Annotated in this window: 79 protein-coding genes and 1 riboswitch; of the genes, 27 read left to right on the top strand and 52 right to left on the bottom strand. The window is 63.6% G+C overall.

Annotated elements, in window-relative coordinates; all coding sequences use genetic code 11:
* Positions 1-142: 142 nt before the first annotated feature.
* Both smpB and dapA read right to left on the bottom strand, forming a co-directional pair.
* Positions 143-616, bottom strand: a complete 474-nt coding sequence (gene smpB / locus ACTIFE_RS14440; protein WP_106752223.1) for an SsrA-binding protein SmpB — start codon at positions 614-616, stop codon at positions 143-145.
* A 56-nt stretch (positions 617-672) separates the two neighbouring features.
* The gene (dapA, locus tag ACTIFE_RS14445) at positions 673-1,551 is read right to left on the bottom strand and encodes a 4-hydroxy-tetrahydrodipicolinate synthase (RefSeq protein ID WP_439529859.1); all 879 of its coding nucleotides are present in this window, start codon (positions 1,549-1,551) and stop codon (positions 673-675) included.
* 247 nt (positions 1,552-1,798) lie between these two features.
* Here dapA and ACTIFE_RS14450 point away from each other — a divergent pair, with 247 nt between their 5' ends.
* Positions 1,799-2,716 carry an alpha/beta fold hydrolase gene (locus tag ACTIFE_RS14450; RefSeq protein ID WP_439529860.1) on the top strand — a complete coding sequence of 306 codons (918 nt, stop codon included), beginning with the start codon at positions 1,799-1,801 and terminating at the stop codon, positions 2,714-2,716.
* A 216-nt stretch (positions 2,717-2,932) separates the two neighbouring features.
* On the opposite strand, the gene ACTIFE_RS14455 is transcribed toward ACTIFE_RS14450, so the two are convergent.
* The 19 genes from ACTIFE_RS14455 to ACTIFE_RS14545 form a co-directional block, all read right to left on the bottom strand.
* Positions 2,933-4,066, bottom strand: a complete 1,134-nt coding sequence (locus ACTIFE_RS14455; protein WP_439529861.1) for a porin — start codon at positions 4,064-4,066, stop codon at positions 2,933-2,935.
* Positions 4,067-4,528: 462 nt separating this feature from the next.
* Entirely contained in the window at positions 4,529-6,676 is a 2,148-nt protein-coding gene (gene pbpC / locus ACTIFE_RS14460) for a penicillin-binding protein 1C (protein ID WP_439529862.1), read from the bottom strand.
* Positions 6,677-6,936: 260 nt separating this feature from the next.
* Positions 6,937-12,414 (bottom strand): alpha-2-macroglobulin family protein, encoded by a 5,478-nt coding sequence (locus tag ACTIFE_RS14465; RefSeq protein WP_439529863.1) that lies wholly within the window; start codon positions 12,412-12,414, stop codon positions 6,937-6,939.
* Between the two features lie 173 nt (positions 12,415-12,587).
* Positions 12,588-13,241: a ParA family partition ATPase gene (parA, locus tag ACTIFE_RS14470; protein WP_439529864.1), complete on the bottom strand. Its 654-nt coding sequence runs from the start codon at positions 13,239-13,241 to the stop codon at positions 12,588-12,590.
* 70 nt (positions 13,242-13,311) lie between these two features.
* Positions 13,312-14,520 (bottom strand): lytic murein transglycosylase, encoded by a 1,209-nt coding sequence (locus ACTIFE_RS14475; protein ID WP_439529865.1) that lies wholly within the window; start codon positions 14,518-14,520, stop codon positions 13,312-13,314.
* A gap of 159 nt (positions 14,521-14,679) precedes the next feature.
* Positions 14,680-16,014 carry a phosphonate ABC transporter, permease protein PhnE gene (gene phnE, locus ACTIFE_RS14480; protein ID WP_439529866.1) on the bottom strand — a complete coding sequence of 445 codons (1,335 nt, stop codon included), beginning with the start codon at positions 16,012-16,014 and terminating at the stop codon, positions 14,680-14,682.
* 15 nt (positions 16,015-16,029) lie between these two features.
* Positions 16,030-16,878, bottom strand: coding sequence for a phosphonate ABC transporter, permease protein PhnE (gene phnE / locus ACTIFE_RS14485; protein WP_439529867.1), 849 nt, complete (start codon positions 16,876-16,878; stop codon positions 16,030-16,032).
* A 67-nt stretch (positions 16,879-16,945) separates the two neighbouring features.
* Positions 16,946-17,863, bottom strand: a complete 918-nt coding sequence (gene phnD / locus ACTIFE_RS14490; protein WP_439529868.1) for a phosphonate ABC transporter substrate-binding protein — start codon at positions 17,861-17,863, stop codon at positions 16,946-16,948.
* Between the two features lie 52 nt (positions 17,864-17,915).
* Positions 17,916-18,758 (bottom strand): phosphonate ABC transporter ATP-binding protein, encoded by an 843-nt coding sequence (gene phnC, locus ACTIFE_RS14495; protein WP_439529869.1) that lies wholly within the window; start codon positions 18,756-18,758, stop codon positions 17,916-17,918.
* Between the two features lie 566 nt (positions 18,759-19,324).
* Positions 19,325-20,203, bottom strand: coding sequence for an alpha/beta hydrolase (locus ACTIFE_RS14500; RefSeq protein WP_439529870.1), 879 nt, complete (start codon positions 20,201-20,203; stop codon positions 19,325-19,327).
* 48 nt (positions 20,204-20,251) lie between these two features.
* On the bottom strand, positions 20,252-21,070 hold the full coding sequence (locus ACTIFE_RS14505; protein ID WP_439529871.1) for an aspartate dehydrogenase: 819 nt from the start codon (positions 21,068-21,070) through the stop codon (positions 20,252-20,254).
* Complete coding sequence (locus ACTIFE_RS14510; protein WP_439529872.1) at positions 21,057-21,758, bottom strand: ABC transporter ATP-binding protein; 702 nt, start codon at positions 21,756-21,758, stop codon at positions 21,057-21,059. Before ACTIFE_RS14510 ends, ACTIFE_RS14505 begins: the two co-directional genes overlap by 14 nt.
* The gene (locus ACTIFE_RS14515; protein ID WP_439529873.1) at positions 21,752-22,507 is read right to left on the bottom strand and encodes an ABC transporter ATP-binding protein; all 756 of its coding nucleotides are present in this window, start codon (positions 22,505-22,507) and stop codon (positions 21,752-21,754) included. Before ACTIFE_RS14515 ends, ACTIFE_RS14510 begins: the two co-directional genes overlap by 7 nt.
* Positions 22,504-23,487, bottom strand: a complete 984-nt coding sequence (locus tag ACTIFE_RS14520) for a branched-chain amino acid ABC transporter permease (protein WP_439529874.1) — start codon at positions 23,485-23,487, stop codon at positions 22,504-22,506. The genes ACTIFE_RS14515 and ACTIFE_RS14520 overlap by 4 nt, the downstream gene beginning before the upstream one ends.
* A complete protein-coding gene (locus ACTIFE_RS14525) occupies positions 23,487-24,401 on the bottom strand; it encodes a branched-chain amino acid ABC transporter permease (RefSeq protein ID WP_439529875.1) in 915 nt (304 codons plus the stop codon). Before ACTIFE_RS14525 ends, ACTIFE_RS14520 begins: the two co-directional genes overlap by 1 nt.
* Positions 24,402-24,594: 193 nt before the next feature.
* The gene (locus ACTIFE_RS14530; RefSeq protein ID WP_439529876.1) at positions 24,595-25,761 is read right to left on the bottom strand and encodes an ABC transporter substrate-binding protein; all 1,167 of its coding nucleotides are present in this window, start codon (positions 25,759-25,761) and stop codon (positions 24,595-24,597) included.
* A 129-nt stretch (positions 25,762-25,890) separates the two neighbouring features.
* The gene (locus ACTIFE_RS14535) at positions 25,891-26,433 is read right to left on the bottom strand and encodes a 3-hydroxyanthranilate 3,4-dioxygenase (protein WP_439529877.1); all 543 of its coding nucleotides are present in this window, start codon (positions 26,431-26,433) and stop codon (positions 25,891-25,893) included.
* 25 nt (positions 26,434-26,458) lie between these two features.
* Positions 26,459-27,415, bottom strand: coding sequence for a dihydrodipicolinate synthase family protein (locus tag ACTIFE_RS14540; protein ID WP_439529878.1), 957 nt, complete (start codon positions 27,413-27,415; stop codon positions 26,459-26,461).
* Positions 27,416-27,477: 62 nt separating this feature from the next.
* On the bottom strand, positions 27,478-28,911 hold the full coding sequence (locus ACTIFE_RS14545; protein ID WP_439529879.1) for an NAD-dependent succinate-semialdehyde dehydrogenase: 1,434 nt from the start codon (positions 28,909-28,911) through the stop codon (positions 27,478-27,480).
* 168 nt (positions 28,912-29,079) lie between these two features.
* Here ACTIFE_RS14545 and ACTIFE_RS14550 point away from each other — a divergent pair, with 168 nt between their 5' ends.
* Entirely contained in the window at positions 29,080-29,982 is a 903-nt protein-coding gene (locus tag ACTIFE_RS14550; protein WP_439529880.1) for a LysR family transcriptional regulator, read from the top strand.
* 360 nt (positions 29,983-30,342) lie between these two features.
* On the opposite strand, the gene ACTIFE_RS14555 is transcribed toward ACTIFE_RS14550, so the two are convergent.
* The 8 genes from ACTIFE_RS14555 to ACTIFE_RS14590 all read right to left on the bottom strand — a co-directional run bounded on the left by ACTIFE_RS14555 (position 30,343) and on the right by ACTIFE_RS14590 (position 38,433).
* Complete coding sequence (locus ACTIFE_RS14555; RefSeq protein ID WP_439529881.1) at positions 30,343-31,977, bottom strand: AMP-binding protein; 1,635 nt, start codon at positions 31,975-31,977, stop codon at positions 30,343-30,345.
* A 127-nt stretch (positions 31,978-32,104) separates the two neighbouring features.
* Complete coding sequence (locus ACTIFE_RS14560; RefSeq protein ID WP_439529882.1) at positions 32,105-32,557, bottom strand: RidA family protein; 453 nt, start codon at positions 32,555-32,557, stop codon at positions 32,105-32,107.
* Positions 32,554-32,973, bottom strand: coding sequence for an acyl-CoA thioesterase (locus tag ACTIFE_RS14565; RefSeq protein WP_439529883.1), 420 nt, complete (start codon positions 32,971-32,973; stop codon positions 32,554-32,556). The genes ACTIFE_RS14560 and ACTIFE_RS14565 overlap by 4 nt, the downstream gene beginning before the upstream one ends.
* The gene (locus tag ACTIFE_RS14570; RefSeq protein WP_439529884.1) at positions 32,970-34,118 is read right to left on the bottom strand and encodes an acyl-CoA dehydrogenase family protein; all 1,149 of its coding nucleotides are present in this window, start codon (positions 34,116-34,118) and stop codon (positions 32,970-32,972) included. Before ACTIFE_RS14570 ends, ACTIFE_RS14565 begins: the two co-directional genes overlap by 4 nt.
* A gap of 1 nt (position 34,119) precedes the next feature.
* A complete protein-coding gene (locus ACTIFE_RS14575; RefSeq protein WP_439529885.1) occupies positions 34,120-34,932 on the bottom strand; it encodes an enoyl-CoA hydratase family protein in 813 nt (270 codons plus the stop codon).
* Positions 34,929-35,402 carry a MarR family winged helix-turn-helix transcriptional regulator gene (locus ACTIFE_RS14580; protein ID WP_439529886.1) on the bottom strand — a complete coding sequence of 158 codons (474 nt, stop codon included), beginning with the start codon at positions 35,400-35,402 and terminating at the stop codon, positions 34,929-34,931. The genes ACTIFE_RS14575 and ACTIFE_RS14580 overlap by 4 nt, the downstream gene beginning before the upstream one ends.
* Entirely contained in the window at positions 35,399-36,151 is a 753-nt protein-coding gene (locus ACTIFE_RS14585; protein WP_439529887.1) for an SDR family NAD(P)-dependent oxidoreductase, read from the bottom strand. The genes ACTIFE_RS14580 and ACTIFE_RS14585 overlap by 4 nt, the downstream gene beginning before the upstream one ends.
* A complete protein-coding gene (locus tag ACTIFE_RS14590) occupies positions 36,148-38,433 on the bottom strand; it encodes a bifunctional salicylyl-CoA 5-hydroxylase/oxidoreductase (protein WP_439529888.1) in 2,286 nt (761 codons plus the stop codon). Before ACTIFE_RS14590 ends, ACTIFE_RS14585 begins: the two co-directional genes overlap by 4 nt.
* A 573-nt stretch (positions 38,434-39,006) precedes the next feature.
* On the opposite strand from ACTIFE_RS14590, the gene ACTIFE_RS14595 reads away from it, so the two are divergent.
* Entirely contained in the window at positions 39,007-41,175 is a 2,169-nt protein-coding gene (locus tag ACTIFE_RS14595; protein WP_439529889.1) for an anthranilate synthase, read from the top strand.
* 140 nt (positions 41,176-41,315) lie between these two features.
* Here the strand turns inward: ACTIFE_RS14595 and ACTIFE_RS14600 are convergent, their stop codons facing one another.
* The gene (locus ACTIFE_RS14600) at positions 41,316-42,410 is read right to left on the bottom strand and encodes a metal-dependent hydrolase (RefSeq protein ID WP_439529890.1); all 1,095 of its coding nucleotides are present in this window, start codon (positions 42,408-42,410) and stop codon (positions 41,316-41,318) included.
* 141 nt (positions 42,411-42,551) lie between these two features.
* The gene (locus ACTIFE_RS14605) at positions 42,552-43,583 is read right to left on the bottom strand and encodes a hypothetical protein (protein ID WP_439529891.1); all 1,032 of its coding nucleotides are present in this window, start codon (positions 43,581-43,583) and stop codon (positions 42,552-42,554) included.
* Between the two features lie 143 nt (positions 43,584-43,726).
* Between ACTIFE_RS14605 and ACTIFE_RS14610 the strand changes: the two genes are divergently transcribed.
* Positions 43,727-44,788: a trypsin-like serine peptidase gene (locus ACTIFE_RS14610; RefSeq protein WP_439529892.1), complete on the top strand. Its 1,062-nt coding sequence runs from the start codon at positions 43,727-43,729 to the stop codon at positions 44,786-44,788.
* A gap of 14 nt (positions 44,789-44,802) precedes the next feature.
* Here the strand turns inward: ACTIFE_RS14610 and ACTIFE_RS14615 are convergent, their stop codons facing one another.
* Positions 44,803-45,237, bottom strand: a complete 435-nt coding sequence (locus tag ACTIFE_RS14615; protein WP_439529893.1) for an Lrp/AsnC family transcriptional regulator — start codon at positions 45,235-45,237, stop codon at positions 44,803-44,805.
* A gap of 125 nt (positions 45,238-45,362) precedes the next feature.
* On the opposite strand from ACTIFE_RS14615, the gene rocF reads away from it, so the two are divergent.
* A complete protein-coding gene (gene rocF / locus ACTIFE_RS14620; RefSeq protein WP_439529894.1) occupies positions 45,363-46,304 on the top strand; it encodes an arginase in 942 nt (313 codons plus the stop codon).
* Between the two features lie 2 nt (positions 46,305-46,306).
* Entirely contained in the window at positions 46,307-47,377 is a 1,071-nt protein-coding gene (locus ACTIFE_RS14625) for an ornithine cyclodeaminase (protein WP_439529895.1), read from the top strand.
* A 6-nt stretch (positions 47,378-47,383) separates the two neighbouring features.
* On the opposite strand, the gene ACTIFE_RS14630 is transcribed toward ACTIFE_RS14625, so the two are convergent.
* Positions 47,384-48,169 carry an FkbM family methyltransferase gene (locus ACTIFE_RS14630; protein ID WP_439529896.1) on the bottom strand — a complete coding sequence of 262 codons (786 nt, stop codon included), beginning with the start codon at positions 48,167-48,169 and terminating at the stop codon, positions 47,384-47,386.
* 128 nt (positions 48,170-48,297) lie between these two features.
* The gene (locus ACTIFE_RS14635) at positions 48,298-48,672 is read right to left on the bottom strand and encodes a winged helix-turn-helix transcriptional regulator (protein WP_439529897.1); all 375 of its coding nucleotides are present in this window, start codon (positions 48,670-48,672) and stop codon (positions 48,298-48,300) included.
* A 160-nt stretch (positions 48,673-48,832) separates the two neighbouring features.
* Between ACTIFE_RS14635 and gstA the strand changes: the two genes are divergently transcribed.
* The 3 genes from gstA (at position 48,833) to ACTIFE_RS14650 (ending at position 50,123) form a co-directional block, all read left to right on the top strand.
* Positions 48,833-49,444, top strand: coding sequence for a glutathione transferase GstA (gene gstA, locus ACTIFE_RS14640; RefSeq protein WP_439529898.1), 612 nt, complete (start codon positions 48,833-48,835; stop codon positions 49,442-49,444).
* 66 nt (positions 49,445-49,510) lie between these two features.
* Entirely contained in the window at positions 49,511-49,885 is a 375-nt protein-coding gene (locus ACTIFE_RS14645) for a nuclear transport factor 2 family protein (protein ID WP_439529899.1), read from the top strand.
* 28 nt (positions 49,886-49,913) lie between these two features.
* Positions 49,914-50,123, top strand: coding sequence for a tautomerase family protein (locus ACTIFE_RS14650; protein ID WP_439529900.1), 210 nt, complete (start codon positions 49,914-49,916; stop codon positions 50,121-50,123).
* A 115-nt stretch (positions 50,124-50,238) separates the two neighbouring features.
* Here the strand turns inward: ACTIFE_RS14650 and ilvD are convergent, their stop codons facing one another.
* The 3 genes from ilvD to ACTIFE_RS14665 form a co-directional block, all read right to left on the bottom strand.
* Positions 50,239-52,074 carry a dihydroxy-acid dehydratase gene (ilvD, locus tag ACTIFE_RS14655; protein WP_439529901.1) on the bottom strand — a complete coding sequence of 612 codons (1,836 nt, stop codon included), beginning with the start codon at positions 52,072-52,074 and terminating at the stop codon, positions 50,239-50,241.
* A gap of 252 nt (positions 52,075-52,326) precedes the next feature.
* Entirely contained in the window at positions 52,327-53,427 is a 1,101-nt protein-coding gene (locus ACTIFE_RS14660; protein WP_439529902.1) for an alkene reductase, read from the bottom strand.
* A 108-nt stretch (positions 53,428-53,535) separates the two neighbouring features.
* Positions 53,536-54,168, bottom strand: coding sequence for a TetR/AcrR family transcriptional regulator (locus ACTIFE_RS14665; RefSeq protein ID WP_439529903.1), 633 nt, complete (start codon positions 54,166-54,168; stop codon positions 53,536-53,538).
* A gap of 106 nt (positions 54,169-54,274) precedes the next feature.
* On the opposite strand from ACTIFE_RS14665, the gene ACTIFE_RS14670 reads away from it, so the two are divergent.
* Entirely contained in the window at positions 54,275-55,303 is a 1,029-nt protein-coding gene (locus tag ACTIFE_RS14670; protein ID WP_439529904.1) for an LLM class flavin-dependent oxidoreductase, read from the top strand.
* A 56-nt stretch (positions 55,304-55,359) separates the two neighbouring features.
* A complete protein-coding gene (locus ACTIFE_RS14675) occupies positions 55,360-55,869 on the top strand; it encodes a hypothetical protein (protein WP_439529905.1) in 510 nt (169 codons plus the stop codon).
* Between the two features lie 33 nt (positions 55,870-55,902).
* On the opposite strand, the gene ACTIFE_RS14680 is transcribed toward ACTIFE_RS14675, so the two are convergent.
* Complete coding sequence (locus ACTIFE_RS14680; protein ID WP_439529906.1) at positions 55,903-56,439, bottom strand: MarR family winged helix-turn-helix transcriptional regulator; 537 nt, start codon at positions 56,437-56,439, stop codon at positions 55,903-55,905.
* Positions 56,440-56,585: 146 nt separating this feature from the next.
* On the opposite strand from ACTIFE_RS14680, the gene ACTIFE_RS14685 reads away from it, so the two are divergent.
* Together ACTIFE_RS14685 and ACTIFE_RS14690 are read left to right on the top strand one after the other, a co-directional pair.
* Positions 56,586-57,011: an organic hydroperoxide resistance protein gene (locus ACTIFE_RS14685; protein WP_439529907.1), complete on the top strand. Its 426-nt coding sequence runs from the start codon at positions 56,586-56,588 to the stop codon at positions 57,009-57,011.
* Between the two features lie 134 nt (positions 57,012-57,145).
* Complete coding sequence (locus tag ACTIFE_RS14690; protein ID WP_439529908.1) at positions 57,146-58,366, top strand: lytic murein transglycosylase; 1,221 nt, start codon at positions 57,146-57,148, stop codon at positions 58,364-58,366.
* Positions 58,367-58,611: 245 nt separating this feature from the next.
* Here ACTIFE_RS14690 and ACTIFE_RS14695 read toward each other — a convergent pair whose 3' ends face one another.
* Positions 58,612-59,940: a M16 family metallopeptidase gene (locus ACTIFE_RS14695; protein ID WP_439529909.1), complete on the bottom strand. Its 1,329-nt coding sequence runs from the start codon at positions 59,938-59,940 to the stop codon at positions 58,612-58,614.
* A gap of 25 nt (positions 59,941-59,965) precedes the next feature.
* Positions 59,966-61,396, bottom strand: a complete 1,431-nt coding sequence (locus ACTIFE_RS14700) for a M16 family metallopeptidase (protein ID WP_439529910.1) — start codon at positions 61,394-61,396, stop codon at positions 59,966-59,968.
* Between the two features lie 323 nt (positions 61,397-61,719).
* Between ACTIFE_RS14700 and ACTIFE_RS14705 the strand changes: the two genes are divergently transcribed.
* Complete coding sequence (locus ACTIFE_RS14705) at positions 61,720-61,923, top strand: SlyX family protein (RefSeq protein ID WP_439529911.1); 204 nt, start codon at positions 61,720-61,722, stop codon at positions 61,921-61,923.
* 54 nt (positions 61,924-61,977) lie between these two features.
* On the opposite strand, the gene ACTIFE_RS14710 is transcribed toward ACTIFE_RS14705, so the two are convergent.
* Positions 61,978-62,991: a hypothetical protein gene (locus tag ACTIFE_RS14710; RefSeq protein WP_439529912.1), complete on the bottom strand. Its 1,014-nt coding sequence runs from the start codon at positions 62,989-62,991 to the stop codon at positions 61,978-61,980.
* Positions 62,992-63,102: 111 nt separating this feature from the next.
* Positions 63,103-63,831, bottom strand: coding sequence for a YoaK family protein (locus ACTIFE_RS14715; protein WP_439529913.1), 729 nt, complete (start codon positions 63,829-63,831; stop codon positions 63,103-63,105).
* A gap of 146 nt (positions 63,832-63,977) precedes the next feature.
* A riboswitch (SAM-I-IV-variant riboswitch) is annotated at positions 63,978-64,089 on the top strand.
* Positions 64,090-64,136: 47 nt separating this feature from the next.
* Here ACTIFE_RS14715 and ACTIFE_RS14720 point away from each other — a divergent pair.
* On the top strand, positions 64,137-64,445 hold the full coding sequence (locus tag ACTIFE_RS14720) for a hypothetical protein (RefSeq protein WP_439529914.1): 309 nt from the start codon (positions 64,137-64,139) through the stop codon (positions 64,443-64,445).
* Between the two features lie 176 nt (positions 64,446-64,621).
* On the opposite strand, the gene ACTIFE_RS14725 is transcribed toward ACTIFE_RS14720, so the two are convergent.
* From ACTIFE_RS14725 to ACTIFE_RS14745, 5 genes are all read right to left on the bottom strand, one after another.
* Positions 64,622-64,978: an acyl-CoA thioesterase gene (locus ACTIFE_RS14725; RefSeq protein WP_439529935.1), complete on the bottom strand. Its 357-nt coding sequence runs from the start codon at positions 64,976-64,978 to the stop codon at positions 64,622-64,624.
* 96 nt (positions 64,979-65,074) lie between these two features.
* On the bottom strand, positions 65,075-65,764 hold the full coding sequence (locus tag ACTIFE_RS14730; RefSeq protein WP_439529915.1) for a Crp/Fnr family transcriptional regulator: 690 nt from the start codon (positions 65,762-65,764) through the stop codon (positions 65,075-65,077).
* Between the two features lie 208 nt (positions 65,765-65,972).
* Positions 65,973-66,770, bottom strand: coding sequence for a ChbG/HpnK family deacetylase (locus tag ACTIFE_RS14735; RefSeq protein ID WP_439529916.1), 798 nt, complete (start codon positions 66,768-66,770; stop codon positions 65,973-65,975).
* 113 nt (positions 66,771-66,883) lie between these two features.
* A complete protein-coding gene (locus ACTIFE_RS14740) occupies positions 66,884-68,431 on the bottom strand; it encodes a glycosyltransferase family 39 protein (RefSeq protein WP_439529917.1) in 1,548 nt (515 codons plus the stop codon).
* Positions 68,428-69,519, bottom strand: a complete 1,092-nt coding sequence (locus tag ACTIFE_RS14745) for a glycosyltransferase (protein ID WP_439529936.1) — start codon at positions 69,517-69,519, stop codon at positions 68,428-68,430. Before ACTIFE_RS14745 ends, ACTIFE_RS14740 begins: the two co-directional genes overlap by 4 nt.
* A gap of 310 nt (positions 69,520-69,829) precedes the next feature.
* Between ACTIFE_RS14745 and ACTIFE_RS14750 the strand changes: the two genes are divergently transcribed.
* A complete protein-coding gene (locus tag ACTIFE_RS14750) occupies positions 69,830-70,291 on the top strand; it encodes a group III truncated hemoglobin (protein ID WP_439529918.1) in 462 nt (153 codons plus the stop codon).
* A gap of 24 nt (positions 70,292-70,315) precedes the next feature.
* On the opposite strand, the gene ACTIFE_RS14755 is transcribed toward ACTIFE_RS14750, so the two are convergent.
* A complete protein-coding gene (locus ACTIFE_RS14755; protein ID WP_439529919.1) occupies positions 70,316-70,927 on the bottom strand; it encodes a TetR/AcrR family transcriptional regulator in 612 nt (203 codons plus the stop codon).
* 302 nt (positions 70,928-71,229) lie between these two features.
* On the opposite strand from ACTIFE_RS14755, the gene ACTIFE_RS14760 reads away from it, so the two are divergent.
* The 8 genes from ACTIFE_RS14760 (at position 71,230) to hisG (ending at position 82,539) form a co-directional block, all read left to right on the top strand.
* Complete coding sequence (locus ACTIFE_RS14760) at positions 71,230-72,351, top strand: efflux RND transporter periplasmic adaptor subunit (RefSeq protein ID WP_439529920.1); 1,122 nt, start codon at positions 71,230-71,232, stop codon at positions 72,349-72,351.
* A 4-nt stretch (positions 72,352-72,355) separates the two neighbouring features.
* Entirely contained in the window at positions 72,356-75,484 is a 3,129-nt protein-coding gene (locus ACTIFE_RS14765; RefSeq protein WP_439529921.1) for an efflux RND transporter permease subunit, read from the top strand.
* A 91-nt stretch (positions 75,485-75,575) separates the two neighbouring features.
* A complete protein-coding gene (locus ACTIFE_RS14770) occupies positions 75,576-76,334 on the top strand; it encodes a 16S rRNA (uracil(1498)-N(3))-methyltransferase (protein ID WP_439529922.1) in 759 nt (252 codons plus the stop codon).
* Positions 76,335-76,436: 102 nt separating this feature from the next.
* Positions 76,437-77,810, top strand: coding sequence for a glutamate--cysteine ligase (locus tag ACTIFE_RS14775; protein WP_439529923.1), 1,374 nt, complete (start codon positions 76,437-76,439; stop codon positions 77,808-77,810).
* A 73-nt stretch (positions 77,811-77,883) separates the two neighbouring features.
* The gene (locus tag ACTIFE_RS14780) at positions 77,884-78,708 is read left to right on the top strand and encodes a DUF937 domain-containing protein (protein ID WP_439529924.1); all 825 of its coding nucleotides are present in this window, start codon (positions 77,884-77,886) and stop codon (positions 78,706-78,708) included.
* A gap of 153 nt (positions 78,709-78,861) precedes the next feature.
* Positions 78,862-80,406, top strand: a complete 1,545-nt coding sequence (gene hisS, locus ACTIFE_RS14785) for a histidine--tRNA ligase (RefSeq protein WP_439529925.1) — start codon at positions 78,862-78,864, stop codon at positions 80,404-80,406.
* 16 nt (positions 80,407-80,422) lie between these two features.
* Complete coding sequence (locus ACTIFE_RS14790; protein ID WP_439529926.1) at positions 80,423-81,574, top strand: ATP phosphoribosyltransferase regulatory subunit; 1,152 nt, start codon at positions 80,423-80,425, stop codon at positions 81,572-81,574.
* Entirely contained in the window at positions 81,571-82,539 is a 969-nt protein-coding gene (gene hisG, locus ACTIFE_RS14795; protein WP_439529927.1) for an ATP phosphoribosyltransferase, read from the top strand. The genes ACTIFE_RS14790 and hisG overlap by 4 nt, the downstream gene beginning before the upstream one ends.
* A gap of 6 nt (positions 82,540-82,545) precedes the next feature.
* Here the strand turns inward: hisG and ACTIFE_RS14800 are convergent, their stop codons facing one another.
* Both ACTIFE_RS14800 and ACTIFE_RS14805 read right to left on the bottom strand, forming a co-directional pair.
* A complete protein-coding gene (locus ACTIFE_RS14800; protein WP_439529928.1) occupies positions 82,546-83,202 on the bottom strand; it encodes a DNA-3-methyladenine glycosylase I in 657 nt (218 codons plus the stop codon).
* A 538-nt stretch (positions 83,203-83,740) separates the two neighbouring features.
* Complete coding sequence (locus tag ACTIFE_RS14805) at positions 83,741-84,475, bottom strand: protein phosphatase CheZ (protein ID WP_439529929.1); 735 nt, start codon at positions 84,473-84,475, stop codon at positions 83,741-83,743.
* Between the two features lie 196 nt (positions 84,476-84,671).
* Between ACTIFE_RS14805 and ACTIFE_RS14810 the strand changes: the two genes are divergently transcribed.
* Complete coding sequence (locus tag ACTIFE_RS14810) at positions 84,672-85,433, top strand: DUF2927 domain-containing protein (protein ID WP_439529930.1); 762 nt, start codon at positions 84,672-84,674, stop codon at positions 85,431-85,433.
* A gap of 217 nt (positions 85,434-85,650) precedes the next feature.
* A complete protein-coding gene (locus ACTIFE_RS14815; RefSeq protein ID WP_439529931.1) occupies positions 85,651-86,355 on the top strand; it encodes a L,D-transpeptidase in 705 nt (234 codons plus the stop codon).
* A 17-nt stretch (positions 86,356-86,372) separates the two neighbouring features.
* Here the strand turns inward: ACTIFE_RS14815 and ACTIFE_RS14820 are convergent, their stop codons facing one another.
* Entirely contained in the window at positions 86,373-87,044 is a 672-nt protein-coding gene (locus tag ACTIFE_RS14820; protein WP_439529932.1) for a hypothetical protein, read from the bottom strand.
* An 81-nt stretch (positions 87,045-87,125) separates the two neighbouring features.
* Here ACTIFE_RS14820 and clcA point away from each other — a divergent pair, with 81 nt between their 5' ends.
* A complete protein-coding gene (clcA, locus tag ACTIFE_RS14825; protein WP_439529933.1) occupies positions 87,126-88,484 on the top strand; it encodes a H(+)/Cl(-) exchange transporter ClcA in 1,359 nt (452 codons plus the stop codon).
* Between the two features lie 165 nt (positions 88,485-88,649).
* On the opposite strand, the gene ACTIFE_RS14830 is transcribed toward clcA, so the two are convergent.
* On the bottom strand, positions 88,650-89,627 hold the full coding sequence (locus ACTIFE_RS14830; RefSeq protein WP_439529934.1) for a hypothetical protein: 978 nt from the start codon (positions 89,625-89,627) through the stop codon (positions 88,650-88,652).
* Between the last annotated feature and the right edge of the window lie 103 nt (positions 89,628-89,730).

An 89,730-nucleotide genomic window follows, 5' to 3' on the forward strand; every position in this document is an offset into this window, starting at 1 on the left:
ACGGTGCTCCGCCCGCGGACCATTCACGCTCCACCAGATCAATCTGGCAAGAGGCGCTCGGATAGACAGGGATGACGCCGGTGAGTTTGAGGTTTGGTATCAGCCTCAGCCGGCGCATGGCCAGCTTTCACTGCGCAGAGGGTTAGCCGGTCTTGAGCAGACGGCCCTTTTCGCGAGCCCAGTCGCGGGCCTTTTCGGTCTCGCGCTTGTCATGCAGCTTCTTGCCGCGGGCGAGCGCCAGTTCCATCTTGGCCCTGCCCTTTTCGTTGAAGAACACCTTGAGCGGCACAAGGGTCTTGCCGTCCTTGGCAACCGCAGCCGACAGCTTGGCAATCTCGCGCTTGTGCAGGAGCAGTTTGCGCGGCCGGCGCGGCTCATGGTTGAACCGGTTGGCCTGCAGGTATTCCGGCAGATAGCAATTATACAGCCAGATTTCGCCGTTCTTTTCAGCGGCGTAGGATTCCTGGATGTTGCCACGGCCCGTGCGCAGGGACTTCACTTCCGTGCCACGCAGTTCGATCCCGACTTCGTAGACCGTCTCGATCTCGTAGTTGAAGCGGGCCTTGCGATTGTCTGCGACGATGGTGCGGTCGGATGCGCCGGACTTCGGGGCCATGACTGGTCTTCCTGGCTGCGGCAGGACGGGATCCGTCCTGCCGGCATTCCATGCGGTTAATTGATGAGCCCGGCGTGGACCATTGCGGCGCGAACCTGCACCTCGGTCTCAGGGGCAATGCAGACGAGCGGCAGGCGCACATCATTGTCGATCTTGCCGAGCAGCGACAAGGCGTATTTCACGCCCGTCGGGTTCGGCTCGATGAACAGGGCATGATGCAGCAGATCCAGTTTGTCCTGGATCGCCAGGGCCTTGGTATAGTCTCCGGCAAGTGTTGCGGCCTGGAACTCTGCGCAAAGGCGCGGAGCAACGTTGGCCGTCACCGAGATGCAGCCCGTTCCCCCGTGGGCGTTGAAGCCTAGCGCGGTGATGTCCTCACCCGAGAGCTGGACAAAGTCCGGACCGCAGGCGTGACGTTGCAGGGTCGCACGCGCCATATTGGCAGTGGCATCCTTGACGCCCTTGATGTTGCGACAGGTCTTGAACAGCTCTGCCATCGTTTCCGGTGTCATGTCGATCACCGACCGGCCAGGGATATTGTAGATGTAGATCGGAATGCCGACGGCCGCATCAATGGCGCGGTAATGTGCCTTGAGGCCAGCCTGGTTCGGCTTGTTGTAATATGGCGTCACGATCAGCAGCGCGTCCGCACCCGCCTGCTCAGCGTGACGAGCCAGATCGATCGCTTCGGCCGTGTTGTTCGAGCCGGCACCAGCCATGACCGGAACGCGGCCGGCCGCAGCTTCAACGCAAAGCTCGACGACGCGCTTGTGCTCGGCATGGGTCAAGGTCGGGCTTTCGCCCGTCGTTCCCACCGGCACCAGACCCGAGCTGCCCTCTTTGATCTGCCAGTCCACGAAGTCCTGAAAGCGTTTCTCATCCACCGCGCCATTCCGGAACGGAGTGATCAGCGCTGGAATCGATCCCTTGAACATTTCAGGTTTCCTCTTGGACTCTTCATCAGGACAACCATGCCCTGAGACGGCGCACAATACTTGGCCGCCCGTGATCGGGCAACGGTTTAGGCGGGGTTTGCGTCAATTATGCAGCAGGATCGGCAAAACTCGGTTTGATAGAAAGTGACGCCAAAACCGGGACTTGCGCAGTTCCCTGTATGGCGCGCGCGGCACGAACTGATTAGTTTGCACAAGACGATGGCAGACCGGCGCTGGGAGGGCTGGAATGGCTGACACATTGCTGCCGGAGGACAGAAGCCAGGCCGCCTCGAGGCCGGAGCTGGTCTACTTCTCCGCCCCGGACGGACTGACCCTCGCTGCGAGAGTTTGGAATCCGACCTCACATGAAAATGGGGCAGTTCCCCTCGTCTGTCTGGCCGGGCTCAGCCGAAACTGGCGTGACTTTGGCGATATAGCTGCATACCTCGCCAGCCTGGGCCGCAAGGTCGTCGCCTTCGACTATCGCGGTCGCGGCGACAGTGCTCATGATCCGGACTGGCACAATTACGCAATCCCAGTCGAGGGGCACGACATCGATGCCGGCCTTGCCGCCCTGCAGCTTGACCGGTTTGCTGTTCTCGGCACCTCGCGCGGCGGCCTGCATGCCATGGCCATGGCGCATCGCTATGGCCGGCACCGAATGAGCGCCGTGGTCCTCAACGATGTCGGGCCTCGCATCGAACTCAAGTCAATCTTGCGGATCGCCGCCACGCTGGGCAAGGGAATGCGGCACCGGACTTACGAAGACCTTGCCTTGAGGCTTCGCAGCCAGTCTCAGGACCAGTTTCCACTGCTTGACGGCGATGGCTGGAACAAGCTGGCGCATCAATTGGCGAAACCCGATGCTGAGGGCGTTCTGCTAGACTATGATCCAGCGCTGGCCCTCACCCTCTCCGCCCTGGATGACGCTACGCCCTGGCCGGATCAATGGCCGCTGTTCGAGGCACTTGTCGATCGGCCCGTTCTCGCCATTCGCGGCACGCGGTCGGACCTGCTGTCGCAGGAGACTTTCACGCTGATGGCCGCCCGGCATCCGCATCTTCAGACGATGATCATCGACGGCGAAGGCCACGCGCCGCTGCTTTGGGACGCGGGGTCGCAGGACCGGATCGCCCGGTTCCTCACCGAGTTTGCTGACTACTGAAAGGCGTAAGTAAAGTTTCCCCGGAGACGTTGCGGCCAGACCAGCCTTGCGACAGCGGCGGAGCGTAACATGGTTGCCCTTTGGCCTTGCGATCTCTTGCAAACCTGCAACGCGCAAGATTTATACCGCAGCCCAACCGGCATCATCACCCGACAAGAACGACAAAACCCCGCAGCTTTCGCTGCGGGGTTCGTCAGATCCGATCGTGAGATCAGATTAGAACGTGCGCTGGACGCGGAACATGGCTTCCAGAGCATCCTTGTCCTTCACGCCACGCGAGAAGTCGGTCGAGGAGTAGCCGAGTTCTGCACCGAACTCGAGACCGGAGACCGGGGTCCACATCAGGTTACCCGAAACCGACCAACGGTCGAAATCAGTGCCACCGAACGGAGCGTCGACGTCAGCATAGGAAGCGTCCAGACCGCTGGCCAGGGTATCGGTCCAAGCGTGGTACAGACCACCGCTGACAGACCATGCCTTGGAGGTACGGGTAGAACCGCCAGAGAAGACAACGTCCTGAGCGCCAGAGGTAATACCAGCGTAGGACAGGGCGCCGTCAGCGTACTGTGCCTGGAACGAGATGGTGTCCTTGCTGCCGAGCATCGGAAGCTTGATGGTGACGCCAGCGCCGATGCCGAAGCCGAGCTTAGCATCCGAAGAAGCGTTCAGGAGACGAGCTTCGTGAAGGGCAGCCATGACCTTGGCCGAACCCCAACCCTGATCAACCTTCAGAGCGGCGACCAGATCCGGGTAACGGTGACCAGCAAAGCCGGTACCGGTGCGGCGGTAGGTGCCGTCTTCCAGCGAGATGGTGGCCGAAACGCCATTGCCGAAGGCAGCGGTGTAGGCAGCAACCCAGCTGTTGCTATCAGACCAGTTCTTGCCGATCTGGTTGTAAGCGTTACCGGTGTAGAAGTCGTACTGCGAACCAGCGCGACCGAAAGTGAAGTTGCCGAACTGGATGAAAGCCTTGTCCAGGTCGTAGCCGGTGGAACCGCCAGAGTCGCGGGTCATCAGCATGGTGGTGTAGGCGCGAACCAGACCGTATTCGGTGTTGGTGCGGGCGTCGAGGTACAGGTAACCACGAGCGCGGGTCGAGGTGCCGTTACCAGCGCGGTTCCACTTGTTCGGCTCATCACCGAAGTCGTTGAAGTAGAAGTCAACGCGGACACGGCCACCAACGCGCAGGCAGGTTTCGGTGCCCGGGATGTAGAAGAAGCGAGCGCCGAAAGCGTCGCAAACGCGAACGTAGTCGACCGGCTCCGGAGCGACCGGAAGATCGGCAGCCTGGGCGCCGGTGACAGCAGCGGCAGCAGCTGCTGCGCCGAGCATGATGCTCTTAAGGTTCATAGTATGACCTCCAAATCAGTCAATTAATGACGGACGCTTGAACTGGCGCAGGCGCCTCGAACTCACTCCGTCGTTTCCCCGCGAATTGGTCTGATATTGCCACCGGCCGGAGGTTGGATTTCCTTGGACGACAATTCAGTGCGACCCGTGAGCCGCTCGCAAAGTGACCATACCCATCCGGAAACTTCGTTCAACCTTGAACAGCCTGCCAGCCCCCTCGCAAGACTGCTTTCAAAACCCGGTGTTGCAGGAAAGCCACGAGTTGAGAGGCGTTCTTAAGACCCTGGCAAGGAATGGGGCCGGAAAGGGGCGTAAAAGCCCTGATGTCCCGGCGTCAGGACCGCGTGGCGCCGGGGGATCGAGCGGCAACAAGGAATCACCGGACCAAGCGCAAGAGACAAGCCGTTCGGCCCTCATCCGGGCCGCGCCACTTGGCCTTTGCAGGGAAAGCCCCTGAAATCCTTAGCGAAGTGTTACCTCGACCCGGTCGCTGGCCCCCGTGGCGTCAATCACCAGAATCGTCTGCTGGCCCGGACCATCCGGTGTCCAGACAAGCTGCGTCAGATAGAGGCCGCTCTCGACCGGCTGACCATTGGCGAACCAGGTATAGGGTCCGCGGCCGCCCTGCAGCTTGACGACAAGCACCGGCTTTTGTCCGGAGCCGGCTGCGGCGAGCCCGAGATCGACATCAGCCCCGTCCGGGGGATGCGAAATACGCAAGGATGCGGCCAGCGGAGTACCGGCAAGGGTCGGCGACATTGATTCTGCCCGAACACGCGCCCGGCGCAACGGCTGCGGCAAGCTGGCCGTCGCGAGCGGGAGAACACCAGACGGGGCCGAGGCGAGTGGAATTCGCGCCGGTCCGAGACGATCAAAGGCCTCGAACAGGATCGGGGCCGCCGACTTCAGGCCGGTCATGCCGGGAACAGGGGTGCCGTCCGCACGGCCAGTCCACACGCCAATCACATGTTTACCGTCAAATCCGACGGCGACAGCGTCGCGATAGCCGTAAGCGGTGCCGGTCTTGAAGGCGATGCCCGCATCGGCTGCCGTGCTGGGTCGCGGCGCCTTGGCCAGGATATCTCCGACATACCAGGCCGCGACCGGCTCCAGCACCGGCAAAGCCGGCGTCATGCGGCTTGATTCGCCATAGATGTGGACGAGACGCATCGGCCGGCCGGCGCTGGCTATGGCAGCGTAAAGGGTGGTGAGATCGCGCAAGGTGAGCCCAAGCCCGCCCAAACCGATAGCAAGACCTGGGGTCAGGCCTTGCGGCAAGACCGGGGTCACGCCGGTACGGCGGAGACGTGCGGTCAGTTGGGCGGGGCCGACGGCCTCCAGCAGCTTCACCGCCGGGATGTTCAACGACAACTGCAGCGCTTCGCGCACGGTGACCGTGCCCTGGAAGGACAGGTCGAAGTTGGTCGGATCATAGCCGGCGATGCGGATGGGCCGGTCTTCTATATAGCTTTCCGGGTGGGCGATGCCCTGTTCGAAGGCGAGCCCGTAGATCAGGGGCTTCAGCGCCGAACCGGGTGAGCGAACGGCGCCGGTCATGTCGACATAGCCCTGGCGGCCGTCGTCGGTCAGCCCCGGTGAGCCGACGCTGGCAAGGATCTCGCCGCTGGTGTGATCGGCAACGAGCAATGCTGCCGACATCTGCGGCCCCAGTGCCAGTGCCTTGGCGGCGACGAGTTGTTCCATGGCCTGCTGCAGGGCGCGGTCGAGGGTCAGGCGATGTTCGACAAGGGCGGGATTGGCGGCGACGACGGAAGACGTCAGATGCGGCGCGATCATCGGCATCGGCCGTCGCAGCGTGGGGACAGAATCGCGTCGGGCAGCCTCGGCCTCCTCCAGCGTCACGACTCCCTCTACCACCGCCTGGTCGAGCACCCGGTCTCGCGCCTTGCGGGCGTTGTCCGGAAACCGGTCGGGCCGACGCGACTCGGGTGATTGGGGCAAGGCGACCAGCAGCGCCGCCTCCGCAGGTGTCAACCGGCGCGGTTCCTTGCCGAACCACACCAGCGAGGCGGCCCGGACGCCTTCCAGATTGCCGCCGAAGGGCGCACGCATCAGGTAGAGCGAAAGGATCTCGTCCTTGGACAGACGCCGTTCCAGGGCCAGCGCACCGACGAGCTGCTGCCACTTGGCGCCAAGATCGCGTGTCGGGGCTTCGTTGAGCAGGCGGATGACCTGCATGGTCAGGGTCGAGCCTCCCGACACAATCCGACGTTCCGTGATGGTCTCGAAGGCGGCGCGGCCAAGCGCTCGGGGATCGACGCCGGCGTGATCGCGGAAGCGTCGATCTTCGAAGGCCATCAGCATGCGGATATAAAGCGGATCGACATCTGACAATTTCACCGGCAGACGCCAGCGCTCATCCGATGTTGCAAAGGCCCTCAGGAGGTCGCCGTTGCGATCGAGGACCACACGGGACACGGAAATGTCGGCGAGCGCCGGCGGCATGGGCGCAGTCGCAACGGCATAAATGAGGAAGCCCGTCCCGATTGCGGCCATCAGGCACAAGCCGGCTGCTGCAGGGACCATGCGGCGCAGGCGGCGAGGCAGCCGGGAAAAGATGCGCTGCCGCTGAGGCGCTGACTGGTCCATTCGACTTTCCAACCTACGAAGAAGGTAGGGCCGCCTTACGGCTCTCCGGCCGACAACCGCGACCTGCGAGACAACGCCCGACGAGTGTACAGAGGTCATCCCCGCCTTGTGCGGGGAACCCTGCAGCCTCCCTTCCTTGCAGAGGCCGCCGGTATTTGCGGCGCAAAATTGCCCAGCCGGAATGATGTAGCTGGATCCCCGCACAAGGCGGGGATGACCCGTCGTGTACCTGGATCCAGAGAACACCTTTCATGTCGGCCTTACCTGACCGGGCCAAGCACCTCGAACCGGCCAGTGTCGGTGATAGCACCGCGATCTGCCTGATACATGTCCTCGACGCTGGCCGGCGGCAAGGTGTAGGATCCCGGCGTGACCGCCCGAGCCAGATAGGCGAAGGTCAGCACCGGGTCGCCGAAGTTGCGCTGGTCGACCGAGACGACGAACTGGTCAGTGCGGAACTCCACGTGATCAGGCTGATCGATGGTGGTCAGCCAGTCGAGCGCACCGATGTCGCCGGACCGCACAAGACGCGGATTGTCGATCACCACGCCGCCCGGCAGACGGTCGACGACCAGCAGGCGGCCGTTGTTTTCGCTCAAGGGTTCAACCTCGATCACCACGGCCATGCGGGTGTTGTAGGGCACCGCTGCCGGATCGATCTCATTGCCGTCGAGATCATAGAAGGTACGGGTGATGTTGAAGCCCTGGCCACCGCCCGGCAAGGGCGCACTCGGCTGGCCAGTAATGGACAGCACCACATTGGTGCGCTGGTCGCCCTGGTTCGACAGGGATACATCCTTTGCCATCACCTCGCCGCCGGTGAAGCTCCAGCCAAGCTTGCCGGGCTGGAGTTCGCCGTCGAGGGCCAGTCTGGCTGACTTGGCCTGTTCGTTCGCCTCGCGGGCAGCGAGCAACAGCCAGGCCATGTCCTGCGTCGAGGGAACCGGGGTGAAGGACTGCTGACGGGCAACGAAATCCGTCACCGACTGGCTGGAAACCGGTGAGCGGGCCTCGGCCAGATAGCTGAGAACGCCGGCACCATCGCGCAAGGGCGAGCCGAAATCCTCCCGGAACAGGCCGGCCCGCTGCATCGGCAGGTCGTCAATCGCAGCCTTGAAGCCCGTTCCGGACCGGTCCGTCTCGCCATAGAGCGCGAGGCTGGCCGCGATCTGGGCCTTGGCCAGCGGCGTGGCAAAATCGCCAAGCTTCACGTCCATGTAGTAGCGAAGATCACCGATCGACGCGCGACCGGTGCGGGCAAGGACATAAAGCGCGTAGGCAATGCCTTCGCCGCCTTCAGAGAAGTCAGACGCATAAGAAATACGGTTCTGCAGACTGTCGAGCGCGGCACTGTAGGCAACCTCCGGCACGTCGTAGCCCTTTTCACGTGCGCGGACGAGGAAATCGGCGACATAGGCATCAAGCCAGGTGTCGGTGTTGCCATAGCTGTTCCACAAGCCGAAGGAACCGCCGGAATTCTGGTTCGCCAGAACATCCTGGATCGCCTTGGTCACCCGGGCGCGCAGAGCCTCGTCTGTCCCAAGCCCGACGCCCTCCGCCACTTCATTGAGATACAGCAACGGCAATGCGCGGCTGGTGGTCTGTTCGGTGCAGCCATAAGGATAACGGTCAAGGGCAGCCAACAGCCCGGGAACGTCGATTTCCGCGGCCCCGCCGGCGGCAAGGGCAACTGTCACGGTCCCCGTCCGGTAGCCATCGAGCGCGGAGGCTCCGACCGACACGCTGTTGCCAGGCTCAAGCGCATAGACCTCACGGGTGGTGATGAATGGCTGCGTGTCGCGCACGCCAAGCGCCAGCGTCTTTGACGCGCTGGTGCCATCGGGTCCGGTAATCGCCAGTTCGATGACGGCATCCCCTGTCCCTGCCCCGGCGCTGACCGGAAGGCGCAGTTCGGTTTTCTTACCGGGGGCAAGGTCGACGGCCTGTTCCGTCGCCCCCGTGAAGCTGACCGGGCCATCGGCATTGGCAACAAGGCGATAGCTGCCAGCAGGGCCGTCAACGTTGTCGATCTCGACGAGAATGCGGGAGGTATCACCGGGCGCGAGGAAGCGGGGCAGGCTGGCCGACATGACGACAGGGTCGCGCACTTCGACGTCACGTTCCGCGCTGCCGACGCCGGCCTTGGTCCAGGACACTGCCATCAGGCGCAGCTTGCCATTGAAGTCAGGGATCTCGAAGGAAACCGGAACCCGGCCATCGGCACCGACTTCGACAATCCCTGAGAACAGCGCGACCGGCTCTTCATCGGGCGGCGGTGCCTGCATCGAGGAGCCGCCGTCACCGCCCGAACGGACCTGGCCCCTGGTGCCGGCGGTCCGGTCGATCAGCTGACCATAAAGATCGCGCAGCTCAACACCCAGGCGGCGCTGTCCGAAATACCAGGTGGCCGGATCCGGGGTCTTGTAGCCGGTGAGATTGAGAATGCCGACATCCACTGCGGCGAGGGTCAGGTAGGCCTTTTCGCCAGCTTCCAGGTTGGCGATGCGCACGCTGGTCTCCAGCGTCGAGCGCGGAAGCAGTGTCGCCGGCGCGTCGATCTCGACGGCCAGCTTGCGATTGCCTGGTTCGACTTGTGCCCAGGACAAGCCAAGGGCGCGCGCTGGCATGCGTTTGGCTTCCAGATCCATCGGTCGGTACAGGGTCGCGGTGACATAGGCACCCGTTCCCCAGTCCTCTGTAATCCTGACATCAATGCTGGCCTCTCCGGCCGTGACCGGCACGGCTTCACTCGACAGAAGGCCGCCGGAGAAGACATTCACGACGGCAATGCCATCGAACTGCGGCTTCATGCGCAGGACCGCTGTCTCGCCGGGACGATAGGCCGTCTTGTCGAGACCGACCTCAAGAACATCAGGCGTTTCGGATGCTGCGTCGGCAACATACCAGCCGGCGGTGAATATCTCGCTGGTGACCGCCGGCTCCGCGCCGCCAAGAGCGACCTCAAGGCGGTACTCACCCCATTTGACCGGAACTGAGAGCTTTGCCGGGGCTTCAGCCGAGACATCGACCTTGCCGGTGCCGACCCGTTCGGAGGTGGTGACCGGCTCATAGGCCCAGTTGCCATCGCTGCGGTACCATTGGTATCGCGTTTCGATCCGCGACAAGGTCCAGTTAAGGCTGGATGCGGCCTGGCGCACGCCTTCACCGTCAATGACGATAATCTCGAACTCGGCCGGGCCACCCTCGTCGACACCGTCGCTGAACAGCGGCTTGACGCCAACGCGCGGCGAACCAGGCAGGACTGGCAGTTCAATGCGACGTTCGACATAGCGACCGCCGGTTTCAACAAGGCGCGTGATCAGCGAGGCTGTGTAGAGACCGGAACTGGGAGATACCTGCGGAAGGTTGACGGCAAAACGCAGGGCGCCATCGTCATCCGTACGCAGACCTTCTGCAAGGGAATCGCGCGTCGGGTACAGGCCCTCGTCGGCAAGGCCGAACTTGAAGCCCGGATAGGCCGGGGCCGTGCGGGTCGGAGCGACGGTGATGTCGCCCTCCAGAACCTGGCCGGAGGCCGGCGCGCCATAGAGGAAACGCCCCTCAAGCGACACTTGAGCCGGCACACCGAATGCGAACGCCTTGGCATCTGTGAGAAGTTGGTAATCGACGCGTTCGGGCTGGTAATCCTCCAGAAGGAACGTCTTCTGCGCCAGTGGCGCGCCCTTCGGATCCAGGAAGACCTTCATCGACCAGACGCCCTGCTGGATGCCGGGAGCCAGTTCCAGATCATAGGCGTAACCGCCAAGACCGGCATCATTGATCGTTGTCCGCAGATGCTCAACGCCATCGGGACGTTCAAAGACCAGGGTCAGCGGCAGGTCGGTCTGGGCATCCGCGCGGGCATTGCGCAAGAGCGCCTGGGCATGGACCGTTTCACCCGACTTGTAGATGCCTTTCTCGGTCCAGGCGAAGACATCGAGCGGGCCTGGGGCTTCGCGGCCCTCGACGCCCCGGTCGGACAGGTCGAATGCCGGCTTGCGCAGGTCCAGGAAGGAGTAATCGCCGTCCTTTGTCTCGGCAACCACCAGCGCGGGCGCACGGCCCCCGCGCCCACGGGTCAGGCCCGGCGCGAAGGTGGCGAGTCCCTTGGCATCTGCAACGCCCTCGCCAAGGATCTCATTATTGACAGCAACGAGCCGCACCGCAACGCCGTCCAGCGCCTTGGCGGTCGACAGGGAGCGCAGCGAAGCCACCACACCGTCGGGGCCAGAATAGGCAGCAAGGCCAATGTCGGAGACAATGAACCACTGGGTGGCGCGGGCACCCCATTCATTCTGGGTGTCGAGCTTCGAGCGGGCCGTCATGGCGTAGACGCCCGGCTTGAGGTCGAGACCAATATCTTCCAGCGGGATGGCGGTGGTCACGTCGGCGTTGAGCGGGCTGGCGGTGGTCACAACGCCTGACCAGAGCTTTTCGCCCAGTTCATCGGCGAGCTGATCGCCCTGATAGGGGGCAAGCTGGCGCAGGAAGCGCTCGTCGCGGATAACATCGACCAGACCACGGTCGCCGACACGGAAGATTTCTGCCGATACTTCCGTGGTGTTGACGGAAACGATCGGAATGGTGGCATCCTTGCCTTTCGGCAAGACATAGGCACGACCGAGGAAGTTCACCGAGGGAGAACGATCGCGGACATAGAGCGTCAGCTCGGCCGACTTCTCAAGCTTCTCGCCGTCAGCGGACGGAACGCCCGAGCGAACGGTCACGCCGTAACGGGCACCATGACGCACGCCGGTCACGCAGAGCTGCGCGCCATCGGCGGCAACGGCCGTGCCCGGCTCCCCGGTCACGCGCACGAAGGGCGAGAGGTCCTCGCCGCGCGGCAATTCTTCTGAGAAGACAACGCAAATGCGCGGCTCGGCGGAATCGGCATCAACCTGGTGGTTGACCACCCGGAAGCCGTGCTCTGCGATCACCTGGTCATAGCGCTCGCGCAGCGCCGGGCTGTTGTTCAGGGTCAGCGCAAGGCGCAGGGCCTTGATGACCGGTTTCCAGTTTTCATTGGCGGAGAAGGCACTTGCAATGAGTTCAAGGGCCTTCAGCCGCCCACCTTCGCTCTGCGAGGTCAGATAGGCGTTGATGGCCGAGGACGTGCTGTTCTGCCGAAGCTCCGAGCGGCGGTTCCAGTCGTCCGGATTCTGGCCGAGTTGGGCGCTGGCAAGACCGGCCCAGGCGGCGGAATCAGCCGCGTCGAGACTGACGAGGCCGGCATAGTCGGTCTCGGCCTGCTCAAGGCGGCCAGCTGACAGAGCTTCGCCAGCGCGCTTGCGCAGCACGTTTGCACTTTCGGACGGCGTTCCAGTCAGTCGCGGCAACGACAGGGCATAGCGCTGCGCCTCATCGAGCGTGTATTTCGGCACGAAGGCAAGGTCTGCCTTGCGCGTCGCCGTCACATTCACCTGTCTGACCTGGCTGGCCACAATCCGCCCGGCAATGGCGCCTCGGAAACTCTGGACTTCTCCTTGAGTGTTCTTCAGGAAACACCAACGGGCGGAGGTGTTGTAGGTGAAGGCCTGACACTGGGCGTCATCGATACAGGCCGCCTCGCAGGCCGGGAGGTCAATATCCTTCACCGTCCTGTAGTCGCCGCCGAAATAGTCGGCATCTGGGATCGTGACGATCTTGCGGTCGGCAGCCGCAAGCGGGCCAGCCAGCGCCAGCGAGAGAAAAGCCATGGCAAGGGGCGCGCGGGCAGCGCGAGCGAAACTCCACAGCATGATCGTCCTCCGGGGCGGCGATTCAGGGCGTGCCGCCTGTTGTTCAGGCAAAAATTCGAAACGCAAACGATGCCACGGGAAATTGTGGCAAATGCTCATGACAATACGATGGGAGCATCGCGGGCGGCGGGGCATCCGTCAAGCGCGATAGCGGCAACTGGAGCAGGCGAAGGTTAACCGGCCGGGTTCAGGTGCCGGCGCAAGGCTGCAACGAGAGCCAGCACCTCGCTTGCTGCCTTGCCGCGCGGATCGGTTTCAAGTGCCGTCAGCCCCTGCCCCATCGAGGCGGCAAAGGCCGTGCGGTTGCCCAGAACCGGATCCAGCCGGGCGAAGCCGGATGAGGCAATGGCCTCACTGACATCGCCGGTGAGCGCGGCCCGTGGCGGAACCCGGTTGAGCACCAGGACGGCCGCCTTGTCCTCGCGCCGTGCCATTTCGAAAGTCTGGCCGGTCGCCCAAAGATCTACGAGCGTTGGCTGCACCGGAACAATCACCAGATCGGCGGCATCGATCGCGGGACGGGCATCGACATCGGTCTTGGGCGGGGTGTCGATGAGAACGAAATCATGGTCGCGGGCGAGGCCTCGCGCCTCGCGCCGGGCGCCCCAGCCGCTGGCGGTGCGCAAGGTCAGGCCGGTTGCCGCCTCGCCAAGCCGCGCCTCGCGCGCCTCATACCAGGTGCCGAGCGAGCCCTGCGGGTCGACATCGAGAATGGCAATGCGCAGGCGCGGATCGGCATGCGCCAGACCGAGCGCCAGATGGGTCGTGACTGTAGTCTTGCCCGAGCCACCCTTCTGCTGGGCAATCGTGAGGATCGTTCCGGTCATCCGCTACTCCCGACCGGCGCGGCTCTCCTCCAGCCACACCCGTGAACCTGACACGCCCTGCCCGTTTGGATCAGTCGCCCCCCAGCGCCTGATAGATGCGGTAGCCCGGACGACCGGTCGGCTGCAAGCCATAGTTTGCCTCGGCCCGCTTGATTGCTTCCCGCGTCGCAGGACCGACGCGTCCGTCGATCTCGTCGTTGTAAAAGCCTTTTTCCGCAAGCCGCTTCTGCAGGTTGAGCCGCTGCGCCCGTGACAGGCCCGGATCCTCGGTCGGCCAGGCCGCCTTGAACGGTTCACCGCCGGATATCAGCTGTGACAGCAGCGCGATTGCCAGACCATAGGATTGCGAAGCGTTGTAGGAAAACAGGGCGTCGAAATTGCGCGTGACCAGAAAGGCGGGCCCCGCGTTTCCGGCCGGCAGGATCAGGCCGGCCTCCAGCCCCCCCGACAGCGACTTGCCATCCAGACGCACAAGGCCGCGTTTGGCCCAGGTCGCAAGGGTCGCCCGCTCCCGGCGCCCGACGGGGCCCTTGTAGCCGTTCGGCAACTTGACCTCATAGCCCCAGGGGCGGCCCTTTTCCCAGCCAGCGTCCTTAAGGAAATTCGCGGTTGAGGCCAGCGCGTCGGCTGTGGTGTCGACCAGATCCTTGCGTCCGTCGCGATCAAAGTCGACGGCAAGGCGCAGATAGGTAGTGGGCATGAATTGCGTCTGCCCGAAGGCCCCGGCCCAGGAGCCCTGGAATTTGTCGACGGGAACGTCGCCGCGATTGGCGATGAGCAACGTCTTCATCAGTTCATCGCGAAAATAGTTGGCCCGCCGGCCACCGGCGCAGGCCAGGTTGGCAAGGGCATGAGGGGTATAGAAATCCCCCTTGGCCTTGCCGTAGTCACTTTCAATGCCCCAGACCGCGACGACCACATGCCGTTCGACGCCAAAGGCCTTCTCGACCGCAGCCAGCGTCTTGGCGTGCTGCTTCAGCAGAGCCTCGCCATCCTTGATCCGCTGTTCGTCGACCAGAAAGGCCATGTAGTCCCAGATGGGCGTCTCGTACTCTGGCTGGCTCGAGGAAAAGCGGATGACCCGCTCATCTGCCTTGGCGGTCGCCAGCATACGGGCGATGATATCGGGGCGAATGCCCTGAGCCTCTGCCTCACGGGACAGGCGCGCCACACAGGCTTCAATGGCCTGTGCAGGGCCGGCGTTCGTCAACAGGACAGCCGCAGCCAGCAAAAGGCCTGCCCCCGTCTGCCGTGCGAGTGTCCACTTCCGAATCGTCATCGCCGCTTCTCCACTGGTCTTTCCACTATGCCGGAGCGGCAGCTGAAGGCCAACGGACAGGAGACGGCAGTCTCGCCGATTGCCGACAACGGTCAATGCAAATGAAAAGGGCGCCACCGGTTCCGGCAGCGCCCTCTTCAATCACAACACCCATGGGGATCAGTTGCTGCCCTCGATCAGCTTGCGACGCAGCCAGCTCGACAGGCTGTCCATAGCGCTGACCAGGATCAGGGTCAGGATGATGATGTAGGCCACGTTCTCCCAGTCCCGGGAGGTTTTCATCGTCTCGACAAGAACCAGACCGATACCACCTGCCCCCAGCGCCCCGATCACCGTGGCCGAACGGGTGTTGGATTCCAGATAGTAAAGGCCCTGGGACAAGAGTACCGGAAGGATCTGCGGAATGACGCCGAAACGATAGGACTGCAACTGGTTCGCGCCTGTCGAGTTAACACCTTCAAGCTGCTTTCCGTCAATGTTCTCAAGTGCTTCGGAGAACATCTTGCCAAGCGTACCCATATCAGTGATGGCAATTGCCAGTGAACCGGTAAGCGGGCCGAGGCCGAAGGCGCGGATGAAGATCAGCGACCAGATCAGCGAGTCCACTGTACGGACAAAGTCGAACAATCGCCGCACTGCAAACCGGACCGCCATGGAGGGCGTGAAGTTCCGAGCCGCAAGGAATGCCAGCGGGAGCGCCAGGATAAAGGCGGTCAAGGTGCCGAGGACGGCCATCAGCAGCGTTTCGAACAGGGCGACAGCAATGACCCCATGCTGCCAGTCCTGATTGCCCCAGAAAGTGCTCCACACAAGGCTTGCATTCGACTGCGCAGGATCGAGACGGTCCGCCGAAAACACCAGGGACATGACTGCACCAGCGCTCATGCCGTGCAGGGGCGAATTGAACGGGAACCAGAAATTCTCCCACCCAAAGAAGTAACGATGCACTTCGATCTTCGACCTGGAGACCTGGACACGGCGATCAAACGTGGGACGCGCGTCGAATTTCTGTTCGTTTCCGGTAATCCACTCAGGCGTCGGTCCGGGCAATGTCACCTGAACCTTGTCGTCCACAACCGTCGCGATGATAAGGCCGTAGTCCGGGACGTTAAATTCGAGCGTCGGGCCGTCGATCTGGGCAAGGTATCCGTCCCCGAGATCAATGGTTGTCCGATTGCCCTCGATTGCAACCCACTCCGGGCTGGTGCCCTTCGCATAGGTGGCCGTGCGCTCGCCTTCGATTGCAATCGTCAAATCACCACGGCGCAGGTTCTGCTCGACATGGACCTTATGATAGATCGTGTCGACGCCGAGCAGTGCCGCGCGCTGCGGATCCGCGTTGCCGAGGATGGCTGATACATCGAATGCCATCCAGGCATAGGCGAGATAGGCAAGAACGAGCAGGGGAATGCCAACGGCCCGCATCATACGGTCGCGAATGGCGCGTTGGGCAAGCTCGAGATTGGATCCCGAAGGGAGGGTGGCGGCGGTCATTGTCCTGTGCTCCCGTCAGTGACGCGCTGCGCCGGTCAACCGGGCGCGCAGGTATGAGGACGTCTGGTCGATGATGATGATGGCCAGGAACAGCAGCAGGAACAGAGCCGCCGTGTCATCGCCAGCCCCCTGGCCCCAACCGATGGACCGGCGCAGTTCCGAGCCGATGCCGCCGGCGCCGACGAAGCCAAGGATCGCCGAAGCACGCACGTTGATTTCAAGGCGGAGCAGAAAGTAGCTGAGATAGTTCGGCGCGACCTGCGGCAGGACCGCAAAACGGATGCGCTGGATCCAGCTGCCGCCGACCGCTTTCAAACCTTCAATCGGCTTGCGGTCGATGTTCTCGTTGACTTCCGAGAACAGCTTGCCGAGCGCACCCGCCGTGTGGAAGGCCACCGCGATCATGGCCGGGATCGGGCTTGAGCCAAGCAGGAAGATCAGAAAAAGCGCGATGACCAACTCGGGAAAGGCACGCATGACATCCATGACGCGGCGCGTCACCGGGATCAACGGAGGCCAGACATCCAGGTTGCGCGTGCTCGCAAAGGACAGGCCCATCGCAAGGAAGCCGCCAATGATCGTTGCGACGAACGCGATGTTGAGGGTCTCGATCAGGGCAGGGAAAAAATGCCACATCAGACCAAGCAGTCCGAAGAGCCCAAGATCCCATGCTTCGATCACGATCTCGGACGGATAGTCGAAGAACTTGGTGAGGCCGGTCAGGAAACTGCCTGAGTTGAGTTCATTTGCTTCGCTGTAGCCCCAGGCCATCATGGCGACGACGAGAAGCACAGCCCCAAACGAATACAACTGCCGTTGCCGGCGCATGGCGAGCACGCTGGTGCCAAGGTCGATCACGGCCATTCCGAACTCCTGTTGAGAAAAGGCGGCCCCGGGTGAACCCGGAGCCGCCAAAGTCAGTCAGACGAACTCAGTTGCCGGCAGCGCGGCGAACTTCGACGATGTTCTCATAAGCGGAGTGGTTGATCGGCTTGAGACCGAGCACTTCGCCAGCCATGAAGCTGTAGGCGCATTCCTTGTCCATGAAGCCGAGCGAGGCGAGCATGCCGGTGATGTCGACCTTGACGCGCTCCGGCAGGGCCTTGCGCAGAACGATCGGGCCTTCGACGATGATCGGGGACTTCCAGATCTCGACGAGCTGGGTCATGTCGACCAGACCAGCGTCGGCAGCCTTGCGCAGGGCACCCGAGTTGTAGCCATCTTCCCATTCGCCAAGGCCATCGGCCCAGGTGACGCTGGCCGGATAGTCGCCGTTGAACACGCCAACGATCGACTGCTCATGGCCACCCGAGGTGACGACTTCCGAGAAGAACTCGCCGTTCTTCGTGGAATAGCCAGCCTTGTTCAGCTCATAGCTCGGGATGAGGTAGCCCGAGGTGGAGTTCGGGTCACCAAGAGCAAACTTCTTGCCCTTCAGGTCGTCCAGCGACTTGATGCCGCTGTCAGCGCGGGCAAAGCCGATGGCATGATAGCCAAAGGTGCCATCGACGTTGACCTTGACGAGAACCGGCTCAACAGCTTCCGGATCGGTCAGGTAAACCTTGGCATAAGCAGAAGCGCCGAGCCAGGCCATGTCGAGGTTACCGCCGAGCAGGCCTTCGATCACGCCGTTGTAGTCGGCCGGAGCGAAGATCTTGGTCGGAACGCCGAGCAGCTCTTCGGTCTTGGCGCGAATGCACTCGTTGGAGCGCAGGCGGTCGGACGAGTTCTCACCGCCGAGGATGCCGATGCGGAATTCGGTGATTTTTTCCTGAGCGAGAGCCGGGGTGGCCATCAGGGCGATCATGCTGACTGCGGCAGCGGACGCAATCTTCGAGAAAAGGGTCATATCCGGTTACTCCGAGGATAAAGACGAGTGATGACGGAAGGGGTGCAGCGGATCAAACCGCCGCTGCCGCAGGGGTCATCTGCCCGGCGGAAACTGAAGAAAGGTGCGGATGCGCTGCGGGCGCCTCCAGGGCGGTGGAAGTTGCAGCCTCGTTGAAGCTGTCATCCGCACCGTAGATCTCACGGGCAACATCCGTGGTCAGCGCTTCAGGAGCGCCGTCGAACACGATGTCCCCGTCCCGCATGCCGATCACGCGCTCGCAATAGCGGCGGGCGGTGTCGAGCGTATGGAGATTGCAGATGACGATTTTGTTGTCGCGGTCGTGGATTTCGCGCAGGGCGTCCATAACGATCTGGGCATTCATCGGATCAAGCGAGGCGATCGGCTCGTCGGCGAGGACGAGTTGCGGCTCCTGGACCAGGGCGCGGGCGATGGCGACGCGCTGCTGCTGACCACCGGAGAGTTCTTCGGCGCGCTTGATGGCTTCCTGCGAAATGCCAAGGCGATCCAAAGCCATCAGAGCACGCTCGATGTCCTCCTTGCTGAAGACGTTGAACAGGCTTTTCAGGGTCGAGTGGCCATTGAGACGGCCGAGCATCACATTGGTGACTACGTCAAGACGCGGCACAAGGTTGAACTGCTGGAACACCATGGCGCAATCGCGCTGCCAGCGGCGCTTTTCAGCCCCGGTAAGGCTCAGCACGTCGCGGCCGTCGAACATGATCTTGCCGGCGGACGCAGGCGTCAGACGGTTGATCATACGCAAAAGCGTCGACTTGCCAGCACCGGACCGACCAATGATGCCGACCATCTGCGGCTTGTCGATCGAAAAGGTGACGTTGTTGACGGCTGTGCGCGAGCCGAACTGCTTGGTTACGCCTTCAAAGGTGATCACCGGACGCCCCGTTGTTTGTTCTCATCTTGAGCCGACAAGAGCCACGGGTTTGTTACAACTCGATGACAAATCCTTTGCAGAACCTAAATTGAAAATGAAGTTTCAGTGACAATGCAGCAGCGATCGTCATCTGCATTGAGACCAGATTGAAACTTCAATACAATCTCATGACAATCACGACCGGAAAAACACAAGCGGATACGGGGCTCCTGGCTCGAACTGTCGCGCCCCCGTCATGAAACACGCACCTATCAGGCTCAATACAAGTACCTATGAATGCTGTTGCTGGTCCTTGCGCAAAACTGCCGTCGCTGACGGGAAATTGAGCTTCGCCGTTCCTCGGCCGGACATTTCCCAATGGGGCCGGCGCAAGGTTCGGGGACCGATTCAGGGGTTCTGCGCCACGGCGCGTGATGGCTGTTGCTGACACAAAGGCACTGTTGGCAAACCCGGCGCGGCCAAGCCTGTTCCATCTCGTCGCGTCCGGGCAACAAGGGACGCAAGACCGGCTTGCCTTTCGTGCTGGAATTGCTCGTCAAGCGCGCGCACCGGACGGCGCACTGTTGTCAGGCCGTAACGAGTTTCAGCAGCGCTTGTCCGACGTCGGTCGCCGGATCGCAGAGGTCGAAAACGATATCGAAGTGATTGCGGTCACGGGCCCTGATCTCCGGCATGCCAAGCGCATCGGCATAGGCCCGGGTCTGGCGGTGAAAGCCCGGTGTCTCGTGTTCGGCGACGGCAATGACGGACCGCGGCGCGCCGGACAGATGGCGCAGCGGGCTCAGCATCTCGACCTCCTCCGGCGTCAGCTGCATCCAGTCCTGGACATGGCTGCCGGCAATCGGGGCCAGCTCGAACAGCCCGCTGAGGGGAAGTGCTGCCTTCAACACCTGTCCGGGCAGACCGAAGTCCTTTTGCCAGCCGGACATCATCAGCGTTCCGGCCAGATGCCCGCCGGCGGAACTGCCGGTGACCACGATGCGGTTGCGATCAATGCCGAGGGCGGCCGCCTCGCGCCAGAGATAGGCAAGGGCCGTCCGCATCTGACGGGTGATTTCGGTCAGGCTTGCGCCGGGCGCAAGCGTGTAGTCCGGAACTGCCGATGCGATGCCGAGATCGGCGAGCATCGGGGCCATGAAAGCGGAATGCTCCTTCGACAGGGCGCGCCAGTAGCCGCCATGTATGAACAGCACCAGCGGCCGCAGTTCGCCCTGGCGTGTGCCGAAGAGGTCGAGCTTCTCCCGGCTCACCGGGTCATAGACGAGATCCAGTTTCGCGCCGGCCATCGATCTGGCCGGAAGGGACCGGGAGGTATATTGGCCGATGATCGCCGTGAAGACATCCGGGGCGACACAGTCGCGCGCGGTGTAGTCGGCATCCAGCCGGTCGCGCGGCCAGTTGCCTTCGGCGATCAGCGAGGCTGGAGTGGCGGGCAGGTCGGACATGTCGGCTTTCCTTTCGGCCGGATTGCCTTCGAAGGGATCCGGCAAGGGTCACAGCACAAGGGCGCCGGCGCGGTTCTCGATCAGGCGGACCAGCGACAGGGCGGTCATTTCGGAGGACTTGGGATTGGTCGCCAGGGGGCGATTGGTGAGGGTGAGGTCCATCTCGCCAAAGGCTCCGCTGGCGCGGATGCGATGAATGTTGCAGGCCGCCCCCGGATCAGCAACCAGCGCCACCTCGGTGCGGTCCAACCCGATGCCGGCAAGAGCCGAAATGACGGCAACATTGGCGTTCTGAGGATAGGCGGCGGCGGCCTGCCGGGCTGTCCCCTCGAAAAAGACATGCGCCTTTGCCAGCGCAGCCAGGTTACAGGCGTTTTCAGCCGGCGTGCCACGCCAGGCGGCCGGCGGCTTGATGATATCATGACGGACGCTGGCAAGGTCGAGCCTCGAGGCCGCTGCCAGCGCATCAATGCCGCCGAGCGCACCCGGCGGGACAAGTAGCTGGGCGCGGTTGCCACGAGCCAGTTGCAGGAACTCCTCCAGCAGGTCGCCGCTGGCAAAGGCTGAGGTGGACGACACGGCAAAATCGATGCTGGCGGACAGAGCGGCACGGCCCCAGGGGGCAACGCTGTCGCGTCCGGCAGCTTCGACTACAAGGCGCGGACGCTCCCCTGCCCCGTCCGTCAGCTCGTCGGGAGACGTTACATGCCGGCAACCGGAAGGCAGATCCTGCAGTTCGGCGTCCGCGTCCCGGGTGGCAACGGCAATGAGCCGGACGGGAGAGCCCCGTTCGGCCAGAAGCCCACCCACACGCCGGGCAATCGCACCCCAGCCAACGAGCACAACGGGAAGGTCAGAGCCCGACATAGGCCTGCACCCGTTCGGCATCCCGATCCATGTCAGCGCCGGAGCCAATCCAGACCGTGCGGCCCTTTTCGACGATATAATGACGGTCCGCGAGGCGTTTCAGCACCGAGAGGTTCTTGTCGATCAGCAGGATCGACTGTCCGTCCTGCTTCAGATGCTCGATGCAGTGCCAGATCTCGGTCCGGATGACAGGGGCAAGCCCTTCGGTCGCCTCATCCAGGATCAGCAGGCGCGGGTTGGTCATCAGGGCGCGGCCGACGGCCAGCATCTGCTGTTCGCCGCCGGACAAGGTGCCGGCGACCTGCTCCGACCGCTCCTTGAGGCGGGGAAACAGCGTATAGACCCGTTCCAGCGTCCAGGGATCGGACCGTTTCAGCCGGTTGGAAGCTGTGGCGACCAGGTTTTCGCGCACCTTGAGTGTCGAGAAGATCTGCCGGCCTTCCGGCACGAGACCGGCTCCAAGACGGGCAATGCGTTCGGGGGCAAGGCCGGCGGTGGCCACGCCCTCGAACTGGATGGCACCGCCCCGCGGGTTCAGCAACCCCATGATGCAACGGACCGTGGTGGTCTTGCCCATGCCATTGCGGCCCATCAAGGTCACGACCTCGCCATCCCGGATCTCGAGATTGACGTCGAACAGCACCTGGCTCTCGCCATAGGCGGCCTGAAGATTGGCGACACTCAGCACAATTCGTCCTCCGCCCCGAGATAGGCCTCGCGTACGGCCGGGTTGTTGCGAATCTCGTCCACGGTACCGCTGGCAATGATGCGGCCATAGACGAGCACGGAGATGCGATCAGCGAGCGCGAAGACAGCCTCCATGTCATGCTCGACCAGCAGCATGGCCGCGCTCTTGCGGGTCTCACCCAGCATCGCGATCATCGCCTGGCTTTCGACATGGCCAAGCCCGGCCATCGGCTCGTCGAGGAGCAGGAGCCGTGGCTTCATGGCAAGGGCCACGACCAGCTCCAGTTGTTTCTTCTCGCCATGGGAGAGATCGGCAACCCGGATGTCGGCGCGGTCCGCGAGGCCGCTGGAGGCCACAAATCGGCGTGCATCGTCCCAGACTGCCCGGCGGCCGCGCGCCAGATCGTAGATCCGGAAGTTATGACCCTCGCGGACCTGGATCGCCATGCCCACGTTCTCGATCACGGTCAGTTCATCGAGCAGGCTGGTGATCTGGAACGTGCGACCGAGGCCGAGTGCGACCCGATCCGGCGTCTTCAGGCGGGTGATGTCGCGGCCCGCCAGATGGATCGTACCTGCATCCGAGACCAGTTCGCCGCAGAGCTGGTTGATCAGGGTCGACTTGCCAGCCCCGTTCGGACCGATGAGGGCGTGGATTTCGCCCTCATGGACGTCGAGGCTGACGTTGTCGGTGGCAATCAGGCCGCCGAAAGTCTTTACCAGCCCCTCAATGGACAGGATGACGCTCATTTGACACCTCCCCGAACAAGCGCGGTGACGCGCTGAAGCAGCGCAGCAAGACCGCCCCGGGTGCCAAGCACGACGACAAGCAGAATGAGACCCAGGGCGAAGGGCCAGTGCTCGGACCAGGCCGCGAGGAATGTTTCGAGGATCAGGAACGCAGCAGCCCCCAGGAATGGCCCGAACAACGTTCCAACGCCGCCGAGGATCACCATGATCATCAGTTCACCCGACTTGGTCCAGTGCATCATGTCCGGCGAAGCAAAGCGCAGGAAGTTGGCCATCAGGGCTCCGGCAAGCCCTGCCCCCATGCCCGACAGCACAAAGGCATAGAGCTTGTAGCGATAGGCCGGGATGCCGAGGGCCGCCATGCGGCGCTCATTCTGGCGGATGCCTGAAATGACCGTGCCAAAGCTCGATTGGGTCAGGCGGCGCAAGCCATAGAAGAACAGAACCGAGATCGCGAGGACGACATAGTAGAACGTCGCCTTGTCGCGCATGTTGAGGCCAGGCAGTGCATTGGTGCGCCGGATGATGATGCCATCCTCACCGCCATAGGCCTTGAGCGAGACGAACAGGAAGAACAACATCTGGGCAAAGGCCAGCGTGATCATGATGAACTGCACGCCGCCGGTACGCAGGGAGAGCGCGCCGATCGCTGCGGCGAAGAGGCCAGCGACCAGCACGGCCAGCGGCAGTGTCAGAAGCATCTGGTCGGTGCCGGGGATAAAACCGAACAGGGGTTCCCCACTGGCATGGTGCGTTGCCAGGATGCCGACCACATAGGCTCCGATGCCGAAGAAGGCCGCATGACCGAAACTGACCATCCCGCCATAGCCGAGGATGAAGTTGAGGCTTGCCGCAGCCATGCCGTAGATCAGGATGCGGGTGGCCAGCGCCAGAAGCGAGGCTTCGCCCAGCTCCTGCGTGACTGTGGGCAGGGCGGCGAGAGCGAGAATGAGTATGAGTGCCAGGATCCGGTTGCGCATCACGACCCCGCTGCGAACAGGCCCTTGGGCCGGATGAGAAGGACGAGTGCCATCAGCAGGTAGATTCCCATGGAGGAAATCCCGACCCCGAGCGCATCAGCTTCCGAGGCTGGCATGACGGTGCGCAGCATGCCGGGCAGGAAGGCGCGCAGGCAGGTGTCGATGACGCCAAGGCCGATACCGGCGACAAAGGCGCCGCGGATCGATCCGACGCCGCCGATGACAACGACGACAAATGTCGCCAACAGGATCTGTTCGCCCATGCCGACCTGAACCGCCAGGATCGGACCGGCCATGTAACCGGCAAGACCGGCCAGCAGCGCGCCGAGGCCAAACACCACCGTGTAGAGCATGCGAATGTCAACGCCGAGGGCCCGGACCATGTCGCGATTGGTCGATCCGGCACGCACCAGCATGCCGATCCGCGTCCGGTTGATCAGGAAATAGAGCCCCACCGCAACCAGAAGCCCGGCGCCAATGATCAGCAGCCGATATGGCGGGTAGTACAGCCCGGGCAAGATCTCGACGGAGCCCTCGAAGGCCGCCGGCAACAGCGTGAACACCGGCGAGCGCCCGAACAGCATGACAATCAGCTGGTTGAACATCAGGATCAGGGCGAAGGTCGCCAGAACCTGATCGAGATGGTCGCGCTGATACAGCTTGCGGATCACCAATGCCTCGATGGCAAGGCCCGTCAAGGCCGCTGCCCCCAGGGCTGCCGGAAGACCGAGCCAGAAGCTGCCCGTTTCAGCGGCAACAAAAGTGCCAGCATAGGCGCCGACCATATAGAGCGAGCCATGCGCAAGGTTGATCACGCCCATGATGCCGAAGATCAGGGTCAACCCGGCCGCCAGCAGGAACAGCATGACGCCGTACTGGAGGCCATTCAGGAGTTGTTCGAGTACGAGGATCATCCGCCCGCCCGATGATTGGAGTGCCAAAGCCTGCGCAGGCCGACTTGCGGTATCACCGCATAGCCGGGCCGAAGCCCTCAGCGCGCCTTGTCGGCGACGCCCGGGGACACTCACGCGCCCTGCAGCGTAAAGGTGACGTCACGCCGACCACATCGACGCGGCAACCTGCGCTGCCGCGTCGACACTTGTCAGCTTACATCTTGCACTGATCGGCGTAGGCATCGCCATAGTCTTCAAGGAGCTTGTCCTTGGTGACGGCGACCGGCTTGCCATCGGGGCCTGCGACGATATCGAGCAGGTACCAGTCATGCACCGGATGCTGGTTGTTGCCGAACTTGAAGTCACCGCGAACACTCTTGAAGTCAGCGGCGCGAACGGCTTCGCGGAATTTGTCGAGATCGTCGACGCCGCCGGTCTTGGCCAGCGCAGAGGCAATCAGCTTCGCGGTGTCATAGCCCTGCGATGCGTAATAGGTGATCGGACGTCCGTATTTCTTGTCCCAGGCGTTCACGAACTCGAGGTTCGCGTCGTTCTCGAAATCACGGTTCCAGTGCGCGGTGGCAAAGATGCCGACAGCGCCCTCGCCGACTGCATTCAGAACAACCGCGTCAGTCGACGGCTCGGACAGGACCATCGGGATCTGCCCCGTCAGACCCGCCTGGGCATACTGCTTCAGGAACGCGATGCCGAGGCCGCCCGGGTGGAACTGGAACACGACTTCCGGATCAGCCGCACGGATCTGCGCCATTTCGGAGGCAAAGTCGGTCTGGTCGAGTTGGGTGTAGATCTCGCCGACGATGTCACCGCCAAAGGTGCGCTTGAAGCCGTTGATGGCATCCTTGCCGGCCTGGTAGTTCGGGGCGAGCACGAAGGCCTTGTTGAAGCCGAGCTTCTTGGCGGCAGCGCCAGCGGCTTCATGCAGCGCGTCGTTCTGCCAGGACACTACGAAATAGTTCGGATGGCACTCTGCGCCAGCCAAGTTCGAAGGACCCGCGTTCGGGGAGATGTAGATGGCATCGTTGTTGACGATGTCCGGCACGGTGGCGCCAGCAACATTCGAGAACACGATGCCGGTCAGAAGCTTCATGCCGTCATCGCCCATGAACTTCTCGGCGATCTGGCGACCATTGCCCGGCTTCAGGCCATCGTCCTCGACGACCAGCTCGACGGGCACGCCACCCAGCTTGCCGCCTTCCATCTCGATGGCGAGCAGCATGCCGTCGCGGATGTCCTGACCCAGATAGCCGGCCGGGCCGGACAGGGTCGTGATCATGCCAATTTTCAGCGGGTCCTGCGCCATGGCAGTTCCGCTCATCAGCGCAGCGATGCCCGCTGCGGCCAGAATCAGTTTCTTTCTCATGTCTTCACCCTCTGTTTTTTTGCCTTCCGGCATCAGCCAGATACCGGCGTTATCCGCCGGCTCCAGTCTTGATCTTGTTGTCAGGCCTCAGCTTGCAATGGGCAGCTGAATATTTCAAGCCTAAAACAATTACAGTTTCACCCAACCTTCCGGCGGCTCCTTGCCAGGGTGGATGGTGCCGCAATTCGGGCAGGTGCGCTTGGCTTCATCGGCGTAGAATGCCTTGTAGATCGGCGGCAGATCATCAACGATGGACTCCAGATCGACCTCGGCCCGGTGCACCAGCGCCTGGCATTCAAAGCAGTACCACTCGACCGCGTCCAGTTCACCCTCCGGGCGCGCCGGCTCGATGACGAGGCCGATGGAGCCTTCCTGCGGGCGCTGCGGCGAGTGACGTACGTGGGCCGGCAGCAGGAACACGTCGCCCTCGCGGATCGGCACGTCGTAGAATTCCTTGCCGTCATAGAGCTTCAGCAGCATGTCGCCCTTGAGCTGGTAGAAGAACTCCTCCACCGGATCGTCGTGATAGTCGGTCCGCTTGTTCGGGCCGCCGACGACCGTGACCATCAGGTCAGCATCCTTGAACACCATCTGGTTGCCCACCGGAGGCTTCAGGAGGTGTTTGTGTTCATCGATCCACTTCTGGAAATTGAAGGCCTGAAGTCGTGCCATCACTGATCTCCTCTTTGAGGCAAGGTCACGCGAGCTTGAGCCCGCAAGCGTCAAATGCGGCCCGTGTGCGGGCTTTTTCTTCTTCGGTGAGTTCGAGCAGCGGCGGGCGGACCCGGCCACCGGTCTGGCCCAGGAGGTCCTGCCAGTACTTCTGGTGCGAATGGGGCTTTTCGGCAGGGCGGGTGCTCTTGAGCGCGTGGCGGACGGGCTCAAGCGAGGCACTGAGGGCGCGCGCCTCGTCGGCCTTGCCGGCAAAGGCAAGATCCGTGTAGGCGCGCATGCGCTTGTCGGCAGCGGTCTGGATCAGATACGGGGGCGATGAGCAGAGATACAGCTGCCAGTTCAGCTCCAGGATGTTGTCCAGCCACTCCTCTTCCGAGGCAGTCGAAACGAGGATGCGGTCACCGGCAAGCGCGGTGAGCTGCTTGTACATGTCACGCGGGACCGAATACTTGATCGCCACGACATTCTCGATATCGGCCAGGCGGTTGCACAGTTCCGGGCTCATCAAGTAGCCGCTGTCGGGATGCGACCACAACGCGATGCCGATGTCGACCTTCGAGGCAATCGTCTCGTAGTAGCGGATGAGCGTCTCGTCCTGGGCCTTGAAGAAATGCAGGATCGGCGCATGCACGACGATATAGTCGGCACCGCAAGCCTGCGCATGGCGGGCGAGATCGATCACCACGTCCATGTTCTGGTCGGAACAGGACATGATGGTCTGGGCGCGGCCGCCGGTCGCCTCGACGGCGAGGTCGAAGCAGCGCTTGCGCTCATCCAGCGACATGGAGAAGAACTCACCCTGCTTGCCGGCGATGAAGAAGCCGTCGATGCCGAGGTCGTCGATCCAGTGGTTCATGTTGGCGCGGAAGCCCTCTTCGTCCATCGAGAGGTCTTCGCGGAAGGGCATCAGGGCCGCAGCCCAGATGCCGCGCATGGTGGCGAATGCATGCGCCTTGGCGTCCTTGCGGGTGTATTTCATGTCAGCAACCTCATGCAGGACCGGTGCCGGTCGAAAGGGGTCGGGGCAGCCAGCGGGGCCGGTCAGATTTCCATGCGATGCGAGACGGTCTTGACGACCGTGTAATGCAGGATGCCTTCCGCCCCGCCCTCGCGGCCAAAGCCGCTTTCCTTGACGCCGCCGAAGGGCGTCGCGGCAACCGAGGCTTCCAGGGTGTTGATCGAGACATTGCCGGCCTCGATCTCGTCGGTGATGCGGTCGACATTGGCGGCGGAATTGGTGAAGGCATAGGCGGCGAGGCCATAGGGCACGCCGTTGGCGCGCTTGATCGCCTCGTCCAGCGACGCCACCGGATTGATGATGGCGAGCGGGCCGAAGGGCTCCTCCTGCATCACCCGGGCGTTGTCCGGAACTTCCGACAGGACGGTGACCGGGTAGAAGTAGCCGGGCGTGTTCGGGCGCTGGCCGCCGGTCAGCAGCTTGGCGCCCTTGGCGACGGCATCTGCCACCAGCATCTCCATAGCTTCAACGCGGCGGTGGTTGGCGGTCGGGCCCATTTCGGTCTCGGGGTTGAGGCCGTTGCCCATCTTCACGGCCTTTGCGCGCTCGACAAAGGCATCGCGATAGGCGGTAAATATCTTTTCATGGACAAAGAAACGAGTTGGCGAGGTGCAGACCTGGCCGGCATTGCGCGCCTTGCGGATGGCGGAGGTGATGCCGGCCTTCACCGGATCCGCATCATCGCAGATGATCACCGGAGCATGTCCGCCCAGCTCCATCAGCACGGGCTTGGCATAACGAGCAGCGATACCGGTCAGGTGCTTGCCGACCACGGTCGAGCCGGTGAAGGCGACGAGCCGGACCTGCGGCTGCGGGATCAGATAGTCCGAGATCGTTGCCGGCACGCCGAAGATCAGATTGAGAACACCGGCGGGCAGCCCGGCGTCATGGAAGGCGCGGGCGATGTGCCAGGCGCCCGCCGGGGTCTCCTCGGCGGCCTTCAGGATGATGGAGCATCCGGCGGCAAGCGCGCCGGCGACCTTGCGGGCCGGCTGGCTGAGCGGGAAGTTCCAGGGCGAGAAGGCCGCCACCGTGCCGATCGGCTGGTGATGCACCATGTAGCGGATGCCCGGCTCGCTGGGGATGATGCGGCCATAGAGACGCTCGGCTTCACCGGCGTCCCATTCGAAGAACTCGGCGCCGCGGATCACTTCAAGGCGGGCCTGCTGCAGCGTCTTGCCGTGCTCGCGGGTAATGTCCGGGGCGATGTCCTCGATCCGCTCGCGCAGGAGGCTTGCCGCCTTGCGGATGATCTCGGCCCGGCGCATCGGCGCGGTCCGGCGCCAGATCTCGAAACCACGTGCCGCCGCCTCGAGGGCATCGTCGAGGTCAGAGGTCGCAGCGACAGGCAGCTTGCCAATCTCGGTCTCGTCGGCCGGATTGATCACCGGCAGGTGGTCCGCCGTCTTGCGCCAAGCGCCGCCGATGTAAAGCTGGAGATCGGGATAGTCGCGCATGTCCGGGCCTCTGTTCCTCAGATTTTGTTGGCCGCCAGGTTGGCTCACCGCCCTGGCGTGGTGTTGATCGAGAGGATCGGACAAAGATGAATTATCGACAAGGCGGATTTATCGGATAAATTAATATAGATTTCGATATGAATTGCCCGTCACTTGGGGGCCGATCCGATGAAACTCACGCTCAAGCAGATCCAAGGCTTTCTCGCCGTTGCAGAGGCCGGCAGTTTTTCCATGGCCGCCAAACGGCTCAACACGGCGCAGCCGGCCCTGTCGCAGGCGATCAAGGACCTTGAGGCCGAGCTGGGCGTGCGCCTGTTTGACCGCACGACGCGCCGGGTCGAGCTGACGGATGCCGGACGTGAGTTCCATATAGCCAGCGCCAAGATCATCGATGATCTGGAACATGCGGTGGAAGGGGTGCACATGCTGGCCGAACGGCGGCGCGGCAAGCTCAGGGTCGCGGCCCCTCCCCTCCTGGCAAGCTACGTGCTGCCGAAGGTGATCGCGGAGTTCCAGGCCGCCTATCCGGGGATCGTCGTCCAGCTCTCGGATGTGGGCACGGAGCAGATCCTTGATGCCATCCGCACGGCCAAGGCCGACTGCGGCATCGGCACGTTTCCGCCGGCCGATGATGACATCGAACGCCAGCCGCTGATCCGCGACAGCCTGATGCTGTTCTGCCCGGCGCAGAGTGTGCTTGCCGGACGCGACCGGGTCGCCTGGCGCGAGCTGGCGGACCTGCCGCTGATCACGTTGACGCGCGAGTCGGGCATCCGTCTGCTGGTCGAGGTCGGGTTTGAAGCCGCACAGACGCCACCGCGCATTGCCTTCGAGGTGACGCAGGTGACCACTGCACTGGCCTTGGTCGAGGCAGGTCTGGGCGTTGCGGTTCTGCCGACCTATGCCCGCGCCGCAATCCGGCACGAAAGCCTTCGCGCCGTTCCACTGGATGAACCGGTGATTGCCCGCGAGGTCATGCTGCTGAAATCCCGTGACCGGCCACCGGGGCCGGCCGCCAATGCCTTCATCGAGCATCTGAGCCGCGCCTTGCGCCGTTTGGCTGCGGAGTAAGGGGGGCGCTATGCCTACCTGGGGCGGGCAGTCGCAGTCGCCGCCTGACGGCTTTCGAGGCCTCGAAGCCCCCTCCCCCTCGTGGGGAGGGGTAAGGGGTGGGGGGTGGGGGGCCTCCGGAACTCGCCGCATCATGACGTTTCTGGAGCGCCGATCGCTAAAATTGGAAGTTCTTCCGCACGTTCAGTCAGTGCCCCCCACCCCCGGCCCCTCCCCACGAGGGGGAGGGGAGCAGAGAGGCTCCGCCAGGATTGCATAAAGGCAGTGCGGTCGGCCCAGACGGGGCCTGATGCGCCGATTACCCCCTCTGGGCATCTCCCCCCTCAAAGGGGCAGAGGAGCGCCAGGTGTCCGAACCGGATCAAGCGGTTTCGCGCAGGCGGAAGCGCTGGATCTTGCCGGTCTGGGTCTTGGGCAGGGCGTCGGTGAAGATGATCCGGCGCGGGTACTTGTAGGGTGCGATCACTGCCTTAACGTGATCCTGCAGCCGCTTGACCGTTGCCGCATCCGGCTCGACCCCAGCGGCGAGGACCACATGCGCCTCGACGATCTGGCCACGCTCTTCGTCAGCGGCGCCAATGACACCGCATTCCAGCACGTCGTCATGCGACAGCAGCGCTGCCTCCACTTCCGGCCCGGCGATGTTGTAGCCGGCGGAGACGATCATGTCGTCGTTGCGGGCGGCGAAGTGGAAATAGCCGTCCTCATCCTGCCAGAAGGCATCGCCTGTGATGTTCCAGCCGTTCTGGACGTAGCCGGTCTGGCGATGGTCGCCGAGATAGCGGCAGCCGGTCGGCCCGCGCACTGCGAGACGGCCGACATCGCCCCGCTTCTGCTCGTTGCCGGCCTCATCGACGATTCGGGCCTCGTAGCCGGTGACCGGCTTGCCGGTGCAGGCTGGGTGGCTGTCGCCGAAGCGGTTGGAAATGAAGATGTGCAGCATCTCGGTCGCGCCGATGCCGTCCAGCATCGGCTTGCCCGTCTTGGCCATCCATTCCTCATAGACCGGCGCCGGCAGGGTCTCGCCGGCGGAGACGGCGGCGCGCAGGCTGGAGAGGTCAGCCCCCTCCTCCATCGCCTTCAACATGACGCGGTAGGCGGTCGGCGCGGTGAAGCAGACGGTGGCGCGGTACTTCTGGATAATCTCGATCAGGTTCGGCGGCGAAGCGGTTTCCAGAAGGGCTGCGGCAGCACCGAAGCGCAGCGGGAAGACGGCAAGGCCACCGAGGCCGAAGGTGAAGGCGAGCGGCGGGGAGCCGACGAAAATGTCGTCCGGCGTCACGCCCAGCACTTCGCGTGCGTAGCCGTCGGCGATGATCAGGATGTCGCGGTGGAAATGCATGGTCGCCTTCGGCACGCCCGTGGTGCCGGAGGTGAAGCCCAGAAGTGCCACATCATCGCGGCCCGTCTTCACGGCCTCGAACCGGACCGGCTTGGACAGGGCGACCCGGTCAAGCTCGGCATCGTGGTTGGCGGTGCCATCGAAGCCGATGACCTTTTTCAGGTAATTGGATTCCTTGGCGCAGGCGACCAGTTCATCCATCAGCCGCGTGTCGCAGAGGGCGAGCGAGATTTCGGCCTTCTCGACGATCTTGGCCAGTTCGCCCGCGCGCAGCATCGGCATGGTGTTGACCACGACCGCGCCGGCCTTGGTGGCGGCAAGCCAGCAGGCGACCATCGCCGGGTTGTTGGCCGAGCGGATCAGGATACGGTTGCCGGGCTTGACGCCATAGTCCTCGACCAGCGCATGGGCGATGCGGTTGGTCCAGTCGGTCAGTTCCTTGTAGGTGCGCTGACGGCCGTTGCCGATCAGAGCGACATGGTCGCCAAGCCCCTGCTCCACCAGCCGGTCGGTCAGCTCGACCCCGGCGTTGATGAAATCCGGATAGTCGAAGCCATCGAGACGGATCTCTGGCCAAAGGTCAGCGGGCGGCAGGTTGTCCCGCGTGAACGTGTCGACATGGGCGCTGGGGCCCAGATTCAGGCTGGCGGTCATTTTCTATCCCCTCGTTCTTCCATCCGCGTCGCGCGGTTGGCGGCCTTCCTGTTCCGGATGCGGGGTGACCCGTCTTTGCCGCCGGTAGTGTTGCTGAACCTTGTTGCGTGCGATCCGGCCCTTGGGCTCAGGCCGCCTCGTCCGGGACCACGGCGGTGGCCTCGATCTCCACCTTCGCCCGGTCCTCGACCAGGGCGACGACCTGCACCAGCGCCATTGCCGGGAAGTTCTTGCCAAGGTGACGGCGGTAGGCGGCGCCGATCTCGCGCAGGTTATCGAGATAGAGGCGCTTGTCGGTCACGTACCAGGTCATGCGCACGAGATGCTCCGGGCCGGCGCCCCCCTCGGCAAGGACTTCGACGATGTTCTTCAGGGTCTGGTCGACCTGCCCGACGAAATCGTCCGTCTCGAATTCCTGCTGGCCGTTCCAGCCGATCAGGCCGCCCAGGAACACCATCCGGCCACGGGCGGCGACGCCGTTGGCATAGCCTTTGGCCGGCTTCCAGGACTTCGGATTGAGGAACTCGTGCGGCGACTGGCCGCTGGTGGCTGAAGCGGCCATGGTCGTTGCATCGGTCATTGGTCTTGTCCTTTCAGGCAATGGGCAGCCATCCGCTCGCGCAGGCGTGTCGGCCAGGCTTCGGGCCGGCCCTCGCGGCCAACCCAGACCAGGGTCAGGCGAACGGCGAGACGGGTGTCACCGTCCTTGGTGAGCTGGAGCGCGAAGTCGGCGCTGCTGGTTCCGATCCGGGTCAGGTCGAGGGTCCATGTCACCGTCTCGCCGAGCCGCGACGGCGTGCGGAAGTCGGCTTCGATGTGGACGGTCGGGACGGCATTGCCCTCCTCGAGGTGAATGCGGGAATAGGGATAGTCCAGCACTTCGGCGAAGAACTGCTCGACCATCAGGTTGGTCATCTCGAAATAGCGCGGATAGAAGACGATCCCGGCGGCATCGCAGAGGCCAAAGGTGATGTCGAAGTGTCGCTGGTAGCTCATGACACCTGCTCCGCGAGCGCCGCACGGGCGATGACGATCTTCTGCACGTCGCTGGCGCCCTCGTAGATCCGGAGAGCCCGGATCTCGCGATAGAGGCTTTCGACCATGAAGCCCTTGCGCACGCCATCGCCGCCATGCAGCTGCAGCGCCGCATCGATGACCTTCTGCGCCGTCTCTGTGGCATGGAGCTTCGCCATCGCGGCTTCGCGGCTGACGCGGGGGGCGCCCATGTCCTTGGTCCAGGCAGCACGGTAGATGAGGAGGGCCGAGGCATCGACGCCCAGGGCCATGTCGGCGATATGCCCCTGCACCATCTGCAGGTCGGCCAGCGGTGCGCCGAACAGCTCGCGCGTCGTGACCCGGCCCAGCGCCTCATCTAGGGCGCGGCGGGCAAAGCCGAGAGCCGCCGCACCGACCGTGGAGCGGAACACGTCCAGCACGGACATGGCGATCTTGAAGCCGTCGCCGGGTCGGCCGATTAGGGCGCTGCCCGGCAGTTCGATGTCGTTGAAGCGCAGATGGGCCAGCGGATGCGGGGCCATCACCTCGATCCGCTCGACGATCTCGAGCCCCTTGGCATCGGCCGGCACCAGGAAGGCAGACAGGCCCTTGGCGCCGGGAGCTTCGCCGGTGCGGGCGAAGACGACATAGACATCAGCAATGCCGCCGTTGGAAATGTAGGTCTTCTCGCCGGAGAGGATGTAGCCACCCTGCACCGCGCGGGCGGTGGAGCGGGTGTTGGCGACATCGGAGCCGGAGCCCGGCTCGGTCAGGGCAAAGCCTGAGATCGCCTCGCCCTTGCGGGTCTTGTCGAGCCAGGCGCGCTGCTCGGGCGTGCCGAACAGCGACACCGCGCCCATGCCGAGCCCCTGCATGGCAAAGGCAAAGTCGGCGAGGCCATCATGGCGGGCCAGCGTCTCGCGGATGAGGCACAGGCTGCGCACATCCAGCTTCTCGCCCTCGCCTGCGCCCGAGTGGGTCAGCCAGCCGGCCTGCCCGAGATCGGCCACCAGCTTGCGGCAGGCAGCGTCGGTGTCGCCGTGGTCGACGTGAAGATGATCCCGGCACCACGCATCGAGCCCTTCGGCCAGCTCGCGGTGGCGCGGCTCGAAGAATGGCCAGCCGAGAAAGGAGCGATCCGCCATATCAGTTGCCCTCGAAGACCGGTTTTTCCTTCGCAACGAAGGCGTGGTAGGCGCGGGCGAAATCCTGGGTCTGCATGCAGATCGCCTGTGCCTGGGCCTCGGCCTCGATGGCCTGTTCCAGACCCATGTTCCATTCCTGGTTCAGCTGGGTCTTGGTGATGCCATGGGCAAAGACCGGGCCGCTGGCGAGGCGCGTGGCCAGAGCCATTGCCTCGGCTTCCAGCGTTTCGGCGGAATGCAGCGCGTTGAAGAAGCCCCAGCGCTCGCCCTCGGCCGCGCTCATGGTGCGGCCGGTGTAGAGGAGTTCAGCCGCCCGGCCCTGGCCGATGATGCGCGGCAGCATGGCGCAGGCGCCCATGTCGCAGCCGGCAAGACCGACGCGGGTGAAGAGGAAGGCGGTCTTCGCCTCGGGCGTAGCCAGGCGCAGGTCGCTGGCCATGGCGACAATCGCCCCTGCCCCGACACAGATGCCATCAACCGCCGCAATGATCGGCTTGCCGCAGCCGATCATCGCCTTGACCAGATCGCCGGTCATGCGCGTGAAGGCGAGCAGGCCCTTCATGTCCATGTCGACCAGCGGGCCGATGATGTCATGCACGTCGCCGCCGGAGCAGAAGTTGCCACCATTGGAGGCAAAGACGACGATATCGACGTCGGTGGCATAGACCAGCGCGCGGAACGTGTCGCGCAGCTCGGCGTAGCTGTCGAAGGTGAGCGGGTTCTTGCGGTCCGGCCGGTTGAGGCTGACCCGGGCGATCCGGTTCTCCACCTGCCACAGGAAATGCTGCGGCTTCAGGTTGGCGAGTTCGGTCATTGGCTGTCCTTCCCCATCCGCTTCAGGATGTCTTTCAAGATGTCGAAATCGGCGTCGGTCAGGCGGGAGAACAGCATGTCCACCTCCCGCTCATGGTCGGCCGCAAGCTGTTCGAACTGGGCCAGGCCCGTGTCGGTCAGCGACACATGCACTGTGCGCCGGTCGGCTTCGCTCGGAACGCGGCGCACCAGTCCGTCCTTCTCGAGCCGATCGACGACGGTGGTGGCGTTGCCGTTGGAGACCAGCAGCATGCGCGAAAGCTCGCTCATGCTCATCGGCACACGGCGGCGGTAGAGCGCGGCCATGACGTCAAAGCGCGGCAGGGTCGTGTCATGCTCGACGCGCAGGAATTCGCGCAGATGCGCTTCGGCCGCCCGGGTCACCCCGAGCAGCCGGATCCATGTCTTCAGACGGCGCTTCGACAGGGAAACCTGCGGTTCGCTCACCGGTTGGTTCGGATCGGTCGTCATGCCTCGCCCCCCGAAATCGCCAAAGCCTGACCGTTGATGCCCTCCGATCCCGGCCCCGACAGATAGAGCGCCATGGCAGTGACCTCGTCCGGACGAACGAGACGCCCCTGCGGATTGGTCGCCGTCAAGGCGGCGAGCGCCTCGTCCCGGCTCTTGCCCGTCTTGTCCATGATGTTGGCAATGGAGCGCTCGGTCATTTCCGTGTCGAGGAAGCCGGGGCAGATGGCGTTGACCGTGATCGGCTTGCGCGCGACTTCCAGCGCCAGAGCCTTCGTCAGGCCGACGACGCCATGCTTGGCCGCCACATAGGGGGCGACATAGGCATAGCCCTTGAGCCCCGCGGTGGAGGCGACCGAGATCAACCGACCCCAGCCACGCATCTGGTTGAGGCCGGCCCGGAAGGTGAGGAACACGCCGGTCAGGTTGACCGCCAGCATGGCGTTCCACTGCTCCAGCGACGTCCGACCAAGGGGCGCGCTTTCGGCGACGCCAGCATTGGCGATGACGATGTCGACGGGGCCGGCCGCAGCAAACAGTGCCGCGACGCTGGCCTCGTCGGTCACATCCGCAGAAATGGCGCGCACGCCGGGATAGAGCGCGGCGACGGCATCAAGCGGCTCCTGCCGCCGCCCGGCGATCACGACCTCGGCCCCCGCCGCGACAAAGCCGCGAGCAAGGTCGGCACCGGTTCCGGTTCCGCCTCCGGTGATGAGGACCCTGCGGCCCTGCTGCGCGCCAGCCGTTGTCATGCCCGGATCGTCTCCTGCTGCCGCTCGCGCAGGCGGAAGGCGAGATCGCGGCCACCCTTGTAGGGTGCGGGCCATTCGGATGCCGTATCGCCCTGTTCGACCGCAGCATGCAGCGTCCAGTAGGGATCGGCCAGATGGGCACGGGCGAGGCAGACAAGATCGGCTCGGCCGGCCATCAGGATGCCGTTGACCTGGTCCCAGTCGGAGATGTTGCCGACGGTCATGGTCGGGATGCCAGCCTCGTTGCGGATGCGATCCGAGAACGGGGTCTGGAACATGCGGCCATAGACCGGCTTTTCGCCCGGATCGGTCTGGCCCGAGGACACGTCGATGATGTCGGCACCGGCGGCGCGGAACATGCGGGCGATTTCCACCGCATCTTCCGGCGTGACGCCATCCTCGCCCATCCAGTCATGGGCCGAGATACGAACCGACATCGGCTTCTCGTCCGGCCAGACCTTGCGCATGGCGGCGAAGATCTCGAGCGGATAGCGCATACGGTTCTCAAGCGAGCCGCCGTACTCGTCCGTGCGGCGGTTGGTGACCGGTGAGATGAAGCTTGCCAGCAGGTAGCCGTGCGCCGCGTGCATTTCGATCATGTCGACGCCGGCGCGGTTCGCCATCTGGGCGGCGGCGACGAACTGGTCACGCACCATGTCCATGTCCGTTCGGTCCATCGCCTTGGGCACCTGGTTGTGGGCCCGATAAGGGATGGCGCTGGCACTCAGGATCGGCCAGTTGCCACTGTCCAGCGGTTGGTCGATGCCGTCCCAGGCGAGCTTGGTCGAGCCCTTGCGACCCGAGTGACCGATCTGGATGCAGAGCTTGGCACTCGTCTCGGCATGGACGAAGTCGGCCAGGCGCTTCCAGGCCGCCTCATGCTCGGGCGCATAGAGGCCAGGGCAGCCCGGGGTGATGCGGCCTTCCGGCGAGACGCAGGTCATCTCGGTGTAGATGAGCCCTGCCCCGCCCTTGGCCCGCTCGGCGTAATGCACGAGATGCCAGTCGGTCGGGCGGCCGTCGACCGCCTTGTACTGCGCCATCGGCGACAGCACGATGCGGTTCTTCAGGGTCATGTTGCGCAGCTTGAACGGCTGGAACATGGGGCGGCGGCCCTTCTGGCCACCGGCCTGTTCGGCAAACCAGTCCTCGGCCGAGGCAAGCCAGGCGGCATCGCGCAAGCGCAGGTTCTCGTGGCTGATGCGCTGCGAGCGGGTCAGCAGCGAATAGGCGAACTGGGTCGGCGGCATGTCGAGATAGCGCTCGACCTGCTCGAACCACTCCAGCGAATTGCGCGCCGCAGACTGCAGGCGCAGCACCTCGATCCGGCGCTCGTCCTGGTAACGCTGGAACGCGGCTTCCATCGTCGGCTCGGAGTGCAGATAGGTTGCGAGCGCAATGGCGCTGTCAAAGGCAAGGCGCGAGCCCGAGCCGATGGAGAAGTGGCCGGTGGCGGCCGCATCGCCCATCAGGACGACATTCTCGTGGTACCACTTGTCACAGATCACGCGGGGGAAGTTCATCCACACGGCCGAGCCACGCAGATGCGCCGCGTTGGACATGAGCTTGTGGCCGCCGAGGTGATCCGCGAACACCTTCTCGCAGGTCTCGATGGTCTCTTCCTTCGACATATGCTCGAAGCCGAACTTGTCCCAGGTCTCCTGGGTGCATTCGACGATCACGGTCGCGGTGTCGGCATCGAACTGATAGGCGTGAACCCACATCCAGCCGTGCTCGGTTTTCTCGAAGATGAAGGTGAAGGCGTCGTCGAATTTCTGGTGCGTACCGAGCCAGATGAACTTGCACAGGCGCACATCGACATCCGGCTTGAACACCTCGGCATATTCGCGGCGCACCAGCGAATTGATGCCGTCGGTGGCAACCACCAGATCATAATCCTTGCGGTAGTCTTCGGCCGACTTGAACTCGGTCTCGAACTGCATGGTGATGCCGAGTTCGCGGGCGCGTTCCTGCAGCAGGATCAGCAGCTTCTTGCGGCCGATACCGGCAAAGCCATGGCCGCCCGACACGGTGCGCACGCCATCATGGATGACGGCGATGTCGTCCCAGTAGGCGAAGTTGGAGCGGATCGCCTCGGTGCTCTTGGGATCGTTGAGCGCCATCTTGCCCAGCGCATCGTCGGAGAGCACGACACCCCAGCCGAACGTGTCGCTGGCGCGGTTGCGCTCCAGCACGGTGACGTCGTGGCTGGCGTCACGCAGCTTCATCGAGATCGCGAAATAGAGGCCAGCCGGCCCACCTCCCAAGCACAGGATCTTCATTGCCGCAGTCCCTTCCGGTTAACGTGTTGAGCATGAGCCTGCCACCAGCCGGAAATTATTTCAAGCTTGAAATATCGGATTATGACAACTCGGCGCAGGTGCGGCTCTGGGAAAGTGATCAGGCCGCAACGGACCTTGGCACAGGCACCCTGAAGGCAGGGTTTGCCGGCGGTCTCGTTCGATCCTCCCCTAAAGCGTGCGCTTAGGCCGGCAGCACTGGGTCGACGTGCGCTCCCGGATCGGCTCGCCGTCCTCAAACCGCAAATAATTCAAGCTTGAAGCGACTGGTCCATTTTGCAACAGGGCCACGGGAAGTGATGCCGCGACAGGTCTTGCGGCCTTTCTTCCGTTGCCTGTGGCCCGTGGCTGCGCTAGGCAAACGGTCATGAACACGCAGATGATCCTCAAGGGCTGGTGGTGGCGGGACGCATAAGAGCGGCCTTGCGATTTCTCATGTCCTGACGTGATCGAAGTTGACCCAAAGGCCGCCGCGGCAAGACCCGCAGGCGGCCTTCGGTCTGTCTGGGGGCAGGCTCAAGGCCTGGAGCGGCGCCCAACGTGGAGGAAACCGGAATGCCGGCATCGGCTCAGCAGATCTTCAAGACCGCAGGCGGGGTGACCATCACCCGCAGCTCCCGTCCCTCCGACTATGCTTCCGGCACCTCCGACTGGATCGACCGGCTCGACGCCGAGCGCGGCGCCGTCCTCTCCTCCTCCTATGAATACCCGGGCCGCTACACGCGCTGGGACATGGCGCTGGTCAATCCGCCGCTGGTGCTGGAAGCCGCCGACCGCAATGTCTCGATCCGGGCGCTCAACGGGCGTGGCCGCATCCTGATGCCGGTGGTCACACGCGTCCTCAAGGCCCACGCGGATGTCGCCTCTCTCACGGAAAGCGACGGCCGCATCGATCTCGTCGTCAAGACCCCGGACGGGCCGTTCCGCGAGGAAGACCGCTCGCGCCAGCCGTCCACCTTCTCGGTCGTGCGCGCCCTGAAGGAGCTGTTTGCCTGCGACGATGACCAGCTCGGCCTTTACGGTGCCTTCGGCTACGACCTTGCCTTCCAGTTCGAGCCGATCGAGCTGAAGCTGAAACGTCCGGACGACCAGCGCGACGTCATCCTGTTCCTGCCCGACGAGATCCTGATCGTCGACCACCACGCCAAGCGCGCCTATGTGCTGGAGTATGACTTCGAGGTCGACGGCCAGACGACCCGCGGCCTGCCGCGCGACGGCGAGAAGCAGCATTACCAGCCGGCCAACGAGGATCCGGGCCGCGGCGACCATGAGCCGGGCGAATATGCCAGGATCGTCGACCGGGCGAAGGAGTACTTCAAGCGCGGGGACCTGTTCGAGACCGTGCCGGGCCAGACCTTCTACGAGCCCTGCGCCAACCCGCCGTCGGCCGTCTCGCGCCGGCTGCAGCAGATCAACCCGTCGCCCTATTCCTTCTTCTTCAATCTCGGCAACCGGGAATATCTCGTTGGCGCATCACCGGAAATGTATGTCCGCGTGACCGGCGGCCGGCGTGTCGAGACCTGCCCGATCTCCGGCACCATCCGGCGCGGCAAGAACGCCATCGAGGACGAGGCGCAGATCCGCAAGCTCCTGAACTCGGCCAAGGACGAGGCCGAGCTGACGATGTGCTCGGACGTCGACCGCAACGACAAGAGCCGCGTCTGCGTGCCGGGCTCGGTCAAGGTGATCGGCCGCCGCCAGATCGAGATGTACTCCCGCCTCATCCACACCGTGGACCACATCGAGGGCATCCTGCGCGAGGATATGGACGCGCTCGACGCCTTCCTGTCGCATGCCTGGGCGGTCACGGTGACCGGCGCGCCGAAGCGATGGGCGATGGAGTTCATCGAGGCCAACGAGAAGAGCCCGCGCGCCTGGTATGGCGGGGCCATCGGCGCGGTGCTGTTCAACGGCGACATGAACACCGGCCTGACGCTGCGCACCGTGCGCATCAAGGATGGTGTCGCCCAGATCCGCGCCGGCGCGACACTGCTCTATGACAGCGTGCCGGAAGAGGAAGAGGCTGAGACCGAACTGAAGGCTGAGGCGATGCGCGCGGCCGTGCGCGAGGCCGGGCTTGCCGTCAAGGCGGCTGAGACGGTGAAGGCTGCAAAGCCCGGCAAGGGGCTGAAGATCCTGCTCGTCGACCACGAGGACAGCTTCGTCCACACGCTGGCCAACTACTTCCGCCAGACCGGGGCCGATGTCGTCACCTACCGCACACCGGTGGCCGACCACGTTTTCCACGACGTCAATCCGGATCTGGTCGTGCTGTCGCCGGGACCGGGCAGCCCGAAGGACTTCGATTGCGCGGCCACCATCGGCAGGGCGCGGGCACGGGCGCTGCCGATTTTCGGTGTCTGCCTCGGGCTGCAGGCGCTGGCCGAGGGGCTGGGCGGGGAACTGGGCCAGCTCGACGTGCCGATGCACGGCAAGCCGTCGCCGATCTCGATCCTCGGCAACTCGCTGCTGTTCGAGGGGCTGACGTCGCCGGTCATCGTCGGCCGCTACCACTCGCTCTATGCGAGGAAGGACAAGCTGCCGAAGGAGTTCCGCATCACGGCGGAAACCGAGGATGGCGTCATCATGGCGATCGAGCACGAGCTGGAACCGATTGCTGCCGTGCAGTTCCATCCCGAGAGCATCATGTCACTCGATCAGGATGGCGGCCACAAGATCATCGAGAACGTGGTCACGCGGCTGGTGAAGGCGCGGAGTACCTGATGCCTGATGTCAAGTCAGGTATGCCTCCCTTCCGTTATGGCCGGGCTTGTCCTGACCATCTGCAAGTCATTGACTTGTATAGATCCTCGGCACAAGGCCGAGGATGACGGTGGAGCGCTGAGGGCTGTTGAACCGAAACGTCAGCCCGGCGTGCCAGCAGCGGGGGCTGCCTGACAGATCAGCGGTCCCGCCGGCTGGAGCGGTGCCCCGGTCAACTCCGCCAGCCGGTCAGCCGGGCGGCCGGTGATGCGGGCCCAGAGCCAGCCGCCGTCGCCCTCACCCATGCGCCGGTGGCTCAGGTCGCGCTCGGCCGGGATGCCGCTCGCTGCGCCGTCGCGCAGATCCGCCAGGGCAAATTGGAACACATAGTCCGGGGTCATGCCCATGCGCAGGTCCGAGACGACAAGACGCCCGTCGCGCTCTTCGGCTTTCAGGAAGCCACGGCTGAACCAGGCGAGCTTGGCATAGGCATCGCTGCCTGCAACGCAGGCGGCAAGGTCCGGACGGCGGGGATGGGTGTAGACTGGCACCGGATCTGGCCCGTCGACCAGCGACAGGTAGACATTGTGATAGGCCTCATCCTCCAGGGCGATGACCTTCCACATCACCGTATTGAAGGGACCGGCAATCGCAAGCACCTGCTCGGGTACGATCCCGCGAGCGGCAAAGACCTCACGTGCCCGCGCCTCCATCTGTGACTGGATGACGACACCCCAGCCGAGATAGGCCGTGCTGAGCACCAGGGCCACCGCGACACCCCGGCCAAGCGCCCGGCTCCAGCCGGAGCGGACCAGCGCCCAGACGGTCACAGCCAGGAGCGGCAGCGTATAGAGCGGATCCGCGATGAACACCGAGCCGACGCCGACCGGATCGGGGAAGACCGGCCAGAACAGACGCGTGCCGTAGATCGTCATGGCGTCCAGCAAGGCATGTGTCGACAGGCACAGGAATACCGTCAGCATGGCCAGGAGCCGTGCCTCGCGCAGGCCCTTGAACAGCCGCACCAACCCCTCGCCCAGCAACGGAGCGGCCAGGGCATGCACAAACAGCGAATGGGTCCAGCCGCGGTGATAGACGAAGCTGTCCACCGGATCGGCAAAGGGGATGAGGACATCGAGGTCCGGCAAGGTGCCAAGCACACCGCCAATCAACGCCGCCTTGCGCGCGCCAACCTTCGGACCGATGACAAGGGCGGACACGGCGGCGCCGAGAACAAACTGCGAGAGGGAATCCATAAACCAGCCATTTTGGCCCAAGATGCGGGCTGAGTTGAGAAACGCCTTCTGATCTGGCATCTGGCTTACGGCTATACAACCCTTCGGGATCATCGCCGGTCCGGATATCTTAACTCAGCCCCTTCCCTCCCGGACATCCAGTCAGCTGACACCGGCCTTCTTCAGCACCTTTCTGAACCGGGCGGCTACCTTGGCAAAGCCGTCGTCGGTGCCGTGGATCTCGTCGATCCAGTCGGCGACGTCCGACATGGCCCCACGACAGTCGACCAGCCAGATGTTGGTCTGTTTCGGATCGCCGGCGACATCACTGAGCATGTCGTAGAGCGCATCGACCAGGAACTTGATGATGTTCCGGCGCAAGTCGCGGTCCTTGATCTTGCGCGCATCGAGTGGTTCGCCAAGCCACTCGTTCTTCTTGGCGTGTTTCGGCTTGCGCGGATCGTCGGGACTGTCCGGATACGGAAACGCGTAATCATAGCCGTGTATGAAAATCGGAACCTTGGCGAACTCCTTGTACTGGCGGATGTTGCCAATGACATGCCGATAGGCCTCGTCGAGATAGGCGATCTTCTGGGCCAGCACCGCCATGTTGATGTGCCCGGCGACGTCCGTGACATTGCCGTTGAAGTTCTTCAGCATGTCATGCAGCACGGCCACGCCGGTTTCCGGATCCTCACCGATGATGTCATTTCCAGCGGCGGAGAAGAGGAACCCCTTGACGTGCTTTCGCTGCGTCCACAAGGCCGCCAGATACTCGGTCCCGTTGTCCCCGGTAGGGCCATAGACCATGTTCTGCGCCGTGTCGCCCGCAGCTCCAACGGAATAAATGAGATAGTCCTTGCCGAGCTGGTCGATGACGTCCTTCACCAGCAAGGGAAACTGATGCCAGCTGTCCCCCTCCTCGACCAGAACGGGCAGCTTTTCGCCAGCGTTCAGCCGGTTGCGGAAGGTCACCTGACGGCGCCAGCGCGAGACGCTGTTGCCGATCTGCAGCGCATTCTCGAGTTCTTCGAGATCCGGCGTCATGACGACTTTCTTCGGGTCAGGCCGCAGTTCGAAGTCAAAGCCGCCGCGTCCCTTGCGCACGACCGACACAGCAAGAATCTGTTCGTCGGTCGTTGCAGGGTCGGTCAGGAGAGCGAGATAGTCCGGATAGCTGATTTTCTTTGCCATGCGTTCCTCCCGAGGAGCACGTACCGGCGTCTGCCGGACTGCCGGTGGCGCCTCGGCAAGGACTAGCCTGCCGCTGCGGAACATCCTAAACTCTGAATTGCAGGGCGCGCAATACGCATCATATGACCTGCGAAGGAGCGATCATGGGTATTTCGCTGGAACACCTAGGCGACAGCCTCATGGAAGCGGCCGCCAAACGCGTCCGTGACCGCCTGCCGGCCCTCGCAAAATCGAAGACCTTCGCCCGGCGCGGTCTGGTTTCTCCGACCGAAACCAAAGCCCGCATCACCCGCTATGTCGAGGCCACCAGCCGCGCCATCCTGCCGGAACGTGCGGCGGCCCGGGCTGATATCACAACGGGCCAGGAAGCCCTGATCGGCACCAACGATCTCTTGTCCATCGAGTTCCTTGAGGCCGGGCTGCTGGCGGCGCGCGCCGTGGGGCGGATCGAGATCATGGGAACCGGCCTTTTCGGCACGGGCTTCCTCGTCGGAGATCGCCTGCTCCTCACCAATCACCATGTCCTTCCGGCCCCAGCGCTCGCCGGAGCAACGGTGGTCACCTTTGGTCACGAGGAGCAAAAGTTCGGAACGCCCAGCGTTCCGGCAGACTTTGCTCTTGAACCGGCCCGGTTCTGGCTGACGGATTCCGAGCATGATTTCACCCTGGTCGCCCTGTCGGCGCAAAGCGATCTGGGCGTGTCCCTCGACAGCTTCGGCTGGCACCCGCTGCATGAGGAAGGCAAGATCCTCGAGGGCCATCCGGTTGCCATCGTGCAGCACCCGCAAGGCCGGCCGAAAACAATTGCCCTGCACAACAGCTATTTCCTCATCGTCGACAATGCCTCACCTGACGACCAGTTCTGCTGGTACTCCGGCGATACGGAGCGCGGCAGTTCCGGTTCGCCCGTGTTCAATCGCGACTGGCAGGTGGTGGCGCTGCATCACAAGGCGGTGCCACGCACCAACTCGCGCAACGAGATCCTCGACAAGTTCGGCAAGACCATGAGCGAGGCGCGCTACAAGGCCAATCCGGATCTGGTCGACTATGTCGCCAACGAGGGCGTGCGTGCTTCGCGGCTCAGACGAACCATCGCGTCCGCTTCCCTGGGCGATCCGGCTCAAGCCGCGCTGCGCGATGGCCTCATCGCCTTGTGGGACAGCCCCAAGGGCCGTTCCCTGCGCGCGCGTTTCCCAGCCCCGTGAAAAACTCCCCCTGACTACCGTGGCCGCGCCTTCAAGGTCGCCAGCATCAGGCTGGTCTCCGTCGCGGCGACACCTTCGATCATGCGAATGCGATTGAGCGCTGCATCGAAACTGGCAAGATCGGGAGTGGCAAGATCAATGACCAGGTCCCAGCGACCGTTCGTTGAATGGATTGCACGGGCTTCCGGCATTCCGGTAATGCGCCGGATGACGCCGTCAGAGCGCTTGCCTTCGATGGCCAGCAGCATCACTGCCCGGATCGGCAGGTCCTGCGCTTCGTTGCGCAGAACAGCGGTAAAACCCTGGATCTCTCCAGTGGCGATCAGCCGGTCAAGCCGGCTGCGAATGGTCGCGCGGGACAGATCCAGATCGAGCGCCAGATCCGAAATCGACCGACGACCATCCTGGCGCAGGGCCGCGATCAGTGCCCGATCGGTCTCATCCAGCATGATTTTTCCATTTTGCTCGAACGCACTTTTCAATCTGCGCAAAGATACGCGCATTTTGGGCGCTTATCCAAGTTCTTTCCGCCGCTTTTGTCAGTCATTCTATTTAGAAATGTCAGCTGCTGCGGATGGAGGATCCCTTGCGCTCAATCGCCCTGCTGGGTGCGCCGATCGAGGAAGGCGCCGGACGACGGGGCTGCGTGATGGGCCCTGCCGCCTATCGCACGGCCGGTCTTGTCGAGGAGTTGGAGGCGCTTGGCCTCATGGTCACCGATCTTGGCGATGCCGCACCGGATGCCGCGCTTGATGTTCCTGGTGACGATCCGAAGCTGAAGCACCTGCGCAAGGTCGCCGGCTGGACGCGCAGCCTTGCCCGCCACGCTGAAGAGCTGGCCATGGGGCCACAGCTGCCGATCTACATGGGCGGTGATCATGCGCTGGCGCTCGGCACGCTGGCCGGCCACGCCGCCGCAGCCGCAAGGCTCGGGCGCCCGCTGTTCGTGCTGTGGCTAGACGCGCACTCCGACTTCAACACGTTCGAAAGCACCGTCAGCGGCAATCTGCATGGCACTCCGCTCGCCTTTGCCTGCGGACTGCCGGGCTTTGACGTCCTGATGGGCGAACCGCTCAAGCACACGGTGGATCCGGCCAATCTTTGCCTTCTCGGCCTCAGGTCGGTCGATCCACCGGAACGGCGCATGATCAAGGATCTCGGTGTGACAGCGCATGACATGCGGGCCATTGACGAGACCGGTATCGCCCGGCTGCTCGGGCCGTTCCTGGACCGCTGCGCCGCCGCAAACGGCCTTTTGCATGTCAGCCTCGACGTCGATTTCATCGATCCGGATATCGCGCCGGCCGTGGGCACGACAGTGCCCGGCGGCGTCACGTTCCGCGAGGCGCATCTGGTGATGGAGATGCTGCATGACAGCGGCCTCGTCACCTCGCTCGATCTCGTCGAACTCAACCCCTTCCTGGACGACCGGGGCCGCACCGCGCGGCTGATGGTCGATCTGACAGCCAGCCTGTTCGGCCGGCGCATCATGGACCGTCCGACCCGGAGTTTCTGATCATGGCCTATGCCCCGTCAAAACTTGCTCTCGTGCCCTTCGTCAGCGTTGAAAACATGCTGCGACTGGTCAACACCATCGGCATTGAAACCTTCCTGACCGAGCTTGCCGGCTTCATCGAGGAAGACTTCCGCCGCTGGCCTCTGTTCGACAAGACGCCGCGCGTGGCGTCCCACTCGCGCGAAGGCGTCATTGAGCTGATGCCGACATCGGATGACGTCTCCTACGGCTTCAAATACGTGAACGGCCATCCTAAAAACACGCAGACCGGCCGCCAGACGGTGACCGCCTTCGGCGTAATGGCGGAAGTCCAGACCGGTTATCCGGTGCTGATCACCGAGATGACCCTGCTGACTGCGCTACGAACGGCGGCAATGTCGGCGGTCGCCGCCAAATACCTGGCACCGAAGACGGCCCGGTCCATGGCCCTGATCGGCAATGGCGCGCAATCCGAATTCCAGGCGCTCGCCTTCAAGACCCTGCTCGGCGTCGACCGGCTGCGGCTCTATGACATCGATCGTGCGGCCAGCCTGCGCTGCGCCCGCAATCTCTCCGGCTTCGGGCTGGATGTTACCGTCTGCACCGCCCCGGAAGCCGCCGTCGAGGGCGTCGACATCATCACCACGGCGACGGCCGACAAGCAGCTTGCCACGATCCTCACCGACAACATGGTCGCCTCGGGACAGCACATCAACGCCGTCGGCGGCGACTGCCCCGGCAAGACCGAGTTGCACCGGGATATCCTGCTGCGGTCCGATATTTTTGTCGAATACACACCACAGACCCGGATCGAGGGCGAGATCCAGCAGTTGCGCCCAACCCACCCGGTGACAGAGCTGTGGCAGGTCATGACCGGCGCCGCCGAGGGCAGGACGTCCGAGCGGCAGATCACGCTGTTCGATTCCGTCGGTTTCGCAGTCGAGGATTTTTCGGCGCTGCGCTATCTGAAATCGCTGATCGGCCGGGTGCAGGCCTATGAAATGCTGGACCTTCTGGCGGATCCCGATGATCCGCGCGACCTGTTCGGCATGGTGCTGAGGGCGCGCGCCGAACTGACTGATCTGGCGTCCTGAAGCAGGTCAGCCGAGGTTGGGCGCGTTGCCGGGAACGAAGACATAGTCCCAGATGCCGGTGCGCTCCGCTTCGCGATAGCCGAGGCTTTGAAGAACCAGGCTGACCTCGGCGTGATTGGCTTCGAAGATTTCGATGAAGATCACGGGGCGGTGGCGTGCAAGAAACATCCGTGCGCCTTGCAGGACAGCAGCCTCGAAGCCTTCGACGTCAATCTTCACCAGATCCACGTGATCGAGAGCCAGATCCTCTGCAAGCGTATCCAGGCGAGCCAGTCGGAGATCACCATCCGGGTCCGCAGCCATGACCGCAGCCCCGCTGTTGCGGGCGGTGAAATGCGCCACCCGCGCGCGGCCATCCTCGGCGCCAAGAGCGATCTGATGTGCCTCGATCCGGTCGCCGAAGCCGTTTGCAGCGATGTTTCGGCGCAAAAGGGCATGGTTTGCCGGCGCCGGTTCGAAACAGACAAGACGCCGCGCCTTGCGGTGAAACGCCCAGTAGAGCGCGTGGTTGCCGATGTTCGCTCCAATGTCGAGGATGACGGCAGCCTCGGGCAGGTAGCGATCAGCAACTGCCAGTTCCGTGCGGGCGGTGAAGTTCCGTGCCCGGAAAATGTCCCGTTGCAACGCATCATCGGCGAGGTCCGGCAAATGCATCAGCACCCCGCCGGCAAGTTCGACTGGCTGATCCGCCTGGCGGATCTGCGCCTTGAGAAACTCGATGTCCTCGCGCAGTTCGCGCACCACGCGGGTGCGCTTCACCAGACTGTTCACAGCCTTCAGTACGAGTTTCATGCGCCCTCCCCGATCCGGCTCACGCCACCGGAGGACTGAGCTGCCAGTCCTTACGTTACGGTCTTCATTTGCAACGTCAATGCCTCGAGGCAAACCTTTGCATTGACTCAGTCATGTCGGTTCCGCAGTCAGCCGAGATCAGCCGGATCAACGCGCTCCAGCCTGCGATGCCGCAATTTCTTCGAGACATGGGCGATCGCCTGGATCGCAGGAATGAGCTCTAGCCCAAGATCGGTCAAAGCATATTCAACCGAAGGCGGCGACGTCGGCATAACCTTACGCTGAACCACGCCTTGCTCCTCCAGCTGGCGCAGGCGCTCGGTCAGGACCTTGGCCGAGATCGGGGGAATGTCCACGCGCAACTCGCTGAACCGGCGCGGCCCGCCGGACAGATACCAGATGATGTTCGGTGTCCATGCCCCGCCAAGCAGGGACATGCAGTCACTCAAGGGGCAGTTGCCCGGTGGATGCGGCGTCCGGTTCTTACGCAGCTTCAAAGCCATCGTGATGCTCCTGTGACAGGTGGCGAGCCTTGGAGTTACCGGTTGGTAATCCCATTCTCGTCGTAACCTATCGTACCCTGGTTTACAAAAGTAACCATCACCTCCTACATGGGCAGCGCGGACAGCGTTTCGTCCGCATCCGAACCCCACGGAGTATGAGATGAAGCTTTACTTCTCCCCCGGCGCCTGCTCGCTTGCCACGCATATCGTCCTTCGCGAACTCGATCTCGGCTTTGACAGCGAACGCGTCGACACCAAGACCAAGGTGACCGGGTCGGGTGCCAATTTCTATGACATCAACCCGGACGGCTATGTGCCGGCGCTGCAGCTGGACAATGGCGAAATCATCACAGAAGGGGTCGCCATCCTGCAGTATCTGGCCGACCAGCACCCGCAGTCGAAACTTGCTCCGGCACCGGGTTCCTGGGAACGCACCCAGCTGCACCGCCAGCTCAATTTTATCTCAGCCGAACTGCACAAGTCCTTCTCACCGCTGTTCCGTGGCGCCGAGGGCGATGCACGCACGGCTGCCATCGACACGCTTGGCGTCAAGTTCAAGCATTTCGACCGACTGTTTGCCGATGGCCGCCCTTATGTGATGGGCGACACCTTTACGGTGGCCGATGCCTACCTCTTCACCGTGCTGAGCTGGACACGCGTCGTCCAGGTCGACCTGTCACCGTGGCCGGTTCTCGTTGCCTATCTGGAGCGCGTTGGCGCACGCAAGCCGGTGCAGGACGCACTGGTCGCAGAAGGCCTCGTCGCCGCCTGATACCTCTGAGGTGCCGGCCCGCCCGGTCCGGTGCCTCCCCCTCCTCTGTAACAACAGGCTGCTCAGATGGATACGACGCTGGAAGACCTGAAAGCGGTCATCCTTTCCTATTTCGACGCGCTCAATCGCAGCGATGCGGAGCTGCTGGGCTCGGTCTTTCACGACAAGGCGCTCTATGCATCGACGACAGGCGGCGACGTCCGTTTCTGGTCGATGGACCACTACCTGCCCATCGTGGCGGCAAGGCCAGCCCCCGCCAGTCGCGGCGAAGCGAACAACGGCCGCATCGTCTCGATCACGATTGCAGGTCCCGATGCCGCGACAGCCATCGTTCAGATGACATTGCTTGGCCGCGACTACACCGACATCCTGTCCTTCGTGCGCCAGGACCGGCGCTGGCGGATCGCCGCCAAGGTTTTCGATTCCACCAAGAAGCCCTGAACGGCTTCACGGCAAAAAGGCACATGGCATGCCCTATGTGAACATCAAGGTGACCCGCGAGGGCGTCACCGCCGCCCAGAAGGCGCAGCTGATCGAAGGCGTTACCACGCTGCTGTCCGATGTGCTTGGCAAGAACCCCAAAACCACCTTCGTGGTGATTGACGAAGTCGACCTCGACAACTGGGGCATCGGCGGGCTGCCCGTGACCGAGTTCCGGCAGCGGCAGGCAAAGACCTGACCACGCGACTGGCACCGTCCTGTCACTGGACATGAAAAGGCCGGGCATTCTTCCGAATGCCCGGCCTTTTATCTGATTGCATCTGCGGTGGGACGGACAGGCCCGCCCGTCCGGATTACTCCGGCAGCACGCGGACCGCGCCCTTGTCGGCCGACGAGGCGAAGGCCGCATAGGCCTTCAGCGCCGTGGTCACGTTGCGCTTGCGGAACTCGGCCGGCTTCCAGCCCAGCTTGTCCTGCTCGGCGCGGCGTGTGGCGAGTTCAGCTTCCGGGACCAGCAGGTTGATGGTGCGGTTCGGAATGTCGATCTCGATGGTGTCGCCCTGACGGACCAGACCAATGGCACCGCCCTGAGCGGCCTCCGGTGATGCGTGGCCGATCGAGAGGCCCGAGGTGCCACCCGAGAAGCGGCCGTCGGTGATGAGCGCACAGGCCTTGCCGAGGCCCTTCGACTTCAGGTAGCTGGTCGGATACAGCATTTCCTGCATGCCGGGGCCGCCCTTCGGGCCTTCGTAGCGGATCACCACCACGTCACCTGCCTTGACCTCATTGCCAAGGATGCCCTTGACGGCAGCGTCCTGGCTTTCGAACACCACGGCCGGACCGGTGAACTTGAGAATTGATTCATCGACGCCCGCCGTCTTCACGATGCAGCCATCCAGCGCGATGTTGCCATAGAGCACGGCAAGACCACCATCCTTGGAGAACGGGTGTTCGACCGAGCGGATGACGCCGCCTTCGCGGTCGGTGTCCAGCTCGTCCCAGCGCGAGGACTGGCTGAAGGCAACCTGGGTCGGCACGCCGCCCGGCGCTGCCCTGAAGAACTCGCGCACGCTCTCCGAGTTGGTCCGGGTGATGTCCCAGCGGTCGATGGCGTGTCCCAGCGTCTCGGCATGAACCGTCGGGCAGTCCCGGTTGATCAGGCCGCCGCGGTCCAGCTCACCCAGGATGCGCATGATGCCGCCGGCGCGGTGGACGTCTTCCATGTGCACGTCCTGCTTGGCCGGCGCGACCTTCGACAGGCACGGCACCTTGCGCGACAGACGGTCGATATCGTCCATGGTGAAGTCGACACCGCCCTCATGTGCGGCTGCCAGGATGTGCAGCACCGTGTTGGTGGAGCCACCCATGGCAATGTCGAGCGCCATGGCATTCTCGAACGCAGCCTTCGAGGCAATCGTGCGCGGCAGGACGTTTGCGTCATCCTGCTCGTAGTAGCGGCGCGCCAGATCCACGATCAGATGGCCGGCCTCGATGAACAGGCGCTTGCGGTCGGCGTGGGTTGCCAGCGTCGAGCCATTGCCCGGCAGGGACAGGCCCAGCGCCTCGGTGAGGCAGTTCATCGAGTTGGCCGTGAACATGCCCGAGCAGGAGCCACAGGTCGGGCAGGCCGAGCGCTCGATGACCTTGACGTCCTCGTCGGAAATCTTGTCGTCTGCGGCAGCGACCATGGCATCGACCAGATCCAGCGCGACAGTCTTGCCGTGCAGGACCACTTTGCCTGCTTCCATCGGGCCACCGGAGACGAAGACCGCCGGGATGTTGAGCCGCATGGCGGCCGAGAGCATGCCCGGGGTGATCTTGTCGCAGTTGGAAATGCAGACCATGGCGTCGGCGCAATGGGCGTTGACCATATACTCGACGCTGTCGGAGATGATCTCGCGCGACGGCAGCGAGTAGAGCATGCCGTCGTGGCCCATGGCGATGCCGTCATCGACCGCGATGGTGTTGAACTCCTTGGCAACGCCGCCCGCCTTTTCGATCTCGCGCGCGACGAGCTGGCCGAGATCCTTCAGGTGCACATGCCCGGGGACGAACTGGGTGAAGGAGTTGACCACGGCAATGATCGGCTTGCCGAAATCCTCGTCCTTCATGCCGGTGGCGCGCCAAAGGCCGCGCGCACCCGCCATGTTGCGGCCGTGGGTGGTGGTTCTGGAACGATAGGGGGGCATCTGGAACTCCCTCGAATTTTGTTGTTGCGGGAGCGTCTTCCCGCAGCCGGCGTTGCAGCACGGCTTGATAATTAGGGTGTGCCAGCTTTTGCCAAAGTGGGAAAGGGCAGAAAGGCGGAAAAGAGTACGCTGCGGTACGGTTTTGCGGCCTTCCGCCATGAACGACGCAAAGGCCCCGCAGCCTGGGGCAGCTGCGGGGCCGGTCTGCCTGCCCGCAGAGAGGACCGGGCAGGCGGAAACTGCGATGAAAGGTCAGGCCGCCTTTTCGGCACCCAGTACCGGGTAGTCCGTGTAGCCCTCAGCGCCGCCACCATAGAAGGTGGTGCGGTCCGGCTCATTGAGCGGGGCGTTCTGCTTCAGACGTTCGACCAGATCCGGATTGGAAATGAACGGACGGCCGAACGCGATCATGTCGGCGCGGCCACTCTCGACCGCGGCAATGGCGCTGTCGCGGTCGTAGCCATTGTTGGCGATATAGACACCGCTGAAGCGCGCGCGCAGGGCGTTGATGTCATGGCCCGGTGCCAGCTCGCGCGGCCCACCGGTCTGGCCCTCGACCATGTGCAGATAGGCAAGGCCGTAGCCGTTGAGAATGTCGATGGCGGCACCAAAGGTCTCCATCGGATTCGCGTCGGAAATGTCGTTGGCGTTGGAGAACGGGCTGAGGCGGATGCCGACCCGGTCCGCGCCGATGGCACCGACGACCGCGTCCATCACTTCGCGCAGGAAGCGGGTGCGGTTTTCCAGGCTGCCGCCGTAAGCATCCGTGCGGGTGTTGGAACCGGTGCGCAGGAACTGGTCGACGAGATAGCCATTGGCCGCGTGCACCTCGACACCGTCAAAGCCGGCGGCAATGGCGTTCTTCGCGGCCTTTGCGTAGTCCGCGACAATGCCGGCGATTTCCGAGGTCTCCAGCGCACGTGGCATCGGGGTGTCGACAAAGGCGGTGCCGTCAAAGGTCTTGGACTTGGCGGCAATGGCAGAGGGGGCGACAGGGGCGACGCCGCCCGGCTGCAGCACGTTGTGCGAGATGCGGCCCACATGCCAGAGCTGGATCACGATCTTGCCGCCCTTGGCGTGAACCGCTTCGGTCACCTTCTTCCAGCCTTCGACCTGCGCATCGGAATAGATGCCGGGCGTCCAGGCATAGCCCTTGCCCTGCGGCGAAATCTGCGAAGCTTCGGTGATGAGCAGGCCGGCGCTGGCGCGCTGCGCGTAATATTCAACATTGAGCGCATGCGGGATATCGCCATCCGGCAGGGCCCGGTTGCGGGTCAGCGGCGCCATGGCGATGCGGTTCGCCATATCGATGGCACCGGCCTTGAGCGGGGAATACAGCTTGCTGTCAGACATCGGCACTTCCTTCTTGCGTGTTCGATTTCGTTACTGTTCTGGACTGTTCAGTCCAATATTATCCACACGCCTGCCCGACTTAAGGGGCTTGCAGGGCGTTGGAACGGGTCAGCCGGAGGGCGGGCGGGCAGCGGCGTCCAGCGGGCTCTGCAGCAGTGCGGCCAGTCCCTGGCCGAGCGCTGCGTCGATATGGTCGGCGGGCAGACCGGACTTGCGCAAGGTCAGCGTTCCGATGGCCAGCGCCGTCAGCGCCCGTGCCCTGTCGAGCGCCAATGCAGGTGCGTCGGGTGACAAGGTCTCGGCGATCAACTGCTCGATGGCTTCGAGGTGGCGGCGGCCAAGATCAGCGACATCTTCGTTCTGCGGTGCCAGTTCCGTGATGCAGTTGACGAGAAGACAGCCATGATTGCCGCTCACCGGGTTGGCCAGAGCCGCCAGCATGGCCGGCACGGCTTCTCCCCCCGGCGCTGCCGCAATGGCGCGCAGCGCCGTCAGCGCGCGGCCGGAGTAGGTTCTGAGGGCCGCCAGCAACACATCATGCTTGGAGCCAAAGGCGGCGTAGAGCGATGAGCGGCTGATGCCCATGGCCCCAGTGAGATCGTCAAGCGAGGTTGCTTCAAAGCCCTGACGCCGAAACAGTTCGAGTGCCGCCATGAGCACCTGATCCTCGTCATAGGCGCGCGGGCGACCCGGCCCTGAATGGGCGGCGCTGGAGCGGGACTGATCGGCACGTGGGGACATGGGGCCATCGGCTTGTTGTTCGTCTGCCCTTGAATATGGACTGTTCAGTCCGTAATTCAAGAGGGACGTTTCAACACTCTGCCACCCACGCTTTCCAGGAGGCACCATGCTGCCCTACAGCATTCTCGACCTTTCGCCGATCCCCGCCGGCGGCAGCGCTGCCGATGCCCTTGCCAACACGCTGGACCTTGCCCGGCACGCCGAGGCGCTCGGCTTTAACCGGTACTGGCTGGCCGAGCATCACAACATGCCCGGCATCGCCAGTGCGGCGACAGCCGTGGTGATCGGGCATGTCGCCGGCGGCACGCAGCGCATTCGGGTGGGGGCCGGCGGCATCATGCTGCCGAACCACGCCCCGCTCGTTATCGCGGAGCAATTCGGCACCCTCGCCACCCTCTATCCAGATCGCATTGACCTGGGTCTGGGCCGTGCGCCCGGGACCGACATGGTCACCGCCCGGGCGCTGCGCCGCAGCCTGGAGAGCAGCGACGATTTTCCGGCCGATGTGGTTGAACTGATGGGCTACCTCGGCAAGCCGCAACCCGATCAACGGGTCAGCGCCGTGCCGGGGCAGAACACGCATGTGCCGGTGTGGATCCTGGGCTCCAGCCTTTACGGCGCACAGCTTGCAGCCCACCTTGGCCTGCCCTACGCCTTTGCCTCGCATTTCGCCCCGCAGGCGCTCGGTGAAGCGGTCGCGATCTATCGCTCCCGGTTCCAGCCCTCCGTCTATCTGGACAAGCCCTGGTTCATGATGGCCATCAACGTGCAGGCGGGTGCAGATGACGCAGAAGGCGCCTACCTGCGCTCGTCCCAGCAGCAAGCCTTCGCCAACCTCAGAACCGGGCGCCCTGGCCCCCTGCCCGCTCCCGTGGAGGACATCACCTCCATTATCGAACCGCCGGTTCTGGCCATGGTCGACATGGCCCTGTCCGTCTCGGCGGTCGGGGGACCTGATCGGGTGCAGCGCCAGCTCGGCGAGCTGATCGCGCGCTACCGGCCGGATGAGGTGATGCTGACGGGCATGATCCACGACCATACGGCGCGCAAGGCCTCGTTCACCCGGGCAGTCGAGGCGCTGCAGGCGTTGCAGCCGGGGAAGACGAGAACAGCTGCCCTTGCCCGCGGCCATTAACCCGTCGGGCACCGGGCAGCGATAGAGTGCAACCGGACCCTGTCAGGAGACCCCGCATGCGCATGTCCGCTGCCGTCCTCACCCTCTTGCTTGCCACCGGAACGGGACTTCTGGTTTGCGAGACTGGCCTGTCCAGCGCCGCAGCAGGCTCGGCTTCCGGCCCGAAGGACTGCGCCGCAGAGGCAAAGGCTTTCGCTGATCGCTTTGTTGGCGACAAGGACGCAATGACCAAGCTTGTCGAGGGCGGCATCATAGGTGCGGTTTCCGGTGGCGCGTGGCTTGGTTCGGAAAATGGTGCCGACAGGGGCGCAAGAACGGGCGCGGCCAAGGCCTATGCCGGCAGCATGGCACAGGATCCGCGCGTCTGGCAGGGGCTCTATGACACTGCCTACCAGACCTGTACTGCGGGCAAGGCAGCTTCCGGTGCAGGCTCATCGGTCACGACCAACGGATCCCAGATCGGAACCGGGGCTGCCTCGCAGGGCTGCCGGTCGCGCGCGGGTGTTGTGGGTTCATCTGGTGGCGGCACGCTCTCCGCCGGGTCCGGGGCAACCGGTTGCCGCTGACCTGTCGGGACCATCAATAAGTCCGGGTTCCCCTCACCCCTTGGCGCGGGTTGCCTCGAAAACCTCAGAGAGGCGCGGCGCGGCGGTTTCCAGCGCCTCGCGCAGGCGGTCGAGATCGGCCTGCATCCTGCGAGCGTCCTCGTGGGTCAAACCGGTCGCCGCACCGAGGCAGAGCGGGATGCCTGCCGCCATCGCCTTCAGTCCGCTTCCCTTGTCGCTGAGACGCACCCGCACCTGACGCTCGTCCTCGGTGCAGCGATGACGGCTGACCAGTTCCATCGCTTCGAGCCGCTTGACCAGTGGCGTCAGCGTGTTGGACTCCAGCCCGAGCCGGCTGCCCAGTCCGCCGATGGTCTGGCCGTCATGTTCCCAAAGCGCGACCATGACAAGATACTGCGGATAGGTCAGGCCGAGCTTGTCGAGTATGGGCTTGTAGGCCCGCGTGAAGGCATGGCCAGTCGAATAGACCGAGAAGCACAGGAAGTTTCCAAGCTTCAAGAGGTCCTCGCACGTGGCCTCGGCGGCAGGCGTCGCTGCAGACGTCTCGCGGGAACCCTTTGTGTCGCTCATGCGTTGCTCCTTTGCACCAGAGATAGATCGCACGCGAGCCATTGACAATGGATTGACAACAAGCGCCCGATCAGCAATATATCGCTTGCGATTAAATCGTACACGATAAATTTTCTTCAGATCACGTCCCGTCAGAGGAGCGTCTCATGCCCGTGAATGTTCTCTACACCACCTCCGCCCGCGCAACCGGTGGCCGCGACGGCGCAGCCGAAACGCTGGACGGCACGTTCAAGGTGAAGCTGGCCACACCGAAGGAGCTTGGCGGCGCCGGTGGCGAAGGCGCCAACCCGGAGCAGCTGTTCGCCTCCGGCTATTCGGCCTGTTTCCTTGGCGCCATGAAGTTCGTCGCCGGTCAGTCGGGCGTGAAGATGCCGGCCGACACCTCGGTTCAGGCCACCGTCGGCATCGGCCCGCGCTCGGAAGGCGGCTTTGGCCTGGAAGTGGCGCTGCAGGTCAGCCTGCCGGGCATGGACAGCGCGGCTGCCAATGATCTGGTCGCCAAGGCGCATCAGGTCTGCCCCTACTCCAACGCCACCCGCAACAACATCGACGTCAAGCTGACTGTGGCTTGAGGCCGGACCAAGCAGCCATCCCCGCTGGCTGCGGTTGACAGGGTGTGGCCGGGTGCCGTCAACTGCGCATGACTTTCGCGCGATTGACGGTGCCCGCCATGCCTTTTTCACATCGCCCAGCTTTTCAGTGCCCTTTGCCCCTCCAACCGGATGCCAGGCGCCGTGCTGGACGCAACACCGGCCTGCTGGTTGCCGGCCTGTCGGCCCTGCTCCTGTCCGCCGCCACGGCCGAGGCCGATACCCCGTGCGGCGGTGACTTCAAGGCGTTCCTCGCCGGCGTGAAGGCCGAGGCCGTGGCCGACGGCGTTCCGGCAACTGTCGCAGAACGGGCCCTGGCACAGGCACGTCTCGACAAGCAGGTCATTTCCCGCGATCGCGGCCAGGGCGTCTTTCGCCAGACCTTCCTCGAATTCTCGGCCCGCTCCGTCTCCTCGGCAAGGCTGAAACACGGGGCCAACAACATGGCCAAATACGCCAAGGTGTTCGAGCGGGCGGACAAGGAGTTTGGCGTACCGGCTGCGGTCATCACCGCCTTCTGGGGCCTGGAGACCGACTTTGGCGCGGTGCAGGGCGACTTCAACACCTTCAACGCCCTGGCAACGCTGGCGCATGACTGCCGCCGGCCGCATCTGTTCAGGCCGCAGCTCATTGCAGCCCTGCACATGATCGCCCATGGCGATCTGGATCCGGCCACGACGACCGGGGCCTGGGCCGGTGAAATCGGTCAGGTGCAGATGCTGCCCGACGACATCATCCGCCACGGCGTCGATGGCGACGGTGATGGCCATGTCAACCTCAAGACATCCTCACCGGATGCGATCCTGACCGCCGCAAAATTCATCGCCTCGCTCGGCTGGCGCAAGGGCGAGCCCTGGCTGATCGAGGTTGCCGTTCCTGCCGACCTTCCCTGGGCCGAGACCGGCCTTGGCCGGGAAAAGACGCTCGCCGACTGGTCCAGGCTCGGGGTTTCGTCGCGCGGGGCGAAGCTGCCCTCCCCCTCGCTTCCGGCCAGCCTGATCCTGCCGCAGGGCCGCAAGGGGCCGGCCTTCCTCGTCTTCCCGAATTTCTCGATCTATCTGCGCTGGAACCAGTCCTTCGTCTACACGACCAGCGCCGCCTATTTCGCCACGCGCCTCGCCGGCGCCCCCAAGCTCACGCCGGGCTCACCGGAGACGGGTCTTTCCGTGGACGAAATGAAAGCGCTGCAGACGAAGCTCGCCGCCCGGGGCCACAACGTCGGCAAGGTCGACGGTATCCTGGGTTCGGGAACACGCGCGGCCGTACAAGCCGAACAATCCCGCCTCGGCCTGCCCGCCGACGGCTGGCCGACGGCGGCGCTGCTGGGGCGGCTGTGATCTGGAAGGACCAGTTTGCGGATGCCCCTCCTCCGTCGTCATCCCGGGCGCAGCGAAGCGGAGACCCGGGACCGGTGAGCCATGGCCTTTCCAACTTTGACAAATTGAAAAACCTAGACCTCGACTCTCCGGTCCCGGCTTGAGCTGGCGCTCGTCCGGAATGACGCCTGCTCGCCAAGCGGCTTTCGGCCCCATGAACGCACGCCTAGATGCGTGGGTTCATGGGAGATTGTCACCGCTTTCGCTCAGCTGGCAGCCGGGCCGACGGTGACGACCAGAGGTGCCGCGTTTTCCAGCAGGCGCTTGGCGACGCGCTTGACGTCATCGAGGGTCACCGCCTCGATCTCGGCATTGCGCCGGTCGAAATAGTCGATGCCGAGCCCGGATGTCTTCAGGGCAACGAGTTGCCGGGCGATCTTGCTGGAGGTGTCGAAACGCAGGGCATAGGAGCCAGTGAGGAAGGCCTTGGCCTTGGCCAGTTCCTCTTCCGTCGGGCCTTCTTCTGCCATCCGGCGGAACTGCGCCAGGATGATGTCCAGCGTTTCGCCGGCCCGGTCCGCACGGGTCGCCGCCGAGGCGAACAGCAGCCCGGTGCGGGCATAGGGCACGAGAGAGGACCCCGCCCCATAGGAAAGGCCGCGTTTCTCGCGCACCTCTTCATAGAGCCACGAAGTGAAGCTGCCACCGCCCAGGATGTGATCCATGACAAAGGCCGCCTGGAAGTCCTTGTCGTCGCGTTTCAGGCCGGGCACACCGATGAGGATCGTGGTCTGCGGCACATCCATGGTCCGGGCAATGCGCTCACCGGTCTTCGCCGTCACGTCGGCCACCGGCGGCAGGCTGCCTTTCTCCGGCAGGGCGCCGAACACCGTGTCGAGCAACGGTGCCAGCGTCTTGGCGTCGATCGCCCCGACAACGCCGATCACCAGCCCTTCACGAACGAACAATTTCTCACGCTGCGCCTTCAGGTCCTCGGGCGTCAGCGCGGTCATGCTTTCAAGGGTGCCATCGCCCGGACGGGCATAGGGATGGCCGGGGAAGGCCGCTTCCATGAAGCTGCGCGAGGCAACCGCATCCGGATCCTCCTCGGCCTGCTTCAGGCTGGCGAGGATCTGCGCCCGCATACGCTCGACTGCATCTGCATCAAAGCGCGGCGCGTTGACAGCAAGGCGCAGCATCTCGAAGGCCTCGTCGCGCGTGCCAGTCAGGGTGCGCAAGCTGCCATAGGTCTGGTCACTGCCGGCGTCAAAGCTGACGCTGATCGCCAGCTCTTCCATCCGCGCCTGGTAAGCAGCCGAATCGAGATCGCCCGCCCCTTCATTGAGCGAGGCAGCCATCAGCGAGGCGGCGCCCTCCTTGCCGGCAGGATCCTGCGCCGATCCGTTATTGAAAGCGAAGTTGACGGCGATGATCGGCAGGGTCTGGTCTTCCACCAGCCAGGCCTCGACGCCGCCGGGGCTGATAACGCGCTGGATTGTGGTGGCCAGTGCCGGCCAACCACCGGCGATCAGCAGCGCGGATCCGACAAAGGCGATGCGGGCCGGCCGCTTCAGAAAATCAAGGGAATGAAACATGGGGCGGTCCTTCTCGGGATCAGGGTCAGGACTTTTGTCCGGCCGGCGTGACGACGCTGGCCGAAGGCTTCAGGAGATGATCCTGGTCCGGCGGCGTCAGATAGCCCGTAATCGGGTCGGCACTGAGATAGGCTTTTGCAACTGCCTGGATGTCGGCAGCGGTCACGGCAGAGATCTGGGCCGGCCAGGTCTGGACGTCCTCGATGCTCTGGCCACTGGTCAGGGCTGACCCAAACAGGCGGGCGAGACCCATCTGGCTGTCCTGCGCATAAATCGCCGAGGAAACGAGGCTGTGCTTGGCCCGCTTGAGTTCGTCCTCGCCGATGCCGTTTGCGGCAATGTCACGGATCGCTGCTGTAAACTCGGCCTCAAGGTCCGCAAGGGTCGCCTCGCCACGTGGTGAGCCATAGAGCATGAAACGGGTGTTATCGAGCGCGGTGTCGAGGTAATAGGCGCCAATACTGACGGCAATCTGCTTGTCGAGAAATGCCGACTGGTACAGCCGGCTCGTCGGCCCGCCGCCGAGGATCTGCGCCAGCAGTTCCAGCGCTTCCGGCTCGTTTGCCTTGCCCGTCGCCTGGCTGGGAACCAGCCAGGTCCAGGAAACCGTCGGCTGACGCACACGCTCGTCTTCCAGATGCACCGACCGGCGGCCGGCGAGCGGGGGCTCGGCCGGGCGCAGACGGGCTTCCGGTTCTGCCCGGCGCTCCACCTGGCCATAAGTCGCCTCGGCGAGCTTGCGCACCTCATCGGCATCAACGTCCCCGGCGACCACGAGAACGGCATTGTTGGGCGTGTAGAACCGGTCGTAGAAGTCGATGGCCGACTTGCTGTTCAGCGCCTCGATCTCGCTCTGCCAGCCGATCACCGGTGAACCATAGGGGTGGTTGACATAGGTCACTGCCGAGAGCGCCTCCTGCAGGCGCGAGGACGGATCGCTGTCGACCCGCATGCGTCGTTCCTCCAGCACCACATCGCGTTCCGGAGCAACGACCTCGTCGGTGAGGACGAGGTTCTGCATCCGGTCGGCTTCCAGTTCCATCATCAGGGGCAGATGTTCCTTGGCCACGCGCTGGAAATAGGCCGTGTAATCGTTGCTGGTGAAGGCATTTTCCTGGCCGCCGATGCTGGCAACCGTTGCCGAGAACTCGCCGTTGGGTCGTGTCTCGGTGCCCTTGAACATCAGGTGTTCCAGGAAATGCGCCACACCGGACTGACCGGCCGGCTCATCCGCAGCCCCGACCCTGTACCAGATCATATGGGTGACCACCGGCGCGCGGCGATCCGGGATCACCACCACCTCAAGCCCGTTGGGCAGCGTGAAGTGGCTGAGATTGGCTGCAATGCGCGCCGGCTCGGTACCTTGCGCAAGGGCGATAGGGGCCAGCGGCGACAGCAGGGTAGCCGACAGGAGGGTTGCGGCAAGGCAACGGCGAAAGGCGGCGTTCATCCGCATGGATCTCGGTCTCCCGGTCTGGCGCAGCCGAAGCAGCTGCGCGCGCTCGAAACAATGGCGTGATCCTGAATATGGGCGGGCAAGAGGCAGCGCGAAGTTAAATTTTCGTCATCCGCCGGTTTTCCGTCCCAAGTCGCTGCGCGCCTTGATGGGGAAATGGAACATCCGCATCGTTCCGTCGGGTGGATCCTTGCATGCTCCTCGGATGGGGGCCTGGTCTGCCGGGATCCGGTGTCGGATCCAACGCTTTCCCCATCTTGTCCTGACATGGAATTCGGCGTAGGCGATTTGCGGTCCAATCAAGTCAACACGCGGGAGCCGTCATGATCGAAGAGCGGATCGAGAAGCTGGAAATCGACCTCGCCCACGCCAATCACACGATTGACGAGCTGAATGCCGTTGTCATCGAGCAGGGCAAGCAGATCGACCGGCTGACGCGCAAGCTGATGGACATGACCGACCAGATCGAGGAACTGGTGGAAAGCGGCCTGCCGACCCACCGCGTCGACAAGCCGCCGCATTACTGAGCCAGACATTATGGCCCGGATTCAGGCCAGTCTCAGGTCTGTTTCAGGTCTGTTTCAGGCAGCCACGAAGCCGTTGATCATGGCGGCGATCACGCCAGCCTGGTTTGCCGTCACCTGCAGTGAGGCAAGATTGCGGTTGTAGACCGGGAAACTGCGGAAATAGTCGCGCGGATAATACTGGTCCCCGGCCTGGATCATCGGGCCAGTGACCGCCACCCCGTGCAGGCCCGGATAGGAAGCACGCTGCTGGAAAGTGCCGAGCCGGGTGAAGTTCGCCCAAATCGTGCCACCTGCCACATTGCCCGCCGGACTGGGATAGACTTGCGCCTGATAGTAGGCGCGGAGGTTGTTGACATCGATCAGACTGTGGCCGACATGCACATTCGCCCGGTCGTTCGGGATCAGGGCCAGGGCGTTCCCAAAGTTGTTACCGGTCGCCTGCGCCGTGGCAACCTGGTTGGCGGCAATGGGGAAATCCATCAGGCACAGGGGCCGATAGCGCTTGTTGACATCGCTGCCGAAAAAGGCGCTCTTCCAGCCGGAGCGCTTGAAGGCCCAGAACGTGCCGGCGAGATCACCTGCGGTGACATAGACGACGCGGGTCAGGCCGGTCACATTGCTGGCTGCATTGGCATTGACCAGTTCGTCGGTCGTGATCAACTGGGCAACGTTCTGAAGGGCCGCCAGGGTCTGCGCGAAATCGGTTCCCGAAACTCCCAGCCGCACATAGACATAGTATTTGCTCTTGTAGACCGGGTCAGCCACCGCCTCCCAACTGCTCGACAGCGCGTTGCGCGGGTTCTGCATATCGCCCAGCAGACCAGCAACCGCGAAATACAGCCGCGTGCCGGCCGTGGTTGCAACAAAGCCATGCTCGTGCAGCGGCCGCAGCCGCAGCGTGTTGTTGCTGATCGCCGAGCCATAATAGACGCTTGGCATCTGCGCCGGCGTCAAAGCGAGGTGATTGAGATAATCTCCGGCATCCGCCGCCGGCTCGAGGCGTACCGTGCCGAAACCGGCGTTGTTTGCGTTGATCATCATCAGGCTGGGGTCGTCTTGTGCCGGCATGGGCGGGTCCTCATGACTGCGGGAGGTTGCGCCTCCCGATCTGGACAGGGTCATGAGTGGAGACGCGCGTTACGCGCGGCTGTGACGCCATGAAGGCACAAAGCGGACCGCTCAGCCTGGGGCCAATTCCGGGCGCTGCGCTGCAGCCATCACCAACAGGATCACAACCGGCAGCAGCAGGGCCCAGAACCCGAGATGCATCATGCCGAAGCCGGCCATCAGCCCCCCGCTGACGAAGGCCAGGATGACCTGCGCGTGCTGGATCGCCCGCGCCCGCGCATCGGTGACCTGGTCCGGTGCCGCGGGGGTTGTCGCGAGCCAGCCGGACACCAGTCCGGCTATCAGCCGCATTGTGTTGCCAGTCATGAAAGTGGTCGGGGCATGGTAGCTTAGCAGCTCGCTCATGATCACGTTCTGCAGCGACATGGCGAGGGTCGAGATCACGACAGCAGCGATGGTCGCCATTGCAAGCGGGTGCTCCAGCGGCCCAGCCAGCAGGGCGACCAGCATGAAGCAAAGGAGGATCGCCGCCTCCAGCGTCAACAGCGGGGCAAGACGCAGGCGGCCGGCCGCCTTGAGACGAACAACCAGTTCATACCATCCAAGCGTTGCCGCGAAGAAGGTCGCAAGGACAACGAGTTTCAGCTTTGCATCATCCGGCAAGGTGAAGATTTCCGTGCACAGAACCACAAGCGTACCGGTGACAAAGGCAGTGAAGGTGTGAAACAGGCCCAGCACGCAGATGACGTCGACATAACAGGCGCAAAACGCCAGCATCATGGCCGCCGGAGGCTTCGCCGGATCAAACAGCCCAAGCTTGCCCGCCTGTTCACCACCCATGCGCCAGTCCTCCCGCCGGTCGAATTGTCTGAAAGTGGCTTGGCGACGTTAAGGAGTTGTTGACCAGCTCGGGCAAGGCTCAAGAAAAGCTTGAGGATGTGGCCCGGTGAAGTTCTTGACCCAACTCAGTACTCATGGCATAAGCGCCCCATCATCAAGAGTAGGGCTGGCGCCCTCGCCAACCTGCCCGGCCGGGCAAGGTGGTCTCCGCAGAGGGATGTGGCTGGAAACTCGTTTCCGGCAACCAAGCGGTCCGGTACTACAATGCGCCAGTCCTCCTCGGGCAACCGATGGAGGATTTTTTAATGTCGAACGAGAGTAAGGCCATGACCGTTTCTCCCCTCCTTGTCGTTTCCGGGGTGCAGCCGGCTGACCTGGGCGTTTTTCCCGCCTATGACCAGCTGACCACCTCGGAGTTTTATGTCCTGCAGCGCCTGCGCCAGTTCAAACTGCGCTCAGTCCTGCGCCGTCCCCATGCGCCGCTGACCTCAGAGATGCGCAAGACCCGGATTGAAGGGCTCATGTCCCTGTGGAACTCCGGGTGTTCGAAAGCCATCGACGAAAATCTCTACGCCGATCTCGAGCGTCGCGCCCGGCAGATCCTTCGCGGATAAGCCGCACCAGACCCTTTTCCCAGATCAAGTCCGTTCCATTGCACGCTGCAAAGCGATGCGGGGCGACAGATGTTGCCGGGGCATGCCCCGGTAACCGGTAGCGGCTGCGCACCAGTTCGCCACAGCCACGACAGAGCCAGTGAAGGGGCGCCGGCCAGCCGCGCCCCAACTGGCCGTTATTCGACTGCGGTTCCTTCCGGCGGTACCGGCACCGGCCGGCCGTCGTCATCCACGGCCACAAAAGTGAAGGTGGCTTCCGTGACCTTTTCCCGGCGGCCAAACCTGTGGCGCAACGCCCAGGCTTCCAGGTTGATTTCCATCGACGTGCGCCCGACCCGGCCGACGCGCGAATAGACGCAGAGCACATCGCCCACATGCACCGGCCGGATGAACTTCATCTTGTCGACTGCAATGGTCACCACACGGCATCCGGACCGTTGTCCGGCGGCAATGCCGCCGGCCAGATCCATCTGGGACAGCACCCAGCCGCCGAAAATATCGCCAGCGGCGTTGGTATCGGCCGGCATGGCCATTGTGCGCAGGGTCAGGTCGCCGCTCGGGGCTTCGGTTTCATCAGCGGCCACGGCCACGGCAGATCTCCATTTGAGGTGTCTTGATCGGGGGGAGGCTCAGAGCGTTGCGGCCTTTTGCAGGATTTCCGGTCTCTCCAGACAATAGTAGCCAGAGATCCGGGTGATCGTGCCAAGCCGCTTCCAGTCGTTGAGCACGCGGCTGACGTTCTCGCGCGCGGCTCCCGCCATGTTGGCGATTTCCGACTGGCTAAGCTTGTAGTGGATGAGGATACGGCCGTTGTCGAGCGGCTTGCCGAATGTCTCGGACAATTGCAGCAGCGTCTGAGCCACCCGGCCCGGCAGCGGCAGGAACGAGCGGGCCGCCAGCACGTCGTTGGAATGGCGCAGCCGTTTGCCGACGATCGACAGCATATGCCGGTAAAGTTGCGGGTTTTCATCGGCGAAGCGCTCGAAGGCTTGCTTGTCGATGAAGGCAAGGCGCGCGGCCTTCAGGGCCGAGACGGTCGCCGAGCGCGGTCGGCCATCCAGCAGCGCCAGTTCGCCGACCAGATCGCCCGGCCCCAGCACGGCCAGCAGTTGTTCGTCCCCCTCGACCGAGAGGATCGACACCTTCAGCGACCCTTCCAGAATGGCATAGCAGCCATTGCCGGGATCCCCCGCCTCGAACAGAATCGCCGCCGCATTGACCTTCATCGGCCGCGCCAGCTTGCTGAGCCCGTCTGCAAGTTCGCAGGGCAGGCCCTGCAAGGTGAAACTGTTTTCCAGAAAGCCAGCGAGATCCGCCACGGCTGATGCCCCCACAGCACGTCTGTCATCGGCCAGCGTCAGGAGTGCCGGCCCCGCACTTCTGTGACCTGTATCACGTGCACTGTCTCAAACTCGGCCTATATGTACAAGCAGGGAAGCAACAGACCTCCGGCTTCCTCCAACGTCCGTCCAAAGGACAGGTACGAAAGGCAGCCCTTCCCCGCGGGCTGCTTTTTCGTTTGCAGGGTCAGTAGAGAAAGATGTCCTTCTCGGCGAGGGTATTGAAAAACGTCTGGCTCGCCAGCACGCGCCTTTGCACCTCGCGCTGTTCCACCTGCGTCTGCCGCTCGAGCCGGCGCAGGCGGTCATCGGCTTCCCCGGGCCGGCAGACGACCACTGCCCTGTCCGGCAATCCATCGAAATGCAGCCGCAATGCTGCCTGCAACGCCGCCTCGTCCTCCAGATCCGGCAGCCGCGGTCCGCAGGGCAGCGTGTCAAGACCGTGCCGCGCCGCGAAGCGGGCAAACCGCCGCGCTTCCCAGCCATCGGCCTGAGGGTAAACCAGCAGCGGAAGGGGGGCGACAGACTGGTTCTCCAGCGCCGCCAGCAGCAGCCGCGCCACCGGGCGATGGCGTATCAGGCCGTTGCGCAGGGTGAGGAATTGCGGCGCCGCGCCCCAATAGTCCTGAAACCGCACAATCTGGGCCTCAAGTTCCGCGACAATCACTTCATCTGGCAGAAGCCCGGTCACAGACCTGCGCGCATACCAGGCTGGAGATTTGAAGGCCTCGCCGAACGTCGACAGCCAGCGCTGGCTCTGAGGCTTGAGGCCTGGCCCGCTGAGCACGGCCGTCAGCCCGACCAGGCCATGTCCGCCGACCTCGTCGGCCACCTCGCGCAAGGGCTTGTATTCGCGGGTCCACAGGTCAGATGCGACAAGACAGCCGACAGCGCTAAGTCGGCCCTTCGACAGAAGATCGCGCAATGCCCGGTCGATACCGAAGGCAAGGCCATAGTCGACCGCCGCAAGCGTGATCCGCTTCATGTCTGCCCCCACTCGCATGCCGCTGCGAGACCCCTGCCTTTCTGACTACGGCATTTCCAGGGGAAAAGGCAATGATTTCTGCAGGTTCAGGTCCAGGAGCCGCGCTACCCCTGTCAGGGTGCGTTGCCGGAAAGCCACGTCTGCGGGTTGATCGGCTCAAGCGGGACCCGCACCGGATTCGCTAGCCTGTAGACGACCAGATCTTCGAGCGGCGTTCCCAATACGCTTCGGGTCAGGGTCGCAACGGGCGTCACCTCCCCGTAAAGTGCTTCCAGCTTGACCCTTTCATCGCGGCGGGCTTCTGCGACATAGAGCCCGGTCGCTGCCAGCCGTTCCCGGTCGGGCGGGGGCATCATCACATAGCGGATGCGCTCGGTGAGCTGGTTGACCGGCAGGCCGGCGTGGCGCAACCCATAGGCCAACTGGCCGGTCAGGCCATAACCGGTGGTCGCCACATAGGCCGCGCCTTCCTGCGCCGCAATCCGCTCGACCTCGCCGGTGATTTCAGGCCAGCCGCGCAGCTGGAATGTCGGATCCTTGCGCGCGAACCGGCCGGTAAAGGCATCGACGGCGTGCAACTGCACCACGATCCCAAGCGTCAACCCGATCCCGATCGCGGCAATCGCGACCCCGCGCCAGATCCGCCCGGTCTGGCCGCTGATGAACACCGCCGCCATCACGCAGGCAACCGGGAACAGGGGCGCCGGCCAGTTGCCCTGCACCCGCGAGTGCAGCGCATGGAACAGAAGATAGGCCAGGAACGGCAGCGAGGTCAGAAGCAGCAGCCCGGCCGCCCCGTTGTCGTGCCGCAGACGCCGCGCCAGCAGCCCGGCACCGGCGACGGCCGGCACCGCGATCAGCGGATTGAGCAGGCCCACAAAAGCGCCGATGAATTCGAACATGTATTTGCTCGTCCAGCCGCCGCCGCGGCCGGCACGGCCGAACTGCTTGTAGAACGAGGCCCAGTCGTGGGCGTGGTTCCAGACAAGCGCCGGGGCGAACACGGCAATCGCCAGCGCACCGCCTGCCCAAAGCTGCCAGCAAAGGAGCCAGCGCCGGGCCGTGGGAACGGCCAGCAGCCACAGCACGATGCCAACGCCAAGGAAAAGCACCGAGTATTTCGACAGCAGGCCGCAGCCGGCGAACAGGCCCACGGCCAGCCACCAGTTGGCCCGACCGGACACATGCAGTTCCGCCAGCGCCCAAAGCGCCAGACCCCAGAACAGCACCGAGGGCGCATCCGGCGTGATCAGGATCCCGCCAATGCCGACCAGCAGCGTCGCATTGAGAAACAGCACCGAGAGGCCCGCGACCTTGCGGTCAAACAGGATGTCCGCCATCCGCCACAGCGCCAGCGATCCAACGGCCGCCGACAAGACCCCCATCAGCCGAAGGCCCAGCGCCGTGTCACCGGCCACCGCCTGGCCGAGCCAGATCCACCAGCCGACCATCGGCGGATGATCATAGTAGCCAAGGGCCGGGTAGAGTCCCCAGAGCCGGTAATAGGCCTCGTCCTCGACCAGTCCGGCATTGTCCGCGCTCCACAGACGGAACACGGTCAGAAGAACGACCACCCCCAGCACGAACCGCGGCGCCAGCCAGGCCGGCAGGTCACCGCCGCCATGACGGTGCGCGGCGGCGCCAGGGTACGGGCCGCTCATGCCTTGCGCCAGGTGAGCACCGACGAGGCGGCGTAGTTCCAGACCGCGCCCATGGCCGCACCGGCCGTGCCGGCCAGCCACCAGACCGGCTCGTTCTCGTAGATCAGATTGGCGACGCCGACATTGGCCAGCACCCCGACGCTGCACACTGCGTAGAAGGTCAAGAGGCCGCGGAGCATCGCCAGGCCGGTGAGGCGGCGATCCCGATAGGTCAGTTGGTTGTTGAGCGCGAAATTGGTCGTCATCGCGACAAAGGTCGCCAACGTCTGCGCCACGTTGAAATCAAGCCCCAGCCCGAGCATGGAGCCACGCAGCGCAAACAGATGCACCAGCACACCGCTGGCCCCCACCAGCGAGAACATCAGGAAGCGGACCGACACGAGGTCGCCGAAAAATTTAGACACCAGCAAACCCAGGTAATCGAACGTCACGAGCGTATCGAGCTTGCTCTCGCCCTCGCGCCGCTCGCGGAAAACAAAGGGAAACTCGACGATGCGCAGGCGGCCTTCGCCGCTCGCCACGATGTCGAGCAGAATCTTGAAGCCTTGCGCCGAGAGTTTCGGCGCCAGCTCGTCGACGATGGGACGGCGCAGCATGAAGAACCCGCTCATCGGGTCGCTCAGCGTCACCTTCAGCAGCTTCTGTGCCAGCGCATTGGCAAGGTTGGAGCCGGCCGCGCGGATTTTCGACAAGCCCTCGCCGATGGCACCGCCTTCGGCCTTGCGGCTTGCCACTGCCAGGTCCACGTCGCCGGCCTTCAGCGCCGCCAGCATCCGTGGCAGCAAGGTTTCGTCATGCTGCAGGTCCGCATCCATCACCGCGACAAACGGAGCGGAGGAGGACAACATGCCTTCGATGCAGGCGCCCGCCAGACCGCGTCGACCGACCCTGCGGATGACCCGCACGCGCGGATCCGTCGCTGCGATCTCACGGGCTGCGGTGGCCGTTCCATCGGGCGAGTTGTCGTCGACAAAAACCACCTCGAAGGCAATCCCCGCAAGAGCCTTCTTCAGCGCATCAACGATCAGCGGCACATTGGCGCGCTCGTTGTAGGTGGGCAGCACGACCGTCAGTTCAGGAACCACCATGGATCCGGCCGGGGCCGGGGCAGTTGCCGCGCCGGCCTGATGCAGGGAACTCACTTCCATGGAGACGGTCCGTTCGTCACGTTGAAAGGCCTCGCCGCCAGGGGGAGGCCACTGGCCAATTGCGCGCGGAACATAGCCAAAAGGCCGGGTTTTGCAAGCAGAGCCCGTCTGGCCGCGCTTCTGGCCTCCTGTCTGCCGTTCGATCTGGCCGAGCGGCGCATTGTCGCGAAGCCCTGTTCCTGCTCGCCAGGTCCGCTGGCGACCGGTAGGCTGATATCGTCCGCCGAGTGCAGCAGCAGAAAGCCATTAGATGGAACAAGTCGACATCCGCCCCGCTGTCCAGCGCGTTCCGCTGCATGGGTCCATCACCCGCGAGCACATCGCCACACTCGTCGACAGCTTCTATCTGCGCATCCAGGCCGATGCTCGCCTTGGCCCCATCTTCGACGCCCGGATGGCCGGTCACTGGGACGTCCATCTCGACAAGATGAAATTGTTCTGGGCCTCCGTGCTGCTCAAGAGCGGCGAGTACAAGGGCCGTCCCGTTCCGGCGCACATGCAGATGAAGGGCGAAGTCGAGAGCGACGACTTCCGGCTCTGGCTGGACCTGTTCCGTTCGACGGCGCACCAGGTCTTCTCCGACCCCGAAGCGGCAACTGTCGTCATCCGTCAGGCGGAGAAGATTGCCACCAGCCTGTGGCTTGCCATGCTGGGCTCGCCCTTCGACCGCCCGCCGGCCTTCCTGTTCGAAACGGCAGAAACAAGACCGTGAGTCGCGCCCCCTGTCTGGCGCGTCCTAGCAGGGGGACGAGCAGCAGCTCGGCGGTGCCGCAAGGAGCTTGGAAAACAGCTCAAGCCGGGCTTCGAGCTGAGCCTGGCTGAAATGCTTCAAGCCGAACAGTTTCAGATACCAGACGCCCTCAACCGCGAGGAAGGCGAGTTCCGCCAGATCAGGGGTCTCGCTGGTGGCGCGCAGTTCGGCAAGAAGGCGCTCATTGTGCAGGCGCACCGGTTCGAGCAGTCCGGGTTCTTCGGCAATGGCAGCCACAAGCCCCATGGGAGCCTGGGTCTCCATGCACAGATCCTGCGAGACGGCGGTGAGATAGGCCCGGATCAGGGCATTGGGCTGCCGGTCCCGGGTCAGATCGGCGTGGGCAGCGCGGATGGCCTCGGCAAGTTGCGCCAGATGACGGGCGACCATGGCCTGCAGCAATTCGGACTTTGACGGAAAGTGATACAGAAGCCCGCCCTTTGACACGCCGGCGCGCTCGGCAACCGCATCCAGCGACAAGCGGCGGGCGCCATCTTCAAACACAACATCCATGGCAGCATCGACCAGCCGCTCACGGGTCTGTTCCCGATTGCGGGGGATCCGCTTTCCCGATGCCCTGCCTGTTTCGCTCGTCACGCTCTACCTTGCCTGTTTCCCAGGGACATGTCCCGTCCTAGCACCCTGCATCACAGCGCGTTCCCACATCGAAATATGCAGACCGGCAGGTGCAGGCCGGCAATGTTTGCGTACTTCTGATGCGGAACGACACTTGACTTTACCGTCCAGACGGTAAAGTTAGCAAGTCTGGATCGGACCCATATGCGCAGATTCACGTCTGTGTCGTGTCTGTCGTTCCACTCTGTTATAAAGATCGCGTGCCCGTCCGGGTGCCCGGTTTGCTCTCTTGCGCGGCGCATTCAGCCGCATGGCCAGGTTCCATGATCATTCGTTTTCTCCTTGCCCTTCTCGTCGTTGCAGGTCTCGGCTATGGCGCTTTCTGGTTCGTCGGTTTCAAGGACCAGATGATCGCTGCCTATTTTAAGCAGCCGCGGCCGCCGGTGACAGTTTCCACAGTTGATGTGAAGCCGGAAGAGTGGACACCGGGCATCGAGGCGATCGGTACGGTCAAGGCCCGACAAGGCGTCGAAGTCCCAGCTCGCACATCGGGGATCGTCAAGTCTGTGCTCTTCACGTCCAACCAGGAGGTGACCAAGGACACGCTCCTGGTGCAACTCGACGACGAGACCGAGCAGGCCGACCTGATCGCGGCAAAGGCCAATGTCGAACGTGACAGCCAGGCCCTAAAGCGCACCTCGACCCTGACCGATCGCGGCTTCAACTCCACGTCCAACCTCGACAACGCGACCGCTGCGCTCGACGCATCGCGCTCGCAGCTCGAGCGCGTGCAGGCCGCCATCAACCAGAAGCAGATCGTGGCGCCCTTCTCCGGCACCATCGGCATTTCGCGCATCGATGTCGGCCAGTATGTTCCGGCCGGCACGGCCATTGCCACGCTGCAGGACCTCAAGATCATGAAGGTGGACTTCACCGTCCCCGAGCAGCAACTCACTGAGGTCAAGATCGGCCAGTCTGTGCAGCTCGGCCTCAACGAAGGAAACTACACGCACACCGGCACGATCACCGGCATCGATCCGAAGATCGATCCGCAGTCACGCCTGATCTCCCTGCAGGCCGAGGTCGACAACACTGACGGCGCACTCTACCCGGGCCAGTTTGCCTTCGTCCGTGTGGTGCTGCCGACCGAACAGGATGTCATTGCCCTGCCGCAGACCGCTGTGGTGCAGAGCCTTTACGGTGCCTATGTCTTCAAGGTCGTCGAGGAAGCAAAAGATGGCGAGGCGACGGCGAAGCAGCAGATTGTCCGCCAGGTGTTCGTCACGCCAGGTCGCCGGTTCGGTGGCCGGATCGAGGTCAAGACAGGACTGACTGCCGGCGACATCATCGTCAGCGCCGGCCAGAACAAGCTGACCGTCGGCAATCCGGTCGTGATCGACAACACGGTCAACCCGGCCCCGGCCGAGATGAAGATCGGGGGCTGAGACCATGAATTTCTCCGAGATCTTTATCCGACGGCCCGTGCTGTCGACGGTGGTGAGCCTGCTGATCCTTCTGATGGGCGCGCAGGGCATCCTGAACATGTCGATCCGCCAGTACCCGAAGATCGAGGAAACCGTCATCACGGTGAACACGATCTTCGTCGGCGCCAGTTCGGATCTCGTCCAGGGCTTTATCACCACGCCGATTGCCAAGGCCGTGGCTTCGGCCGAGGGCGTCGACTACGTCTCCTCCTCGAGCACCCTGGGCCTGTCCACCGTGTCAGTGCACATGCAGCTGAACACGGATCCGGACAAAGCCCTCACCGAGATCATCTCCAAGGTGCAGCAGGTGCGCGGGCAGTTGCCGACGGAAGCGGAAGATCCGGTGATCCAGAAGGGCACCGGCCAGTCCTTCGCCATCATGTACCTGTCCGTCCTGTCTGACGTCATGTCGCCGCAGGAAATCACCGAGTTCACCTCCCGTGTGATCCAGCCGCAGCTGACCATCGTCAACGGTGTCGCCGACGCCCAGATCCTTGGCGAGCAGACCTTCGCCATGCGCATCTGGATCGACCCGATCCGGCTCGCCTCGCGCAATGTGACGGCGGCCGAGGTCCTGGCCGCGATCCAGCAGGCCAACTTCCTGTCGGCACCGGGCAAGACAGAGAACGAGTTTTTCGCCTACCAGATCGAAACCAAGACGACGCTGCAGTCTCCGGAGGCCTTTGCTGACCTGCCGGTGCGCTCGGACGGCATCGACGTCGTGCGGCTGCGGGACGTGGCGCGTACCGAACTCGGCTCGAAGAGCACCGACACGCGCGTGTCGTTCAATGGCCAGGGCGGCATCTTCCTCGGCATTATGCCGACCCCGTCGGCCAACCCGCTCGACACAGCCCAGGGCGTGCGTGAGGCCTTGCCGAAGCTGCAGGAAAACCTGCCGCAAGGCATGTCGCTGAATGTCGTCTATGATTCGACCGAGTTCATCAGCGCCTCCATCGAGGAAGTGTTCAAGACCATCGGTGAAGCCGTGGTCATCGTGATCCTCGTGATCCTGCTGTTCCTCGGCTCCTTCCGGGCGGTGCTGATTCCCATCGTGACAATCCCGCTGTCGCTGATCGGCGTGTGCTTCTTCCTCTGGGGGCTCGACTATTCGCTCAACACCTTGACCCTGCTGGCCATGGTGCTGGCCATCGGCCTTGTGGTGGATGATGCCATCGTGGTGGTGGAGAACATCCACCGCCATCTGGAAGAGGGCCTGAAACCGCTGCAGGCGGCGATCGTCGGCATGAAGGAGATCTTCGGGCCCGTGGTGGCCATGACCATCACGCTTGGAGCGGTCTATGCGCCAATTGGCTTTGCATCGGGCCTGACCGGTGCGCTGTTCCGCGAATTCGCCTTCACCCTAGCCGGCGCCGTGTTCATCTCGGGCTTCGTCGCGGTGACCCTGTCGCCGATGATGTCGGCCCGGCTGCTGTCATCCGAACAGTCCAGGTTCCAGAAGTTCGTCGACAAGGTCTTTACGGGACTTGCCAACTGGTATGGTCGACGGCTGCTTTCCTCCTTGCGGTTCAAGCCGGCGATGCTGCTTCTCGTCCTGGGCCTGATGGGCACCACAGGCTACATGTTCACAAAGACCTCGTCGGAACTGGCTCCGGAAGAGGATCAGGGTGCCCTGTTCGCGGTGGTCAACGCCCCGCAATATGCAACCTCGGACTATACCCAGCTCTATACGGACCAGTTCTACGCTCTCACCGACGACGTCCCGGGCGTCGAGGCGCGGTTCCAGATCGTTGGAACCGGAGCGACCAACTCGGCCTTTGCCATCTGGGTGCTGAAGCCCTGGGGGGACCGTGAGGTCAGCCAGAAGGACGTGCAGCAGCAGGTCCAGGCCGGTCTGCGCAAGTCGGCCGGGGTCGAGGCCTTTGTGTTCTCTCCGCCGTCGCTGCCGGGTTCCGGTGGCGGCCTGCCGATCCAGTTCGTTCTGCAGTCCACCGGATCGGCCGAGCAGGTCTATGAGGTGGCAGAGCGGATCCGCCAGAAGGCCATGGCCTCCGGGCAGTTCATCGTCGTGCAGAATTCGATGTCCTTCGAAAAGCCGCGCGCGACAATCCTGATCGACCGCAACCGGGCGGCAGCCCTGGGTGTGCCGATCTCCGCCATCGGCCAGACGCTGAATATTCTCGTCGGCAATGGCTCGGTGTCGAAGTTCGACCGCGACGGGCGTGCCTATGACATCATTCCGCAGGTCGACAAGGACTTCCGCATGAACCCGGAACTCCTCGGCGAGCTTTATGTCCGGGCCCAGGGCGGCGCCATGGTGCCCCTGTCATCGGTGGTGACCATTGTGACCGATGCTACCGCTGTCTCGGTCGAGCAGTTCAACCAGCTCTATTCGGCGACGCTCTCGGCCCTGCCGATGCCGTCGGTGACGACCGGTGACGGCCTCGCCACCCTGCAGCAGATCGCGGGCGAGGAGATGCCGGAAGGCTTCTTCGAGGATTATGCCGGCCAGTCACGCCTCGAAGTCAAGGAAGGCAACACGATCCTGGTTGCCTTCGCCCTTGCCGTCGTCGTCATCTACCTGGTGCTGGCAGCGCAGTTCGAGAGCTTCCGCGATCCTTTCGTGATCATGATGTCCGTGCCGCTGTCGATCTTTGGCGCCATCGTTCCCCTATTCCTTGGGGCCGGTACGCTGAACATCTACACCCAGGTCGGCATGATCACACTGGTCGGGCTGATCACCAAGCACGGCATCCTCATGGTAGAATTTGCCAATGCTCAGCGCGAGCTGCATGGCATGACCAAGCTGGAGGCCATCGTCGAGGCCGCGCGCGAGCGCCTGCGTCCGATCCTGATGACCACCGGCGCCATGGTGCTGGGCGTCGTGCCGCTGGTGCTCGCCGATGGCGCGGGCGCAGCCGCCCGCTATTCCATCGGCCTCGTCATCTGCGCCGGCATGTCGGTTGGAACGCTGTTCACCCTGTTCGTCGTGCCGATGTTCTACATGTATATCGGCCATGGCGACCGCGCGCATGACGCGGACGAGGATGCTCCCTCGCCCGCCGGCCACGCTCCCGCGGCCCACGCACCTTCGGCCCATGCCGTTACGACAGCAACGGACCCGGCCAAGGCCTGATCCGACCCGCCGCCCGTTTCCCCCGACGGGCGGCGGCCGCCGCTTCTGACGCCCCTTGCCCTGCCCTTTTCAACGACACCCGTGACCTGCCATGCCCCGCTATGAATTCCGCATGCAGCGTCTCTTCGTGGACGCGCCCCTGGCTGGCGACCAAGCCGTCGCCGCCAGCAAGGACCAGAGCAACTACCTCCTCAACGTGCTGCGCCTGGCCGCAGGCGATGAAGTGCTGCTGTTCAACGGCCGCGACGGGGAATGGCGGGCGAAGGTCGAGACCCCGACCCGCAAGACCTGCGCGCTTGTGCCTTCCGAACAGACACGGCCACAGCCAATGGCCGCAGACTTCGATTATCTCTTTGCCCCGCTGAAACATGCCCGGCTTGATTACATGGTGCAGAAGGCCGTCGAGATGGGGGCCTCGCGCCTGTCGCCGGTCCTCACGCGCCACACCCAGGCAACACGGGTCAACACCGAGCGCATGAGCGCCAACGTCATCGAGGCGGCCGAACAATGCGGCATCCTGCAACTGGCTGAGGTGTGCGAACCGCGCGCCCTTGCGGATGTGATCGGCAGATGGAGCGCGGACAACGCAACCCGGCAGCTGATCTTCTGCGACGAGGGCGAGGCGAGCCAGAACCCGCTGCAGGCCCTGGAAGCGCTGAAAGCCGCAGGCCAGCGCCCGCTGGCGCTGCTGATCGGGCCAGAAGGCGGCTTCTCGGAGGACGAACGTACCCTCCTGCGCCGGCAGTCCTTTGTGACGCCGATCCCGCTCGGGCCGCGCATCCTTCGGGCTGATACGGCCGCCGTGGCCGCACTGGCCGTGGTTCAGGCAACCCTCGGCGACTGGCGCTGACATCACGCCGGCTGCTGTTCTCGTATTTGTGAAACTACGTGTTTGTTCTGGGTTCGTGGCCCGGCTATTGTGCCGCCCCGACCCGCTGCCGGAGACGCCGAAATGGCCCGCGACACCATTGATACCACGCCGATCACCGGCGTCAGGGAACTGGCCGACCATCTTGCGTCTGGTTCCAAGCCGGAGGATCAGTTCCGTCTTGGCACGGAACATGAGAAATTCGCCTTCTACAAGGCAGACCTGTCCCCGGTGCCCTATGCCGGCCCGCGCGGCATCGAGACCCTGCTGACCGGCATGGAAGGCCTGCTCGGCTGGGAGCGGATCACTGACAAGGGTCACATCATCGGCCTGGCTGACCCGGTCGCGGGCGGCGCCATTTCCATTGAACCGGGCGGGCAGTTTGAGCTGTCGGGCGCCCCGCTCGACAACCTGCACCAGACCTGCCGCGAGACCAACGCCCATCTGGCGCAGGTCAACGAGATCGCCGAGCCCCTGGGCATCGGCTTCCTCGGCCTCGGTTTCACCCCGACCTGGTCACGCGCTGACATCCCGGTCATGCCCAAGTCGCGTTATGCGATCATGTCGGGTTACATGCCGAAGGTTGGTACGCTCGGCCTCGACATGATGTACCGGACCTCGACGATCCAGGTGAACCTTGACTTCGCCGATGAGGCAGACATGGTCAAGAAGATGCGCGTCAGTCTGGCGCTGCAGCCGGTCGCCACCGCCATCTTCGCCAATTCACCCTTTACCGAAGGCAAGCCAAACGGCTTCAAGTCCTTCCGTGCCGAGATCTGGAAGGACACGGACAACGCCCGCTCCGGCCCGATCCCCTTCGCCTTCCACGAGGACTTCGGCTTCGAGGCCTATGTGAACTGGGCCATCGACGTGCCGATGTATTTCGTCAAGCGTGGCGACACCTACTTCGAGGCAACCACCACCACCTTCCGCCAGTTCATGAACGGTGCGCTGAAGGACCAGCTGCCGGACGGCCTGCCGACCATCGGCGACTGGAACAACCACCTCTCGACCCTGTTCCCGGATGTGCGGCTGAAGAAGTACCTGGAAATGCGCGGTGCCGACGGCGGCCCCTGGCGCCGGATCTGCGCCCTGCCAGCCCTGTGGGTCGGCCTGCTCTATGACGCGGGCATCCTCGAGGACGCCTGGCAGTTGGTGAAAGGCTGGACCGAGGCCGAGCGGCTTGCCCTGCGCAATGACGTGCCGATCCACGGCCTGCAAACCCCGTTCCGCAGCGGGACCGTGCTGGATCTCGCCCGTGAGATGCTGTCCCTCTCACGCGAGGGCCTGAAGCGGCGGGCCCGCCTCAACGATGGCGGACAGGACGAGCGCGTCCATCTGGCATCGATCGAGGAGTGCCTCGCCCTTGGCAAGTCCCCGGCAGACCTGATGCTCGACCGGTATCACGGCGTCTGGGGCGGCGATGTCACGCGCGCCTATCAGGACTATGCCTATTGAGAAAAGAGGCCATTTGACCGCACGGGCGCGAAGGCCGATCATGAGGAACAATGCGATTCCGATGTGAGGCAGCATGAGCGACCCGAGCGGACTGTTTTCCTCTTTTGATCCGGGCAGCGTGGTCGAGGCCATGCGGCTCCAGTTCGGTCTCAAGGACGCTGATATCACGCGGGCCATGGGGGCCCTGCTGCCGGCGGCCTTTTCCGGCCTCCGGCATACAACCTCAGCCCCCGAAGCCATGCAGGGCTTCCTGGGTCTCCTGCAGGGACAGGCAGCGCAGCCGCAGGCTGACATGTTTTCGTTCGGATCCTCACCGGCGCCGACGAACTGGTTCTTCGGTCCGGCCCCGATGCAACAGGCGGTGGCCGATCAGGTGGCCCGGATCACGGGGGTGCAGCAAGATGCCGTGACAGCCCTGATGCCCGTGGCCGCGACCCTCGCCATGGGCCAGGTGGCGCGGCCCTATCTGCAAGGTCAGGCGCGCGATCTGTTCGATGCCTTCATGGCCGGCTATGCCAGAGGCCGCCCGAAGCCCGTGCCGACACCGGCGACCATGATGGCCGGCTATGCCGATGCGGTGCAGTCCTTCTGGAGCAGTTTTCTCGGCGTCGGGGACAGTTCAGCTTCCAGCGCCACGCCTGAGTTCCTGCGTCCGGCTGCGCTGTCCACGCCGCCCGCTCTCCGGATGACGCCAAGGGCTGCGCGGACCGGCGGACCTGAGACCACCGCCCAGCCAGGTCTAACTCCTCCTGAAGCAGCCGCCGAAACAGCAACCGAGACAAGCGCGGCGACTGCCTCCATTCTCGACGACTGGTTTGCCGCCGGCCGTGCCTTCCAGGCCAACCAGCTCAAGGCCATCGAAACGGTGTTCGACACGCTGGGCCCGAACAACGGCTGACGGCGGCCAGCCAGTTCCCCGGACCATGCGCGTAAAAACCTGGCTCCCCGCGGCCTTGCCCGCCCCCCCTGTTTCGTCTAGGAAACAGCAGCCGGTGCGCAGCCTATGGTGCGTTCCAGCCCGTTGATCTTTCCTGAAAGTACCGTGATCCCCATGTCCAATCCGAAGTCCCAGAAACTCAAGGCGCGGCTGCCGCGCGGCTTTGTCGACCGGTCGGCTGAGGAGATCCGTGCCAGCGAGCATATGCTCGCGAAGATCAAGGGCGTCTACGAACTCTACGGCTTCGAGCCGATCGAGACCCCGGCCTTCGAATACACCGACTGCCTCGGCAAGTTCCTGCCCGACACCGACCGCCCGAATGCCGGCGTGTTCTCGGTGCAGGACGACGACGAGCAGTGGATGAGCCTGCGCTATGACCTGACTGCGCCGCTGGCGCGCCACGTCGCCGAGCACATCAACGAGATCCAGCTGCCCTTCCGCAGCTACCGCGCGGGCTGGGTGTTCCGAAACGAGAAGCCCGGCCCCGGCCGTTTCCGCCAGTTCATGCAGTTCGACGCCGACAGCGTCGGCGCGCCTGGCGTCGGTGCCGACGCCGAGATGTGCATGATGTTCGCCGATACGCTTGATGCGCTTGGCCTCAAGGGCAAGTACGTTGTGCGCGTCAACAACCGCAAGGTTCTCGACGGCGTGCTGGAAGCCATCGGGCTCGGCGCGGATGCGGACAACGAAAAGCGCCTCACCGTCCTGCGCGCCATGGACAAGTTCGACAAGTTCGGTTCGCCCGGCGTGCGCCTGCTGCTGGCCGAGGGCCGCAAGGACGAGAGCGGCGACTTCACCAAGGGCGCCGGCCTGCCTCAGGCAGCCATCGACGCGATCATCGAGATCCTGGAATCCGGGTCGCTCGAGGCGCTCTTGGCCGAGGGCGAGACGCTTGCCTTCAAGACCCCGGGCCTCGCCGCCCTCCCGATGAACGCTGCCCTCTCGGATGGTTTCACCGAGCTGAAGATCATTTCCGAGCTGGTGCGCGGCGCCGGCTATGGCGCCGACCGCATCCGCATCGACCCGTCGGTGGTGCGCGGCCTCGAATATTACACCGGCCCTGTCTACGAGGCCGAGCTGACCTTCCCGGTCACCAACGAGAAGGGCGAGGTCGTCCAGTTCGGCTCCGTCGGTGGCGGTGGCCGTTACGATGGTCTGGTCAAGCGTTTCACCGGCCGCGACGTGCCGGCAACCGGCTTCTCCATCGGCGTCTCGCGCCTGATGAGCGCGCTGAAGAATCTCGGCAAGCTCGATGTGGCCGAGGTGCTGGAGCCGGTGCTGGTCACCGTCATGGATGGCGATGTGGCCGCCCTTGCGAAGTATCAGGCCATGACGCAGCAGCTGCGCGCGGCCGGTATCCGCTCCGAGATGTACCAGGGCAACTGGAAGAAGTTCGGCAACCAGCTGAAATACGCCGACAAGCGCGGCTGCCCGCTGGCCATCATTCAGGGTTCGGAGGAGCGCGCCAACGGCGAGATCCAGATCAAGGACCTCATCGAGGGCAAGCGTCTTTCAGGTGAAATCACCGACAACGTAACATGGCGCGAAAGCCGCCCGGCGCAGGAGACCGTGCGCGAGACCGACCTGGTCGAGACCGTGCGCAAGATGCTGGTCGCGCAGGCCGAGGACCGCTCGCGTGGCAAGCTGGCCAACGCCTGAAGGGGACGACCCGGACATGTCGAGACCTGATCTTTCGCCCGCCGCGCTCGCAAGCAAGGCCCTTGCCCGGCTGGAAGCGGCCGGGCACACCCGCATCGACCCGCCGATCCTGCAGCCGGCGGACGTGTTCCTGGACCTGACCGGCGAGGACATCCGCCGCCGCCTGTTCCTGACCAGCGGTGCCGACGGGCGCGAGCTGTGCCTGCGCCCGGATTTCACCATCCCGGTCTGCCGCCAGCACCTCGAAAGCGAGCCGGCCTACCGGCGCGATGATTACTGTTATGCCGGCCCCGTGTTCCGCCAGCGGCCGGGCGAGCTGGGCGAGATCCCGCAGGCGGGGGCGGAAAGCCTCGGCCGCGCCGACCGGGAAGACGCCGATGCCGCCATGCTGGCGCTCGCCCTTTCCGTGCTGGGTGACCTGGGCCTTGAGCAGCCCGTGGTGCGGATCGGCGACGAGACCCTGTTCTCCGCCGTTCTGGCCGGACTCGATCTGCCGGTCGTCTGGCAGCGCCGCCTGCGCGATCTCTTTGGCGAAGGCGAACGACTGACCGCAGCCATCACCCGCATGAGCGGCGCAGGTGCCCCGTCCGACCAGCGCCGCGACGCCCGCCTCGGCTTCCTCGCGGCGCTGGAAGGCGCCAATCCGGACGCAGCACAGGAAGTCGTTGCTGATCTCCTCTCCATTGCCGGTATTTCCGCCGTGGGCGGCCGCACCGCCAGCGAGATCGCCGAACGCTTCCTGGAACAGGCCGCGCTCGCCAGCGGCGCAGGCTCGCACACGGCGGCTGCCAGCATCCTCAGCGAATATCTTGCGATCAAGGGTCGTCCGGACGAGAGCGCAGACGCGCTCGAAGCCTTTGCAAGCCGCCACGGTCTTGACCTTGCCGCCCCGCTCGCCGCCTTCCGCGCCCGCACGGCCGCCATGGCCAGTCACGGGCTTGACCTTTCCCAGATCCAATTTGCCGCCGATTTCGGCCGCCGGCTCGACTATTACACCGGCTTCGTGTTCGAGGTGAGCGCCCCTCACGCTGCAAACGCGGGCACGCTTCTGGGCGGCGGCCGCTACGACCGCCTGCTGCGTCTCCTCGGTGCCAATGACGAGGTGCCCGCCGTCGGCTTCTCGCTCTGGCTTGACCGTCTCACCGCTGTGCTGGAGGCCCGCGCATGACCCGGCTCATCATCGGCATTCCCTCCAAGGGCCGCCTTCAGGAAAACACCTCCGAGTTTTTCGCTGGTGCCGGCCTGAAGATCGTCCAGCCGGGCGGTGACCGCAACTATCGCGGCGCCATCAAGGGCCTCGACAGCGTCGAGATCGCCTTCCTCTCCGCCTCCGAGATCGCCCGGGAGCTGGCCGCCGGCAGCATCCATTTCGGCATCACCGGTCTGGACTTGGTGCATGAAAGCATCGCCACGCCGGACAAGCTCGTGCATGTCGTCACCCCGCTCGGCTTCGGCCCGGCCGATGTGGTCGTCGCCGTACCGAAAGCGTGGATCGACGTGGAGACCATGGCCGATCTCGGCGACGTCGCCTCCGACTTCCGCAACCGCCATGGCCGGCGCATGCGCGTCGCCACGAAATACGTCAACCTCACCCGCGCCTTCTTCGCCCGGCACGGCATTGCCGATTACTGGATCGTCGAAAGCGCCGGGGCAACCGAGGGCGCACCGGCGGCCGGCTCTGCCGAGCTGATCGTCGACATCACCACGACAGGCTCCACGCTCGAGGCTAATGCGCTAAAGATCCTTGCCGATGGCGTGATCCTGAAAAGCCAGGCGCATCTTGTTGCCTCGCTGAAGGCCGACTGGAGCGGCGAGGCCCTTGGCGCCGCCCGCACCATCCTCGATCGGGTCGCTGCCGAAGAGACCGCACGGGGCAGCCGGCTCGTCCGCGCCCATGTGCCCGACACCCGCGGCGCGGTGAAGGACATCCTGCCGATGGGCGCCGAACTGATCTATGGGCACCCTGCCGAGAGCGGTGTGCTCAGCCTGCTGTGCCCACGCGATCTGGCCCCAGACTGCGCCCAGATGCTGATCGCGCACGGCGCGACAGCCGTGAGCGTCGAGAAGCCCGACTACATCTTCCGCGCCACCAACCGCCTTTATGACCCGCTTGCGGACAAGGTTGTCGGTTGATCGCGCTCAGTTTTGCGACATGCCTTGCGGGCGGACGAAACCCGCCCGGATCGCCTCGATCTCGGCCCGGACGCAGCAGCCCTCCAGGTGGTCGTTGACGAGACCCATCGCCTGCATGAAGGCATAAACCGTCGTCGGGCCGACAAAGGTCCAGCCGCGCTTCTTCAGGTCCTTCGAAATCGCAAGGCTTGCCGGCGACGTCGCCATCTTGCTCAGCGTGGCATGGTCGCAGACCTCGGGCCGGTCGGCCGGTCCGGGCTCATGCGCCCAGAAATAGGCCGCGAGTGTTCCGAACTCGGCACGAAGCTCCTGCGCGCGCCGGGCGTTGTTGATGGTCGAGACGATCTTGCCCCGATGGCGCACGATGCCCGCATCGGCCACACAGCGCTCGATGTCGGCCTCGGTATAGGCAGCTACCTTGTCGATGTCGAACCAGGCGAAGGCCGCGCGGAAATTCTCGCGCTTGCGCAGGATCGTCAGCCAGGACAGGCCCGACTGAAAGCCTTCGAGACAGATCTTCTCGAACAGCCGCGTGTCATCCGTCACCGGACGGCCCCACTCCCGGTCATGGTAATGGGCATAGTCATCCAGCCCCTGCTGCCACCAGCAGCGAACCTCTCCGTCAGTGCCGCGCATCAGGCCGGCTGGCAATGTCTCGTCCATCGGCGCGCTCCTGCCCCTCGACAATGTTCTTAATTTGTTCTTAACATCAGGCAGGCAACCGAACAACAAAAAAAGCCCGAACGGCGGGGGAGAGTGGGCGTGGGAGATTCTCTTGGGCGGGGGCGGAGCAAAGCGCCTGAGCGCGGCACCAAAACCTCTGCGTCACCCCGGCCAAGCGCAGCGTCGAGCCGAGGCCTACTCGCTTGCAGAGCCTTTGAAAAACGCGAGGCCTGGCAACACTCGATCAGAGTGAGCCGAACGAAATGACAGCTCTGCGAACGAGTAGGCCCCGGGGCTCGCGCTGCTCGCCCAGGGGGACACGGAGCGAGAGGTGGCCGCGAATGCAAGGTGCCGACGGGAGAAACGGTCCTGAACCTGACCTGCCCTCCGCGCTGTCCCGGCCTTGTGCCGGGACCTGTTTGATTTGCAAAGCTTTTCAGCTGCTGCTTCGCATCCCTGACGGGTCCCGGCACAAGGCCGGGACGGCGGGGAAGAGCGGGCCTGAGAGATATTTTGCGTCGGGAGCGCGTAGAGCCCCTCAGGCGAACAGGGCGTCGATGTCATCCTGGCTGACGGTATCGACGTCGGTGTGCAGCGACGGGCCGTTGAGCAGCGCGGCATCGCCTTCCAATTTGCTTTCGCGCATCTTGAACTCGATTTCCTTGAAGGCTTCGATGCCGCCCCAGATGTTCATCATGTCGATGATGCGATCCTCGACAAAGCGCAGGGCCCCAACCACCTTGGAAATGCGCTGACCGGTAAGATCCTGGAAGTTGCAGGCCTCGAAAATCTGGATAACCTGTTCCTGGATGTCGTTGGCCAGATCCCGATCCTGGCCAGTCAGCCGCGCAGACAGGGTATTTGCTGTCTCGTCGATGAACTCCGAAGCCGACAGGATGGCTTCGGTCGCCCCTTCCGTTCCGATGACGATGGCATCCAGTTCGTTGGTGACGCGGGTCATTTCCGGTCCCTCGGAACCGGTGGTGTGATGCAGCGCCGCGATCTCCTTCTTGGTCATCAGGATCGCTTCGTACATGGCATCCAGTTCCTTCTTGAGCTTGGCGGCCTCGCCTAGCTCACGCCGGAACTCCTGCATGACATGCTCGCTCATTTCCTTGGGGTCTGGCGCCCCTTTCATGAGCGCCCGCAACGAGGCCATTTCGGCCATCAGTTCGCGGTGCCGTTGCTCGTCGGTTCGTTCGGGTTGGCTCGCAACGCCCGCAGCATCGCGAAACAGGCTTTCCGCCCGGAAAACACGTTTGACCGCAGCCATGCCAACTCCCGTTCTTAACAGTCACCGCTCGCGCAGAATTTCCATGCTCATCCATCGCTTTATATCTCTCGATGTTTAAGGAAATGTTCCTCGAGGTGAGGTTCAGCAGCACATGACTTGCCGGAAACGTGATGAAGAAGATTTGGTTTCCAAGTCGTTAGCGCATTCGGTACATTCACCCGCACAGGTCCTGAGGATGGACAGCCGTTCCCGAACAAGAGGTCTGACGTCCCTCGCCATGCCGCCGCTTCCAATCGCCTTCATGCTGTTCGTGGTTGGCCTGCTGGCGGCACTTCCCGCCCGCGCGGGACCGGAAAGCTTTACCGCCGAAGAACTGATTGAGGGCTTCAACAACACCGTGTTCGGGCTGGAGTACCGCTCCTGGAGCTGGCAACCCTATCTCGTGAAGAAATACGTGACGCCGGTCCGGTTCCGCATTCACAGCCTGTCGCAACGCAATCGCACGGCAGCCGTCGAAGCGTTTCTGGCCGAGTTGCCCCGCAAGATCCCGGCGCTGGACGCGCGGCTGGCGGCTCCGGACGAAGAGGCCAACTTCAATATTTTCGTCGTCGACCGCGCCGGCTATCTTCCGACCGTCAGGGGAGAAATTTACGCCGACGAGACGGCAGAAGCGCCGGGACGCTGCCTGGTCCGGGTTGAATCCGGACGAAGGGGCATCACCGGGTCCTCGGCTGTCATCGTTTCCGACGAGGGCGAGTTCCTGTTTCGGCGTTGCCTGGTCGAGGAGGTCCTGCAGGGCCTGGGGCCAATGAATGACGATCCGCGTCTGACGCACTCGGTGTTCAACGACACTTCGCGGCACAGCCGGTTTACCGCCTTTGATCAGATCCTGCTCAACATGCTCTATGACCGGCGGGTCCGGCCCGGCATGGACCGCAGCGAGTTGGAGCCCCTCCTCCCGATCATTGCCCGTGATGCCAGAAGGCGTGTGCAATGAACCCGTTTCGGCACCGGCCGCCGACAGGAACCGCTAACCAAGTCCTGACACCTTACAGTAACCTTTACATGAGTTAACCAGACTTATTGCCCGCTGATTCACCATTCTCCTTCACCAAGATCCGTAAAGTTTGAGCGAATTCGTCAAGCATTTTCCCGAGGGCAAATGTCCTGACCCGTGAGCTTGAGGTTTGACTTTGCGTTGAGGAGTAACGGTGATGAAACTGTGTGTGAGCCTGGCGCTGGCGGCCGTGATCGGCCTGCCCGTGCCGCTGGTCCTGGCGGAAGGCAGCCGGGGCATCAATCCCCCCCCTCTCGTCCTGAGCCCGAACCTTGCCGAACCCTGGCTGCTGCAGCTGCGCCCCGAGGGCCAGCCACGCCGCGCGCCCATGGTGGTGAGTGAGCCCGGCGCCCAGGCGCCAGTCCGGCTCGCCAGTGCGGGAAGCCAGCAGGCGGCCGCTGCAGTCCGCCGCCAGGTCGCGCCGCAGTTCCTTCCGGCTGTGGTCGACTACACTGGCCCGCACAAACCGGGCACCATCATCATCGACACCAACGCCCGCTATCTCTACCTGGTCGAACAGAATGGCGTCGCCCGCCGCTACGGCGTCGGTGTCGGCAAGCCGGGATTCGAATGGGCGGGAAGCCACAAGGTAACACGCAAGGCGGAATGGCCCGACTGGCGTCCGCCGGCCGAAATGCGCAAGCGCCGCCCGGACTTGCCGACCTTCATGGCAGGTGGTCCGAACAATCCGCTGGGCGCGCGCGCCTTGTATCTCGGCTCGACCCTCTACCGCATCCACGGCTCCAACGAACCCTGGTCGATCGGCCACGCCGTCTCGTCCGGCTGCATCCGCATGCGCAACGAGGATGTCACCGACCTTTACGAGCGCGTCGGCGTCGGCACCAAGGTCATCGTGATGTGATCATCGCCCGAGGGTAATCAATCCGGCTGGCGGTCCGCCGCCAGCCGTTCCAGCAGCAGCGCGCGCCACTGGCCCTTGTCGCCGGTCCACTCGCTGTCATCGGGGCTGAGCACATGCACCTCGTCCGCAAGGTCGCCCGCATGCCGCCCGTCCAGACTGACGAGGATGAATTCGCATGGCCGGCAGAGATACTGCTCCACTGCATGGCGCAGCCGACCGACGGCCGACGCCTCGAAATGCAGGTCGGTGAGGCCCGTCTCCGCCTGCACAATGGTCAGGTTGTTCTGGCTGTTGGAGAGCACGAACACCAGCCGCTCAAACCGGGACAATCGCTGCAGCTTGCCCCGCATGTGGCCGAAGCGGGACAGTTCCTCGGCCATGCGGCCGGCGATGTCCACCGTCCCGGCTTCGTCGCGGAAATGATGCAGGAAATGGATGTCATAGGGATGCCAGACGGGATGATGCGGCCCCATGCGGATGTCATCGGCGCCAAACAGCGGAAAGCCGTCCTCGAACAGCTTGGCCACCCCCGGCACCGGGGCGATCAGCCCATCGAAGAAATGCCGCGCCGGCTGGATGTCCTCGCCAAGATGGTGACCGATCTCTTCCGCATGGGTGCGGATCTGCCGCGAACTCTGGCAGGAAATTCCAAGGCTGACGATTGCCGTGCTGTGGCCTTCGGCCGACATCTCGCGCTCCCGCGTCTCTTGCTTTTTCCTGACCTTACAGGCCGCCCTGCCGCCCACGCAACGCACGGATGCTGACCGCCCATGCCGATCCCCACCCCTGAGGCTTCCCGTTCGCCGACTGTCCCGCTTCTCTATCTCGCGTTTGCTCTTGCCGGCGGGCTCTGCGTCGGGCTGCTGGGCACCGGCTTCCATCTTGCGGTCGACTGGCTGACAGGCGCCTATTCCACCTTGCGCGCGCTTGCGCCCTCCCCCTTCATCGCCCTCATCGTCGCAATTGCGGGAACGGCGCTTTTGGCTACCGCCGCCCGTTGGCTGGTTCTGCGCTTTGCCCCCGAGGCTGCCGGCAGCGGCATCCAGGAGATCGAGGGCGTGCTGGAGGGCGAACGGGAGCTCCGGCCGCTGCGGGTGCTGCTGGTGAAGTTTTCCGGCGGTGTGCTGGCGCTCGGCTCCGGCATGGTGCTGGGCCGCGAGGGGCCGACGATCCACATGGGCGCGGCCCTGATGCAGCTTGTGTCCGGGGTCGGCCGTCTTGGCCAGGAGGAAAAGCGCGGCCTGCTCGCCGCCGGCGCCGCGGCTGGCCTTGCCGCTGCCTTCCTCGCCCCGCTGGCCGCGATCCTGTTCGTCATCGAGGAGACCCGGCGCCAGGTCCCCTATCGCGCCCACACCTACATGGCCGTGTTCCTCGCCAGCATCGGCAGCGCCGCCATTGCCGAGGCGCTGCTCGGCCAGACCGTCAGCCTGCCCCTCGCCAGCCCGGGCCTGTCGCCCCTCCTGCTGCCCGTCTTCGCCCTGCTCGGCGGCGCGGTGGGGCTGCTCGGGCTCAGCTTCAACCGGACCGTGGTGCTGGCGCTTGATGCGCCGCTGCGGCTGCCGCAGCGCCTCTGGTGGCTGCCCGCGCTCGTCGTTGGTGCGGCGATGGGGGCGATGCTGCAGCTGTTTCCCGAGGGCAGCGGCGGCGGCGAAGCGGTCGTCCAGCTGCTCGCCCATGAAGCCGCGCCGCTCGGTTTCCTGCTGGCGCTGATGATGCTGCGCTTCACTGCCGCGATCCTGTGCTATGGCACCGGCGTTCCCGGCGGCATCTTCGCACCAATGCTGTCCATCGCGGTGGCGGCCGGTCTTGCCTTCGGCACGGCAGCCGAGGTCCTGCTGCCGGATGTCGAGGGCCTTGCCCGCGCGACCGCGATTGCCGCCATGGCCGGACTGTTTGCCGCCTCGGTCCGCGCGCCGCTGGTCGGCGTGGTGCTTGTCCTTGAACTGACCGGCGCCTATGGCCTCGTGCTGCCGGTTCTCGTCACCGCCGCCTGCGCCAGCCTCACCGCGCAGGTCCTGGGCGGACGCCCAATCTACGAAACCCTCCTGGAACGCACCTTGCGCCTTGCCGGTCAGACCCAGCCCGAACCACGCGAACGCACGCCCGTGCAGCTGGGCATGCCGGATTGACAGCTGCACTGGCTTCAGAAGCTGGGGCTGTTAAGGGCCGCTTCGGAGCGCGGTACAGTCACTGTACAGTCAAGGAACTGCCACCCTCCAAATAATTATCATTCACGCATTTAATTGCCACTTTTCACATTTCATCATCTAATTTATTCATTACTTCAATTGAGGTTATTCGATTTTGTTTCGCAGAATTATTGCTCTATCCCTTTCCTCATCCTGTACATCTGTTAGATTTGGAATTTTCAACATAGCACCATGATGGCTCAGGCAGGGAAACGGTGTACTGATAAAATTTATTCTCTCAAGAAACCGGTTGAGTACATAAGGCTTCGCAATACTTACTTCGAATTTTTCAGCGGCAGATACTTCGCTATCATAAAGCGATGTACCATACGTTGCGATTTTTCCGTTCTTTAAACCTAATGCTAGGTTGGTCAAAATCCTTCCGTTTCCGAGATAAGAAAGGAGAAATTTCGCGTCTACAATTAAAACATCTTTGACTCGAAGCGAAAATCCATATCCTTGAGCAGTAATTACAATCGGAATTATTCTTAATTTCTGTACGCGATCAAAACTTATATTTAAGTATTTTGATATTCTATTTCTATTTCTCTCTAGAGCATCAACCTTTCGACGCGCTTGATCTGCTGCAGATTCAAGCTTTTTATCATATCTAAATCTCTCATGCGGTTCGGCCGGCATAAGGAAAAATTTTATTTCTCCAACAACACATAAATCTCCAATACAAAATAAAAGATCAATTTGCTCTCCAAAATCCTTTGATTTGATCTCTTCACTCGCACATTTTGCGTCTTTAAGCAGAATGTTACTTTCTATTGCAGATGAAATTTCTGAGCGAAGTTCAATTTCGTAACGTTCCCCGCGACTTGACTTCGCATTCCTATCGTTTACGCCTCCCTTTTCGAGCCATGATTCGACCTTTCTCAGTGTATTACTTGTCTCAAGAGACGCAACGACCAAAGCAAATTCGTCCGTCCCTGGAATTTGTACCAACGGAGCGGACCATAAACCGCGATGTCCGGTCGATTTGCTTTTTTTGTCAGTTTGAAGCCGGAACGTCAGAAAATCCATTATCTGTTTTGCGTCATCTTCAGCAACACAAAGCACGCCTTGAAACACTTCCAAAATATTCCTTCTACTTACTATTAGGCTTCAGACCCATAAAATAGCTATGCAAGTTGTTTGAAATTTGATTCAAGCTCCTGAACAGGAGTTTGGTGATGTCTCA

Source organism: Pannonibacter sp. (genome assembly GCF_051860505.1).
In the GTDB taxonomy this organism is placed as follows: Bacteria; Pseudomonadota; Alphaproteobacteria; order Rhizobiales; family Stappiaceae; genus Pannonibacter.

Excerpts from the sequence above, each read along its gene's own strand:
- smpB (WP_106752223.1), bottom strand. The coding sequence starts at position 616 with ATGGCCCCGAAGTCCGGCGCATCCGACCGCACCATCGTCGCAGACAAT.
- dapA (WP_439529859.1), bottom strand. The coding sequence starts at position 1,551 with ATGTTCAAGGGATCGATTCCAGCGCTGATCACTCCGTTCCGGAATGGC.
- ACTIFE_RS14450 (WP_439529860.1), top strand. The coding sequence starts at position 1,799 with ATGGCTGACACATTGCTGCCGGAGGACAGAAGCCAGGCCGCCTCGAGG.
- ACTIFE_RS14455 (WP_439529861.1), bottom strand. The coding sequence starts at position 4,066 with ATGAACCTTAAGAGCATCATGCTCGGCGCAGCAGCTGCTGCCGCTGCT.
- pbpC (WP_439529862.1), bottom strand. The coding sequence starts at position 6,676 with ATGGACCAGTCAGCGCCTCAGCGGCAGCGCATCTTTTCCCGGCTGCCT.
- ACTIFE_RS14465 (WP_439529863.1), bottom strand. The coding sequence starts at position 12,414 with ATGCTGTGGAGTTTCGCTCGCGCTGCCCGCGCGCCCCTTGCCATGGCT.
- parA (WP_439529864.1), bottom strand. The coding sequence starts at position 13,241 with ATGACCGGAACGATCCTCACGATTGCCCAGCAGAAGGGTGGCTCGGGC.
- ACTIFE_RS14475 (WP_439529865.1), bottom strand. The coding sequence starts at position 14,520 with ATGACGATTCGGAAGTGGACACTCGCACGGCAGACGGGGGCAGGCCTT.
- phnE (WP_439529866.1), bottom strand. The coding sequence starts at position 16,014 with ATGACCGCCGCCACCCTCCCTTCGGGATCCAATCTCGAGCTTGCCCAA.
- phnE (WP_439529867.1), bottom strand. The coding sequence starts at position 16,878 with ATGGCCGTGATCGACCTTGGCACCAGCGTGCTCGCCATGCGCCGGCAA.
- phnD (WP_439529868.1), bottom strand. The coding sequence starts at position 17,863 with ATGACCCTTTTCTCGAAGATTGCGTCCGCTGCCGCAGTCAGCATGATC.
- ACTIFE_RS14500 (WP_439529870.1), bottom strand. The coding sequence starts at position 20,203 with ATGTCCGACCTGCCCGCCACTCCAGCCTCGCTGATCGCCGAAGGCAAC.
- ACTIFE_RS14505 (WP_439529871.1), bottom strand. The coding sequence starts at position 21,070 with ATGTCGGGCTCTGACCTTCCCGTTGTGCTCGTTGGCTGGGGTGCGATT.
- ACTIFE_RS14515 (WP_439529873.1), bottom strand. The coding sequence starts at position 22,507 with ATGAGCGTCATCCTGTCCATTGAGGGGCTGGTAAAGACTTTCGGCGGC.
- ACTIFE_RS14520 (WP_439529874.1), bottom strand. The coding sequence starts at position 23,487 with ATGCGCAACCGGATCCTGGCACTCATACTCATTCTCGCTCTCGCCGCC.
- ACTIFE_RS14525 (WP_439529875.1), bottom strand. The coding sequence starts at position 24,401 with ATGATCCTCGTACTCGAACAACTCCTGAATGGCCTCCAGTACGGCGTC.
- ACTIFE_RS14530 (WP_439529876.1), bottom strand. The coding sequence starts at position 25,761 with ATGAGAAAGAAACTGATTCTGGCCGCAGCGGGCATCGCTGCGCTGATG.
- ACTIFE_RS14535 (WP_439529877.1), bottom strand. The coding sequence starts at position 26,433 with ATGGCACGACTTCAGGCCTTCAATTTCCAGAAGTGGATCGATGAACAC.
- ACTIFE_RS14540 (WP_439529878.1), bottom strand. The coding sequence starts at position 27,415 with ATGAAATACACCCGCAAGGACGCCAAGGCGCATGCATTCGCCACCATG.
- ACTIFE_RS14545 (WP_439529879.1), bottom strand. The coding sequence starts at position 28,911 with ATGCGCGACTATCCCGATCTCCAGCTTTACATCGGCGGCGCTTGGCGC.
- ACTIFE_RS14550 (WP_439529880.1), top strand. The coding sequence starts at position 29,080 with ATGAAACTCACGCTCAAGCAGATCCAAGGCTTTCTCGCCGTTGCAGAG.
- ACTIFE_RS14555 (WP_439529881.1), bottom strand. The coding sequence starts at position 31,977 with ATGACCGCCAGCCTGAATCTGGGCCCCAGCGCCCATGTCGACACGTTC.
- ACTIFE_RS14560 (WP_439529882.1), bottom strand. The coding sequence starts at position 32,557 with ATGACCGATGCAACGACCATGGCCGCTTCAGCCACCAGCGGCCAGTCG.
- ACTIFE_RS14565 (WP_439529883.1), bottom strand. The coding sequence starts at position 32,973 with ATGAGCTACCAGCGACACTTCGACATCACCTTTGGCCTCTGCGATGCC.
- ACTIFE_RS14570 (WP_439529884.1), bottom strand. The coding sequence starts at position 34,118 with ATGGCGGATCGCTCCTTTCTCGGCTGGCCATTCTTCGAGCCGCGCCAC.
- ACTIFE_RS14575 (WP_439529885.1), bottom strand. The coding sequence starts at position 34,932 with ATGACCGAACTCGCCAACCTGAAGCCGCAGCATTTCCTGTGGCAGGTG.
- ACTIFE_RS14580 (WP_439529886.1), bottom strand. The coding sequence starts at position 35,402 with ATGACGACCGATCCGAACCAACCGGTGAGCGAACCGCAGGTTTCCCTG.
- ACTIFE_RS14585 (WP_439529887.1), bottom strand. The coding sequence starts at position 36,151 with ATGACAACGGCTGGCGCGCAGCAGGGCCGCAGGGTCCTCATCACCGGA.
- ACTIFE_RS14590 (WP_439529888.1), bottom strand. The coding sequence starts at position 38,433 with ATGAAGATCCTGTGCTTGGGAGGTGGGCCGGCTGGCCTCTATTTCGCG.
- ACTIFE_RS14595 (WP_439529889.1), top strand. The coding sequence starts at position 39,007 with ATGCCGGCATCGGCTCAGCAGATCTTCAAGACCGCAGGCGGGGTGACC.
- ACTIFE_RS14600 (WP_439529890.1), bottom strand. The coding sequence starts at position 42,410 with ATGGATTCCCTCTCGCAGTTTGTTCTCGGCGCCGCCGTGTCCGCCCTT.
- ACTIFE_RS14605 (WP_439529891.1), bottom strand. The coding sequence starts at position 43,583 with ATGGCAAAGAAAATCAGCTATCCGGACTATCTCGCTCTCCTGACCGAC.
- ACTIFE_RS14610 (WP_439529892.1), top strand. The coding sequence starts at position 43,727 with ATGGGTATTTCGCTGGAACACCTAGGCGACAGCCTCATGGAAGCGGCC.
- ACTIFE_RS14615 (WP_439529893.1), bottom strand. The coding sequence starts at position 45,237 with ATGCTGGATGAGACCGATCGGGCACTGATCGCGGCCCTGCGCCAGGAT.
- rocF (WP_439529894.1), top strand. The coding sequence starts at position 45,363 with ATGGAGGATCCCTTGCGCTCAATCGCCCTGCTGGGTGCGCCGATCGAG.
- ACTIFE_RS14625 (WP_439529895.1), top strand. The coding sequence starts at position 46,307 with ATGGCCTATGCCCCGTCAAAACTTGCTCTCGTGCCCTTCGTCAGCGTT.
- ACTIFE_RS14630 (WP_439529896.1), bottom strand. The coding sequence starts at position 48,169 with ATGAAACTCGTACTGAAGGCTGTGAACAGTCTGGTGAAGCGCACCCGC.
- ACTIFE_RS14635 (WP_439529897.1), bottom strand. The coding sequence starts at position 48,672 with ATGGCTTTGAAGCTGCGTAAGAACCGGACGCCGCATCCACCGGGCAAC.
- gstA (WP_439529898.1), top strand. The coding sequence starts at position 48,833 with ATGAAGCTTTACTTCTCCCCCGGCGCCTGCTCGCTTGCCACGCATATC.
- ACTIFE_RS14645 (WP_439529899.1), top strand. The coding sequence starts at position 49,511 with ATGGATACGACGCTGGAAGACCTGAAAGCGGTCATCCTTTCCTATTTC.
- ACTIFE_RS14650 (WP_439529900.1), top strand. The coding sequence starts at position 49,914 with ATGCCCTATGTGAACATCAAGGTGACCCGCGAGGGCGTCACCGCCGCC.
- ilvD (WP_439529901.1), bottom strand. The coding sequence starts at position 52,074 with ATGCCCCCCTATCGTTCCAGAACCACCACCCACGGCCGCAACATGGCG.
- ACTIFE_RS14660 (WP_439529902.1), bottom strand. The coding sequence starts at position 53,427 with ATGTCTGACAGCAAGCTGTATTCCCCGCTCAAGGCCGGTGCCATCGAT.
- ACTIFE_RS14665 (WP_439529903.1), bottom strand. The coding sequence starts at position 54,168 with ATGTCCCCACGTGCCGATCAGTCCCGCTCCAGCGCCGCCCATTCAGGG.
- ACTIFE_RS14670 (WP_439529904.1), top strand. The coding sequence starts at position 54,275 with ATGCTGCCCTACAGCATTCTCGACCTTTCGCCGATCCCCGCCGGCGGC.
- ACTIFE_RS14675 (WP_439529905.1), top strand. The coding sequence starts at position 55,360 with ATGCGCATGTCCGCTGCCGTCCTCACCCTCTTGCTTGCCACCGGAACG.
- ACTIFE_RS14680 (WP_439529906.1), bottom strand. The coding sequence starts at position 56,439 with ATGAGCGACACAAAGGGTTCCCGCGAGACGTCTGCAGCGACGCCTGCC.
- ACTIFE_RS14685 (WP_439529907.1), top strand. The coding sequence starts at position 56,586 with ATGCCCGTGAATGTTCTCTACACCACCTCCGCCCGCGCAACCGGTGGC.
- ACTIFE_RS14695 (WP_439529909.1), bottom strand. The coding sequence starts at position 59,940 with ATGTTTCATTCCCTTGATTTTCTGAAGCGGCCGGCCCGCATCGCCTTT.
- ACTIFE_RS14700 (WP_439529910.1), bottom strand. The coding sequence starts at position 61,396 with ATGCGGATGAACGCCGCCTTTCGCCGTTGCCTTGCCGCAACCCTCCTG.
- ACTIFE_RS14705 (WP_439529911.1), top strand. The coding sequence starts at position 61,720 with ATGATCGAAGAGCGGATCGAGAAGCTGGAAATCGACCTCGCCCACGCC.
- ACTIFE_RS14710 (WP_439529912.1), bottom strand. The coding sequence starts at position 62,991 with ATGCCGGCACAAGACGACCCCAGCCTGATGATGATCAACGCAAACAAC.
- ACTIFE_RS14715 (WP_439529913.1), bottom strand. The coding sequence starts at position 63,831 with ATGGGTGGTGAACAGGCGGGCAAGCTTGGGCTGTTTGATCCGGCGAAG.
- ACTIFE_RS14720 (WP_439529914.1), top strand. The coding sequence starts at position 64,137 with ATGTCGAACGAGAGTAAGGCCATGACCGTTTCTCCCCTCCTTGTCGTT.
- ACTIFE_RS14725 (WP_439529935.1), bottom strand. The coding sequence starts at position 64,978 with ATGGCCATGCCGGCCGATACCAACGCCGCTGGCGATATTTTCGGCGGC.
- ACTIFE_RS14735 (WP_439529916.1), bottom strand. The coding sequence starts at position 66,770 with ATGAAGCGGATCACGCTTGCGGCGGTCGACTATGGCCTTGCCTTCGGT.
- ACTIFE_RS14740 (WP_439529917.1), bottom strand. The coding sequence starts at position 68,431 with ATGAGCGGCCCGTACCCTGGCGCCGCCGCGCACCGTCATGGCGGCGGT.
- ACTIFE_RS14745 (WP_439529936.1), bottom strand. The coding sequence starts at position 69,519 with ATGGTGGTTCCTGAACTGACGGTCGTGCTGCCCACCTACAACGAGCGC.
- ACTIFE_RS14750 (WP_439529918.1), top strand. The coding sequence starts at position 69,830 with ATGGAACAAGTCGACATCCGCCCCGCTGTCCAGCGCGTTCCGCTGCAT.
- ACTIFE_RS14760 (WP_439529920.1), top strand. The coding sequence starts at position 71,230 with ATGATCATTCGTTTTCTCCTTGCCCTTCTCGTCGTTGCAGGTCTCGGC.
- ACTIFE_RS14765 (WP_439529921.1), top strand. The coding sequence starts at position 72,356 with ATGAATTTCTCCGAGATCTTTATCCGACGGCCCGTGCTGTCGACGGTG.
- ACTIFE_RS14770 (WP_439529922.1), top strand. The coding sequence starts at position 75,576 with ATGCCCCGCTATGAATTCCGCATGCAGCGTCTCTTCGTGGACGCGCCC.
- ACTIFE_RS14775 (WP_439529923.1), top strand. The coding sequence starts at position 76,437 with ATGGCCCGCGACACCATTGATACCACGCCGATCACCGGCGTCAGGGAA.
- ACTIFE_RS14780 (WP_439529924.1), top strand. The coding sequence starts at position 77,884 with ATGAGCGACCCGAGCGGACTGTTTTCCTCTTTTGATCCGGGCAGCGTG.
- hisS (WP_439529925.1), top strand. The coding sequence starts at position 78,862 with ATGTCCAATCCGAAGTCCCAGAAACTCAAGGCGCGGCTGCCGCGCGGC.
- ACTIFE_RS14790 (WP_439529926.1), top strand. The coding sequence starts at position 80,423 with ATGTCGAGACCTGATCTTTCGCCCGCCGCGCTCGCAAGCAAGGCCCTT.
- hisG (WP_439529927.1), top strand. The coding sequence starts at position 81,571 with ATGACCCGGCTCATCATCGGCATTCCCTCCAAGGGCCGCCTTCAGGAA.
- ACTIFE_RS14800 (WP_439529928.1), bottom strand. The coding sequence starts at position 83,202 with ATGGACGAGACATTGCCAGCCGGCCTGATGCGCGGCACTGACGGAGAG.
- ACTIFE_RS14805 (WP_439529929.1), bottom strand. The coding sequence starts at position 84,475 with ATGGCTGCGGTCAAACGTGTTTTCCGGGCGGAAAGCCTGTTTCGCGAT.
- ACTIFE_RS14810 (WP_439529930.1), top strand. The coding sequence starts at position 84,672 with ATGGACAGCCGTTCCCGAACAAGAGGTCTGACGTCCCTCGCCATGCCG.
- ACTIFE_RS14815 (WP_439529931.1), top strand. The coding sequence starts at position 85,651 with ATGAAACTGTGTGTGAGCCTGGCGCTGGCGGCCGTGATCGGCCTGCCC.
- ACTIFE_RS14820 (WP_439529932.1), bottom strand. The coding sequence starts at position 87,044 with ATGTCGGCCGAAGGCCACAGCACGGCAATCGTCAGCCTTGGAATTTCC.
- clcA (WP_439529933.1), top strand. The coding sequence starts at position 87,126 with ATGCCGATCCCCACCCCTGAGGCTTCCCGTTCGCCGACTGTCCCGCTT.